This window comes from Lysinibacillus sphaericus (assembly GCF_006864135.1).
In the GTDB taxonomy this organism is placed as follows: Bacteria; Bacillota; Bacilli; order Bacillales_A; family Planococcaceae; genus Lysinibacillus.
Genome location: NZ_SADV01000013.1, coordinates 1 through 105,273, shown reverse-complemented (window position 1 = coordinate 105,273; position 105,273 = coordinate 1). Strand labels below are relative to the sequence as shown.

Annotated in this window: 90 protein-coding genes, 2 rRNA genes, 2 pseudogenes and 1 riboswitch; of the genes and pseudogenes, 64 read left to right on the top strand and 30 right to left on the bottom strand. The window is 38.0% G+C overall.

Translation table 11 applies throughout. The annotated features are described in order from the left end of the window. Positions 1-76 (top strand): 5S ribosomal RNA (rrf, locus tag C7Y47_RS26285); the annotation flags it as partial. A gap of 149 nt (positions 77-225) precedes the next feature. On the opposite strand, the gene C7Y47_RS15810 is transcribed toward rrf, so the two are convergent. Next, positions 226-897, bottom strand: a complete 672-nt coding sequence (locus C7Y47_RS15810; protein ID WP_142509649.1) for a LytTR family DNA-binding domain-containing protein — start codon at positions 895-897, stop codon at positions 226-228. Positions 898-1,111: 214 nt separating this feature from the next. Between C7Y47_RS15810 and aceA the strand changes: the two genes are divergently transcribed. The 7 genes from aceA to C7Y47_RS26280 all read left to right on the top strand — a co-directional run bounded on the left by aceA (position 1,112) and on the right by C7Y47_RS26280 (position 8,440). After that, the gene (gene aceA / locus C7Y47_RS15805; RefSeq protein ID WP_142509648.1) at positions 1,112-2,395 is read left to right on the top strand and encodes an isocitrate lyase; all 1,284 of its coding nucleotides are present in this window, start codon (positions 1,112-1,114) and stop codon (positions 2,393-2,395) included. Positions 2,396-2,505: 110 nt separating this feature from the next. Further along, complete coding sequence (aceB, locus tag C7Y47_RS15800; protein WP_142509647.1) at positions 2,506-4,104, top strand: malate synthase A; 1,599 nt, start codon at positions 2,506-2,508, stop codon at positions 4,102-4,104. A 460-nt stretch (positions 4,105-4,564) separates the two neighbouring features. After that, on the top strand, positions 4,565-4,960 hold the full coding sequence (locus tag C7Y47_RS15795) for a GntR family transcriptional regulator (RefSeq protein ID WP_142509646.1): 396 nt from the start codon (positions 4,565-4,567) through the stop codon (positions 4,958-4,960). Between the two features lie 3 nt (positions 4,961-4,963). Beyond that, the gene (locus C7Y47_RS15790; RefSeq protein ID WP_142509645.1) at positions 4,964-6,061 is read left to right on the top strand and encodes a DUF1648 domain-containing protein; all 1,098 of its coding nucleotides are present in this window, start codon (positions 4,964-4,966) and stop codon (positions 6,059-6,061) included. 130 nt (positions 6,062-6,191) lie between these two features. Next, positions 6,192-6,863 carry a response regulator transcription factor gene (locus C7Y47_RS15785; protein WP_142509644.1) on the top strand — a complete coding sequence of 224 codons (672 nt, stop codon included), beginning with the start codon at positions 6,192-6,194 and terminating at the stop codon, positions 6,861-6,863. Next, positions 6,863-8,233, top strand: coding sequence for a sensor histidine kinase (locus C7Y47_RS15780; RefSeq protein ID WP_142509653.1), 1,371 nt, complete (start codon positions 6,863-6,865; stop codon positions 8,231-8,233). The genes C7Y47_RS15785 and C7Y47_RS15780 overlap by 1 nt, the downstream gene beginning before the upstream one ends. A gap of 72 nt (positions 8,234-8,305) precedes the next feature. Then, a complete protein-coding gene (locus tag C7Y47_RS26280; protein WP_436970113.1) occupies positions 8,306-8,440 on the top strand; it encodes a hypothetical protein in 135 nt (44 codons plus the stop codon). A 549-nt stretch (positions 8,441-8,989) separates the two neighbouring features. On the opposite strand, the gene C7Y47_RS15770 is transcribed toward C7Y47_RS26280, so the two are convergent. Continuing rightward, complete coding sequence (locus C7Y47_RS15770; protein ID WP_142509643.1) at positions 8,990-10,927, bottom strand: tetratricopeptide repeat protein; 1,938 nt, start codon at positions 10,925-10,927, stop codon at positions 8,990-8,992. 355 nt (positions 10,928-11,282) lie between these two features. Between C7Y47_RS15770 and C7Y47_RS15765 the strand changes: the two genes are divergently transcribed. From C7Y47_RS15765 to C7Y47_RS15745, 5 genes are all read left to right on the top strand, one after another. Further along, a complete protein-coding gene (locus C7Y47_RS15765) occupies positions 11,283-12,002 on the top strand; it encodes a glycosyltransferase family 2 protein (RefSeq protein WP_255505211.1) in 720 nt (239 codons plus the stop codon). 73 nt (positions 12,003-12,075) lie between these two features. Next, positions 12,076-12,336 (top strand): metal-sensitive transcriptional regulator, encoded by a 261-nt coding sequence (locus tag C7Y47_RS15760; RefSeq protein ID WP_004233098.1) that lies wholly within the window; start codon positions 12,076-12,078, stop codon positions 12,334-12,336. A gap of 247 nt (positions 12,337-12,583) precedes the next feature. Next, the gene (locus tag C7Y47_RS15755; RefSeq protein ID WP_142509642.1) at positions 12,584-13,741 is read left to right on the top strand and encodes a transglutaminase domain-containing protein; all 1,158 of its coding nucleotides are present in this window, start codon (positions 12,584-12,586) and stop codon (positions 13,739-13,741) included. A 114-nt stretch (positions 13,742-13,855) separates the two neighbouring features. Further along, on the top strand, positions 13,856-15,148 hold the full coding sequence (locus C7Y47_RS15750; RefSeq protein WP_142509641.1) for a transglutaminase domain-containing protein: 1,293 nt from the start codon (positions 13,856-13,858) through the stop codon (positions 15,146-15,148). Between the two features lie 85 nt (positions 15,149-15,233). Further along, entirely contained in the window at positions 15,234-15,581 is a 348-nt protein-coding gene (locus C7Y47_RS15745) for a hypothetical protein (protein WP_142509640.1), read from the top strand. Positions 15,582-15,652: 71 nt separating this feature from the next. Here C7Y47_RS15745 and C7Y47_RS15740 read toward each other — a convergent pair whose 3' ends face one another. From C7Y47_RS15740 to C7Y47_RS15720, 5 genes are all read right to left on the bottom strand, one after another. Then, a complete protein-coding gene (locus tag C7Y47_RS15740; protein ID WP_142509639.1) occupies positions 15,653-16,600 on the bottom strand; it encodes an N-acetylglucosamine kinase in 948 nt (315 codons plus the stop codon). Continuing rightward, positions 16,597-18,111 (bottom strand): argininosuccinate lyase, encoded by a 1,515-nt coding sequence (argH, locus tag C7Y47_RS15735; protein ID WP_142509638.1) that lies wholly within the window; start codon positions 18,109-18,111, stop codon positions 16,597-16,599. The genes C7Y47_RS15740 and argH overlap by 4 nt, the downstream gene beginning before the upstream one ends. Before the next feature lie 27 nt (positions 18,112-18,138). Continuing rightward, positions 18,139-19,860, bottom strand: a complete 1,722-nt coding sequence (locus C7Y47_RS15730; RefSeq protein WP_142509637.1) for an ABC transporter permease — start codon at positions 19,858-19,860, stop codon at positions 18,139-18,141. A gap of 12 nt (positions 19,861-19,872) precedes the next feature. Then, positions 19,873-20,943, bottom strand: coding sequence for an ABC transporter ATP-binding protein (locus tag C7Y47_RS15725; RefSeq protein ID WP_142509636.1), 1,071 nt, complete (start codon positions 20,941-20,943; stop codon positions 19,873-19,875). 123 nt (positions 20,944-21,066) lie between these two features. Next, positions 21,067-22,158: an extracellular solute-binding protein gene (locus C7Y47_RS15720; protein WP_142509635.1), complete on the bottom strand. Its 1,092-nt coding sequence runs from the start codon at positions 22,156-22,158 to the stop codon at positions 21,067-21,069. Positions 22,159-22,418: 260 nt separating this feature from the next. On the opposite strand from C7Y47_RS15720, the gene C7Y47_RS15715 reads away from it, so the two are divergent. Next, a complete protein-coding gene (locus C7Y47_RS15715) occupies positions 22,419-22,643 on the top strand; it encodes an S-layer homology domain-containing protein (RefSeq protein WP_142509634.1) in 225 nt (74 codons plus the stop codon). A gap of 73 nt (positions 22,644-22,716) precedes the next feature. Here the strand turns inward: C7Y47_RS15715 and C7Y47_RS15710 are convergent, their stop codons facing one another. Together C7Y47_RS15710 and C7Y47_RS15705 are read right to left on the bottom strand one after the other, a co-directional pair. Continuing rightward, a complete protein-coding gene (locus C7Y47_RS15710) occupies positions 22,717-23,634 on the bottom strand; it encodes an EamA family transporter (RefSeq protein WP_142509633.1) in 918 nt (305 codons plus the stop codon). Positions 23,635-23,652: 18 nt separating this feature from the next. Continuing rightward, positions 23,653-24,216, bottom strand: coding sequence for a GNAT family N-acetyltransferase (locus C7Y47_RS15705; protein ID WP_142509632.1), 564 nt, complete (start codon positions 24,214-24,216; stop codon positions 23,653-23,655). A 371-nt stretch (positions 24,217-24,587) separates the two neighbouring features. Between C7Y47_RS15705 and C7Y47_RS15700 the strand changes: the two genes are divergently transcribed. From C7Y47_RS15700 to C7Y47_RS15675, 6 genes are all read left to right on the top strand, one after another. Continuing rightward, on the top strand, positions 24,588-25,535 hold the full coding sequence (locus C7Y47_RS15700; protein WP_142509631.1) for a carbohydrate kinase family protein: 948 nt from the start codon (positions 24,588-24,590) through the stop codon (positions 25,533-25,535). 20 nt (positions 25,536-25,555) lie between these two features. Next, positions 25,556-25,984: a protein-tyrosine phosphatase family protein gene (locus C7Y47_RS15695; RefSeq protein WP_142509630.1), complete on the top strand. Its 429-nt coding sequence runs from the start codon at positions 25,556-25,558 to the stop codon at positions 25,982-25,984. A gap of 207 nt (positions 25,985-26,191) precedes the next feature. After that, a complete protein-coding gene (locus C7Y47_RS15690) occupies positions 26,192-27,877 on the top strand; it encodes a hypothetical protein (RefSeq protein WP_142509629.1) in 1,686 nt (561 codons plus the stop codon). Between the two features lie 249 nt (positions 27,878-28,126). Continuing rightward, positions 28,127-28,330, top strand: coding sequence for a PLD nuclease N-terminal domain-containing protein (locus C7Y47_RS15685; RefSeq protein WP_142509628.1), 204 nt, complete (start codon positions 28,127-28,129; stop codon positions 28,328-28,330). Further along, positions 28,327-29,220 (top strand): ABC transporter ATP-binding protein, encoded by an 894-nt coding sequence (locus C7Y47_RS15680; protein WP_142509627.1) that lies wholly within the window; start codon positions 28,327-28,329, stop codon positions 29,218-29,220. The genes C7Y47_RS15685 and C7Y47_RS15680 overlap by 4 nt, the downstream gene beginning before the upstream one ends. Continuing rightward, complete coding sequence (locus tag C7Y47_RS15675; protein WP_142509626.1) at positions 29,217-29,999, top strand: ABC transporter permease; 783 nt, start codon at positions 29,217-29,219, stop codon at positions 29,997-29,999. Before C7Y47_RS15680 ends, C7Y47_RS15675 begins: the two co-directional genes overlap by 4 nt. 109 nt (positions 30,000-30,108) lie before the next feature. Here C7Y47_RS15675 and C7Y47_RS15670 read toward each other — a convergent pair whose 3' ends face one another. After that, positions 30,109-30,585, bottom strand: coding sequence for a GAP family protein (locus C7Y47_RS15670; RefSeq protein WP_142509651.1), 477 nt, complete (start codon positions 30,583-30,585; stop codon positions 30,109-30,111). A 321-nt stretch (positions 30,586-30,906) separates the two neighbouring features. Here C7Y47_RS15670 and C7Y47_RS15665 point away from each other — a divergent pair, with 321 nt between their 5' ends. After that, positions 30,907-31,611: a CBS domain-containing protein gene (locus C7Y47_RS15665; protein ID WP_142509625.1), complete on the top strand. Its 705-nt coding sequence runs from the start codon at positions 30,907-30,909 to the stop codon at positions 31,609-31,611. Positions 31,612-31,629: 18 nt separating this feature from the next. Here C7Y47_RS15665 and C7Y47_RS15660 read toward each other — a convergent pair whose 3' ends face one another. Next, a complete protein-coding gene (locus tag C7Y47_RS15660; protein WP_436970112.1) occupies positions 31,630-32,355 on the bottom strand; it encodes a DUF421 domain-containing protein in 726 nt (241 codons plus the stop codon). 117 nt (positions 32,356-32,472) lie between these two features. Between C7Y47_RS15660 and C7Y47_RS15655 the strand changes: the two genes are divergently transcribed. Next, positions 32,473-33,678, top strand: coding sequence for an MFS transporter (locus C7Y47_RS15655; RefSeq protein WP_142509624.1), 1,206 nt, complete (start codon positions 32,473-32,475; stop codon positions 33,676-33,678). A 37-nt stretch (positions 33,679-33,715) separates the two neighbouring features. On the opposite strand, the gene C7Y47_RS15650 is transcribed toward C7Y47_RS15655, so the two are convergent. Further along, positions 33,716-34,402: a histidine kinase gene (locus C7Y47_RS15650; protein ID WP_142509623.1), complete on the bottom strand. Its 687-nt coding sequence runs from the start codon at positions 34,400-34,402 to the stop codon at positions 33,716-33,718. Positions 34,403-35,167: 765 nt separating this feature from the next. Here C7Y47_RS15650 and C7Y47_RS15645 point away from each other — a divergent pair. The 10 genes from C7Y47_RS15645 (at position 35,168) to C7Y47_RS15600 (ending at position 43,471) form a co-directional block, all read left to right on the top strand. Continuing rightward, on the top strand, positions 35,168-37,582 hold the full coding sequence (locus C7Y47_RS15645; protein WP_142509622.1) for a Na+/H+ antiporter subunit A: 2,415 nt from the start codon (positions 35,168-35,170) through the stop codon (positions 37,580-37,582). Then, positions 37,569-37,991, top strand: a complete 423-nt coding sequence (locus tag C7Y47_RS15640; RefSeq protein ID WP_132363603.1) for a Na(+)/H(+) antiporter subunit B — start codon at positions 37,569-37,571, stop codon at positions 37,989-37,991. Before C7Y47_RS15645 ends, C7Y47_RS15640 begins: the two co-directional genes overlap by 14 nt. Positions 37,992-37,994: 3 nt before the next feature. After that, positions 37,995-38,333, top strand: a complete 339-nt coding sequence (locus C7Y47_RS15635; protein ID WP_132363601.1) for a Na(+)/H(+) antiporter subunit C — start codon at positions 37,995-37,997, stop codon at positions 38,331-38,333. Further along, positions 38,326-39,831, top strand: coding sequence for a Na+/H+ antiporter subunit D (locus C7Y47_RS15630; RefSeq protein WP_142509621.1), 1,506 nt, complete (start codon positions 38,326-38,328; stop codon positions 39,829-39,831). The genes C7Y47_RS15635 and C7Y47_RS15630 overlap by 8 nt, the downstream gene beginning before the upstream one ends. After that, positions 39,831-40,313 carry a Na+/H+ antiporter subunit E gene (locus C7Y47_RS15625; RefSeq protein ID WP_142509620.1) on the top strand — a complete coding sequence of 161 codons (483 nt, stop codon included), beginning with the start codon at positions 39,831-39,833 and terminating at the stop codon, positions 40,311-40,313. The genes C7Y47_RS15630 and C7Y47_RS15625 overlap by 1 nt, the downstream gene beginning before the upstream one ends. Next, positions 40,313-40,597 carry a Na(+)/H(+) antiporter subunit F1 gene (locus C7Y47_RS15620; protein WP_049663615.1) on the top strand — a complete coding sequence of 95 codons (285 nt, stop codon included), beginning with the start codon at positions 40,313-40,315 and terminating at the stop codon, positions 40,595-40,597. The genes C7Y47_RS15625 and C7Y47_RS15620 overlap by 1 nt, the downstream gene beginning before the upstream one ends. Continuing rightward, positions 40,575-40,934 carry a Na+/H+ antiporter subunit G gene (locus C7Y47_RS15615; RefSeq protein WP_142509619.1) on the top strand — a complete coding sequence of 120 codons (360 nt, stop codon included), beginning with the start codon at positions 40,575-40,577 and terminating at the stop codon, positions 40,932-40,934. Before C7Y47_RS15620 ends, C7Y47_RS15615 begins: the two co-directional genes overlap by 23 nt. 280 nt (positions 40,935-41,214) lie before the next feature. Beyond that, positions 41,215-42,012 (top strand): transporter substrate-binding domain-containing protein, encoded by a 798-nt coding sequence (locus tag C7Y47_RS15610; protein WP_142509618.1) that lies wholly within the window; start codon positions 41,215-41,217, stop codon positions 42,010-42,012. Positions 42,013-42,096: 84 nt separating this feature from the next. Continuing rightward, positions 42,097-42,756: an amino acid ABC transporter permease gene (locus C7Y47_RS15605; RefSeq protein WP_132363591.1), complete on the top strand. Its 660-nt coding sequence runs from the start codon at positions 42,097-42,099 to the stop codon at positions 42,754-42,756. Continuing rightward, positions 42,749-43,471 carry an amino acid ABC transporter ATP-binding protein gene (locus C7Y47_RS15600; protein ID WP_142509617.1) on the top strand — a complete coding sequence of 241 codons (723 nt, stop codon included), beginning with the start codon at positions 42,749-42,751 and terminating at the stop codon, positions 43,469-43,471. The genes C7Y47_RS15605 and C7Y47_RS15600 overlap by 8 nt, the downstream gene beginning before the upstream one ends. Positions 43,472-43,543: 72 nt before the next feature. Here C7Y47_RS15600 and C7Y47_RS15595 read toward each other — a convergent pair whose 3' ends face one another. Beyond that, positions 43,544-44,014, bottom strand: a complete 471-nt coding sequence (locus tag C7Y47_RS15595) for a hypothetical protein (RefSeq protein WP_142509616.1) — start codon at positions 44,012-44,014, stop codon at positions 43,544-43,546. Positions 44,015-44,148: 134 nt separating this feature from the next. Between C7Y47_RS15595 and C7Y47_RS15590 the strand changes: the two genes are divergently transcribed. From C7Y47_RS15590 to C7Y47_RS15580, 3 genes are all read left to right on the top strand, one after another. Continuing rightward, a complete protein-coding gene (locus tag C7Y47_RS15590) occupies positions 44,149-44,646 on the top strand; it encodes a hypothetical protein (protein ID WP_142509615.1) in 498 nt (165 codons plus the stop codon). Positions 44,647-44,659: 13 nt separating this feature from the next. Continuing rightward, a complete protein-coding gene (locus C7Y47_RS15585; protein ID WP_142509614.1) occupies positions 44,660-45,283 on the top strand; it encodes a hypothetical protein in 624 nt (207 codons plus the stop codon). A gap of 776 nt (positions 45,284-46,059) precedes the next feature. Then, entirely contained in the window at positions 46,060-46,875 is an 816-nt protein-coding gene (locus tag C7Y47_RS15580) for a metallophosphoesterase (protein WP_142509613.1), read from the top strand. 14 nt (positions 46,876-46,889) lie between these two features. Here the strand turns inward: C7Y47_RS15580 and tatC are convergent, their stop codons facing one another. The 5 genes from tatC to C7Y47_RS15555 all read right to left on the bottom strand — a co-directional run bounded on the left by tatC (position 46,890) and on the right by C7Y47_RS15555 (position 52,248). Then, entirely contained in the window at positions 46,890-47,735 is an 846-nt protein-coding gene (tatC, locus tag C7Y47_RS15575; RefSeq protein ID WP_142509612.1) for a twin-arginine translocase subunit TatC, read from the bottom strand. An 11-nt stretch (positions 47,736-47,746) separates the two neighbouring features. Continuing rightward, a complete protein-coding gene (gene tatA, locus C7Y47_RS15570; RefSeq protein ID WP_132363581.1) occupies positions 47,747-47,950 on the bottom strand; it encodes a twin-arginine translocase TatA/TatE family subunit in 204 nt (67 codons plus the stop codon). 309 nt (positions 47,951-48,259) lie between these two features. Beyond that, positions 48,260-49,972, bottom strand: coding sequence for a GMC family oxidoreductase (locus tag C7Y47_RS15565; RefSeq protein ID WP_142509611.1), 1,713 nt, complete (start codon positions 49,970-49,972; stop codon positions 48,260-48,262). 14 nt (positions 49,973-49,986) lie between these two features. Continuing rightward, entirely contained in the window at positions 49,987-50,733 is a 747-nt protein-coding gene (locus C7Y47_RS15560) for a gluconate 2-dehydrogenase subunit 3 family protein (protein WP_142509610.1), read from the bottom strand. Positions 50,734-51,063: 330 nt separating this feature from the next. Next, on the bottom strand, positions 51,064-52,248 hold the full coding sequence (locus C7Y47_RS15555) for an alanyl-tRNA editing protein (RefSeq protein WP_142509609.1): 1,185 nt from the start codon (positions 52,246-52,248) through the stop codon (positions 51,064-51,066). A gap of 170 nt (positions 52,249-52,418) precedes the next feature. On the opposite strand from C7Y47_RS15555, the gene C7Y47_RS15550 reads away from it, so the two are divergent. The 7 genes from C7Y47_RS15550 to C7Y47_RS15520 all read left to right on the top strand — a co-directional run bounded on the left by C7Y47_RS15550 (position 52,419) and on the right by C7Y47_RS15520 (position 59,222). Beyond that, positions 52,419-52,706 carry a DUF6509 family protein gene (locus C7Y47_RS15550; RefSeq protein WP_142509608.1) on the top strand — a complete coding sequence of 96 codons (288 nt, stop codon included), beginning with the start codon at positions 52,419-52,421 and terminating at the stop codon, positions 52,704-52,706. A 334-nt stretch (positions 52,707-53,040) separates the two neighbouring features. Next, a complete protein-coding gene (locus C7Y47_RS15545) occupies positions 53,041-54,186 on the top strand; it encodes a VanZ family protein (RefSeq protein ID WP_142509607.1) in 1,146 nt (381 codons plus the stop codon). Between the two features lie 13 nt (positions 54,187-54,199). Next, a complete protein-coding gene (locus C7Y47_RS15540; RefSeq protein ID WP_142509606.1) occupies positions 54,200-55,534 on the top strand; it encodes an FAD-dependent oxidoreductase in 1,335 nt (444 codons plus the stop codon). An 18-nt stretch (positions 55,535-55,552) separates the two neighbouring features. Then, positions 55,553-56,026 (top strand): glutathione peroxidase, encoded by a 474-nt coding sequence (locus C7Y47_RS15535; protein WP_142509605.1) that lies wholly within the window; start codon positions 55,553-55,555, stop codon positions 56,024-56,026. A 209-nt stretch (positions 56,027-56,235) separates the two neighbouring features. Then, the gene (locus C7Y47_RS15530; RefSeq protein ID WP_142509604.1) at positions 56,236-57,003 is read left to right on the top strand and encodes an ABC transporter ATP-binding protein; all 768 of its coding nucleotides are present in this window, start codon (positions 56,236-56,238) and stop codon (positions 57,001-57,003) included. Next, entirely contained in the window at positions 56,990-58,858 is a 1,869-nt protein-coding gene (locus C7Y47_RS15525) for an ABC transporter permease (RefSeq protein WP_142509603.1), read from the top strand. Before C7Y47_RS15530 ends, C7Y47_RS15525 begins: the two co-directional genes overlap by 14 nt. A 1-nt stretch (position 58,859) precedes the next feature. Then, the gene (locus C7Y47_RS15520) at positions 58,860-59,222 is read left to right on the top strand and encodes a YxeA family protein (RefSeq protein WP_142509602.1); all 363 of its coding nucleotides are present in this window, start codon (positions 58,860-58,862) and stop codon (positions 59,220-59,222) included. 28 nt (positions 59,223-59,250) lie between these two features. On the opposite strand, the gene C7Y47_RS15515 is transcribed toward C7Y47_RS15520, so the two are convergent. Both C7Y47_RS15515 and C7Y47_RS15510 read right to left on the bottom strand, forming a co-directional pair. Beyond that, positions 59,251-60,642 (bottom strand): sensor histidine kinase, encoded by a 1,392-nt coding sequence (locus C7Y47_RS15515; RefSeq protein ID WP_142509601.1) that lies wholly within the window; start codon positions 60,640-60,642, stop codon positions 59,251-59,253. Beyond that, complete coding sequence (locus C7Y47_RS15510) at positions 60,639-61,361, bottom strand: response regulator transcription factor (protein WP_142509600.1); 723 nt, start codon at positions 61,359-61,361, stop codon at positions 60,639-60,641. The genes C7Y47_RS15515 and C7Y47_RS15510 overlap by 4 nt, the downstream gene beginning before the upstream one ends. Positions 61,362-61,792: 431 nt before the next feature. On the opposite strand from C7Y47_RS15510, the gene C7Y47_RS15505 reads away from it, so the two are divergent. The 6 genes and pseudogenes from C7Y47_RS15505 to C7Y47_RS15480 all read left to right on the top strand — a co-directional run bounded on the left by C7Y47_RS15505 (position 61,793) and on the right by C7Y47_RS15480 (position 67,455). Next, positions 61,793-62,116, top strand: coding sequence for a helix-turn-helix domain-containing protein (locus C7Y47_RS15505; RefSeq protein ID WP_142509599.1), 324 nt, complete (start codon positions 61,793-61,795; stop codon positions 62,114-62,116). A gap of 196 nt (positions 62,117-62,312) precedes the next feature. Continuing rightward, positions 62,313-62,854 (top strand): annotated as a pseudogene (locus C7Y47_RS15500) (PH domain-containing protein). A 101-nt stretch (positions 62,855-62,955) separates the two neighbouring features. Beyond that, positions 62,956-64,296 carry an acetamidase/formamidase family protein gene (locus C7Y47_RS15495; RefSeq protein ID WP_436970115.1) on the top strand — a complete coding sequence of 447 codons (1,341 nt, stop codon included), beginning with the start codon at positions 62,956-62,958 and terminating at the stop codon, positions 64,294-64,296. A 234-nt stretch (positions 64,297-64,530) separates the two neighbouring features. Further along, positions 64,531-65,085, top strand: coding sequence for an HPP family protein (locus tag C7Y47_RS15490; protein ID WP_142509597.1), 555 nt, complete (start codon positions 64,531-64,533; stop codon positions 65,083-65,085). 100 nt (positions 65,086-65,185) lie between these two features. Then, entirely contained in the window at positions 65,186-65,527 is a 342-nt protein-coding gene (locus tag C7Y47_RS15485; protein WP_142509596.1) for a hypothetical protein, read from the top strand. Positions 65,528-65,979: 452 nt separating this feature from the next. Continuing rightward, positions 65,980-67,455, top strand: a complete 1,476-nt coding sequence (locus C7Y47_RS15480) for a hypothetical protein (protein WP_142509595.1) — start codon at positions 65,980-65,982, stop codon at positions 67,453-67,455. Here C7Y47_RS15480 and C7Y47_RS15475 read toward each other — a convergent pair. From C7Y47_RS15475 to C7Y47_RS15465, 3 genes are all read right to left on the bottom strand, one after another. Next, positions 67,452-67,964: a hypothetical protein gene (locus tag C7Y47_RS15475; protein WP_142509594.1), complete on the bottom strand. Its 513-nt coding sequence runs from the start codon at positions 67,962-67,964 to the stop codon at positions 67,452-67,454. The genes C7Y47_RS15480 and C7Y47_RS15475 overlap by 4 nt on opposite strands. Before the next feature lie 98 nt (positions 67,965-68,062). After that, complete coding sequence (locus tag C7Y47_RS15470) at positions 68,063-69,247, bottom strand: CaiB/BaiF CoA transferase family protein (protein WP_142509593.1); 1,185 nt, start codon at positions 69,245-69,247, stop codon at positions 68,063-68,065. A 460-nt stretch (positions 69,248-69,707) separates the two neighbouring features. Then, positions 69,708-70,619 (bottom strand): CAP-associated domain-containing protein, encoded by a 912-nt coding sequence (locus tag C7Y47_RS15465; protein ID WP_142509592.1) that lies wholly within the window; start codon positions 70,617-70,619, stop codon positions 69,708-69,710. 490 nt (positions 70,620-71,109) lie between these two features. On the opposite strand from C7Y47_RS15465, the gene C7Y47_RS15460 reads away from it, so the two are divergent. From C7Y47_RS15460 to C7Y47_RS15445, 4 genes are all read left to right on the top strand, one after another. Then, positions 71,110-72,675, top strand: coding sequence for a sensor domain-containing diguanylate cyclase (locus tag C7Y47_RS15460; RefSeq protein WP_142509591.1), 1,566 nt, complete (start codon positions 71,110-71,112; stop codon positions 72,673-72,675). Positions 72,676-73,314: 639 nt separating this feature from the next. Next, on the top strand, positions 73,315-77,706 hold the full coding sequence (locus C7Y47_RS15455) for an S-layer homology domain-containing protein (protein WP_142509590.1): 4,392 nt from the start codon (positions 73,315-73,317) through the stop codon (positions 77,704-77,706). 547 nt (positions 77,707-78,253) lie between these two features. Continuing rightward, positions 78,254-79,414 carry an MFS transporter gene (locus C7Y47_RS15450; protein WP_255505209.1) on the top strand — a complete coding sequence of 387 codons (1,161 nt, stop codon included), beginning with the start codon at positions 78,254-78,256 and terminating at the stop codon, positions 79,412-79,414. Between the two features lie 78 nt (positions 79,415-79,492). After that, the gene (locus tag C7Y47_RS15445; RefSeq protein WP_142509588.1) at positions 79,493-80,467 is read left to right on the top strand and encodes a helix-turn-helix transcriptional regulator; all 975 of its coding nucleotides are present in this window, start codon (positions 79,493-79,495) and stop codon (positions 80,465-80,467) included. 157 nt (positions 80,468-80,624) lie between these two features. Here C7Y47_RS15445 and C7Y47_RS15440 read toward each other — a convergent pair whose 3' ends face one another. The 4 genes from C7Y47_RS15440 to C7Y47_RS15425 all read right to left on the bottom strand — a co-directional run bounded on the left by C7Y47_RS15440 (position 80,625) and on the right by C7Y47_RS15425 (position 84,697). Beyond that, a complete protein-coding gene (locus C7Y47_RS15440) occupies positions 80,625-82,019 on the bottom strand; it encodes a nucleoside recognition domain-containing protein (protein ID WP_142509587.1) in 1,395 nt (464 codons plus the stop codon). Beyond that, positions 81,991-82,716 (bottom strand): FeoB small GTPase domain-containing protein, encoded by a 726-nt coding sequence (locus C7Y47_RS15435; RefSeq protein ID WP_142509586.1) that lies wholly within the window; start codon positions 82,714-82,716, stop codon positions 81,991-81,993. The genes C7Y47_RS15440 and C7Y47_RS15435 overlap by 29 nt, the downstream gene beginning before the upstream one ends. Further along, positions 82,713-82,973 carry a FeoA family protein gene (locus C7Y47_RS15430; RefSeq protein ID WP_132363535.1) on the bottom strand — a complete coding sequence of 87 codons (261 nt, stop codon included), beginning with the start codon at positions 82,971-82,973 and terminating at the stop codon, positions 82,713-82,715. Before C7Y47_RS15430 ends, C7Y47_RS15435 begins: the two co-directional genes overlap by 4 nt. 422 nt (positions 82,974-83,395) lie before the next feature. Further along, the gene (locus tag C7Y47_RS15425; protein WP_142509585.1) at positions 83,396-84,697 is read right to left on the bottom strand and encodes a hypothetical protein; all 1,302 of its coding nucleotides are present in this window, start codon (positions 84,695-84,697) and stop codon (positions 83,396-83,398) included. 410 nt (positions 84,698-85,107) lie between these two features. Between C7Y47_RS15425 and C7Y47_RS26145 the strand changes: the two genes are divergently transcribed. Next, a complete protein-coding gene (locus C7Y47_RS26145) occupies positions 85,108-85,209 on the top strand; it encodes a hypothetical protein (RefSeq protein WP_142509584.1) in 102 nt (33 codons plus the stop codon). Between the two features lie 62 nt (positions 85,210-85,271). Here C7Y47_RS26145 and C7Y47_RS15415 read toward each other — a convergent pair whose 3' ends face one another. Beyond that, positions 85,272-87,443: an FIVAR domain-containing protein gene (locus tag C7Y47_RS15415; protein WP_185903506.1), complete on the bottom strand. Its 2,172-nt coding sequence runs from the start codon at positions 87,441-87,443 to the stop codon at positions 85,272-85,274. 394 nt (positions 87,444-87,837) lie between these two features. Between C7Y47_RS15415 and C7Y47_RS15410 the strand changes: the two genes are divergently transcribed. Then, positions 87,838-88,767, top strand: coding sequence for an AEC family transporter (locus tag C7Y47_RS15410; protein WP_142509583.1), 930 nt, complete (start codon positions 87,838-87,840; stop codon positions 88,765-88,767). A 578-nt stretch (positions 88,768-89,345) separates the two neighbouring features. Then, positions 89,346-89,460: riboswitch (TPP riboswitch) on the top strand. A 132-nt stretch (positions 89,461-89,592) separates the two neighbouring features. Then, on the top strand, positions 89,593-91,371 hold the full coding sequence (gene thiC / locus C7Y47_RS15405; RefSeq protein ID WP_142509582.1) for a phosphomethylpyrimidine synthase ThiC: 1,779 nt from the start codon (positions 89,593-89,595) through the stop codon (positions 91,369-91,371). A gap of 200 nt (positions 91,372-91,571) precedes the next feature. On the opposite strand, the gene C7Y47_RS15400 is transcribed toward thiC, so the two are convergent. Together C7Y47_RS15400 and C7Y47_RS15395 are read right to left on the bottom strand one after the other, a co-directional pair. Then, positions 91,572-93,077, bottom strand: a complete 1,506-nt coding sequence (locus tag C7Y47_RS15400; RefSeq protein ID WP_142509581.1) for a catalase — start codon at positions 93,075-93,077, stop codon at positions 91,572-91,574. Between the two features lie 427 nt (positions 93,078-93,504). After that, positions 93,505-94,950: a response regulator transcription factor gene (locus C7Y47_RS15395; RefSeq protein WP_142509580.1), complete on the bottom strand. Its 1,446-nt coding sequence runs from the start codon at positions 94,948-94,950 to the stop codon at positions 93,505-93,507. A gap of 229 nt (positions 94,951-95,179) precedes the next feature. Between C7Y47_RS15395 and hutH the strand changes: the two genes are divergently transcribed. The 9 genes and pseudogenes from hutH to C7Y47_RS15355 all read left to right on the top strand — a co-directional run. After that, positions 95,180-96,694 (top strand): histidine ammonia-lyase, encoded by a 1,515-nt coding sequence (gene hutH / locus C7Y47_RS15390; protein WP_142509579.1) that lies wholly within the window; start codon positions 95,180-95,182, stop codon positions 96,692-96,694. 94 nt (positions 96,695-96,788) lie between these two features. Continuing rightward, positions 96,789-98,117: a YjiH family protein gene (locus C7Y47_RS15385; protein WP_142509578.1), complete on the top strand. Its 1,329-nt coding sequence runs from the start codon at positions 96,789-96,791 to the stop codon at positions 98,115-98,117. 15 nt (positions 98,118-98,132) lie between these two features. Further along, entirely contained in the window at positions 98,133-99,803 is a 1,671-nt protein-coding gene (gene hutU / locus C7Y47_RS15380) for a urocanate hydratase (RefSeq protein WP_142509577.1), read from the top strand. Next, positions 99,800-101,086 carry an imidazolonepropionase gene (hutI, locus tag C7Y47_RS15375; protein WP_142509576.1) on the top strand — a complete coding sequence of 429 codons (1,287 nt, stop codon included), beginning with the start codon at positions 99,800-99,802 and terminating at the stop codon, positions 101,084-101,086. The genes hutU and hutI overlap by 4 nt, the downstream gene beginning before the upstream one ends. A gap of 74 nt (positions 101,087-101,160) precedes the next feature. Continuing rightward, positions 101,161-101,331 (top strand): annotated as a pseudogene (locus tag C7Y47_RS15370) (nicotinate phosphoribosyltransferase); the annotation flags it as partial. A gap of 153 nt (positions 101,332-101,484) precedes the next feature. After that, the gene (locus C7Y47_RS24995; RefSeq protein WP_436970114.1) at positions 101,485-101,640 is read left to right on the top strand and encodes a hypothetical protein; all 156 of its coding nucleotides are present in this window, start codon (positions 101,485-101,487) and stop codon (positions 101,638-101,640) included. Beyond that, positions 101,640-102,254: a nicotinate-nucleotide adenylyltransferase gene (gene nadD, locus C7Y47_RS15365; RefSeq protein ID WP_142509575.1), complete on the top strand. Its 615-nt coding sequence runs from the start codon at positions 101,640-101,642 to the stop codon at positions 102,252-102,254. The genes C7Y47_RS24995 and nadD overlap by 1 nt, the downstream gene beginning before the upstream one ends. A gap of 578 nt (positions 102,255-102,832) precedes the next feature. Next, positions 102,833-104,710, top strand: coding sequence for an SLC13 family permease (locus C7Y47_RS15360; RefSeq protein WP_142509574.1), 1,878 nt, complete (start codon positions 102,833-102,835; stop codon positions 104,708-104,710). Positions 104,711-105,199: 489 nt separating this feature from the next. Further along, positions 105,200-105,273 (top strand): 16S ribosomal RNA (locus C7Y47_RS15355); the annotation flags it as partial.

Genomic DNA, 105,273 nt, shown 5'->3' with positions numbered 1-105,273 from the left:
CGAACACGGAAGTTAAGCTCTTTAGCGCCGATGGTAGTTGGGGGCTTCCCCCTGTGAGAGTAGGACGTCGCTAGGCAATCTAAAGTCTGAGATTTTTTTCTCAGGCTTTTTTATTTTTTAGGCTGTCTTATACAATAAATGTATAGGACAGCCTTTTATCTTCAATCAGCAATGTTTTCTGTGCGAAAGCGAAGCGACAGCAACAACAATTACGCAAGGCAAAATCTAAAATTCAAGGGCGTTTCGAAGATTATTTAAATAAGATTGGCTAACAGGTAGTTCACTACCATCCTTTAGAGTGACAATAAAATTAGAAGTAAGATCACGAGCCATTTTTTTTATGAAATGAATATTAACAATATAAGACCTGTGAATGCGAATAAAAGATGGCGGTAGACGCATTTGAAGTTCTTTAAGAGTAATACTTGTTTTAAATTGTTCCCCCTCTACATAAAACCACGTTTTTTTCTGCAGGCTTTCAATATGAGAGATTTTTTCAATTGCAACAGGATTCCATTCCTCTTCTTGCTTTCCAGTTAAAAATTGAAAGGGCTCCAATTTCTTTTCGGTAAAGGTTGAAGGTAAAACTACAACAAGTGCTGCAGGCACATTTAATATGTTTATAGGGTAACCTATTCCATAATAGGGTGTTTCGAATAAGGAATTATCTAAAACGGCATCTGTTCGTGTCCTTGTGCGTAGTACTTGCTCGGCAATGCTACCAGAATGTACTTGTTGACCTATTTCCAAGTTAATGTTTTGATGTCCAGAATGAAAATAGATATAGGAGTTTTCAGCAGCAATTGCAATGGATGAATTGGCCGGAACCCAGTCTTTTAACATTGAAATAAACTGTTGCGATATATCTTTTGGCAAAGAATTAAACTCATTTTTCATTGTGAATATCCCCCTTGTTTGTAAACAGTTTACCAAATTTCGTCGCCCAAAAAAGCAGTTTTGTCATTAAAATTTGGTATTTTATCTAAAAATAATGAAAATTCAGATGTACTGTTATATATTAATTTATAACAAATAAACCTGTTATGGAACAGCTAATTAAAAGTTTTTTAACAGAGTATATTGTAGACAAAGGGGAAGGTGGAATTTCAATATGTCAACACGTCAAGAAAAAATCCAAACATTAGAAAAACAATGGGCAGAGAACCCTCGTTGGGCTGGTATTGAACGCGCATATTCAGCTGAAGAGGTTATTAAGCTACAGGGCTCTGTAGTACTTGAACAAACTTTAGCAACTAAAGGTGCGACTCGACTTTGGAAGTCTTTACAAGAAGAACCGTTCATTAATGCATTAGGTGCATTGACTGGTAATCAAGCTGTACAACAAGTAAAAGCAGGATTAAAAGCAATCTACTTATCGGGCTGGCAAGTAGCTGCTGATGCTAACCTTTCTGGTCAAATGTACCCTGACCAATCCTTATATCCAGCAAACTCTGTTCCAGCAGTGGTTAAGCGTATCAACCAAGCTTTACAACGTGCAGACCAAATTGATCATGCTGAAGGACGTGTAGATCAATTTGATTGGTTCGCTCCGATCGTAGCAGATGCTGAGGCTGGCTTCGGTGGTCCTCTAAACGTATTTGAGCTTGTAAAAGGAATGATTGAAGCTGGAGCCGCTGGTGTTCACTTAGAAGACCAATTAGCTTCTGAGAAAAAGTGCGGTCACTTAGGTGGTAAAGTGTTACTTCCAACACAAAATGCTGTTCGTAACTTAATCGCTGCTCGTCTTGCAACAGACGTAATGGGTGTTGATACGATTTTAATCGCTCGTACAGATGCTGATGCTGCTGATATGGTAACATCTGATATCGATCCGCGTGATGCTGAATTTATTACGGGTGAACGTACTCCAGAAGGCTTCTTCCGTACAAAACCAGGCATTAAACAAGCGATTGCTCGTGGTTTAGCTTACGCGCCATATGCAGACTTGATTTGGTGTGAAACTTCTAAACCATCCCTTGAGGAAGCTCGTGAATTTGCGGCAGCTATTCATGCTGAATTCCCAGGTAAATTACTAGCATACAACTGCTCACCTTCATTCAACTGGAAAGCAAATTTATCAGAAGAAGAAATCGCAGAATATCAACGCGAGCTAGGTAAATTGGGTTATAAATTCCAATTCGTAACATTAGCTGGTTTCCACGCGTTGAACCACTCTATGTTTGAGCTTGCACATGATTATAAAGATAATGGTATGGCTGCATACTCTAAGCTACAACAAGCTGAGTTTGCATCAGAATCAAAAGGCTACACAGCTACACGTCACCAACGTGAAGTAGGTACTGGTTACTTTGATGATGTATCACAAGTTATCTCTGGTGGTACGTCTTCTACAACGGCAATGGCTGGTTCTACAGAGACAGAACAATTCGTTTAAGTTTCACAAAGTACGCGTATTCCTAAATTCATAATCATAGATTAGTCTCCTCCGCTCCTCCTAAAGCGGGGGATGACTACTTAAATTCGCAAAGGTGGGGGAAATAACTGATGGAACAAGCAACAACAGGTAAGCTTAAAATTGTTGGGGAACAAAACGAGCAGACAAAAGAAATTTTAACACCAGAAGCCATTGAGTTTGTTCTTGCCCTGCACGAAAAATTTGATGCTCGTCGAAAAGAGCTGTTAGAGGCTCGTCAAGATCGCCAAAAGCGTCTTGATGCAGGTGAGAAACTCAACTTCTTACCAGACACAAAGCATATCCGTGAGGGGGATTGGACAATTGCACCACTTCCAGCAGATTTGCAAGACCGTCGTGTAGAAATTACAGGACCTGTTGACCGTAAGATGGTTATTAATGCATTAAACTCTGGTGCAAGAATGTTTATGGCTTGCTTCGAGGATGCATCTGCCCCGACATGGGAAAACATGATTGGCGGTCAAATTAATATGCGTGATGCTCTTAATAAGACAATTGAATTTACACAAGCATCTAATGGTAAAACGTATAAATTAAACGAAAACACAGCTGTGTTATTAGTTCGTCCACGTGGTCTTCATTTACTTGAAAAGCATGTACTAGTGGATAGCGAACCGATCTCTGGTAGTTTCTTTGATTTCGGTCTGTATTTATTCCACAATGCTAAAAATGCATTGGCGCAAGGTACGGGACCTTATTTCTACCTACCGAAGCTTGAAAGCCATTTGGAGGCACGCTTATGGAATGATGTCTTTGTGTTTGCACAAGATTATATCGGAATTCCACAAGGGACAATTAAGGCTACTGTATTAATTGAAACGATTTTAGCAGCATTTGAAATGGATGAAATTTTATATGAACTACGTGAACATTCAGCTGGTCTGAATTGTGGGCGCTGGGATTACATTTTCAGTTATATCAAACGTCTGCGCAATCAGCCTGATGTAATTTTACCGGACCGTGGGCAAGTGACAATGACTGTACCATTCATGAAGGCATATACATCTTTATGTATTCAAACATGTCATAAACGTAATGCTCCTGCTATGGGCGGTATGGCAGCACAAATTCCTGTTAAAGGGGATGACGACGCGAATGCTGTAGCATTTGCAAAGGTTGCAGAAGATAAACGTCGCGAGGCAACAGATGGCCACGATGGTACTTGGGTAGCGCACCCGGGTATGGTTGCAACGGCAATGGAACAGTTTGACGCGATTATGACGACACCAAACCAAATCCATAAAAAGCGTGAGGATGTAAATGTTATAGCGGAAGATTTAGTTGCTGTTCCAGAAGGTACAATTACACTTGAAGGTCTTCGTATTAACTGTAGTGTAGGGGTTCAGTACATTGCTTCTTGGCTACGAGGCAATGGAGCTGCACCGATTAACAATTTAATGGAGGATGCTGCAACTGCAGAAATCTCTCGTACACAAGTATGGCAATGGATTCGTCATCCAAAAGGTGTCTTAGATGATGGCCGTGGTATTACATTGGCCTTTGTACTAGATAGCTTGGAGGAAGAGCTTGTAAAAATTAAAGAGGCTGTTGGGGAACAAGCCTATAACAGCGGACACTATGAAGAAGCTGCTGAGCTGTTTAAATCTTTAATTGAACAAGACGAATTTGTGGAATTCTTGACGCTTCCAGGCTACGAAAAATTAGCTTAACTTGCTTTTAGCATAATTGATTTGAGATACGAATCTACGAAACGAACATATCCAAACTTTCCTAAATTGTTGTGGACTAAACTCGAATGGAGTCCACCTTATTCCACTAGTGTAACGGGCGGGATCTGTTCCCTCGTTCCTTACTGAAAAATGAACGCGGTTACAAAAAAAGGGGTCTATTAATAAAAAGAGATTTAAATAGGTGAAGGATGTCTTATGAGCTTAGATGGGGAGCTTGTAAGGCATTTTTTTACCTTCTAAAATTCCTTGACCGACACCGCTAGTTGATGAAATTTATGACATTAGTAATAGTTGAAAGGGGATGTCTCGAATTAATCATGAGACATCTCCTTTTTTCGATTGTTCATATTGAATATGAAATCCAACTGGTCTCATTTTTTATGCACAAAAAATGATTATTTGTTATATTAGCTATATAACAACTTTGGAGATGATATTAATGTTTATTCAAATAGAGCCACAATCTGATGTACCAATCTATGAACAGGTAACACGGCAAATTATTGAAGGTATTGCAAGAGGAGAAATGAAACCAGGAGATACCCTACCATCTGTACGTAGTTTAGCGGCAGATCTGGGCGTCAATATGCACACAGTTAATAAAAGCTATCATGAGCTAGAGGAAAAGGGGATCATTACTATAAGAGCCAAATCAGGTGCTATTATTCGTTCAACTGAGGAGCGAGCATTAACTCCTGAACAATTTCAACAAATTGAAAAAAACCTAAAGCCTGTTGTGGTAGAAGGAATGGTGCTCGGCGCAACAGCTGAACAAATCGAGCATATGATAAAAAAGGTATTTTCTGATTTGCAAATACCTGCAGAAGGGGTGTAGCACATGCTACTTTTCGTTTTCTTAACCGTCTACCTCTTAACATTAGCTCTACAAGTATTTGTTCCATATATAGTACGTGAGACAATCATTTTTGGCGTTACTGTACCTGAACAAAATGTAAAACATCCTGTATTACGTAATATGAAAAAGCATTATGCTCAAATCGTTGGAATATTTGGTGTCATATTATTAATGATAATGATTTTTAGCTATTATTATTTTGCACAATCTGAGTTTATGCAAAGTATTTTACTGCTTGGATGCTTATTTGCAATGCTTGCAGTCAGTATGACATTATATTGGATAAACTATCAAAAAATTTTAAAACTTAAAAAGGAAGGGCAATGGGGCTTAACTATAAAACAAGTTCGTGCTGTTGACTTAACAGCACGTAGTCGTGATGAAATGCTTCCGTGGCCATTTTATGTAATCCCTTTTGGTGTTACAGCGTTTCTAATTATCTTTACATTCCGCCATTATGATCAAATACCAGATCACATTGCTGTACACTGGGGACCTAGTGGTGAAGCGGATTCATGGAGAAGCAAAACATATTTTACTGCTGTTTCACTGCCACTTGTTATGTTGATGATGCAATGTATGATGTGGGGAATTGTAGATTCTATAAAGCGTTCAGCAATCAGGTTGGCTGTTAATCGTAAGGAAGAATCATTGGAAGAGCAGTTAAAAAGCCGAAAGTATATGAGTTGGAGCATTATGTTATTAAGCTATGCCTTTACAATATTATTTACAGTATTACAGCTAAGCAACATCTACCCTTCAATGGCTACAGCAAAAAGTCTACTACCGGTATTTATTTTGTTCTTATTGCTTGTTCTTGGCTTAGTCCTTGTTTACGCCTGGAAGAAACGCAAGCTGAGGGTGAGCTATGGAGACAATGTCGTTTCAGAAGTAATGGATGTTGATGAGGATCTCTATTGGAGGGGAGGATTAATTTATGCGAATCGTCAAGATCCTTCCGTTTTTGTAGAGAAACGCTTTGGGGTCGGTTGGACGATGAATTTTACAAATCCACGTGGCTATATCGTAATTGGTTTGCCGTTACTTATATTGCTGTTTATTTCTTTCTTTTCGTTATAATATGAAAAAATGAAGTTATCAATTATGCCTCGGCATAATTCTGTGACATCCGCCGGAGACTTTAACTTTTTTCGGCGGATTTTTTGTTAAAATAGTGTACCAGAAACAAGTTGGATGGAGGTTGACCTGAATGAAAATTCTCGTTGTAGATGATGATGTACATATTTTACAGCTAGTGAATATTTATCTGACAAGAGAGGGCTATCAGGTGATACAGGCAGAAAACGGACAACAGGCTCTTAAATTACTTGAAGGAAACTTGCCTGATTTGGCAGTTGTAGATGTTATGATGCCAGGAATGGATGGTTTTACATTAACCGAGACATTGAGCCAGGAGTACGATATCCCCGTATTGTTATTAACAGCAAAAGGCGAGCTTGATGACAAAGAACGAGGGTTTTTGGCAGGCTCAGACGACTATGTTGTAAAGCCTTTTGAACCTAAAGAATTGCTGTTTCGCATAGCCGCGATATTGCGTAGATTCGATAAGAAAAATCAGGTAACCATCCAGGTGGGTAGACTCGTTATTGATCGTCGAAGCTTTGAGGTTGTCATTGGGGAAGATACACTTGTTCTACCTCTAAAGGAATTTGAACTATTGGCATTACTAGCATCTCGCTCGAATCAGGTGTTTACACGTAGCTTTATTATGGAGCAGGTGTGGGGCTATGATTACGATGGAGATGAGCAGACTTTAAATACGCATGTGAAGCGGATTCGTGAACGTCTTCATCGTTATAAATCAGGTGTTGAGATTACAACAGTGCGTGGTGTTGGCTATAAGCTTGAGGTTAGTACATGATAAAAACGTTATATAGTAGATTTGTTGTCACGACGATGCTCGTTATGATTGGCAGCTTATGTATCGGCTTTTTAGCGACAAATACGTATTATCATCAAGTTGTGAAGGAAAAAAACGATGCTAAAAATGTGAAAATTGCGCAGGATATTGCGAAATACATTGAGTCATCAAAGCCTAACGATTTAGATAATTATTTAACGACTCTTGGTGAAATAGGTTATCAAATTTATGTAACAACTGATGGCGAAGGGCATTTCTTCGGAGGTGAGTATCGTGATAAAACATTACCATCAAATACAGTCAAGCGTGTTTTAAAAGGGGAAATTTATCATGGTATGCGTGATTTTCCAAAAGAGACTTTTGTGACAGGCTTTTTTGCGAATGAGTTAATTAATACGATAGGTGTGTCGTTTACTTATGAAAATAAGCAGTATGCACTGTTCATTAGACCTGATATTCGCTTGTTGTTCTCTGAAGTGCATACGATACTTGGTGGACTTATGCTTACGATGACAGTAATTAGTCTATTGGCAATGCTACTTTTTGCTAAGGCTCTAATTCGCCCTATTACACAACTAACAGAGGCAACACATCAGCTTGCACATGAAAAATTCGATACGCTACTGGATATAGATCGAGCAGATGAGATTGGACAATTAGCGGTTAGCTTTAATGTCATGACAGAAAAATTACAGGAAAATGATCGAATACGTAAAGAGTTTATCAGTAATGTATCGCATGATTTTCAGTCACCATTGTTGAATATTCAAGGCTATGTAGATTTACTAAAGAATCCCTTGCTGACCGACAAGGAAAGGCAGGAATATACAACGATTATTGAACTAGAAACGAAGCGTATGTCGACATTAACGAAGCAATTACTATTACTAACGTCACTCGATCAATCTACAAGGTTGTTAAAGTGTGAACCTTATCGTTTAGATGAGCAATTAAAGGAAACCGTAAGAAAATATCGCTGGCAGCTTGAAGACGCTAATGTACAATTATCGTATCAGCTTGAACCAGTAACATATGATGGCGATGCTGGGTTATTACAAAATGTGTGGGATAATTTATTGACAAATGCCATTAAATACAATGTCGAAGGTGGAGAAATTCATATTCACATACAACAATCCTCAACCTCAGTTGAAGTGCTTATTGAGGATAGCGGCATAGGAATGACTGCCGAGCAACTACAAAAGGTATTTGATCGCTTTTATCGAGTAGATGCGTCCAGAACAAAGCAAGGTACTGGGCTTGGACTAGCCATCGTGAAGCAAATTGCTGAGTTACATGGAGGAACGGTTCATATGGACAGTGTTATAAATTCCGGTACGAAAGTGCGTGTCCACTTACCTAAACTGTAATGAGGATTACCTAAAGTTTATGTTCACAAGATAAACTGCTAAATAAGTTGAAAAAGCTTAGGGGGGTATCGTTTGGAACAAAGATGGAGTATACGCCTTATTCGTCTTGCTGCGATTTTTGCCTTATTTGATACGTATCTAGGCTCACATATGTCCAGCTCAGGTAGTTACGAATATAAACCGATACATGCACATATTTACTCATAGATTGGTTAAGTATGTTTGCATGGGGTACTTGCTATCGTACCTTTAAAGTGAAATCACAAAAATTAGTGACAGTACTTGGTTGATCCGCGGTTCTCGGTGTTTTTGGCTTAACGCTAGGCATGTGGTTCTACAATTTGAGTCCATTTAGTTTTAGCAGAACATTTACAATGATTTTCTTTATCGTAGGTGGGACAACAGCTTTGCTTTATTCATCGTTGTAACGTTTATGGTAGATCAAAAAGAAGAAATGAAAAACTAATCAACATACCGCGTCACCGTCTTTAATAAGAGTGACACGGTATTTTTTATGAAGAACAGTTTTGTTTGGCTCGTTATCAAAAGCTAGATATGACATTTGATAAAACATGAAAGTTAATCGCTAAAACAAAAAGTTGGATGACATTCTGTTAAAATGTATTCATGTGGATAGGTTGAGTGAAGTGGTTCATCGGACGCCCTCAGAAAGCTTTGCTCTGTGCGAAAGCGAAGCGTCAGCAATAAAGCGCCCAGTCGGAACGGAAATCAACCCCACTTTAGCTAACGAGTCCTTTATTTAATATTTTCAAGAGACTTCTTAAGCCATTTTGTTGCCTCAGTATAATCCTGTGCAACGCCGTGTCCTTTTTTGTAAAGCATACCAAGCTGGAATTGTGCTTTTTGATGCCCTTGATTGGCAGCGAGTCGATACAGCTGGGCGGCCTTCGCAAAATCCTTTGGTACCCCTTGCCCATGACTGTGCATTTGAGCCAATTGATATTGTGCTTTGGCATGTCCCTTAGCGGCAGCTTGTTCAATCCATTTCGCAGCCTCAGTATAATCCTGTTCGACACCGTTACCCTTATCAAATAAATTACCGAGCTGATATTGAGCACCGGCATGTCCTTGGGTTGCTGCTAGTCGATAGCAGCGTCGTGCCTCTTCTAGGTCCTGCTCGATCCCTAATCCGTGCTCATATAATAACCCTAATTGATATTCAGACTGAATATGGGATTGATCAGTAGCGGCCCTCCACCATTTTACTGCTTCATCATAATTCAATTCAGCTTCATATAATAATCCGAGCTCGTACTGAGCATCAGCATAACCCTTTTCAGCAGCCACTTTAAAGTAAGGGAGAGCTTTCTCTGGTTGCTGGAGGTGGTATATATAAATACGTCCAAGCTCAAAGCCCGCACTTATATGTCCATTGTTAGCGGCTAGCTGTAACCATTTTTTAGCTAAAGTTATATCGTTTTCTTTAACATAGAGCACACCAAGACAGTATTGGGCATTCAAGTGTCCTTTATGTGCTGCGAGCTTAAACCATTTTATAGCCTCTAGGTGATCATAAGGAATACCTTGTCCAGTGTTATATAGCATAGCCAATTGAAATTCTGCATTTGTATGGTCTTGAAGTGCAGCTAAATGGAACCATTGCGCAGCTTCTTCAAAATTTTGCGAGATGCCACGACCTTTAAGGTACATATAGCCAAGATTATATTGAGCACTAGCATCACCTGCTAATGCAGCCATTTCAAAATAGGTTATAGCTTCCTCATAGCTTTGCTCGACACCAGTTCCATTGTGATAAAGGAATCCAAGATTATTTTGAGCGCTTGTATTCCCTGAATTGGCTGCTAGCATGTACCATTTTGCCGCCTCGGAAAAGTTTAGTGGCATACCGAGTCCTTGATTGTATAGGACTCCTAGATTGTACTGCGCATCTGCGTTATCTAAATCTGCAGCAGCTTTATAATAGTGAGCGGCTTCTTCATAATTTTGGATAACACCGTGACCTAAATGATAGAACACGCCTAAGCTATAAAGCGCGTTTGCATCATTTTGCGCAGCGGCACGTTCATACCACATTTTTGCAACTGCATAATCTTTCTTAACACCACGCCCTTGATTATAAAGAGCGCCTAAATTATATTGAGCACTTGCATTCCCTTGTTTTGCGGCAAGCTCAAACCAGTCTGCAGCAGTTTTATAGGCCTCGGTTGATTGGTCATCTTGAAGTAGCGTATTTATATCAAAAGCTGAAGTTATATCTTCAAAGCGGGAGCTTTGCCGCATCAACTTTACCTTGAAGGTGCGGTCATAGCGTTCGATAAACCATTCTACAATATCACTTATATAATCAAGAACAATTTTTGCTGCCTTTGCCTCCACAACTTCACTTCTATTACTAGAAGTCATTTTGCTTACAAGATTCATTAATAAATAAATGCGACGCGGATGAATTTTTGCAACAAAGCTACGATTATTGAGTAATGATCGAATATTTTTTAGCTTCGGTTCGGTATGCATTTCCAGCTTATAAAGTTCATATAAAACTTCCTCCAGTACTAGGAGTGATTTTTGAAGAGATAGAGCTGGCTTTGCAATGGCGAGCGAGCTAGCATCCTGTAAATTATTAGCCAATTTCACCAAGCACAAAGCTTTTAACTTCTTACATTGATCTTGGAGGATTTCATATTGTACAACGATAGCAATCACCTCTTTCATTCTTTGTATGCTCTTCACTAAAAATCTGGATATTTAATTTGTTAACACCGAGTATATTAGTTGATTTCCGTTCCGACTGGGTGAACCCTTGAAGATCAGCGATAGAGGAACGAAGGCTAAAACCATCACATCCTATGGGAACGCCTTCGTGACCAATATCGTGCTGTTGCTGTCGGGACGGAAATCAACAATACACTACGATGATATCCTCTTTTTTCATATATCGGGAAAATACCGTTATTGTTGAATTGTCCTCGATACATGATACTATTTGTTATAAGGAGATTTGTTGAAATTCAGTAACGATTATTAGAGAGTGCATATGCCAAAGTTTCATATTATCCGGGGGATAGAAATGATGAAAAATATTGCAGCAATTATACCAGCCTATAATCCACAACAGTCACTTATAACCTATGTCAACCAATTATTAGCCACCACTATTATCCAAGTTATTATTGTCAATGATGGTAGCGACCAAAAATATGCAAATGTATTTGAAGAATTACAAAAGATTGACTGCTGTCGAGTACTAGAGCATGACAACAATATTGGAAAGGGAGGCGCACTAAAAACAGCCTTTGCCTATGTAATGGAGCAAAGGGGGATGTTTCAAGGTGTTATAACAGTAGGTGCTCATAGGCAACATTCTTTACAGGATGTGAAGCTAGTTTTAACAATGACAAAGGTATTTTCTGAAGGAATTGTGTTAGGCGTACGTAATTTCCATTCCTCGGACAGCACGTTTTTATCATATTGGGGTAATCGAACAACAAGTTTGTTTTTTGAAATCCTTTATCATAGAAAACTGATGGATACACAAACTGGTTTACGCTTTATTTCTAAAAAAGAGCTACCGTGGCTGATGAAAGTAAAAGGTGAACGATATGACTACGACACTAATATGTTAGTTGCGGCAATTAAAAGAAAGTGTCCAATTTTTGAAGTAGAGATAGGCCAGCTACGAATAAAGAAAAATACAGTGATCCAGTATGATGAAATAACAAATGCAGGGTCAATTATTGCTAAAATGCTTATGAATTATTTAAATCCAAGGGAAAATAACTATAGGTGAAGTAATATGCTAGGATAAAATATAAAAATTACTCAAGAACGTAGCAAGTATAGAAAGAAGGAGAGCTATGATGATGGAATATTCAGATCAAGTGAAAAATCGTGTGAAACGGATGGAAGGTCAGCTACGTGGAATTTTAAAAATGATGGAAGAAGAAAAAGACTGTAAGGCAGTCATTACTCAATTATCGGCAGTACGCTCAGCAGTAGATCGTACAGTTGGTGTTATTGTTAGTACGAATCTTTTAGAATGTGTACAAAATGCTGAAGGTGATGGCGAGAAAATGAATGAAGCTATTCAAGAAGCAGTTAATTTAGTGGTGAAAAGCCGTTAAAAAAAGGGAAGCCTACCTTATAAAAAAGATCATCATAAAACTCACTTTAAAACAGGTGAGTTTTTATTTTTTTACAAAAATATAGTTTAATTCGATACTTATATTTTATTTCGAGGTATTTATACCTATTTATTACGTGTTGTACATATGGTTAAAAGTCATGGATAGTGAACTTGTCCGATAGATTTGTAGTTCCTTTCTCTGTTATTCTAATTACAAGAATATAACAAATGGAAGGTGATTTATTGTGAAGAAATGGTTGATAAGCGGAGCAGCATTGTTGATGTTAAGTCCAACAGCAGCCTATGCTCAACATGCAGACGCTCGCTCAGTAAATACTTCCTCTGTGTTTGCTTATAATGTAGTAGCTGATAATAAAGTAACAACTTGGGATCAATTCACAACAGAAATCGTAAAGCAATTAAATAATTTCGCTCCTGAAATTAAAATTACATATAGTGGATCAATGACTGATTTCAAAAAGAATTTTATGAAGTCCTTTGAAAAAGCACAGGAACAAGCAGTCTATGCGAGTGGTCATATGGAGAGTACGGCTATTTCTGCAGACTCAATGGGTAATGTGACATTTAAAGTGAAATATTTGACAAACCAAACGCAAGAAGCGGCCGTACAAAAAAAGGTGGATCAAATATTAAAAACGATTATTAAGCCTTCAATGAAAACAGAATTCGAAAAAGTAAAAGCAATTAATGATTATATTGTGTCAAATACTACATATGGTACTAAAACAAAGGCTAGTCCTCATAGTGCTTATGCATTGTTAATGGAAGGACAAGCTGTATGTCAGGGCTACGCGTTAACAGCTTATAAAATGTTAGAACAAGCTGGATTCGATGTAAAATATGTTGTTGGTACTGTTAATAATAACGAGGCACATGCATGGAATTTAGTGAAGATTGATGGTAAATGGTATCATTTAGATACAACATGGAATGATCCATTACCAAATCGTTACGGTGCTTCTTCGTATGATTATTTTTTAGTAACGGATGCACAGCTAAAGAAAGATCATAAATGGATAGCATCAAATTATCCTGCTGCAACAAGTACAAAATATAGCTATATGCAAAATGTTCATTTTGCATATCAGGTTAATAATACACTGTACTTTAGCAATACGGCAGACAAAGATAAATTGTATACGCTGGATTTAGCAAGTGGTAAAAAAACAAAGGTCATTGATAAACGTGCTTTGTATATTACAGGAGCGGATAATTTTTTATATTTCAGTGATTACAGTAACAGTGGCTACTTAACAAAATTAAATCTTAAAACATTAAAAACTGAGATGCTCGTGAAGCAAGTAGTTTCTGATTTAAGAATTAATGATAATTACTTAGTTTATAATGTTAATGGCAAAGAACAGAAGCTTAAAATAAAATAAACTTCAAATATTCTTTTCTATTTATAAAATGACAGCACAAAAGGACTTCCGAGTGAGTCCTTTGTGCTTTTTTTGTATATAATGAAAACAGGAAAACGGTTGGAGGTGAGGATTTTGTGGAAAAAATTAGCCATTATTGTAATTTTAATTATTTTTATTGACCCCATTTATACGGCTGGTAAAGCAGTTGTACAACAAGTAATAACTTGGGCAAATAATGATGAAATAGAAACGGTGCTTCTTTCAACAAAGGACAAAATCATAGATGTTACTGCTAAACTTTCAGAGAATACCTCCATTGAAACGGCCACACCTATAGAAGAAAAGCCAGAAGGAGGAGCCGTTACAGCTTCTGTAGCCAAAAAACCTGAAGCAAAGTTAGTTGTAACTAATGCAAAGGAAATGGCTGATGCGATGTATGCGTACTATAGTAGTTTTTCACCTACGTTTGAGATTCAATATAAAGGCGATACACAACGAATTGAACAGTTAGTGGAAGAGGCCTATGAAAATGCTATAAAACGAGATGATTATGTATATGGACATATTAGTAAGCATTCAATTCGTTTTGAATATGGAAGGAAAACAGCCAAAATCTTTGGAGAGCAAAGTTATTTAATGACACCAGAACAAGCATCATTTGTTGAAATGAATGTGCAAGAGATAGTAGCCTCAATCAATAAGAAATCATTAAGTGATGTAGAGAAAGTTAGGGCTGTCAATGATTATATCGTCGCCAATACCGCCTATACAGATCAAACGAATTCAAGTCCACATAGCGCTTATACAGTGCTTGCGGAACATGGTGGTGTTTGTCAGGGCTATGCGTTGTTGGCTCATTCGATGTTACAAAAGCTAGGTATAGAAACGAAATATATCATAGGCTATGTCGGACAGGAAGGACATGCTTGGAATTTAGTAAAGCTGGATGGTCAATGGTATCACCTCGATACAACATGGAATGACCCGGTACCTGATCGTAAAGGGGCGGTTCGCTATCAATACTTTTTAGTGGATGATCGAACGATGGCAAAGGATCATACGTGGATTGCTAAAGATTACCCGAAAGCAACGAGTACAGTGTATAGCTACTTTCATAATGTAGATTTCGCTGCACAAGTAGGGCAACAAATATTTTATAGTAATGTTGCTGATGATAATAAGTTGTACGTGCTTGATTTACAAACTAGTAAATCGAAACGCGTCACTAAATCACGTGCACAGTACATCGTTTATGCAGATGGCTGGCTATATTTTAGTAATTATTCACAAGGAGCGTATTTAACAAAGATTCGCCCGGATGGAAGCGGCGAAAAAGTATTAAATAGGGAAGAAACGAAGGATTTATTTGTGCAGGACAACTATTTATATTTCACGACAAATGAACTAAAGAAAATGGCGCTTTAACTTGATCAATAAAATGATATGAGTGACATGCCAGAAGATACACGTTATGTGAAGTGGTTGATTGGAGTGGAGACTGGGCGACTCCTTGGGGATTAGCAATAAAGGAGCGAAGGCTAAAAGCATCACGTCCTGTGATAACGCCTTCGTGACCAACATCATGCTGCTGCCGCTTCGTTGGCACTACGCTTTCGCGCAAAAACATCATGCTGCTGCCGCTTCGTTGGCACTACGCTTTCGCGCAAAAAACATCTGTTGGCCCGAGACCCTGGAGCGAGCAACGCGAGTGAAGCGGCTCATCGGACGCCCTCAGGAAGCTCTGCTCTGCGCGAAAGCGAAGCGGCAGCAACAAATGTTTTTCTGTGCGAAAGCGAAGCGGCAGCAACAAAGCGCCCAGTCGGAACGGAAATCAACCCCTCGTTTTGCAGAAGAGTAGTACTTTGTTTAAATAGACACCTTGATTTCATTGAACATAATAGTTTTCAACAACATGAAGAGCCTATGACATTACAGATTGTCATAGGCCTTTTTTGATCGTTCTATAAGATAATGGATTGGCGAATGCTGACACAAAGAAACTTCAATTTGTGGATACATCGATTTCATTTCATATGAAAAAGTTTTAAAAATTAATGGATTATGCTTTATGGCACCACCATTACAATAAAGGCTGAATGCTTCGCCCTTATAGTCAATTTTTTTCACCACAGCGCATGCAAGGAGTACTAATTCATGAGCAGCACGCGTTGATATTTGAATAGCGCATAAATCCTTTTTGGTCACGGCCCCTGCCAAAAATGCACCCATTTTTGCAAGCTGCGCGTTTGTGTAGGATGGACGGAATAGCCATGAAGCTAGCTCTGTAACATCTTGGATCCGTAAGTAATCATAGACAGCACTTTTTAATATGGTCGGCTCACCACGCCCGTCTTCCATGCGAAAAATGGCGCGTATAATTTCTTGTCCTAACCAATAGCCACTGCCTTCATCTCCTGCACGATGCCCCCAACCACCTGCACGTACTATTTGTGTACCATCAAATGCATACGCAATAGCTCCTGTTCCAGCAATGAGTAATGCGCCTGCCTGTCCAGCAGTAACACCAAGTAAAGTGGCTTGTGCATCATTTTCTATAATAAGCGTATCTATCTTTAACCGTAATGTAGATAGTGCACTATGAACGATTGCTGATACGGTTTCATGATCTTTGGGAGAATCAATCCCAGCCATTGCAAAGGTAGCAACAGCAATATTTGAGTCATCTTGCTGTTGTAAAAAACCTTGCACATTTGCTAACAATGCTTGCAATATTTCTGTAGCAGCTGTAGCACCGATCGCTTGATAATTCGAGCCACTGGTTGATGTTGTATATTTTATTTCACCAGACTCGGCATGTACGAGCGCACATGCCGTTTTTGTAGCACCACCGTCAATAATAAGTAGCCATTCCATCATTGATTCCATTCCTCGAAAATTACTGTTAATTGTTTTTCTGCCTCAACAATCTTAGACTCTTTCAAACTAACCCATTCTTTAAGGTTATGAGAATTTGCCTTGGAGCGTTCCAGAGATTCTTTCATCGTTGCGGGCGCTGGACCACCAAGTAATGTACGTACACCAACGAAAGTTTCTGGTTTTAATGTGCTATAAAAATCTTCCTCAGAAATTTTTAATGGCTTACCAGTAATTAATTTAGATTGTGTATTGGCAAGACCCCATGTAAGACTTGCTAGAGATTCCTCCCCATGAGAGAGCAATACTTTAATACATTTACTAACAATACTATGTGCTTGGCGGAAGGAAATCCCTTCAGAGCGCACAAACGTATCTGCGAGCTCTGTCACATTGGCAAAGCTATTTTCTGCTCGATTTCTTAGTTTTTTCTTGTTTACATCCATCGTGACAACAAGTGAACCAAATAGTTTGTAAATACCTATTAAACGGTCGATGGCGCGCCATAAATAAGGTTGCATATCATCCTCTGTGTCTACGATATCTCCAAAAGGTGTATTATGTACCATTTGTAATACTGTACTAGCATCACCAACAACCGCTGATAGCAATGAACGCGTATGCTCTATCGAAACAGGATTGCGCTTTTGTGGCATGATAGAGCTCACTTGCACGTACGGGCTTGCTAGCGTAAATGCATTGAATTCCTGTGTAGCCCAAAGTAAGAAATCTTGGGATGTGCGGCCAAGATTAAGTGCCGCAAGTTGCACGATACTCGCTGCCTCCGCAATATAATCTGCTCCTGCAACAGCATCCCACGCATTTTCGATAATATCGTCGAATGCCAATAACTCACGCATGCGCTCTCGACTAATATTGAAGCCTGTTGTCGTTAATGCCGCAGCCCCCATACTACTGCGATTCACCGTTTTATAGACATGCTGTAAACGTTCAAAATCTCGTTCAAGTTGATCGATGACAGCTTTCAAATAATGCGCAAAGGTTGTTGGCTGTGCCTGCTGCGTATGTGTATAGCCAATCATAATCGTATCAACGTGCTCCTCAGCAGCTGCGATTAAATCATCTCGTAATGTCAGTAATTCTTGCATAAGCAATAACAATTTTTTTCTTAAAGTCATGCGATAGATGGCAATGCCCATATCATTACGACTTCTACCAATGTGAAGATTCCCTGCAACATCACCAGCAAGCTCTATTAATTTATTTTCGATGCGGAAAAACAAATCCTCATATCGCGGGCTGTAATCCTCTATACGATAATAGTTCAAGTCTAGTTTTTTTAAAGCAGTACCAATTTCTTTAGCTTCTTCTTGTTTAACTAGACCCTGTTCTTCTAACATTTTTAAGTGTGCAATATTGATTTGCAACATAATTGTTAAAAAATTTTTCTTGGCTTCATCGTAAGCTGGTTGCAAGACAATTTTACGATAAATATTAGAAGGAAAGATCATCCCATCTTCTCGCTGGGTCTTGTTGCGGAAATCTTCAAACATAGTTATTGCCTCCTAGTAGATTAGCAGTTATATGGCCGAACCAGCACTGCCTTTAGATAACTTCTCGGAAATAATAAGTACAATTAAAATTAAACAAATTTGTAAGACACCGTATGCACAAGCAGTTCCAAATTTAAAAGAATACAATTTTTGAAATATCGCCACTGATAATGGGATCGTGGACGTACTGTAAAGAAGAATAGACGCTACGAATTCGCCAAAGCTTTGAACAAGTGCTAGTAATGTACCCGCCAAAATGCCCGTAAATGTAAGTGGTAGTACAATACGTCTAAATGAATACCACCATGTTGCACCTAAACTTCGTGATGCTTCTTCGATAGATTGATCTAATTGCACAAGTGATGCAGATGTCGATCGGAAAACAAGAGGTAAATGTCTAATAAAATAAGCTAACGGCAAAATCCAAAATGTCCCGATAAGAACCTGATTAAAAGAGAATATATTTTCCGTACTAAAGGCTGCAATCAGATTGACAGCTACAACCGTACCCGGCAATGCCCAAGGAACCATGATTAAAATATCGAGTAATGTTTTACCTTTAAAATTTAACCGTACCATAGCATAGGCTGCAGCAACACCGAAAATGATATTGCCGAGCGTGGCAACAATCCCCATTCGAACAGAATTCCAAATCGGTCGCCACGTCCGTTCATCTGTAAAAAGAGCATAATAATGATCCAATGTATAGTCTGTTGGGAGAATTTGCGTTTTCCATGCACCATCAACGGAAAATGAAATTAAAATAAGCACTAAAATCGGCAAAATTAAAATTAATGTACCTATGAAAGAAGCAATAGTCGCCATAACATTCATGCCTCTTGAAGACACTTCAGATCGATGAACACTAATACCTTTGCTAAGATTTTGGTAATTTCGGCGGTTTTGATACCAGCGCATAATAATTAAAAAGGTAATGGAAACAAAGGATAAAATCATAGATTGTGTCGCTGCCATATTTAAATTCCCATTCGTACGTGATAAATAGATTTGCATAGTCATTGTGCGTTCAACACCGAACATTAAAGGTGCAGTGTAGGATGCCATAGAAATCATAAATACGAGTAGGGATGAGGCAACAATCGAGGGTGTTAACATGGGCAGAATAACCTTTGTCCATACTCGAACACGCCCGGCACCTAAGCTAGTTGCGGCTTCTTCTAAAGCTGGATCAAGACCTTTTATAGCTGCTGAGGCAGTTAAGTAGAAGTAAGTGTACATAGTGAATGTATGTACTACGATAACCCCCCATATGCCTTTTAATGAAAATGGAACTTGCTCTAAACCGAATAGGTGCTGAAACGCACGTGGGAAAATCCCACTCTCTCCATACAAAAATGTAAAGGACAGCACACCTACTAGCGGCGGAAGAGCCATGGGTATCAATACTAAAACAGAGAGTATCCGTCTGCCTGGGAAATCATAGCGTTCCAGTAAAAATGCCATAGTTACACCGACGATTGCACAGCAAATAACACTGATAACGGATATATAAATACTAGTCCATAATGCTTCTATATTTGCTGGGCTAGCTATATTAAAAAAATTTTTATAATTAGATAGTACATCATCACCAGAAAAGCTTTCTGTAAAAGTTTGATAGAATGGGTATACTACATAGGCAAACAACACTAAAAATAAAGGTGCAACTAAAATATAGACAAACCAATTTGAGCTAGTTAGTCGTGTCCATGCATTTCCTTCAGAAGGATTGAGGTGTGTTTTTTCCATGTTGTTACCCTCCTATTCTCCCAAAAAATACAGTGAATCTTGGGCTATATTTAAGGTGATGTCTTCACCAATTTTTTTAAGTTGACCGTTCATATTGATAATCATTACTTTTAGTGAAAAATCTAGGCATTCTACAATGTAGTTCACACTTATTCCTGTAAATTCAACAAAAGTGATTTTACCTGTTAATGTGTTTTCACCAGTACCTTGATTAATGGATTCAGGGCGAATAGAAATAAATACTTTGTCTCCAATCATATGCGTGAAAGTGGGGGAGCTTTGTTGCTTTCGCCCAGTCAAAACAAGTCCACTTGCCGTTTTTACTTGTATATCGTCACCATTAACAGCATCAATTGTCGCCTCAATTAAGTTTGTCTCACCAATAAAATCTGCGACGAAGCGGTTAGAAGGTCGATTATAAATTTCTAGCGGAGTACCGATTTGTCTGACGTTCCCATTTTCCATGACCATGATCCGATCTGACATGGACATAGCTTCCATTTGATCATGCGTAACATAGATGGTTGTAACACCAAGCTCGGATTGAATACGTTTTATTTCTACGCGCGTTTCTTCGCGTAATTTAGCATCTAAATTCGACAATGGCTCGTCTAACAATAAAATATCAGGCTCTATCACAAGTGCTCTTGCCAATGCGACCCGTTGCTGCTGACCACCAGATAATTCATTAATTTTCCGATTCCCATATTGCGATAAATGAACAAGCCCTCTAATACGGTCGACCTTTTGTTTGATTTCCGACTTCGAAAATTTTCGTACTTGTAATCCAAAGGCGATATTTTCATCTACCGTCATATGTGGAAAGAGGGCATAATTTTGAAACACCATACCGATATTCCGTTTATTAGGTTGAAGCCTTGTCACATCAAAATCATCAAAAAGAATTTTCCCTTCTGTTGGGTAATAAAAGCCGGCTATCATTCTTAGTGTAGTCGTTTTCCCGCAACCACTTGGGCCGAGGAAGGTGAAAAATTCACCAGCTTTAATATGAAGATCTAAATCTTTTACGCCATGAATGTGACCGAATTTCTTAGAGACATTTTTTATTTTGACACTTTTCAACTGAAATGCTCCTTTCTCGTTAGAAAATTAGTTACATGAAGCCTCGAGCAAAAATATACTCGAGGCTTAAAAATATGAACAATATTTGTAGGTGTTTTTGAGTCAAAAATCTTTAATAATCGGTCACTTTTTTCCGCGTCCTTTAATATTGTTATCCCAATACTCCATCCATTCTGCTTCTTTATCAGACATGAATTTCCAGTCTATATCAAAAGTTTTTAAGTCTAATTCTTTATACCACTCAGGCATTGAAGCTTTATCGATATCTGAGCGAGTAGGAATTTGATAGTAATCGTTTGCTAGTTGAGTCACCATTCCCTTTTCAAATAAGAACTCTACGAAGAGCTTTGCATTCTCTAAGTTTTTAGCATTGTTGACAACAGCAACACCATCAACTAAAATCGGTGCACCACTTTTCGGATAAATATAATCAAACGGATAATCAGTCGTATATTTCTTTAATAAAATATCTTGCAAATTCCATAAAGAAACACTGCCTTCTTGTCTTGTCATCTTTAAATAAAGTGCATTCGGATCTTGTGTATATTCCTTCGTGTTGGCATCTAATTTTAATAACCAATCATAGCCTTTCTCAGGTGTATCTGCACCTTGACGTAAAATCATAGATGAATAAATAGTACGCATCGTCCCAGATGCTAACACACCACGAATTAAAATTTTATCTTTCCACTTTGGATCTAATAATTCATCCCAATCTTGTGGACCTGTATCTTTCTTTAACACATCACTGTTAATCATAATGACTTCTGGCAGTAACATTTCACCAAACCAACGACCATCCGCATCTTTATAAGCTGCATCAATCGAGTCGTTAAAACTAGGCTTCCAAGCTTGAAGTAAACCTTCATTGGCACCGACAGTTAGTGCAGATTGCGTACCGCCCCACCAAAAATCAGCCTGAGGATTTGCTTTTTCACCACGTAGGCGTTCTAAAATTTGCTGTGCGCCCATCGTTAAAAATTCCACTTCAATGTCCGGGTACTTTTCATTAAACTGATCGATTACTTTTTGCACCATTTCTTCATCGCGCCCTGTATAAATAACGAGCTTTCCAGATGGCTTAGCTGCTACATCGGTCTTTTCAGAACTGGACGTTTTGTCGCTATCTTTTGTAGCAGCCTTGTCACTACTACAAGCAGCTAAGACAAGAAGCATCAGCACAAGTAAAAAACCGAAAATTCGTGTTTTCTGCATAATCTTCCCCCTCCCTAATAGTGAAAAACTTACATACTATTAGTATAATCCTAAAACTTAGCGTTAATGTTAGAAAAATTAAAAAATTATAATTATATTCATCGTAGCTAAGTAAATATTAGATAGCGATGGTGCTTCACTAAAGTTGGAAACGCTTTAAAGTAGCGGAGGTTTAAAGTATAAGAGTTTTGAGGATAGAATAGCGAATATGTAAGTGAACAAATATTGATTTTGGTGATTTTGAAAGGGATCTCTAAATCATGATTCTAGGCAAACAGGGTTCGGTTGTGATCCGCTCTCTATCAAGGAGAGAATGGGAAAATTTTCTAAAGCGTATCGATCCATCATACTGGACGAGTGAAAATATTGCCGCACTAGCGGACCATAACATTGCACTAGGTGATGAAAACGGCAATTTTAGACCAAATGAAAACGTAACACGTGTACAATTTACAGCGTTCATGTATCGAGCGCTTGGTTTATAAAAGTTCATACTTAAATTAAGGGAGATGTATCAAAAAAATGATCCATCTCCCTTTCTAATTTAGATTAAAGTATTTACTTACTGACAGGCTCTAAAGATTTTCCCTTTTGTCGTCGCTGCGAAAGTATTGTCGGTAGCATCATACCTAAAATAACTAAAATAATACCCGCTATTTGTAAAGAAGTTAATGGCTCATGGAGAACAATAACTGAAACGGTTACGGCAACGGGCAACTCCATAGCACTTAAAATAGAGGCAAGAGCTCCTCCCACTTTCGGAACAGCTATAGAGAATAAATAAATTGGCAAAATAATACCGAAGAGCCCCAGTGCTAGTCCAAATTTCCATAACCCTCCGGCGAATAATTTGCCGTTCCAAAGAACCTCAGGGTTTAGGAAAATTCCAATAATGATAAGGGCGACAAAAGAAACAATCAGCACGCGTGATGTCGTTGTAATACCCTCCACATGACGAGAGTTAAATTGAATAAAGCAAGCAAAAGTAAAGGCAGCAGCAAAACCTAGTAGCCAGCCTTGAATAGGAATATCGCTTAAATCTACATTTAGTACGCCAGCGGCTAAAATCGTTCCAGCAAATAATACAATGATGGAAATCACTTCAGTCCGACTTGGTAAGCGTTTATGAAGGGCGCAATCTATTAATAAGCCGATCCACGTGAATTGGAAGAGCATTACTACTGCAAGAGAAGCTGGTAGATACTTTAATGATTCGCCGTATATAATTCCTGTAGTTCCGGTAAATATCCCGGCGCACACCAAAATAAGCAGTCCCTTTTTAGAGAGCTTCGGTAATTGTCTTTGTGTCACTATAAAAATTGTCGCAACAAGCATAAAGCCAATAATATATTGACTTGATACTGCCTCTCCTGTTGTAAAGCCATGCTGCATAGCTACTTTGACAATTGTCGATAGTACACCGTAGCTACTAGAAGCAATGACAATTAAAAGAGGATATAATAAATTTTTCTTCATGTTTTTTTGTTTCACTTCCTAAAATTGCTTTACCATATGATGAAATGGTTCATCAATTATGGACCATGGCTCTGTAGTGACAAAGCCCATGCGTTCATAAAGGCGACGAGCGTCCTCTTTTTCCGTTTCAACATTTAATGATAATTTTGTATAGCCTCGTTTTTGTGTTTCCTCTATGGCGAATTGCAGTAATAATGTTCCTATTCCTTTACCACGAGCTTCTGGTGCTACACAAATAGTATCAATATAATATTCATCTTCATGAGCCTCTTTATCGATGATGATAGAAGGCGCATTTTTCTCTTCAAGCCATTTTACGAGATTTGCATCCATATGAATGGCTTCGACACCATTATAGTAAACAAGAGTTCCTAATACTTGCCCATTTTCAACAGCAACAAAAGTATTTAAATAGGAATGTCGATTGTCCTCACGTTTGAATAGTACAGTAAGTTCTTGTTCAACGGCTTTCGCTGTTTGTTCACCTGTTAAACGGTTGGCAATATCACCAATCGCATCAATAATTAATGGTACAACGGCATGGGCATCCTGTGGTTGCGCTTGTCGAATTGTAATACTCATTGTCAAAATCCCTACCTTTCTATAGGCAAGTATAACAAAGATAGAGGATGACTCAAGTTTTTGAGTAAATGGTGATATTCTGATGGCATCATTAACTTCTTTCGGCGGGTGCCAAATACCCGCCGAAAGAAGTTAAAGCCTCCGGCGGATGTCACGGAATCGGAAAGAAGTTCTTAGGGGATGTTAGCCTAAAACCATCGCATCCATGCGATAATGGCTAACTGACCTGCATCGTGCAGGCCTAAGCACAAAGCCGATTCCAGACGCAATTATGCCAAGGCATAATTGATTATTATTCCGAAAGTTTAAAACTTTATACGATATCTGATTTCGTGTTAATCTATAATGACTAGAGTTTCGGGAGGACAACAATGACAAAGGAAGATAAGGATTATATTTTAGTTTATGGAGATGCTTTTATTGACTATATCGCTGATGATGTAACAAATACATCTTTTACTAAATATATGGGTGGTGCAACGGTAAATGTTGCTGCGGGAATTAGCCGTATCGGTGCTCCATCTGCATTAATTACGATCACAGGAGATGACGAAGGATCTCAGTTTGTTCGAGATGGCCTTGCACAAGAAGGGGTAAGCCTGGATTATGCGGTATTTAACCCTGTGAAGCGTGTTAGCGGTGTTTATGTACATTTAACGGAAGCATGTGAGCGAATTTTTAAGGATTATGTCGATGAGACGCCAGATTTACAAGTAGAAGCAACCCAATTAAATGAAGCAGCTTTTAAACATGCATCTGCTTTAACTGTGTGCTCAGGTACAATGTTCCATCCTACAGCCCTTGATACTACACGTGCTGCTGTAGAGTTGGCAAAGGAAAAAGGGGCAATTATCGCAATGGACGCGAATATTCGCCCTCTACGCTGGAGCAGTGAGCAGATTTGCCGTGAAACGATCACGTCATTTTTTGAGCACGTAGATATTTTAAAGGTTACTGATGAAGAATTATTTTTCCTAACAGAAACAACTAGCTTGGAAGAGGGCATTGAGCAATTAAACAGTTATTTAGTGCCCATTATTTTAGTAACAGTAGGGGAAAATGGCACATATGCGGTATTAAATGGTGAGGTTATCCATGTACCGACAGAAAAGGTTGTGCCAGTAGATACTACAGGTGCTGGAGATGCATTTATGGCCGGTGTATTACGCGATGTTCATTACAATGGTTTACCTACAACGGAAGAGGAACTTGTTCGTTGTGTAAGCTTTGGCAATAAGCTGGGTGCTTTAGCAGCCACTAAAGCAGGGGCATTAACAGCTCTTCCATTTTATGATGATATTAAACATTTACTTAAATAGTCGTTTGGAGCGTGCATACAATGGAGAAAAATTACGATGTATTAGTGAAGGATCGATTATTCTTTGGCGGTGCGAAAGATGCAGATTTAGCTTTTGAACAAGAAACGGTTGATATCGTGATTGATGTTCGAGTAAATGGCTTATCTAAAGAGGAGCAAGAAGCGGCTTCATATGCGTACAAGCATATGCCAATTGCAGATGAGGACATAGTTGCACCATCAATTGAAAAAGTTGCGAAAGAAATTGTTTCTGCCTATGAGAATGGACAAAAAGTGTACTTCCATTGCGGAAGCGGGGGAGGTCGCGCAGGAGTGGCTGCCACTGCTGTATTAATGGAGCTTGGCATGGCCAATTCTCTAGAGGAAGCGGAAGGGGCGGTAAAGAAAGCCCGTCCACAAGTAACAATTCGTCCAAAAATGGCAGATGCTTTGCAGAAGCTATACAAATAAAAGAGAAGATGTACCAATAGTTTTTTCAACTTTGGTACATCTTCTTTTTTAGTTAGTGAATTATACATTTTTGCTCTTTGCGGGGGTGGATGTATAACCCCATACTATGGCGATCAAAAAATCAAAATTAATAAATTGGTTTATTTTTGAAAATATAATTCACTTTTATGTTTGTAAGTTAAAAATACAAATTTAGGAGTGAATCGATTGACTACATTTACACCCTTACAAGAGGCTCAAGCCTTTACTGAAGCTTTTCTATTGTCTAACGAGCAGGTATCTGTAAACCATCCTTATAAGAAGGATAAAGGTCGATATCCACGAGTGCGGAAATTTTTCCAGAATCATTTATTAAATGGTACAAGTGATGCTTCCACATATCAACAAGGTGTTGGGCAATTAATGATGTTCTGTGCACAGTTCGCTCAACAAAAGGCATTGGTCGGAGAGCGTGATGCCGTTTACAAAGAAGTGGTTAATGCTGTTATTCCTAAACTTTTAAAAAGAACATATAATTTCCCGTCAATCAATCCATTAGCAGGCTTTATTTATCTTGGTGTAGCGATGCTTAAGAAGTTGGATGAATCTCAAAGCGATGTATCACTTTCTAATGTAGATGAGTTGTTAGATCGATACCGAGACTATTTTGCTAATGAAGTATTAAGTTATAAAGAAAACTATGCGTTAATGTATCATCGGACTCCGTCTGCTTGGACATATAATGACTCAGAAAAAGCGTACCGTTTTGCTACTGGACCATATTCGGGTCAAATAGGATACTGGATAACTACCGCAGATTTATCCACAGATCCTCAAAAAAAATACTTAGAGATGCCAACAGTTCTTGATAGCTCAGGACAAGTTTCTTTTGCTGGTATTCAACCAGGAACAAGTGATAGAGATTATATAGATCACCATTCCTATTTCAACACTAAAAACGAGCGATTTATTCTTAACGAATCGCTAAATACAATTGCATTATGGATGGCGGCACATGTTTATGATGTAAAAGTGAATAAAACTGGAGCTTCATTAAATCCTGCATATAACTTGAAAAATGCAATCAGAGATGTTCTTAGCTATACTCATTGGGGTTCTAATACGTTAGTTGCTAATGATGCTAAAGGGTGTTTCCAACAAGAGCCATTTAACGATGCATTAACTGCTAAAAGAGTTCTTCCGGTTCATGGATATTCCGAAGTAAACTTAACGAATAATATGCTGCGATCTCGATTTGATTCTCCGGCATATAATACATTTGCAATAACATTCTTACAAATCTTTGCAAGCTTGATTGAAAATCCAACAGTTTCATCATGGTACAATCTTGTTCCAAATTCTGATTCAGATTCTGGAATTATGGTAGTTCAGATGATTAATACTTACCAAGATATATTTACAAACTATTCAATTATCAAAAATACTTTAATGGATAATTCGTTTAGCCAAGCTAAATATTGGGGTATGTACATTCCAGAAAACGCAATGTTAGGTTCATCCGAGTTGATTAAAAATCCATGGCAAATACCTAATAAGGGGGAGGGGATCAATCAAGCCATGGTCGGATTGTTCAATGTTTATCCAGGATTCGCAGGTCAAGGATTTACAAGTATTAATAATAAAATCGGGGAAGCAATTAAACTCCAACTTGAAGTTGGTCGAGCATTGCATGGTCAAAATGCCTTCCCATCACACGATCGTTCAGGTCTTTGGGATTTAGCTCGCTTAGATATATTAGCCGATGCTTCAAATACAGATGGGACTGTTAGCTCGGCTACAGACCTAACTACTACTGATAAAGAATCTCCAAACTGCGCTGGAGCACGTCGCACATTCTACGCTTTAGCTATGGCGTTAGCAGTCGATGGTTCTAACGGTTTTGCTTCAAATTAATGCATACCCGATTTAGGTGGAAGAAACATATAGATGATATTTGTTAAATTGATCAGAGTGAAGGCTAAGTGACTCCTTGGGGATTAGCGTCACGGATGAGATCTTGTAGCACAAGCGATGCGACTCATTGGACACCCCGAGAAAGTGCTTAGCCGGATTATTTTTAACAGCAGATACATAAATTTGTGCTATACACTTTAGAACGGATTTTGTTATAGTGATAATATAACAAAGGTGAGGTGAATCTATATGATGGAGGAATTAGCGAAAGTTCCGTGGGCAGTCATAGCACCACTAATAGTAGTTCAATTTATTTTAATGATTGTAGCTTTAGTTGATTTACGCAAAGTCCATGCAACAAATGGGCCTAAAGTTTTATGGGCGTTTCTTATTATTTTTACAAATATTATTGGATCGATTGCGTACTTTATAGTTGGGAGAAAACAATCATGACGATATTACTTCAGGTAACAGGACTTACAAAGCAATTTGCAGAAAAAGTAGTTGTGGATGGGGTTGAGTTCTCTTTAGAAAAAAATACATCGACAGCTTTAATTGGGCCTAATGGCGCTGGCAAAACAACGACATTATCGATGCTAACAGGTTTATTAAAACCAACCTCCGGAAGTGTAAAAATGCTAGATGGTGATTTAAGAGCTAATATTGGTTTCTTGCCACAATATCCGCAATTCCATCCTTGGTTAAGTGCGTTAGAGTTTACTGAAATGGCAGCAAAGCTAAATGGTGTGCCCGCAAAAAAAGCACAAGCAGAAGCCCAAAAAACACTTGAGTTTGTAGGTCTTGGTAATGATTTAAATAAGAAAATTTCCACGTTTTCTGGTGGCATGAAGCAACGGCTTGGCATTTCCCAGGCAATTGTTCATAAGCCTAAATTACTGTTATTAGATGAACCTGTGTCTGCATTGGATCCAGTAGGTCGTAGGGAAGTTCTTGATTTATTGAAGGGCTTGCAGCAAGAAACAACGATTTTATATTCGACACATATTTTAAATGATGCTGAAGAGATGACAGATCAATTACTGTTTCTACGTGATGGCAAGCTAGTAGAGCAGGGGACATTACGTGAAGTTCGACAACGTTTCGAAGAATCAAATTATGTTGTAGAATTTAGCACCGAAAAAGAAGCACAACTTTTTGCCAGTCAATCTGAACTTATAGGAAAAGCTAAGGGCAGTCATGTATATATAGAAATTATTGATGAACAACCAAGTATGCAGGGGCTGCTTCAACATTTGAGTAGTTGTCCTTATAAAATACGAAAAGTGGAGCGTCAAACAGCATCGCTTGAAGAGATTTTCATGAAGGTGGCGAGAAAGATATGAGAGGATTTACTGTACTTCTTCAAAAGGAATTCAGAGAAGCGTGGCGAAGCTGGAAGTTCTTATGGATACCTCTTGTATTTGCTTTGCTCGGGATGAGCGATCCACTGACGAACTATTATATGATGGATATTTTAAATGCTGTTGGTAACGTACCAGAAGGCTTTGAAATGGTGATGCCAGAATTAATGCCAGTGGACCTATTACAAGCTTCCATTGGACAGTTTCAAACGATAGGTTTACTCGTATTAATGGCTACTTTCGTAGGAGCCATAAGTAAAGAAAGAGCAAGTGGAATGGCTACTTTATTGTATGTCCGTCCAATATCGTTCGGCGCTTATTTTATGAGTAAATTTATCGTCATGAGTACTGTTGGCCTTGTTAGTATTTTAGCTGGTTTTACCGCGAGCGTATACTATACGGTTGTACTTTATGGGACATTTGAGATAGGGACACTTATGGCAAGCCTTTTTACGTATTTTTCTTGGTTGCTCTTTGTGATAGCTTTGACATTAATGATGAGTGCAACTTTTAAAACAGTGGTTGCAACAGCATGTGCATTTGCTGTCATATTTATTGGGCAAATATTGGATGCTTTAGTTGGGGCATTTTGGACAATATCACCTTGGAAATTACCGGTATATGGTGTTCAATTAATGAGGGGCACGATGGAGATGTCGGATTATTGGTGGAGCCTATCTATTACATTAGTTATCACCATAATCTGTATGAGTATAGGAATTTTGACAATGAAGAAAAACGCATCGATGACGAAAATTTAAAGGAAGTATTGAGGTGAAAATCCGCGTAAACTTTTAAGATAGGGCACGAGCACTAAAACCAGCGGCGCTATCGATGAAAAACTATAGCGGATTTTTACTATATTATTTTTTAAATCTTACGACCATTCATCAGCAAAATAAGAACGACGAAAAACATTACCCATGAAAGAGTAGAACTTGTGCTTTTATCAAAAAGCGCTTGTATTTTTCTTAACGGCTTATTCATAAAGCGTTTGAACAGTATGTGTAAGCCGAGTAATAGGTAGGCTTGCGTGATCATTATTAGGTTATATCCGGCTATGATGGGCAACCATTCGTAAAAGGCTAAATGATTGCTCGTTAAAATACCTATTGCTGCGAAATAGGGTAAAGCTGTTGCCACTTCTAAAAGAGAAGTCGTAAATCCTAAAGCAATCATTGCTCCTATACTAAACGATTTCGGCTTAAGAGATCCCGATGTTTTTTTCTTTGGTACTAACAAACTTCCGACAAATAATATCGCCCTCACAATTGTCATTACTAATCTAGCAGAGTGATTATTTAATGCATTTGCAATTGGATCAAAAATAACATCTAAGCCAAGCATCAAAAAAATGCCGTCTTTATTTCCTGCATATTTCTAAAAAAGGAATCATCACCTTTGTATTCTTCCTCTACTTTTTCCATCATTCGTTTAATAATGCGTTGCACTGAATTTGATCTGCATTATAATTTCTTCTCAATTCCTTCAACTTTATCTTCTTTTAGCGGGTGTTTAGACACTGCCAAAAAGTAGCTTAAATAAAATACATTTGATGTAATCACTATCTTGGAATATCCATAACTTAGGAATATAATGGAGCTATGAAACAGAATTTGTCAAATAACTCGGAAAATATGAAAATATAAGTAGGAGGATGTGGAAAAATTGGCTACAGAAAATTCCGATCGCTTTCTTACAGCGTTTAATCGGATAGATCATAGGTTAAGAGATATTGTTGGCGCAAAGGATTTTATGCCCTTTTATCGTCTTATCGATCAAGCGAAGAAGAAGGAAGTACTAGTTCGTAAATACGAAGACGATTTACGCTCGTATGCAGATCTACGAAATGCAATTGTTCATCATCGCACATCATTAGAGTATGTCATCGCTGAACCACATATAGATGTTGTGGAAAGAATTGAATATATAGATGCAACACTTGCTAAGCCAACACTTGTTGGCCAAATGTTTCATAAAAAGGTATTAGTTTTTCAGGAAAGAGATTCATTAAAACATGTCTTAAAAGTTATACATCATCGTAAATTTACACAGTTTCCCGTATATCATAAAGATCAATTTAAAGGGCTTGTGACGACAGTAGGAATTACAAATTGGCTAGCTACGATGATGGGAGGCGATCAAATACCTAAGAAGATTCCGTCTTTACATGATATTTTGATGCATGAAAAAAATAGGGTGAATTATAAATTTGTGAGTAGATACATAACCATTTACGAGGCCGAAGATATTTTTAAACAAGGTGTGGAACGGGGACGTCGCTTTGAAGCTTTATTAATAACGGAGCATGGCAAACCACATCAAAAATTAATCGGCATTGTTACACCATTAGATATCGTAAAAATAGATTAAGCAAGACGAGACAAGCTGTTAAGAGCTTGATCGTCTTGCTTTATCCTTCATGCTTATATAGAGGGAGCCGTTTGTTTGAACCTGAGCAAAATAAACATCCTCAACGGCTTGGACATTTTGCTTTTTCAGCTTTTTCATAAGCCAATCTTCAGTCAATTCAAGTTCAACTAAATTTTCATAAATAACCTGACCGTCAGAAAGCACTTCTGTTGGTATATAGGTTGGTGGCGTAACATCAGCTTTAACATCTTGCTTTGTAGCCGGTTGCTCAGCGGGTCTTGGTAACACACTTAATTTACCCGTCGTTTCAAGTAATGCATATTGCACATCTTGTATAGAGAATATGGCTTGTTCCCGTAGCATCATCGCTAACTCATCCATATGCAGACGATTTTTTCTTAAGGCAGACTCTAAAATAATGCCGTTTTGAATTAGGATTGTTGGCTTGTCATCAACAATTACACGAGCTTTTTTAGATTTAATGGTAATGATGGTCATTAAATACGTTAAAACGCTCCACCAAATGAGGGCAATGAGTCCATCTAAAAAGGGTGTCTCAGCCTGTGCTGCTATTTCTGATGCAATGGAACCGAATGTGATACCTGTTGTATAGTGGAAGAATGTAAGCTGTCCAAGCTGTTTTTTTCCTAGTAGTCGGGTTACGATGAGTAACGCAAAGAAGGAAAGTGTGGACCTAAGTATCATTTCCCAAAAATCAGCTTTAAAAAATTCGTCTATATTCATACATAAATCAACTCCCTTAAAACTGCTATTTCAATGAATAGCTTGTGCAAAAAGGTTAATAGTATGCGACGATCTCTTATAAATGGAGATTGAATAAAATTGGAAAGTAGTGGCGACATGAATAAGAAAATAGAAAATTTAAATAATCCAGTCTATCCAATTATGATTGCAATAGCTGTTGCCCATCTTATCAATGATACGATGCAAGCAGTTATTCCGGCGATGTTCCCGATATTGAAGAGTGATTTAGGGCTAACTTTCACACAAATAGGTCTTATTTCGTTCGCATTAAATATGTTTGCTTCTGCTTTACAGCCAATTGTTGGTTTTGCTAGCGATAAAAAGCCGATGCCTTACGCACTACCGATTGGTATGGCAAGCTCATTCATAGGCATTGCTATTATAGCGTTCACATCACAATATTGGATAATTATTATTGCAGTATTATTTTTAGGGTTTGGCTCAGCTATTTTCCATCCTGAGGGTTCCCGTGTTTCATTTATGGCGGCAGGCTCAAAAAGAGGACTTGCTCAATCGATTTATCAAGTTGGAGGTAACTCTGGGCAAGCACTCGCACCACTAATTAGTGCTTATATTTTTGCTATTTTTGGACAACGTGGTGCCGCAATTGTCTTAGTAGTGGCAGCAATTGGTATTCTACTATTAAGTAAAATTGCAAAGTGGTATAAAAAGCAGTTGGAGCAAGAACGTATGGCAAAGAAAAAACGAGTATTAGTTTCTAACTTACCCCCATTAACAAAGAAACAAGTAGGCATTGCATTGACGTTACTATTTACGATTATTTTTGCGAGATCATTTTATACAACTAATATTACAAGTTTTTATGTGTTTTATTTAATGGATCATTATGATGTTAGTCTTCGTCTTGGACAAATATTAATTTTCACCTTTATGGCCTTTGGCGTCGTTGGCACATTTTTCGGAGGTTCATTATCAGATCGAATTGGTAGAAAAAATGTTATTTTACTGTCCGTTGTTGTGCCGATGCCATTTTGTTTGGCATTACCTTATGTACCGTTATGGGCAGCAATGATATTTTTAGTGATTATCGGTACACTCATTATGATTAGCTTCTCAGTAACAGTTGTCTACGCACAGGAGCTTGTTCCAACAAAAATTGGTACAATGGCTGGTTTAACAACTGGGTTTGCTTTCGGAATGGGCGCAATTGGTGCGATGGTAATTGGTGTATTAATGGATCACAGGGGTATTGATTTTACGATGATGGTTGTATCTTTGCTCCCTTTATTATTACTAGTAGCATTTTTCTTACCTAAGGATAAACCAGCTTCGGCGGCGTAAAATAAACGCGTTCTCAAGTTTGAGAAACGCGTTTTTATTATTGGCGTAATGGAGATAAAAATTCAGCTGGAAGTTTTTCTATATCTAGTACATAGCCCTCTGATATGTGAACTTCATGCATTTTATCGTTGTAAGTGAATTTAAAAATACCATTATCAAAGTCAGTGCCAATCTCTTTGAAAAATATACCTTCAATTGATACATATTTAGGACATGTAAATGCTACTTTAAAATCTTCGTGTTCTTGGATTAAATAAGCACGTACACCTTTTTCGTATGTATCGTTCGCATCGTCGTCAGTTGGACGTTGGACAGCTACAATGTGAAAATCAACGAAAGGAACCTCTTTTAGTAAGACGTTTAAAAAGGAACCCTTTGTAATCTCTTCCCAGCGACTTTGTGCACTTTGGCCTACGATGATTTGGGAAATTCCGTAATTTTTTGCCACTTCTGCAATAACCTTTTGGATGGGGCGCTTCTCATTATCTTGTAATATGAACTTTTCTATTTCAAGCTCATCAGATAACTTTTTCCATTGCTCAATGTAGCTAGATTTCTCTGCATCAAATGCATCAAGGGGTTGCGAATCGACCGAAAGAATATAGAGCGGACAATCTAACATTGTAGCCATTTTATGACCACGTCGTATTAATCGCTCACCGTTAAGCCCATAGTAGACACAAACTAATATACTTTCGTCTAAACGCCCTTTTACATGCTTCATAAAAATTAACACCTCTTATCTTGTCGTTATTTTGTCATTTCTACAGTCGATTTTGAAAAAATAGCCTAAAACAGCAAAAATCGATACTGATACAGTGCATTATGCTCATTTATATTGTATACTAAAAAACGTATAAAAGTTAATGATAATATATTGGGAAAACCTTGAGGAAACAGGGTTATCTCTATATTTTACAGTTATTTGAATTATGCATTCCGTGCATTTGAGCCAATTGCTTCTATATGCCACACTATTATGCAGTTAGTTAATTAGTTAGTCAAGTGACTTGGTACACCATAGTGACATGGGTAGTGTGTACATATTATCTCAAAAAGTCATGCCATTTTCTAAGGCAATACGCTATTGGTATTTAGGCTTCTCAGTAGATAAAGTTCATAGCCTGAAAGATTCCCCTTGTTTTATGCAGTGTAATCACCAGAAGCTTCTCCCTGCATAAAATATGTGCTATGTTGAATGAGCTAGATCTTTACCATTTGTTTACCGATTCAAGGAGTACACACTTTATTACATGAATCAAATTTCAAGAGAATTTCTAATATGTTAGTTAGCTTTATTCATTTTTAGTGAGTTTTTTTAAGGATCTCCAGCAATTGTTATAAATTTTTGTGCGTGAAGCAAAGTATAAAACAGTAGTAACTTCAGTAGATTTGGGAATACTTTATTATCGGTTATTTTCTCATATACAAAGTTTTTCGCACCATATCATACAGTTGCTGAACGAAATTGTTAGTAGGAGGTTTTCACTTGGTTACAGTTCTCTTTGCGATTCTTTTACCAATTGTCTGTGCTGCACTTATTCCACTACTTTATAGGCGACTAAGGCGTGTTGCACATCTAGGCTGGTTTGTGTTATCCGTTCCATTCATCTTGTTTCTTTTACTCGCGCGCTACATTCCTCAAATTGCCGAGGGTAAAACGTTTATGCATACATATGAGTGGATTCCCTCTTTTAATATAAATTTCACAACTTATCTCGACGGACTCAGTATGATTTTTGGTTTACTGATTACGGGCGTAGGTAGTTTAGTCATTTTATATTCTATTTTTTATTTATCAACGAAAGAATCTCTTCACCATTTTTACTGCTATTTATTACTATTCATGGGCGCTATGCTTGGCGTCGTCTTTTCAGATAATTTAATGGTCTTATACACATTTTGGGAGTTAACAAGTGTGTCATCTTTCCTGTTAATTGCATTTTGGCATCATCGAAAAGCATCTCGTGCTGGTGCAAGGAAAGCTATGACAATTACCGTTTTTGGTGGCCTTTCAATGTTAGCAGGCTTTTTGATGCTCTATGTAGCTTCGGGTACATTTAGTATTCGCGAAATCGTAGCCAATGTAGGCGTTATACGAGATCATACATTGTTTATCCCAGCGTTAATCCTTATTCTAATCGGTGCATTTACAAAATCCGCACAGTTTCCTTTCCATATTTGGTTACCAGATGCGATGGAGGCGCCAACACCAGTTAGTGCTTATTTACACTCGGCAACGATGGTAAAAGCCGGTATATATTTAGTTGCACGTTTTTCGCCAGTATTTGGAGGAGAGGCTGTTTGGTTCTGGCTAGTAAGTGTGATTGGCCTTCTAACGTTGTTCTGGGGTTCATTTAATGCTGTGCGTCAGACCGATTTAAAAGCGTTACTGGCCTTTTCAACGATTAGTCAACTTGGATTGATTATGAGCTTATTTGGGCTAGGATCGGTAGGTCATTATTACGGTTATGCTACAGATACTATTCTTTATACGCAGGCAAGCTTTGCAGCGTTGTTCCATCTTATTAATCACTCCACGTTTAAAGGTGCACTATTCATGATGGTTGGTATTGTCGATCATGAAGCAGGCACACGCGATATTCGCCGTCTCGGAGGGCTAATGGCCATAATGCCGATAACTTTCACAATTGCAGTCATTGGTGGATTTTCTATGGCAGGCTTACCTCCATTTAATGGCTTCTTAAGTAAAGAAATGTTTTTCGCAGCGGTACTAGCGATTCGCAACGTAGAGGCATTTTCAATTGCTGATTTGGGACTACTCTTTCCAATAGTGGCATGGGTGGCAAGTATCTTTACATTTGTTTACTGTATGATTTTGATCTGTCGAACATTTTTCGGAAAACTACGGCTAGATAAGTTGGATAAAAAACCGCATGAAGCTCCGTTAGGTATGCTATTTTCGCCAATCATTCTGTGCCTTTTTGTAGTTGGGATTTTCTTTTTCCCAAACGTGCTAGGGCATTATATTTTAGAGCCTGCTATGGCGAGTATTTATCCAACATTCCCATCAACTAGTGAATTAACACCACATATTCATGCTTGGCATGGCATAAATGCAGAATTGTTAATGACTCTCGGTGTAATTATTATTGGGGTCATCTTATTTAAAACGTTAAAAACCTGGAAGCCTTTGTATCGGATATTCCCGCAAAGATATACGTTTAATACGTATTACAATCGTATGATTGAGTTTAGTGAAAATAGTTGTGCGAAGCTTACTAATCGTTATATGACAGGCAATTTAACGCATTATTTTATCTACATCTATGTATTTTTTGTTGCGCTAATTGCAGGATATTTTATTTGGTCTGATGCTAGTGCATTTAATTTTGCGAAGGATTCCACAATTGAGTCTTATGAGCTCATTTTAGTATTTGTGATGATGTTCGCCGCAGTATGGATAATTTTCGCTAAGGGACGTGTAACAGCCATGTTATTAAATGGCGTACTCGGCTATTCAATTGCATTTTTCTTTGTTATTTTCCGTGCCCCTGATTTAGCATTAACCCAATTAGTCGTTGAATCTGTAACAACTGCATTATTCCTTCTATGCTTTAAATATTTACCCGATTTAATGCCTGAAGCTTCTAAGAAAAAAAAGCAATGGTCTAAGGCGATTTTATCCATTTTCGTTGGCGCCACAGTTACATTAATCGGCTTAGCGGTTGTCCATTTTGATCGCTTTAAGCCAGTGGCTACTTACTTCAACGATTCCTACGAACTAGCGGGTGGTTCAAATATTGTCAACACAATATTAGGCGATTTCCGTGCATTTGATACGATGCTAGAAGTGGTCGTTCTTCTGATTGCAGGCTTAGGAGTGTATACATTAACGAAGCTAAAGCCACGAAAGGAGGAAACGGATCATGAAAATCAATGACGTCATTTTACGTACTATTACAAAGACGGTCGTCTTCATTATTTTAACCCTTGGTATTTATCTATTCTTTGCAGGGCATCATGCTCCTGGTGGAGGTTTTATAGGTGGTCTCGTACTAGCTTCTGGCATTGTTCTGTTGTATTTAGCATATGACATTGAAACGGTGCATAAAGGAATGCCATTGGATTTTAAAAAAGTTGCGGCGCTTGGCGTATTACTTGCGACAGGCACAGCAATCGGCTCATTATTTTTCGATGTCCCGTTTTTAACGCAGACACATAGTTATATAAATGTCCCGATATTTGGGAAAATGGGCTTTTCGACTGTAACAATTTTCGAGGCTGGCGTGGCTTTAACGGTAGTAGGTGTTGTAGTCACAATTATTTTAAGTATAAGTGAGGATGAGTAGCCAATGGAGTCTTTAATACTAGTGTTAGTTGGTGTATTAGTAGCTGTTGCGACGTACTTAATCCTCTCGAAACAGTTATTACGTGTGATTTTAGGAACTGCAGTCTTATCGCATGCGGCACATTTACTGATATTAACGATGGGTGGACTGAAAAAGGGGGATGTCCCACTCTTAGAAGAATCAGAAGGTCCTTATACAGATGCTTTGCCGCAAGCATTAATTTTAACTGCAATCGTCATTAGCTTTGCAGTAACGGCGTTCGTACTCGTTCTTGGTTACCGAGCGTATAAAACAAACGATTCGGCGAATTTTGATGAATTGAGAGGTACGCCGGATGAGTAATATGATTGTCTTACCATTAATTGTGCCGGTTATTACGGCGATTTTACTTGTGTTTTTACGTAAAAATGTTTTTTTGCAGCGCATAATTAGTTTATTGACATTAAGCTTTGTTGTTCTTATTAGTGTCATTTTATTGCTAGAGATTCAAGAACAAGGTGTGATGCGTATTGATTTTAGTGGCTGGGCACCACCATTCGGCATTTTATTTGTTGCAGATTCATTCGCAATGCTTCTTGTATTAGTAGCGAATATTGTCGCAGCCATTTGTTTGTTGTATGCCATCTTTTCAATCGGTAAGAGCTTTGAAAAGATGTATTTTTACCCCTTTGTCCTACTTATGGTAGCGGGAGTTAACGGTTCGTTTCTAACAGGGGATATTTTTAACTTGTTTGTGTGCTTTGAGGTTATGTTACTTGCTTCTTATGCACTTATTAGTTTAGGTGGCGATAAAGTTCAACTGCGCGAGGCGTTAAAATATGTCCTGATTAATATTGTTGCATCTTGGATTTTCCTAGTGGCATTAGCTTTTTTATATGGAACAGTTGGAACGTTGAATATGGCACATATTTCTGTCCGCGTTATGGAGGCAGGAGCTAACCCACTAATAACGACAGTGGCTCTTATTTTCTTAATTGTTTTTAGCTTGAAAGCTGGCCTACTATTATTTTTCTGGCTTCCGGGCTCATACAGTGTACCTCCAACAGCTATAGCTGCACTTTTTGCAGCATTATTAACGAAGGTTGGAATTTATGCACTCGTCCGTACCTTTACATTACTTTTCCCAACGAATACTGAAGTGACTCATATGGTGCTAGGGATTATGGCGGGAGTTACGATTATTGCTGGATGTATGGGAGCATTAGCAGGGCGAGATGTAAGAACAATTGCCTCTTATAATGTCCTAATTGGTGTGGGCTTTATAGTAGCTGGTCTGGCGATCGGTACGGAGTCAGCTTTACAAGGTGTAACCTATTATTTGATGCATGATATGGTAGCTAAGGCCATGCTGTTTTTAGCAGTTGGAATGATGATATACGTTACTGGCGAAACGGTTATTGATAAAATGAGTGGGCTCATTCGAAATTACCCTCTTTTTGGTTGGCTATTCTTTATTGTCATGTGTTCCCTTGCTGGAATACCACCATTAAGTGGCTTTTTAGGGAAGGTTTTAATTGGACAAGGAGCTATTGAGGGCGGAAATTTTGTTCTACTAGGATTAGGATTTTTATCTAGTTTAATTGTTTTGTATTCACTATTACGAATATTCCTCTCCTCATTCTTTGGAGAAACCATTATTAGTCTAGAGGATGAAAAGCCGTTACCAAAGCGCATGGTCTTGCCACTAACATTATTGGCAGCTTGTACAATTGGCTTAGGAATTGGAGCTGAATGGATGGCTCCGTATGTAACAGATGCAGCAAAAACGCTCTACACACCATCCATCTATATTGATGCAGTCCTGGATGGTACGACATGGCAAGGTGAGGTGAATAAATAATGGCGATGCAGTTTATCTTAAATTTATTTATCGCAACACTTTGGCTCTTGTTACAGGATGAAGTTATACCGCAGTTTTCGACATTTTTAATGGGGTTTATCGTCGGAATAGGAATTTTATATGCTATGCATCGCTTTTACGGCACGCAATTTTATTTACGACGTGTATTTTCAATTATTAAATTATTATGGCTCTTTAATTGGGAGCTACTATTATCGAGTTATAGTGTAATAAGACAAATTACTACGCCGAAGCTCAATATTACGCCTGGTATATTTACGTATAAAACAGTGCTTAAAGGAGATTGGGAAATAACAGCACTTGCGTTGTTGCTCACTCTTACTCCGGGCTCAGTAGTGATGGAAGTTTGTGAAGAGGGAGATATGTTTTATATTCATGCAATGGATATTGAACAATCAAAAGAAGCTGTCATTCGTTCTATAGGGAAATTTGAACAAGCAATCATGGAGGTGACACGTTAATGACTGAAAAAATTTTGCTATTGGCTCTTGCGCTATTCAGTGTATCGATTGCGTTGTCGCTGTTTCGTGTGATTCGAGGTCCTTCGTTGCCCGACCGTGCCATAGCACTTGATACAATAGGTGTTAATTTACTTTCAGCAATCGCTATCGTCTCAATTATATTGAAAACAAAGGCGTATTTAGAAGCTATTTTAATATTGGGTATTTTAGCTTTTATAGGTACGATTGCGTTTACGAAATATATTGAAAGAGGTGTGATTGTTGAACGTAAATCAAATGATTGAATGGGCGGCAGTTACCCTTATATTGATTGGCTCCATTGTAAGTGTTATTAGTGCATTAGGGATGATTCGTTTGCCGGACGTTTACACACGCTCACATGCTGCAACGAAAAGTTCAACATTGTCGGTCTTAACATGTCTACTAGGTGCATTTATTTACTTTTGGGTGCATGATGGATATGTGAGTGTACGTTTAATTTTAGGAATTATCTTCGTCTTCGTAACAGCTCCTGTAGCAGGGCATTTAATATGTCGTGCAGCGTATCGTTCTCGTGTACCTTTAGCAGAAGGGTCTGGGGAGGATGAGTTGAAGGAAAAGCTATTTCCAGATGAAAAGTAAAATAAGTGGCGGACCTCCATTTTTGGGGGTCTTTTGTTGAATATAACTGCTGCAATGAGCTTTTTTTCTTATAGAGAAATCTGAGTAAATTGACTTATCTGAAAATTATGTATATAATGTTTTATTGGGATATTTTCAGATTAGCTTGATTATTACTTCAAAAAAGTATATCTTATTAGCAGATAGATATTTATTCTCTATAGTGAATAAATATCCATTCGTCATTTTCAAGAACACGAGTTTCATAAACAATAAAATATAAAAAAAGGGGATCATGAATATGAAAAACAAAATTTTCATGCTAATGCTTGTTCTAGTAATTGGTGTATTAGCAGCATGTGGCGCAAAAGATGATAAGGTAAGCGATAAAAAATCAAATGCAAGCGAAGACACAGAAGAAAAGCAAGTATTAAAAGTAGGTACTTCATCTGATTATGCACCATTTGAGTATGTTGACGCTGCAAAAGGTGAAGACATTATTGGTTTTGATATTGATTTAATTAAATTAGTTGGTGACAAGATTGGTGCAGAAATGCAAGTTCAAGATATTGACTTCAATAGTCTAGTACCAGCTCTACAAGCAGGTAAAGTGGATGTTGTTATTTCTGGTATGTCTCCTGATAAAGAACGTGAAAAAGTTGTAGATTTCTCTGAGAAATACAATCAAACAGAGCAAGTGTTTATCGTGAAAAAGGATAGTGGAATTAAAAAAGAAGTTGATTTAGCTGGTAAAAAAATCGGTGTTCAAAACGCTTCTATCCAAGAAAAATTAGGCAACAAAATTGCTAAAGAAGTAGATGCAACAGTTGAAGGACGTACACGAATTCCTGAAATTATTCAAGACATGATGTCTAAACGTTTAGATGCTGGGATTGTAGAAAGTGGTGTTGCAAAAGGTTATCTTGATACGAATGATAAACTTGAGGCGTTCCTTGTTAAAGAGCAACCTGAAGACTTCAAAGCAATCGCTGTTCAAAAAGGTAGCGATCTTAAAGATAAAATTAACAAAGCATTAAAAGAATTAGCTGCTGAAGGCAAAATTAAAGAGCTAGAAGAAAAATGGTTAAAAGTTAAATAAGCAAGTTGAACTGCGATAGCTCTATTTCGAGCTATCGCTTATACTTTCATTTCTTTAAAAGAACACAAGAAAGGAGGGGGCACTGTGAATTTAGATTTTACAGCTATCATTCCCTCTATTCCTTACATATTAAAAGGGATAGGTGTTACACTTCAAATTGCAATCGGTGCTTCAATCATCGGTTTTATAATTGGTATATTACTCGCGTTATGTAAAATTGGTAAAGTGAATGTTTTGCGTTGGTTTGCAGATTTTTATACATCCATTTTCCGTGGCACACCGCTCGTATTACAATTAATGATTATTTACTATGCAGTGCCACAGTTATTAGATATTCAAATTGACCCGGTTCCAACGGCTATTATTGCATTTGGGTTAAACTCAGGTGCTTATATTTCTGAAATCATTCGCGCTGGTATTAATGCGGTAGATAAAGGACAGATGGAAGCGGCACAAGCACTTGGTATCCCGTATGCAAAAATGATGAAAGATATTATTATCCCACAAGCAATAAAAAATATTTTGCCATCTTTAGTCAATGAGTTTATTACATTAAATAAAGAAACAGCTGTTGTCACAGTTATTAGTGCACTTGATATTATGCGTCGTGCTTACATTGTTGGTGGTGCAACATATCGCTATCTAGAACCTTTACTATTTGCAGGTGTAATCTACTACATTATGACACTTGTATTAACGTTCCTTGGCAAACGAATCGAGAAAGGAATGAGAAAAAGTGATTAAAATTGAAGATTTACACAAATCATATGGAAAAAATGAAGTACTAAAAGGTATTTCAACAGAAATTAAAGAAAAAGAAGTAATTGCTATTATTGGACCATCAGGATCTGGTAAATCAACATTCCTGCGCTGCTTAAATTTATTAGAAGAGCCAACGAGCGGAAAGATTACAATTGCTGGCGACGTTCTAACGGACAAAGGGACAAACATTATGAAGATCCGTGAAGAAGTCGGTATGGTATTTCAGCATTTTCATCTTTTCCCTCATAAAACGGTACTTGAAAATTTAACATATGCACCGATTAATGTGAAGGGAATGGATAAGGTAGCTGCGATTAAAAAGGCTGAAGATTTATTAACGAAGGTAGGCCTATTTGAAAAGCGCAATGAATATCCAAACCGTCTATCTGGAGGGCAGAAGCAACGTGTTGCCATTGCCCGAGCACTTGCAATGGATCCAAAAGTAATGTTATTTGATGAGCCTACTTCTGCTCTTGACCCTGAAATGGTAAAAGAGGTATTAGCGGTTATGAAAAATCTTGCTGATACTGGGATGACGATGTTAATCGTAACGCATGAGATGGGCTTTGCCCGTGAAGTGGCTGACCGTATACTATTCCTTGATGGCGGAAAGTTAATTGAGGATACATCACCAGAACAGTTTTTCGCAGCACCATCTACTCAGCGTGCGAAGGATTTCTTAGAAAAAATATTATAAACGAGATAACGCATTTAGACTTTCTAAAAGGAGTGTCTAAATGCGCTTTTTGTTTTTGTTGAGGTATTCATTTTATCTCTTCAGGACCCCGTAACTTTCTACGGCTATGTGTGTGTGGAAATTAGCTACAGTAGTCCTTAGCGATTCTGTGTCGCTAGGTAGTATATCAAATAATTTTTTCGAATCTTCTATTGATAATTTAGTAAACTTCGCGTCATTCTCTACCAAAATTAATTGTTCATTTGAATAAATATAAATTAAATAGTAAGAAGACTTAACCTCTTTATTGGAATCTATAAAAGCAAAAGACATTCTATATTTTAATAACCCAAATGATACCTCATTTTCTTCTTCCCATTCAGCGTTATTAAGAATTTTATGTGCGATTGAAACTTGGTCTTTATCTAGAATTTCTATACGTTCTTTATAATTTCCTTTGTCATCGGCTATATCCAATATAATTTTTTTGGCATTATTAGAACATCCGATACAAAAAAAGAGGAGTACTAAAGCAAAAGATATTATAGTTGTATTTTTTAACAAATAAAGCACCACTTATTCATAATTTTTTAATAAATTTTATCACCATTGACTTTTATTATACATTATATTACGGCATAAACATCAGAATATTCTGATAATAAAAAAGGGGTATTTTATGAAGTGGAAAACTTTGTTTGTATTTTTTTTGCTTAACAGTACTATTTTGTTTCCAAGTACCTGAAAAAGGACGAGCCTACGAATTAAATAGCAAAAAATTTAAGAATCCAAAAGACGCATTTTATTGGATAGACCCTACTTTTGATAAGTACAATTTAGGTGGGGAAGTTAAAGAGGGAATTCTAGCGTGGAATGCATTACCTGAGATTAAATTTACAAAAAAAGTTCCTTCCGCATCAGGTGTAGAAGTTAGTGTTGAATACTTAGATAAATATAACGGCAATCTTTATGGCCAAAGTTTTGGTAGTGGGAGAATCACTATTTATAAAAAATGGCGTGAAGAGTTAGGTTCAACTCGAAGGATTGAAACCATAGTTCATGAGGTAGGTCATGAAGCAGGATTAGGCCATACACAAAAAAAGAATGATGGAATAGCTGTAATGAGAGAATTGGATTTTAATGATAAAGCTTATCCATTAAAGGATGACAAAGACGGTATTGCAAAAAAATATTGAAAGGAGAATAAAAATGAAGAAAAAAGTTTTTGTAGTTGCTACTGGATTTACAGTTTTATTTAGTGGCTTTCTTATTTCACAATTTTCTAAAGAAGATGCTAGCGAAAGTAAAATTGTGTCGGAAAGTTCTCCTACTTCTACAAAACTTAAAAGAATTGATGGGGAAGGTAAAACTGATGGTTTCAGTGATTTAGATGAATTAGTTAAAAAATCACCTATTATTGTTAAAGGAACTAAGGAAGAAGATGTTCGAATAGAGGTTTTTAGATCTAAAATAGATGAATCCGTAATTGGTGGATATACAGTTGCAGATTTTAAAATTACTGAAGTTATAAAAAATGAAGTTACCAATAGTAAAATTAACTTAGAACAATCTATTCTTATTGCGGAGTTAAATTTTGAATCAGAAGGCACTATTTATAGTTTTAACGGGTATGAAAAAATGAATAAAGGTAATGAATATCTATTGTTTTTAACTGATGAACAAGACGAGGTATTTGCTACAAGCGGCGTTACAATTGGTAAAGTACCATTGGATTCTAATGAATTAGAAATTTTTGAAGAAAACCGGGCTGATTCAGAGCTTGATTTAATTGAAGGTATTTTTAATGAAGCTCGAATTGTATTTGATAATTAATAAGTATAATTCACTAGATAGAGTGGTCATCTTGAATAGAAGCTCGAGTTATATAAAAAGAATAATTTCTAATAAAGTTTGATTTTAACATTCTAGAAGATGTTGCAAACATAAAATTTCATATCTACAGTATTTTGTTTGTAATAGCAAAAATATTTCGATAGTCATAGTTTTTAAGAGCAAGTGGTTATTTTAAGTTAGTAAATATTTAAGCCCAAGTAAATAAACTTTTATCTACTCGGTTTAATGCGTTTGAAGAGTCTAAAATAAATCTTGTTTAAATCATTCTTGCCCTACTTTAGGTGACCTCTTTAAATGTAGCACTTTTGGGTTACTCTTTCGTTCAATCTAATGATTTTCTGTGTATGTGCTTACAATTATTTTGTTTTATGCTTATAATAGGGGGGTCAGATTTTTATCTTCATTCAGTAGAATCTCCCACCTCTCCAAGGTGATGAGATGAATGTGCATATGTTTTCCTTTTCAGTGAGTATCTACTGAAATAGAGGAACTTAAGCTAAGAACGCCACGTCCTGTGGCAAGTTGTCTGTGCGAAAGCGAAGCGACAGCAACAACAACAGCACACGACTGAGTGACCAACATCATGTTGGCCAAAGCCTCCGGTGGATGTCACGGATTTTTAAAGGAATGAATTGTGCGGGCACAATTGAAAATCCGGACGCATTGTTTATCTGCGCGAAAGCAAAGCGTCAGCGGCAATTACGCCAAGGCGAAATTGATCTGATGAAAAAGTAGCCTAGGGTGAGCGATTGCGATTGAAAAAATTATTATATGTAGCTTCTTTTCTTGTTTTTATAGTCATTTTTTTGTACGTAAACAATCACTGGCTGGTTGTAAGCAAGTATGAATTCGAGTCAGAAAGAGTGCCTGCCAGCTTCGATGGGCTACGCATTACACAAATATCAGATTTACAGGATGCTCTCTTTGGCGAACAGCAAGAGAAGCTCGTAGCAAAGGTGAAAGCAACAAATCCTGACCTGATTTTTATTACAGGTGATTTAGTTGATAGTAATCGTTATAATTTGGAGCGAAGCCTGCAAGCTGCTAGAGGATTAGTTAAATTAGCGGATGTCTATTATGTACTAGGAAACCATGAAGTAGCGACGAATAAAGTGAATGAAATTTATGAGGAGCTATCATCGTTAGGTGTACATGTGTTGTCCAATGAATCGACCTTCATTGAGCGCGACGGGGAGCGCTTGGCGATTGTTGGCATAGAAGATCCGTTATCAGGTAGAACAACGAAAGAAATGCTAGAAATAGCAACAAAAAATGTTCCACCAAATATATTAACGATATTACTAGCACATCGACCAGAAGTGTTTAATACGTATGTGGAGTTTGGAATTGATTTAGTATTTGCAGGACATGCGCATGGTGGACAAGTTCGAATCCCTGGTATTGGCGGTCTTTTCGCACGAGGACAGGGAATATTCCCGAAATATACGGCTGGTCTTTCTAAAGAAGGAACAACAACTATGGCCGTTAGTCGAGGATTAGGCAATAGTACAGTACCTATGCGGATTTTTAATCCACCAGAGATTGTTGTCATGGAATTAAAGAAAAAATAAGCACTGCGTCTTTGCTACGCAGTGCTTTCTATTTGTTTACGCTCTATACGTTTAACAAGGTAGATACTTATTTCATATAAAATAATCATCGGAATTAAGACGAGTAGCTGACTAATAAAATCGGGTGGCGTAATTACAGCAGAACCAACGCCCATCCCGATATAAGACCAGCCTCGTATTTTTTTCATGGATTCAGCCGTTAGTACACCAATGGACGATAAAAAGAGGGCTACAATTGGTAATTCAAAGAGTAGTCCGAGTGGTACAGTTGTCATCACTAAAAAATGCATGTATTCATTTGCGGATACCATCACATCAAAATTAGCTGCTCCTACACTTACTAAAAATGAATAGCTAAGTGGATTCACAATAAAGTAACCGAAAGCTACGCCTAATAAAAAGAGGAAAAGCATGACAGGTGCATAAAGACCGAGGAAACGGCTTTCTTCTTCTTTTAAACCTGGCTTTACGAAACTCCATAAAAAATGAACTAAAAATGGCATTGATAGCCCAAATGCTAGTGTTGTGGAAATCGTCATATAAAATTTGACAACCTCTAACGGCCCTAAAATAATTAGTGAATGTCCTCGAGTTACATAAGGAAACCAAATATTAATAGTAGAGAATGTGATAATAAAAAATAAAATAAATACGATAAGCCCTTTAATAATTTGTTTTCGCAGTTCCGTAAGATGTTCAAGCAATGGGGCTATTGGAAAAAGGGGCCCATCGGCTTTCGTATCCGGTTCAATTGTCTCAACTGGAACTTCAGCAAAAGCCTCCACAGGTGTGAGAGGCTCAGCTTCTTTCTTATCAAGTGGACTTAAATATTTTCTTTTTCCTTCTTCATATGGATCCATAGGACAACCTCCTACGAAGCGTCAGATTTTTTTTCTTCTTTTTTCACTGAATCATCCTCATCATCGATAAGCCCCTTTGTGGACTTTTTGAACTCCGCAAATGTTTTACCGACCGCACCGCCGATTTCCGGCAATTTTTTTGGACCAAACACGATTAAAACAATGACTAAAATGATGATTAACCCAGGTACACCAATTGCTCCGAGACCTCCCATAGTCTTACCTCCTTTTTATAAAATTAGTATAGCAATCATGCCTCGGCATAATTGCGTCTGGAATCGGCTTTGTGCAAGCACCAAGAACTCCTTTCCGATTCGGTGACATTCGCCGGAGGCTTTGGGCCAACAGATGTCTTTTGCGCGAAAGCGTAGTGCTAACGCAGCGTCAGCAGCATGATGTTGGTCACTCAGTCGTGTGTTGTTGCTGTCGCTTCGCTTTCGCACAGATAACTTGCCACAGGACGTGGCGTTCTTAGACTGAGTTCCTCTATTTTAGCGGGCGTCCAAACACCCGCTAAAAAGAAGTTATACTAAGGAACCACCTGATTTGCTATATTTCACAATACCCTCTGCACAGCGGTAGGCTAGTGCCCCTAAAGTACCTGTTGGGTTATAGCCGCTATTGTGTGCAAAGTTTCCGGCACTCACAGCAAAAAGATTTTCTGTATGCCAATGTTGCAAGTAGTTATTCACAACGCCATCCTCTGGCTTTAAGCTCATAACTGTTCCACCTGTATTATGGGTTGTTTGATACGGTACAATATTGTAATCAGTGATTTCAGCATTTGGGACAACAATTTTAGCGCCCATTTCTTTCATAATGTCAGCTGCACGTGCTGAAATATATTTATGAAGTGCGCGATCCTGATCCGTAAAATTGTAAGTTAACTGTACAAGAGGTAAGCCGTAAGCGTCCTTATACGTAGAATCAAGAGATAAATAATTTTCTTTATGTGGCATTGAAGCACCCTGTGCACCAATCCCGAATGAGCGTGTATAGTAATGAATAGATTGTTTTTTAAATTCTGATCCCCATGTTGGCGTATCAGGAGGTGTTGGGTTTGAGCCGATAGGACGCGCACCTGTTTGTGTTAGAGCTATATTTCCACCGTGAATAAAATCTAAATCACTATGATCGAAATTATCACCATTATAGTCATCTATACTCATACCAAGGGCACCTGCACCCATAAATGTGTTATACTGCTCATCGAAAAACCCTGCAGCTCCAGGGAGTATTTGATAGCAATAGTTTCTTCCAAGTGTCCCTTTTCCAGTAGCTGGATCATATCGTTCCCCAATGTTAGAGACCATCAATAACTTGGCATTATTAAAGACATAACTAGTAAGTACAACAGCGTTTGCTGGTTGAATAAATTCTTCACCAGATATCGTATCGATGTATCGGACACCAGTTACTTTATTGCCTTTCTTTAAGATTTCAACAACATTGGAATTATAGCGTAAGTCAAAGTTACCTGTTTTTAATGCAGTAGGAACAACAGTAACCTCCGCAGATGATTTGGCGCCATATTCACAACCAAAGCGTTCACAGAAGCCGCAGTATTGACAAGCATTAATCGTTTCACCGTCAGGGTTCTTATAAACTTCTGATAAATTTGCAGAAGGTACCATGTAAGGCGATAGTTTTAATTTTTTTGCAGCTGTTTCAAATTGCGTAAGCATCGGTGTCATTTTCATTGGCCCCGTCGGATAAGGATTTGAACGTTTCCCGCTAAATGGATTTTTATCATCACCGGAAATACCGGACGTTTTTTCGAATTTGTCGAAATAGGGCTCAAGTTCATCGTATGTTAATGCCCAATCTTGTAATAAATAATCAGGTCCAAGCTTATTCGCACCATAACGTTTGTCTGTCATTGTTTTAATTTGAAAATCATACGGTAAGAAGCGATACGACATACCGTTCCAATGTGTACCAGAGCCGCCAAGCCCTTCTCCAAGTAAAAAGGAACCGAGCTGACGCATAGGCAATGCCTTCATATTCCGATTATTACGGAAGCTGATGGTTTCCTTTGAGAGATTTTGCATTAAATCATAACGAATTGCATAACGATACTCATCGTGGATCGTCAAATAATCTTCTGTGCCGCGCTTTTGTCCACGCTCTAAGCCAACGACCTTTAAGCCTGCCTTCGAGCACTCTGCAGCGACAATGCCGCCGGTCCAACCTACCCCGACTGTTACAACGTCTACACCTGGTAATGTTTTGGCCATTTACTAACCCCCTATTAGTGGCTACCTAATGAATTAGGCTCAATTTTTTGGAATTTCGGTTCTTCGATTTGCGTAATATACGCCATTTGATGACCGGGGAAGCCTTTCATTCGCCAGCCATCCATATTACGATTACCTCCATATATTGGGTCAGAGTAAGCACCTTCTAATGTTGCTGCACGTAATAAAGTAAAGAAGAAAGCAGATGTGACGCCACTCATTTGTACGTCGCCTTTCTGGAAGGCAGTTAAAATTTCATCCATTTGCTTAGCCTCTATATCATTGAAGCTCTTTTTATAGCGATTCTGTGCTTCCGTCTCCAACCTTTGGACACCTTGCTTAAAAATTTCCGCTCGCGTTAAACGACTCTGATAACCTTGTGTTGGCGCACCCTCACCGAATGGTCCATGCATGTATTCTTTAGAATTACTACCATATTGGCCTGCTAGCTGATGGTCGATAAAGTAAGGCACATCTAAGCCCTTTGCCCCTGGACCTAAATCGTCCTCAGGGAAAATACGTTCAGTCGCGTTTGCCAAAATATTGAAGTCTCTTTGATTCATAAAAAACATTTTAGCTTTTGGCGAGCCAGTCTCTTCAGTAGCAGTTCCATGCTGACCATGCTCTAGCGTGGCAGTTCCTTTACCAGGCATGTTATAGCCTACAAGGCCTCCTATTAATCCACCGCCGACTAATGTACCTGCTGCAATCCCTGTCGTTTTTAAAAAATCACGACGTGAAATATCTTTTTCCGAACTCATAGAAATCCTCCCCTCAAAATGTATAGAAACTATTCTATTTTTTATAATCAGCAAAAAAAGTAAATTATAATCAGGTATCATTGGAAAAATTTATAATTTAATCCAATCGAGGATTCAATTTAATGTAATCGGGATAGATTGTGGATAAGTTGTGCATTGAATGTGGATAATGTGTGGGGAAATAAGATAACGATTACTACAGCTGAGCAAATGTCTGTGGATAATTATCAATGGGGGAGATAGCGGCAATAGGATGTTCAGTAAACGATGCCATAAATGAGTAAAGGAGCTACCCCAGTAATGGGGAGCTCCTATCATCGAAATGATTTGTTATTGAACTACTTCTTGCATAGCTTCCAACAGTTGTTCGGTAGAAATAATACGCTCGCCACCGCCTTGTACCATTTGCTCACTGCCGCCACCTTTTCCGTTAATGAGTGGCAATGCTTTTGCAGCAATGTCCTTCATACTTTTCTCAACTTTTGCACCACGTGCTGCGACAAACTGGAGCTTGTCTTCATTTTCTGAAATAAGTAATACGATCGCTTCAGTCTGCTCAGCGACAATAGTTCTAGCTAATTTTTGCAGCTCTTGCATAGTACGCTGAGTAAAGGCTGCAGTAATAATACGTTCTTTACTAGATACTAGCGCCTTTGCTTCATAATTCAGTAGCTCCTCTTTTGCTGCTACGAGTGCTTTTTCTGTATTTTTCTGTGTAGTTAACATTTTTGTAAGTGCTGTAGCTGCTTCAACCTCAGGTACACTTAATTGTCTTGCAACGTCAGCTAGTACTTTCTTTCGCATGGCAAGCTCTGCTAAAACCCTGTGACCACAGACAAAGGAGACACGAATATTACCCTTCATTTTTTCAGTGCCAAGGATTTTTATCGCACTTACTTGTCCTGTAGATGTTGGATGTGTACCGCCACAACCGTTGTAATCAAAGTCCGGAATAATAACAAGTCGAATATCTCCTGTGACGGCTACCTCTTTACGTAGGCTATAGTTCTCCAGTTCTTTTTCTGTAATCCATTTCGTTTCAATCGGAAGATTCTCTAGAATAATTTCATTAGCACGAGCTTCTGCTGCTACAAGCTGCTCTTCCGTTAGGGTATCCACTGCAATATCAATTGTGACCTGCTCAGTGCCCAAGTGGAAGCTAACGGTAGGTGCATCAAAAAGCTCGACAAAAGCCGCTGTTAAAATATGCTGACCTGCATGTTGCTGCATATGATCAAAGCGTCGTTGCCAATTCAATTTACCATGCACCTCTCCAACTAAATTTGAAGAGTCACCTTGAATATAATGACGAATTTCATCATTCATTTTCTCAACATCGATGACCTCGATACCATTTAAAGTACCTGTGTCATGAGGTTGCCCGCCTCCTGTTGGATAAAAAGCAGTATTTGATAGCACCACGTAGTTACGGCCATCTATATCGGTTCCTTTATTGACAACTGTTGCATTAAATTCGCGCAGCATAACATCTTGATAATATAGTAGTTCTTTCAAGAAAAAGCCTCCCCCTTTATGTAGAGTATTCATATAAGAATCATATCTCTCAACTAGTTTTATTTCATTGTGGCATAATTACTTTCTAGTGTATATGAGTTTTCTATTTGACCCATGCTGAATTTGATTTAATATATATAAGAACAGGTTAACTTAAAGGAGATCGTACAATGGAAATTACACAATTCTCGATGGAAGAAATTTTAGATCCAACAAACATTATTGAAGGCAAGCGCTACGAATTTATTTTAGATGTAGATATTGATGAAGAAGATGAGCTTTATCACGAAGCCGGAATTGAAATTCGTGTACTAATTGCTGAAAAAGGTGAAGAGTCATTTGTTTTAAATTACTTCATCATGGAAAAAGCTGAAGGCGAATATTTAGACTTTGCATTAGAGGATGAAGAGCTAGAGGAAATTTTAGCATTTTGCAAAGAGGAAATTGCAAAAGCATAATATGCTGGCGTATAAGCCTTTCCAAACAAAAATTAATATTCTTATTTAGTAAAATTCCGCTTTTCTTTCAGTGGGCAGGCACGAGCTACATTGGCGTACTCTTGTTTGTCTTCTGGGAGTCTACGCGGAATTTTAACTTTACATCATTAGTTAAGATTATTTAAGGTTGGTGAAACATTCGTGTTGTGTTCAAGTGCTAAACTAAGTTTAAGATTATTTTGAAGTTTATCACTGAAGCGGCTCATCGGACGCCCCTAGGAAAGCGCCCAGTCGAAACGGAAATCAACGACACTTTATGATGAAGAGCCGATTTTTAAACGAAGAGGTGTGTTCTATGTCAGTTTATACAAATTCTATTATGGTAGCTTTTTTAATAACAATTTTTTTATCCTTTGTACTATTTGTACCTTGGCTTATTTATACCTATCGGAAATATGGCTACTTATCTGTATCCAAAACGATTATTATGTTCTCATTTATTTTTTACTTTTTATCGGCATTATGTTTAGTTTTACTACCTTTCCCGGAAACACGTGATACTTGCTCTCTACAAGCTGCAGATACAGTCCATTATAATTTACATCTTTTTCAATTTGTCACGGATATTTTAAAGGATAGTGGGATTGTTCTGACGAATCCATCAACGTGGATTTATATACCAAAGCAGCCTGCTTTTTATCAAGCATTCTATAATTTCTTACTGCTCATGCCATTCGGTGTATACTTGCGTTATTTTCTTAAAAAAAAGGAGTACTGGAAGCGTGCATTTCTATTTAGCTTTTTGCTAACATTGTTTTATGAGGTAACTCAATTTACGGGGATTTATGGCATCTTTAATTGTGCGTATCGAATCTTTGATGTGGATGATTTAATGCTTAACAGTGTTGGTGCACTATTAGGATTCTTTTTAGCCCCTGTTGTGTGGGCGCTGTTTCCTTCACATGAAGAGGTAGCGGCTAAAGCAGCAGAAATGGTCGAAAAAGATATCATCAAGCCATTATCTATTTTGTTAGCACTAGCAGTTGATTTGATTATCGTACAGTTCATTTTGTTCTTCGTTGGTGTCGTAACAGGTTATAGTGGTATGTTCGAGTTTTTAGTGAAAATTGCTTTGTATATGTTGCTATTTGGAGTTGTTCCAAGCTTTACAAGTGGGGCAACGTTAGGGATGAAATTTATGCGTTTTACAATGGTCAGTGAAAACGGCAAAAGTATTGTCAGTCAATCTTGGCGCCGCTGTGTTGCTATTCTCGTGGTAGTATGTACTTCGGAAATGATAACAACTTTTGGAAATATTCAATTAGATATGGATTCACCATTTTATGTACTGCAAATTGTCATTACATTGCTAGCCTTTATTGCGAATTTTGTTCTAACGATGGTAATTGCTATTCATGTAATAAGGGTCATCGTAAGTGGAGGCAGACGCCGTTTATTTATGGACTATTACGCAGGCTTACTAGCAACGAGAAAAAAATAAGGGGGATTGTTGGATGAAATACGTAATCATTGGAGGAGATGCTGCCGGAATGTCAGCAGCAATGGAAATATATCGAAATGTACCAGGAGCAGAGATTACATCTGTAGAACGTGGCTTTATTTATTCATATGGGCAGTGTGGCTTACCCTATGTGGTAGATGGGCGTATTTCATCGACAAAGCGTCTTATAGCAAGAGATGTAGAAACTTTTCGTGATAAGTATCGTATCGATGCCCGTGTTGGTCATGAGGTGAACAGAATTGATGTTGAACAGAAGCTAGTTTTTGGAACGCAGTCGTCCGGGGAATCGTTTGAAATTCCTTATGATAAGCTACTTATTGCAACAGGTGCAGATCCTATTATGCCAGTGGAGAAGGGTTCAAATTTAGCGGGTATACACACGGTGAAAACAATACCGCAGCTAGAGGATTTACTAGCTGATTTAACGTTAGATATAGAAAATGTAACAATTATAGGTGCAGGCTATATTGGGCTAGAAATGGCCGAGACGATACATGCTTGCGGTAAAAAAGTAAGATTGATTCAACGAGGTAGCTATGTTGCAAGAATTTTAGACGAAGAGTTTGCGCAACATGTTCATGAGGAAGCAAAAAAGAATGACATCGAGCTTGTGCTAAATACAAAAGTAGAGGCGTTTGAGGGCAATCACCGTGTTGAGCGTGTTATTACGGACAATGGCGCTTTTGATACAGATTTAGTCATTATGGCCGTTGGAATTAAACCGAATACACAATTTTTAGAGGGAACAGGTGTAGCACTAGCTAAAAATGGTGCGGTCATCGTCAATCGACATTTAGAGACATCTGTTGAAAATATTTATGCTGCGGGAGATTGTGCAACGCATTTTAATATTGTAAAAGAACGCTTAGATTATGTACCTCTTGGCACGACTGCTAATAAGCAAGGTCGTTTAGCGGGACTCAATATGTCAGGCAAATCTGCGCCGTTTAGTGGTATTGTAGGTACTTCAATCTTAAAGTTTTTCAATTTAACAATCGCTACGACAGGTATTAATGAGCGCAAGGCTAAAGAGCTAGGCTTTGAGTATGAGGCCTTTAAATTATCTGCCCGCCATATTGCAGGTTATTACCCTGGTGCTCAACGGATGTTTATTAAAATTGTTGTTCGTAAACGAGATCAACAACTTTTAGGAGCACAAATTGTTGGACCTGCAGGTGTTGATAAACGGATCGATGTGTTTGCGACCGCCTTATACAATAAAATGACATTACCAGATTTACTAGATTTAGATTTAGCCTACGCGCCTCCATTCAATGGTGTTTGGGATCCTCTACAGCAGATTGCCAGAAAAAATGGGCGTTTATAACATTGGGGGTAATTAGAAATGAGCATTTACGACATTCAAGTTGCTCTAGACGATGGTACTGAATATAGTTTAGATCGTTATAAGGGTAAGGCAATGTTAATTGTTAATACGGCTTCCAAATGTGGTTTTACACCACAGTTTGAAGAATTAGAAGATCTATATAAAAAATATCAGGATAAAGGCCTTGTTATTCTTGGCTTCCCATCAAATCAGTTTAAGCAAGAAGTTGCGACTGCTGAGGAAGCAGCATCACAATGTCGTTTGACATATGGAGTGACATTCCCGATGCATGAAATAGTAAAGGTCAATGGTAAAGATGCACACCCTATTTTTGAGCATTTGACATCTCATTCTAAAGGCTTTCTAGGTAACAGTATAAAGTGGAATTTCACAAAATTCCTTGTGAATCGTAATGGTGAGATTGTAGGACGCTATGGTTCAGCTGATAAGCCAAGTAGTTTTGAGAATGATATTAAAAAAGTATTAGCATAATAAAGTTGGAGGATTCACGCACAGTTTGTGTGTGAATCCTTTTTGGTCGATAAAACGCGAAAATTTTTCGATAAAACACATAAAAGTTTCGATAAAATGCGAAAAATTCTCGATAAATTGCCTACGATTTAAGGTTGTTGTAAGCTTGCGACAACTTTGTTGTAAGTTTGGGGTCGTATACTAAAGTCAGAAAGAAGAGGTGAGCGTTTATGACGCCATTATTAAAGGTACAAAATGTAGAAAAAACTTACGGCAAAGGCGCAAATACATTTACAGCGCTATCGAATATATCATTTGAAGTAGAAAAAGGAGAGTTTGTTGGTGTAATGGGGCCTTCGGGGGCTGGGAAATCCACGCTACTAAATGTGTTAGCGACAATTGATACACCAACGACTGGTGAAATCATTATTGGTGATACAAACTTAGCGCGCATGAAGGACGCAGAGTTAGCAGATTTTCGTCGCGACAATCTAGGTTTTATCTTCCAAGACTATAACTTACTTGATTCTTTAACCGTTCGTGAAAATATCGTACTGCCACTTGCGATTGCAAAAGTGCCAACAAAGGCAATTAACGCAAAGGTAGAACGCATAGCTACACTGTTTGGGATAAAAGAGTTACTCGATAAATACCCATACCAAATTTCTGGTGGGCAAAAACAACGTACAGCATCATCACGTGCATTAGTTACAGAGCCGAAATTAATATTTGCGGATGAGCCAACTGGTGCTCTTGATTCAAAATCAGCAACAGACTTACTTGAAAGTTTAAGTGATTTGAATAATTCTCAAGCGTCCACTATTATGATGGTGACGCATGATGCATTCGCAGCAAGCTTTTGCCAGCGCATTCTATTTATTCAAGATGGACAGCTTTCTAAGGAAATTCACCGTGGTACTCAAACAAGAAAGCAATTCTTCCAAGAGATTTTACAGGTGCTTGGAGGCATCGGAGGTGGAGTAAATGACGTTATTTAGTTTAGCGCGTAAAAATATCCAGCGTAATTTGTCGAACTACTTTTTATATATCGCTTCGATGGTTTTTAGTATCGTTATCTACTTTACGTTTGTGACATTAAAATATAATGATGATATTTTAGCCTCACAACAATTTTCACGGCAAATTAAAGGATTGATGAGTGGATCATCTGTTGTGTTATTATTCTTTATCGTCATCTTTATGGCGTATTCCAATTCGTTTTTTATGAAAAAACGTAAAAAGGAAGTAGCACTTTACTCGCTATTAGGTGTGCGTAAGCAGAAAATCGGCTTAATGCTCTTTTTTGAGAATTTAGTGATCGGTTTTGTTTCCCTAGTACTAGGAATTGTTCTTGGATTCTTTATGTCACAAGGTTTATTAATGATCTTAGTACGTTTAATGGGCTTTGAGGTTGTAGGAAGTTTAACATTTTCCCCTGAGGCTCTAGTCAATACAACATGTATTTTTGCACTACTATTTTTATTCACATCTTTACAAGGTTATCGTGTCATCTATCAATTTAAATTGATTGACCTGTTCCATGCTGAGAAGCAAGGAGAGAAAATTCCGCGTGCATCATTAATAGCAGCTATACTTGGGACAGCGCTACTTGCATTTGGTTATTATACAGCGTCTGCAGAAATCTTTACGAGTAAAATTTGGAGATTCTTCACAATTTTAGGTACGCCACTAATGGTTATAGGTATGACAATTGCAGGGACATATTTATTATTCCATAGTGTTAGCGTATTTGTGTTAACGGCGTTGAAAAAAGCAACTTCTTGGTCATGGAAAGGCTTGAATTTAATTGGTGTTTCACAATTATTGTACCGTATTCGAGCAAATGCTAAATCACTTTCTATTATCGCTATTTTAAGTGCGACAACGATCACAGCAGGTGGTGGCGTTTTCGGTATGTATTACAATGCCGAAGCCAGTGTACGTCATGCGCTACCTAACACATTTATGTGGAAGGGCGATACGGTAAAAATTTCTCAAGAAGACGTCTTATACAACGAATCGCTTTCTGTGAAAAATTTACGTGTGGATAATGAATTTTCGTTTTTTGAATATACATTATTAAAGGAATCCGACTATAATCGTCTAGCAAAATTGCAGGGGAAAGATGAACAATTGCACATTGCAAATGGTGCAACAGTTTTACTTGATACAAGCTTCGATGAACGTTTTTCACATGATTTTACCGGTGAAGAATTTAAATTAGAGAACGGGGAATCATTCCATGTTGATAAAATGTATACAGAGAGTGTATTAAACTTTATTCCAGCTGGTACAGTCCTCGTTGTAAATGATAAAGTGTTCGCTGCAACTAATGCAGAAGATGTTAAAATGCAGGTAGTTGGTATGGATAATGACTTAAAGCAACAGGCTATTTCAAAGGAAATTTACAATCAACTATCTACTGAACAGCAAGAAGGGTTTTCAAGTGTTCCGCAAAGTTATGAGGATGGTTTAGCTACTGTAGGATCACTATTGTTTGTAGGAAGCTTTTTAGGATTAGTATTTTTAGCAGCGACAGGAAGTATTATTTACTTTAAAGTTTTAACCGAGGCAGAGGAAGATCAGCCTAAATATGCAATTTTAAATAAAATCGGTGTGAACAAAAAACAAATATTAAAAACAGTTGCAGGGCAGGTTGCCGTTATCTTTAGTGCACCACTCGTTGTTGGCATCGTCCATAGTGCATTTGCGCTACTAGCCTTTTCACAGCTATTTAGTATGGATATTACTAAACCAGTAATTCTGTGGATGATTGCTTATTCAGCAATTTACGGCATCTATTATATCTTTACAGTTCGTTCATTCTATAAAATTATTAGACAGGGGAATTAATATGAAAAAGGTTTTCTTAGGTATAGGAGCATTGTTCTTATTGTTCGTTGTAGGTCTTGTTGTGCTGATGACCGTTGATTTTAACCGTTTAAATAAAGAAGCATACTATGTTCATATCACTACTGATGGTGAAATGGAGGAATTCAAGGCAAGCAACGGAGAAATATGGAAGTCATATTGGTACGAGCTACCTGCTTATGACGAGAACGGTGAAGAGAAAACATTGAAGTTTTCAGCTCAGAAAAATTTACGTCATGATGCATACTTAAAGCTTTATGTAAAAAAAGAAACAGAAGTTTCATCATATGATGAAGTAAAATTCCATGAGCTACCTGCAAAAGTACAGGAGTTAATGAAGAAATAAGAAGAAGGAGTAGTCCCTAGTTTTAGGGCTACTCCTTTTTTTCTACTTGAAATTGAATGCTAACAGCTGTACCTTGTTGTTCCTCAGAGGTAATAGTCACAGTTCCTCCGTGCGCTTCAATAATATCTCTAGCAATAGCAGTACCTAACCCAGTACCATGTGTCTGCTCAGTATTTGTCCCTCGATAATAGCGCTCGAAAATATGTTCAAGATCTTCGGCGGAAATGCCGTTACCGTTATCGGAAATCGTAATTGAATGATCTTCAACAAGAATAGTAACTGATACATCAGAAGGATTATGAAGCAATGCATTGTGTAAAAAATTCATTATCGCTCGTCGCATAAAGTGCTCGTCAATGTGATGCTTGATGACATCGTTCGTTGCATTAAACTCAATACTGGCTTCCTCATATTGAGGGGTATTGAGTGTATCTATAACGATTTCACGAATAAATTGCACCATATTTACTTCGGTTAAGCTGAGCGGAAGCTGCTGATGTCTTAAGCGCATAGTTAAATTTAAATCATCGAGTAAATCTTGCATATGCAATGATTGTTTTTCGATAATGTGAGCGTAGTCTCTTTGTTCATCAGCAGTCAATTTTCCATCATTCAGTAGCTCCGCATAACCACGAATCGAAGCAAGAGGTGTTTTCATATCGTGTGACACATTGCTGATCCATTCCTCACGCATCATTTCTAATCTTTTACGTTCCTGCTCGTGTGCGGCAAGCTCTTTTGATACTTCATTTAAATTCTCGAAAACAGGTTTGTACACACCACCTGGCATTTTACTAGAAACATGCTCATGATTTTTTAAATGACGAATACGTTCAATCATTGCGTGTAGGGGCTTGGTCAACGTTCGACCGAAAAGCCAGCCAACGAGCGTAGCTACTAATAAATCAGCAAGGACAATGAGCAAACCAAACTTACCAATAAACTGTAATACGGAAGAACCAGAAAAATGAGTGACATATCTAGTAACGCCACTTCCTTCGATGCCGATAAGATAACTGATACTTTCTTTACTTCCCACATATACGGTTGTATCTACGTCGAATTCTTTATATTTATAAACTTGAATTAAATCAATCGGCGCATAGTGAGCATGAGCTTTCTTTGGAGCAAAATGGGCTTCAATGACCTGTCCATTATTATCAAGTAATTGAATCCAAGCATTTCGCTGATGCAATTGTTGAAGTCCATCCTTGCTTACCGCTACCGTTCCATTACTTATATCAATATACTGTTGGAACTCGCGCACGAAGTTTTCCTCTGAATACGAAGTTGTTTTATCGTATTTATTTACCTGTTGAAAAATGAAAAAACCAATTAAAATGGCTGTATTTAGGAAAATAACAATAATAACAATAGACAGCACAGAAAGCAGAAATCTAGCTGTTAATTTCCATTTCATACTTGCTCCTCTTTTGGAACGACAAATTTATAGCCAAGCCCTTTTACAGTTGTAATATACATAGGTTTTGATGCATCATATTCAACCTTTTCACGCAAACGTCGAATATGCACCATTACGGTATTGTCTGAGCCGAAAAAGTCCTCTCCCCACACACGCTCAAATAGAGTTTCTTTACTTAAAATTCGATTAGGATTGTTCATAAAGCAAGTCATCAAGCCGATCTCTTTCGCTGTTAGCTCCAATAAAACACCGTCCTTATGTACCTCCGTTTCATCTCCATTAAGCAAGAATGGACCAACTTGAATCGAGTTCGCTGAAGTTACAGGCACTGCTTCCTGCGTTTGATAACCAGCTCTGCGAAGCTGTGCCTTCACACGATAGGCGACCTCTTTAGGACTAAAAGGTTTCGTAATATAGTCGTCCCCTCCAATAGCAAGTCCTAAAATTTTATCAATTTCCTCGTTTTTGGCTGACATGAAAAGCACCGGCACATGCGATACTTCTCGAATACGTCGACATAAATCGTAGCCCTCACCATCAGGAAGCATCACGTCAAGAAGTACAATATCGGGTTGAGTCTGTTGAAAGCTCGTCCAAGCTTCTTGAATGGAGCCAGCTGTATGAATTTGCTTATAACCTTCTTTTTGCAGGCTGACTTTTAGAAGCTTTGCTAAATCTGCCTCATCATCCACTACTAGAATTGTTGGTTCTTGCATTGTTCACACGTCCTTTCTTCTTTATATTGTCAATCGTCATTAGAATTTTAAGAATAGCGTATGGCTAATAAGTTAGTGATAGCACGATAAGCAATTCCTTATTATTTTGCAATAAAAGTTACCGATTGAAAATTTTACGTTATGTGACTCATTATAAATGAAACTTGCTTAAAAAAGGAATTGAGACATTATTCATTATTTGAATTAATAAATATCAAGACCAATTAGTTACCTATAAAGGGGAAATAATGATTTACATACCAGCTGAAAAGTTTATTTTTAAACACGTATAGGTCTCTGGAATTTTGTGAAAAAGCCTTTAAAATCAACGATGCAACTTTAGGTTGCGTAAAAAGTAACCAATGAGTTCTCGATTGATTTGGGGATTTTTAGTAAAGTTAAGGTATCAAAAATGATAGGCGGAATGATGGATGAATTTATCTCAGAATTTAAAAAATAAAAGAGAAGAGCACAGTTTTTCACAAGAAGACATTGCTCAAAAATTAAATGTTTCTAGACAATCTGTTTCAAAATGGGAAAACGGTAATTGTTATCCGGATTTAGATAATCTCATTTCATTAAGTGAGCTATATAATATTTCGCTAGATGAATTGGTTAAGGGTGACAAAGCTTTCCAAAAAGAGATTATAATCCAAAATACAGATAATAAACTTCAAACAACACAATGGTGGGCTTTGATACCGATTATTGGAATGCTTTACGGATTGATTTCAATGGTTTTAAAGCATTTTTAGGCAATATTCAGGAAGAATGAAAACAACTTTACATTAGAATACTCTCTAGCTCCTGCGTGTCATTGATCGCAGGAGCTTTTTCATAACTTTTTAAAACCATTCCAGAAAAGGTCAGTACTAGTAAGAGTACTAAGACTTTTCGACACTTTTACAGATGTAAAGCGTAATAAGAGTATCAATCATTAGGGGGGAAATAATGTTTAAAAAAATAGCAGCAGACGCGCTCGGACTTTCAGGTATTAGTGTCAGTTATCACTCGAGAGGACTATGATAAGACGGATGCAGATGATTATTGCGATTATCCATGTAGACGGTGAGAGCGCGATGAGCAAAAAGCGTTTACTGCGTCGTTACGACTACCTAATGCACAATATTAGTAATGTATTCCTCGAAACAGCAGGAACTATTGACCTTGATGTCGAAATTAAATTTACAATCGACAATACACCATTATCAATTGATATTCATAAACGTTTTATCGATGACATTAAAGATTTATATAAAGCGTTGCATGCCATTAGCTATGAGCAAAGGCAAAATGCATACAAGCTAGAGGTGGCAGAAAAGAGTTCATCTGTTGCTTCTTCATCCATTGGTCGTATCGGCAATGACAATGTCCCACCATCTGCATCATTTGAGGAGATTACATGTTTTGCGAGTAATTGGATGATTGACCATAAGGAAAAATACAAGAAAGGAGATTTCTCACACATAGTTGATTTATACATGAACAATTAAGGAATATAGCTCTCTACGTTTTGTGGAGAGCATTTTTAACTTAAGTATATACATAAAATCAGAACTAGGGGCGTGACGAAAAAATGACAAGCGAATTGCAAATGCTAGAAAAAGAAGGAAAACAAAGTGAAGATCTTGTACAGCAGCCGCAAGCTGTCGAAACGTTATTCGTAAATGAGTTCATAGATGGTATTTTAGATCCACAACAAAATATGCTTGGACCTGTCAAAGACGGTGGAACAATTATTGCTAATACTACGCCAGGCTGTTGGGGCCCGATGCTAACACCAACGATCCGTGGTGGGCATGAAGTAACGAAACCTGTATTTATAGAAGGGGCAGAGGTAGGAGACGCCATTGTTATCAGGATTAAATCAATACAGGTAACATCAGTAGCAACAGCATCTGGGCATGATGAGGCGATTTTGGACCGATTCATTGGGGATCCATTCGTATCAGTAAAGTGTCCAGGCTGTGGTAAGCTTCATCCTAGTACAGTTGTCAAGGGAATAGGTCGACAGGCCATTCGCTGTTCGACATGTGATACAGAAACATCACCTTTTAACATGACACATGGCTATACTATGGCGTTAGATCATAAAGGTAATATTGGCGTGACTGTTGGGCGAGAAGGTGCTCGCCGTATTGCACTTGATGCTAAAAATTATATGCGTACACCTGAAAATTCTGTGCAAAATCCTGCGGTTGCATTAGCACCAAGTGATTTGGTTGGTGTTATGGCAAGAATGCGACCTTTTTTAGGGCAGCTTGGAACGACACCTTCAAAGGCGATGCCCGATTCCCATAATGCTGGTGACTTTGGCTCTTTTTTAATCGGTGCGCCACATGAATATGCATTTACGCAGACTGAATTAGATACACATCGTACAGATGGACATATGGATATAAGCCGTGTTCGTGAGGGGGCAACAATTATTTGTCCAGTAAAGGTTCCGGGCGGTGGGGTGTATATTGGTGATATGCACGCAATGCAAGGGGACGGAGAAATTGCAGGACATACAACGGATGTTGCTGGTATTGTTCAACTTCAGGTAAGTGTGTTGAAAAAAGTAGCTTTGGATGGCCCTGTGCTATTGCCAAATACAGAGGATTTACCTTATACGGCTAAACCTTTTACTAAGGAAGAAAAACGTCGTGCACGTGAGCTTGCCGAGGAATTCGGCGTTAAACAAGTGGAGGAAGTATTCCCTGTATCAATTATTGGCTCTGGAACAACATTAAATGAAGCAACAACTAATGCTATAAGTCGTGCTGCAAGGCTTTTTGAGATGAGCGAGCCAGAGGTTATGAATCGAGCGACGATTACAGGATCGATTGAAATTGGGCGTCATCCAGGAGTTGTAACAGCAACTTTCCAAGTACCTAAAACAGTACTAAAAAAAGCGAAAATTTATAAACCAGTGAAAAAACAATATGATTAAATGCATACCTAAAAGCCTAAAAAGAAAGCAAACTAGAAAATTTCATAGTTTGCTTTTTCTTTCTAATAGATTATAATGCTAAAAATTATGGCGAAAGACATATTTTAAATTATATCCAAAATTTTACATTTATAAATTGAATTCTATTTAGTAGTTGTTATAATAGAACAAGCTTAGAATATACAAAAAATCGATACGGTTCTATAGAATTTTGAATAGAAAGGAAGGTGACTCATGGCAGATTTCGTACGTTTGCAGAACAAGGAAGAAAAATCAAACCTTATTAAAACATACATATTCAAGATGAAAGGTGGGGGACATGCTCCTTCACGAACAAATTTTGCTGATGCGATAACAGGTGCAATCGGTGGATTAATATGTATTTCCGCCTTGCTTTGGTTGACGAACTATACAGGTACCCCATGGCTAATGGGGTCACTTGGTGGGAGCTGTGTACTTGTATTTGTCGTTTGGAATGCGCCGTTGTCCCAACCTCGAAATATTATAGGAGGTCATTTGATTTCAGCTTTTGTCGGCTTAACCATGTATTCGTTGTTAGGGACGAGCATAGTCTCAATTAGCCTTGGCGTAAGTTTAACCATTTTTTTTATGGCTTTATTAGGAATCATTCATCCGCCAGCAGGAGCGAATCCAATTATTATTATTTTAGGAGGCTATGGATGGAGCTATCTAGTAATGCCCGTCCTTATTGGTGCTCTCATTATCGTATTCTTCGGTCTAGTGATAAATAATCTGCGAGAAACGCGGAAGTATCCTTTATTTTGGTGAGGAAAAAATTTAAGCAAGTGGCGGAAAAATGTCTTGTTCTTCGCAAAGATAAACATTGCGTCTGCCGCTGCGCTTTCGAAGCAGAAAAAAATCCGTCAAAATGGACGGATTAGAAAATCTTTTGCCCTTGCCGGTCCGCTTTCGGGACAGTATCCTTCAAAAATTTGACGTAAAGAGCTTTTTGCATCAGCCGCTACACTTTCGAAGCAGAAAAAAATCCGTCAAAATGGACGGATTAGAAAATCTTTTGCCCTTGCCGGTCCGCTTTCGGGGCAGTATCCCTCAAAAATTTGACGTAAAGAGCTTTTTGCATCAGCCGCTGCGCTTTCGATGCAGAAAAAAATCCGTCAAAATGGACGGATTAGAAAATCTTTTGCCCCTGCCGCTGCGCTTTCGGGGCAGAAAAACATCCCTCAAAAAATTTGACGGATGTTTTTTGTAACTATTTTGTTAGTCGCCCGTCTACTGTTGTGAGAGTGCTTTTTCTCGTTTGTATTGGTGAATGATGCATAGCTGTTTTAGTTGTGCGTACTATGGCGTTAGCTTTGAGCTGGCGTAGGCAATGAGCTATTTGTGACAATACGAATGGGCTACCAACTTATGAGTGATTGTCCAATGAGCTCATTTGCCGCTCATCTTTTAAACAGCAAATAATCTTTCCCCATCTATGAGGTATTTGACCTTTAGATGGCTTTTTTTATGCGTTGTAGTTAAAGTTGTCGATATTACACAAATACTTTTGCTGTCATTTCTTTTATCCATATCACGATTTCTTTAGCATATGTTGGATAAGATTTGTTATATTGAAGAAAGAGTGATTAAACTTTTAGGCAAGTATTTTACATGATAGGGGAAGATCTTTGTTGGTTGAATTTGATGGGGGGCTCCATTTGCATGTTGTTGGATTGTGATGAGCAGTTATTCCTGACATATAAACAAAGTGGTGAAAAGGGTGCTGAAAAGTTACTTTTAAAATGGGTAGAAGCAGAGATTGATTCACCAGCAGACCCGAAAATTCTAGGTACTGCACTTTCACCGAGTTTATTTTTAGTGAATGAAGAAACGGCGATGAATATTGCGTTTTCAACTGCACGAAAATATTGGGGTCGTGTAACGGCAGATATGAAAACTTTTTTTAATAACCATGGTTTAGATACTAAATTTGTTAATGAACGTCTCAATGCCTTTTTTTATACGCAAAAAGGCAAGGAGACCTTTTTTGAGCAGCTTTTTGCACAGCATACAATGGACTTAGAGCGATTAATTTGGCTAATTTTCGGGAAGCGAATGCAAATTACAATGCCAGTTAACGAACTACAAACTATATTTTTATATAAATTTGACAATGAATATTTTGTGCATATGATTTATAAAGAAGAAGCCCAATTTTGGCATTGGCTTTTCATAAAAAAAGTTTATTCACTATTTATCCACAAACCATTAGAACAATTCACATTTATCCATGAAATGATGGGTCATGTTGAGCAATCCACAAGAAAAACTTGTGTACATGTGGATAACTTTGTGAATAATTACAGAGAAACTCTTGATAAGTGTATAACTTATGTGGATAACCGTAATTCTACTTGCTTGGCTAAAAAACAGTTACATCTTTACCAAATTGTAACGCACTATCGTTTATCGAAAGGGGATTATCGTTGTGTTAAAGCGCTAATTACTTCCTTTGAAGCGGATTGGCGTTATTCGATGTATGCACTGACAGAGAAAGAAAAAGTTCTGATTGCGTATCTACTGTTTCATATAGCACATCAAGAGCATAATCCTGAAACTGTTATTCACTACGGAGAGTATTTATTAGAAGATGAACGACTTAATAATTACGCGATAGAGATTTTGTTGGAATATAAGGACTTATTGCCGAATCGTAAGCCAACACCTCCGGCCATTATTAAAAATTATGAACTTAATTTTTTAGAAAACTTGTATGCAGTATTGCTTGATCATTATGTGAAAATGGGGCGTTATCAAGAGGGGCTCCTGCTTTTAAAGGAACATGTACTAGCATCCAATAAAAAAATACATGCCTCTTTAGTACAGGGTAACTATAGTAATGAGCAATTTATTGCGATTGAGGCATCCGTTCAACAGGATATTGCTCTCCATGTGAATAATTCATTACAACATATTGGCTTGTCTGTGGAAGAATGGCGTCGATATTATCGTCAGCTAGAAACACCTTGCTATTTGGTAGCACTGAGCGCATCTTTGCATATCCTCAATATTTTAAAAGTTTTATTTGTGACGGAACAGTATGAGCTGTTTGAAAAATTAATGGAAATTTATAAAAAATATTTACTTATTGATGACCATTTTGAAAAGCTGCGAGTCTTTATAAGCGCATATGTTTAACTTATTTCAGCGGGTGTACAAACATCCGTAGCTATCGGCACAAAAGACATCCGCGGTAAATAATAGAGGAACTGCACGTCCTGTGGCAATTTATCTGTGCGAAAGCGGAGCGACAGCAACACGGTTTTTTTCTGTGCGAAAGCGGAGCGACAGCAACACGGTTTTTTTCTGTGCGAAAGCGAAGCGACAGCAACACGGTTTTTTTCTGTGCGAAAGCGAAGCGACAGCAACACGGTTTTATCTGTGCGAAAGCGAAGCGACAGCAACACGGTTTTATCTGTGCGAAAGCGAAGCGACAGCAACACGGTTTTATCTGTGCGAAAGCGAAGCGACAGCAACACGGTTTTATCTGTGCGAAAGCGAAGCGACAGCAACACGGTTTTTTTCTGTGCGAAAGCGAAGCGACAGCAACACGGTTTTTTTCTGTGCGAAAGCGAAGCGACAGCAACACGGTTTTTTCTGTGCGAAAGCGAAGCGACAGCAACAATACACGACTGAGTAATTAACATCTTGCCGAGGCATAATTGATTAGAAATACGAAAAAGTGTCTAATGTGTTTTTTGCAACAGTAGACACCTTTTTTATTTCGTGTAGTTGGCTAACAATATTATTCTAAAACCCCTTTGTCCGTTAAGTCAGCAATTTGCTCGACACTATAGCCAAGTGAAGACAACACTTCTTTATTATGCTCTCCAAGCTTGGCACCGACATGCTTGTACTGAGGCTTAACACCGTCAAACTTAAAAGCAGATGCAATTTGTTTTTGCGTAGTACCGTCGCTTTTGGGAATATCAACAATCATATCACGAGCCTTAAGCTGAGGATGCTCGCATGCTTCTGGGAAAGTTAATACTGGTTCGACACATCCCTCGAAATCCTCGTTAAATACTTCAAGCCATTCTTCGTAAGTCTTCGATAAAAACGCATCATGGACAGCTTCTTTAAAACGAATTTGTGTGTAGTATGAGTCATTAAAAGTATTATCAATGAGCTCAGGAATATCAAGCGCTTCACAGAGTAATCTGCGGAATTGAGGCTCAAGACTCCCTACCGAGAAAAATCGGCCATCCTTTGTTTTGTAAAAGTCATAGTAGCTACCACCATTTAAAATTTCTTGCTCAGGCTGAGGTATACGACCGCCGCCAATATAGGCAGATCCATACATAGCATTCAGTGAAAATACAGCATCGGTCATACTTATATCAATATATTGCCCTTCACCTGTTTTTTCACGATGTAAAGCAGCTGCGAGTACTCCGATTGCTGAATGCATCGTGCCCCCAGCCAAATCAGCAAGCTGAATACCCATTGAGACAGGCTTTTTATCTTTATGACGTGAATAATCAAGTATGCCAGCTAATGATAAATAGTTATTGTCATGTCCTGGCCGATTGCTATATGGTCCAGTTTGTCCATAGCCTGTAATAGCGCAATAAATAACCTTAGGGTTTACTTCTTTTAGAGCTTCATAGCCGATGCCAAGTCGTTGCATGACACCAGGTCGAAATCCTTCGATAATGATGTCGTACTCTTTCACGAGTGACTTAACAATTTCTATAGCTTCAGGCGATTTTAAATTTAATGTTAATGACTTTTTAGAACGATTCAAATGTTGATGAATATACGCCTCATGATCATCGTCGTAAGGAGGCATAATACGTGTTAAATCTACGCGCTTTGATGATTCAACGTGAATAACCTCAGCGCCAAGATCAGCAAATATCATTGTTGCCATTGGTCCCGGTAGTAATGCAGAAAAATCGAGAATTTTTAACCCCTTTAAAATACCCAAATCTCCCAACCCCTTTTTGTGTAGGCTACACTGTATTCAAGAATGCATTGTAGCGCTTTTCTCTTAATCCCCATTTTGCGAAAAGCATGCATCACTTCTGTATTAATACAGAGCGGTGATAAATTATCAGTATTATAACAAAAGAATTGATGACTTGACTATGTTAAATTTTATTATAAAATATCTAGTTGAAAAATCATATGTCAGAATAACAATAAAAGTAAAAAAATTCAGAATGTATGTGATCTCTATAATAAGGGGTGTTTTCGTTTGGTCCAAACCAATCGACTTATAAAATCATATGTTTTAATAAATTTCACCCTCATTTCTTGGAATTGGAGAGAATGGAAATTCTTTATCAAATTTCAGACTGCGATAAGGTTAAAAAATCTCTATGCAATAGATTCCTGCATAGAGATTTTTGTGTATATTGGTCATCGTCATCAACTTAACCATTAAATTACTTAGAATAAAAGTTAACTGTATAATAGGGCGCACCGTTATCTTTGAAGCAGACACCAACAAAAATATGTGTAAATTCTTTTCTTAAAATATTTATACGATGTCCTTTTGAATTCATCAGTGCTTCATGGGCGAATATACTATTGGGCTGACCTTGTGCTATATTTTCGCCATACCAATAGTGATTAACTCTACCAGCATTGAGGCGGTCATTGGAATGATTACCATTATGATCTTCATGACTAAAGAATTGGTGTGTGATCATATTGCTACTATGTTGCCGAGCGATAGGATTGCATCTTTTGTCATAAATGAGTGGTTGCAAACCTTCTATAACCCGCTCATGGTTAATAAGTTCAACCATTAAATCTTCAAGGCCTATTCGTAGTTCAGCGGAAGGCTTACCATAATAACCAAGTTTACTAAATTCAGTTTTGACATTAATCCAAATAATAGAACGAACAATATTGTTTTTGTGTAAATCATAGTAAAAAGTAACATAGTGACCATCAATCAAATAGGTTCCGTGTGTAGTATTACCGTCACAATCATTGTAATCGAGCAAATAGCTTGTGTTTTGATAGTGAATAGCTCTAAGTGGAAGACCGTATATTCTATTCACATCTATTCGATTAGCACCGATAGGAATACCAAATACGCTATGCCCAGCGCGTGTTTCATATCCTCCGACCTCTTTGGAATTATGCCTTCCTACGAGGGAAAATGGGGGGTAGTCCATCTCTACTCGATGCCATTTCATTTTATATTCACTTTGAAAGCTGGATAGTGACAAGGTTTTTTGTGTATTTGTTATTTTTGTACGAGCTGACTTATTCGAATTGAGAGCAGTATTCGTCCATAGAGCCATACTAAAACCAACTATAATTGGAGCTACTTTACGTAACAACATATTTAAACCCTCTTCTAATAATAAATTTATAATGAAAATCTATCAAAATAATAAAAGTTCTATAGATATAAAATACTATATTTTTGTCATATTAACGATGCTAAAATCCTGGAACTTTGCCTACTATATGGCTAACCATTAAAGCGTGGGGTTGATTTCCGTTCCGGCTGAGCGCTTTGTCGGCGTTTCGCTTTCGCACAGAGCAACACTTCCTGAGGGCGTTCGATGAGCCGCTCACTCGCGTTCCGTTATTGCTAATCCTCAAAGAATCGCCAAGCCTTCACGCCAATCAAACTTATATATAAGGTAAATTTTCATTTCGAATTTTTATGATAAGTCTATATTTTTGCTTTTGTTATAAAAGGGACTTCAAAAGTGCTGCTTTTCACAAATACTTTGCTCTCAATACGAGAAATTTTCTTAATAGGGAATTTTTTGTGCTTAAATAGAATAATAGAAGAAATTATAAACTAGGGGTAAATGATAGAAAATGAAATCAAAACAGATAAAGTTAAAGTATTTAATCATGGGTGTTGCCATGGCTGCTTTTTTCTTAACAGGCATTGGTAGCGTTTGGAGCGGTTACCGTATGAATGTTGCTTCGATTAAAGAAAATTCGCTTGAAACGAATCGAGTATATGCACAGAAATTAGCAACAACCGCAAGTTCCTATCTTGAAGAATCTTTCCAAATATTAAGGTATAGCGCGAGTGCGATAAAGACGAAAATGCATGATAGCAATGTATTAATTCAAGAAACTGAGCGTTTGAAAAAGCAAAATAACATGTTTAACTCTGTTCTTATCACAAATGCAAAAGGTCATGTATTATCTATTTCACCACCATCTGAGGAGGTACAAGGTAAAGTATTAACTTCAGTTGGAGCGAAAGAGGCTTTATCTAAAAGGGAACCTCTTGTCTCAAAGCCTTATAAGGGGATTACAGGGCGTCTCCTTATTTTTATCTCGTATCCTATATTTTCAGAGACAAATGAATATTTAGGAATGGTAGCAGGGACAATTTATTTGAAGGAACGAAATGTTTTTAATGAATTACTCGGAGAGCATTATTATCATGATGGTTCATATGTGTACGTAGCTGATTCAGATGGGCGCGTTATCTATCACCAGGACCCAAGTCGGATCAATGATATCGCTATTGATAATGAAGTTGTTCAAGCAGTGGTTTCTAGGAAAAGTGGGGCTCAGCAAGTAACAAATACTAAAGGAGTAGAAATGCTTGCTGGTTATAGTATCGTACCTTTAACAGGCTGGGGAGTAGTTGCTCAAAGACCGTTAAAGGTAGCATTGGCTCCTTCATTTGATAGAGTACAGGATGTCGCTATAAAATCCATTCCGCTTATGCTAATTTCGATTTTTATAGTCCTTTGGATGGCAGCACGTATAGCTAATCCCTTACAGCAATTGGCTACTTTAACAGAGGAGAGCATGGAATCGAAAAATGTAGAAGGCTTGAAATCTGTACGTAGTTGGTACTTTGAAGCGCACTTTTTAAAAAGTGCACTCATTCGGAGTTTAACATTTTTACAGGGACAGGTGTCCTATTTTAAAGATCAATCTACAACAGATCCGTTAACAAGCGTAACTAATCGTCGCACAATGGATGCGATGCTAGCTGAGTGGCTTGAGAACGATTTGCCACATGCCCTCATTTTGCTAGATTTAGATCATTTTAAAAGTGTTAATGATACGTATGGCCATGCCATAGGTGATAAAGTTTTACAATTTTTGGCTCGGAATATGAAAGCAGTCGCTCGTGAAGGAGATGTTTGCTGTCGCTACGGTGGTGAGGAATTTGTGATGTTATTGCCAACTACTACTGCTAAGGAAGCGGCACAGGTTGCTGAACAACTCCGCGATATGTTGGCACATACTACAAGTCCTTGTGGTCGCCCAGTTACATTATCAGCGGGTGTTGCAGTGTATCCACATATGGCTGACACGACAGAAAAGTTGATTGAAGCAGCAGATGATGCGCTGTATCTTGCAAAACAAGCTGGAAGAAATCGAGTCATGGTTGCAGAGCCAAAAAAATAAATAAAAAAATGTTTTAAAATAAGCATACATTTCTAATTTTTAGGGTACACGATTAATGGAACGATTATTTGGGCAAGCTACTTTTAAGTCATTTCCCATATGACTTGTATATCCTGTTCAAATGATACGTAAACTCGGGACACATCTCTCGATCGACTTGACAAGATGTAAGGTTATCCCCCTTTCCCTTATGACATCGCAAGCGACTAGATGTACGCCTATATATCGTTAAAGCCAAGTAAGCACCGATGCTCCTTGGCTTTTTATATGGGGATAAAAACTGAAATTGTTCCGATAAAACGAGAAATTATTCCGATAAAAGCCAAAATTGTTCCGATAAAATGATATTTTGTTCCGATAAATCGTCAAAGTATACATATAAAAATGAATTCATCACATCCGCTGCGCTCCAAGGTCTCATCTGTACACTAATCCCCAGGGAGTTGCCCAGTCGGAACGGAAATCAACCTCACGTTATGCCGGTGAGCTTTTTTATGTTTACTCCCTATTTTTGTAAACGTTTTTCTTCCAGTATTTTAAAATTATCTATGAAGGTTCACTATATACCTGTCGATATAAAGGGTATGATGAAAAAGATATTTTGAACGTATCAAATACATAGATGAAAGGAAGAGTAGAATGGATAAAACAAAAGTCCAAAAAGTGAATAAAGCACTTATAGCAACTGTTTTTGCTACTAGTGGGGTTGCTGTTGTAGTGCCACCACCACAAAAAGCAGCCGCTGCGGCTAATTCACCATTCACGGATATTGACCAGTATTCAAGCCATTACGATAATATTTTAAAATTATACTCTCAAGGTGCGATAAGTGGGTATGCAGATAAAACCTTTCGACCAGATCAAAATGTAACACGTGGTCAAGCAGCAAAAATGCTGGCAACTGTTTTAAACTTAGATTTAAAAAATGTACAAGATCCTTATTTTAAAGATGTCCCAAAAAGCAGTGAATACTACAAGTATATAGCCGCATTACAAAATGCAGGAATCATGGCTGGGTATTCAAATGGAACATTTATGCCTAATGAAGTGATTACGCGTGGGCAATTAGCGAAAATTTTAGTGCTTGGCTTTAAATTTGAGATAGCATCTAATTACAATAATAGTTTCAAAGATGTAACTAGCCAAACAAGCAACGCTATCTATATTCAAACTTTAGTAGATTTAAAGATTACAGAAGGGACAACACCTGTCACTTTCTCACCATATAATGCGGTAACACGTGGACAAATTGCATCCTTTATTGTGCGTTCACAAGAGCAAAGGGGCAATGCCACATCTTTCAAAATTACAGGTGTTGAAGACGAACAGATCTACATAAATGGTGAGCCTTACACAGTACCGACAAGTTTCTCGCATATTTTTAACGAAGATAACGCCGCGGTATTAAAAGGTGCACTTATTGAAGGGGATCTGTCAGGGAAAACCATTCGCTCTGTGTCGAAGCTAACATTGAACGCTAGTGGGACAAGCTCAAGATTTCTAGAGTTTGATGGTAATCATGGGTCCTTTGGTGCGACAATCGTTGTCAATGGGAACTATATTGAATTTTCAAATGTTACATTGACTGGCACAATGTTTGTTAATGAAACGGTACGTCCACCTTTACAATTAGGCGTTTCCTACTATAAGCCATTACGGCTGGGCCCTACTATAGCAAGCACAAATACGGCATTTATCAACTGGTCTAATCCAGATAATCCAACTGATGAAGGCTCGTCCTCATCCAATAACGGTCCAACAACAGATCTTCAAAATTGGACAGATCAGAATTCCGACAAGAATCCTGATAAAAACAAGCCATTTGTGAACTGGTCTAAAGATAAAGTGACGATGAAAAATGTTGAAAAACATATCGAATTTTATAACAGCACAGTGTCACGCCTAGTTGTCTCTCAAAGTGGTACAAAAATCGAAACAAATATGAAGCTACCACGTGTAGACATCATCAGGAATGTCCGCGAATTTGAGATTCAAGGAAATATTGGCACACTAAACCTTGATACAGAAACGAAGATAACAATTTACGGAACTGGTAATATCGACAGGGTAAATTACAATAGCTTTACTGATTTAGAGCTTTATATAGACGGTCGCGTAGGGATTTTGTATGTTGATAATGTTTATGGTTGGGTGGATCTTGGCGATTACACGTATGTTGACAAAGCTATTATACCGAAGGACGAGTCACCGAATAATATTTTCGATGACTTCCTAGAGGATAAAGATAATATTGGCATTATTACAGATCCAGACGGTAAACCAGTCGATAAAGACGACATTGATAATCAAAAACCAGCTGATAAAACAAAACCTTTAATCGACATTACAAATGTAGCAGTTCTAAACGGTAGTGATGTTCAGGTCGACTTTACATCAGATAAAGTTGGAACTTACTACTATATTGTTCGTGAAAAAGGCGCTGAAGCACCAACGAAAAAAGAAATGGTGAATCGTATTTCTACTGACAATGCGGCAAATGGAACAGGCGCAGCGGTGAATGGCAAAAACACTATTAAAATCACTAATTTAGGTGAGAAAAAAGAATATGTCGTTTATGTGATGGTTGTTGACGGGGCGAAAAATGTTTCGGATATTAAATCACAATCATTCCAAATGAAAGATGGAACACCGCCAACTGTTAAATCTTTAACAGTCACACCTCTACAGGGTGGTACACGTGCAGAGTTTACATTTACAGCGAGTGAACCAGGAGACTATTACTACTACGTACGTAAAAAGACTACTGCTGCTGATCCAACAACAGCAGATATTGTTGCTAAACCAACAGGTAAGGGTAAGGCAGTTGCAGGGAAACTTGGAATTACTGAAATTCTAACAGGTTTAGAGGCTGAAACAGAGTATCAACTTTATGTAGTGATGAAGGATGATTCAGGGAATTATTCAAAAGATCCCGCTACAGTGAAGGAGTTTAAAACGAGCGAGCTTGATAATGTTCCTCCATATGTGGAACAAGGAAAGCTAGTAAGAAAGAGTAACAATCAGTTTGAGCTAACTGTGAGCGAAGCATTAGACCCAAAAAGTGCTAACGACGTTAATAATTATTTGTTAACAGGTACAGTTATTGTTAATGTAACTGGAGAAAAAGGGATTAAACCATCAGCTGTAGAGTATAAGCCTGGAGATAAAAAAGTATTATTAACAATTCCATCGGATACAGGGTTTGTAAACGGTGATACATTACGTGTAACGGTGTTACCTGGTGTTAAAGATCTAGCTGATAATGCATTTGAAAACGCAAATAACGTGAAGCCAGGAAACTCTATCCGTAACTACGCGGAGTATAAACATGATGATACTGTAATGCCAGTTATAAAAATAGAAAATACGGTGAATAAAGCCGATGAATCTGATGGTTTCCGTCGAGCAGAAATTGAATTCAAGCCGAACAAGGCCGGTACGTATTACTATATGATACTACCAGATACTGTAGTCGATAATGGCGAAACGAAAACTTTCCAACAGTATTTAACAGATAATAATATTACAGAACGTGATTTTATCAATGAATTTGCCGGTGATTCTAATAAATCTGGTTACTTCCAAATTGGTGGAAAAGATGTTTATATTCAACGTGGCTCAGGTACTGCTGATTTAGAAACGGCTACACAAAAATTCCCTGTATCTGTTGAACAAAATAAACTGGATCCGTTTAGCAGCTATTCTGTTTACATGGTACTAAAAGATCGTGGTGGTGAGCTTTCTAAAATTGCAGGTCCTAAAGAAGTATTTGGAGATGTTAAAGCACCGTTAATTCGAGATTTGGATCTTAAACCAAAAGAAAATGATGATAAAAAAGCAACGATTAGCTTTGAAACGAACGAAACAGCAAAAGTTCATTACTGGTTTGTAGAAAAGAGAATTAAAGATAAAGATGGCAATTTAATTGATAATCCAGACGCTAAATTAACGGCGCCAGCTGATGAAAAGTATTTAGAAACGAAACTGAAAGCAAGTCCATCTGTATCTAAAATAGGTAAAGGTATTTCAGGAAAAGTAGATGCGGTAGGAGTATCATTAAAGCCACATACTGAATATGTTGTTTACGTCGGAGCAGAGGATACGTATGGTAATTTCACGATTTATAAGGCGAATGATCCATATAATGACCATGATAGAACACAGTTGATGAAACAAGATTTCTACTCGGATGGTACACCACCAAGCATTGGCATGACGTCCCCTATGGACAATATAAAGTATCCAGGACTTATCTATCGCAATAATGATGATACATTTACAATCACGTTTAGTGAAACGATTATGCGTGATGAAAACGGTAAATCAAGCCTTGTAGGAACAGATGATAAAGTTGTTGTTGGTTTAACAGATATCTTGAAGATTACTACAAAAGACACGAATGGTAATGATATTGATGTGACAAACAAATACGAACCTGTGTCTTATACAGTAGGAGCAGATACTACAAAAGAAAGTAAACTCATTATTAAACCGAAATCAAAAAGTGACGGTAATAAAACAATTACTGTTACAATGAATGATAAAACTCGAGATTTTGTTATTCCAGGCTTTGAAGGACATAAGTTCATTAATACTGGTCAATATCTATACAGAACATTGGATGCGAAGTTTATGGAAATTAAACTTGGCTACCTTGAATCGTCAGGTGACGATAGAAAAGTTCAAGCGACTTTCGATTTGCTGGGCTCTGCTCAACAATTCTATGAAAATGGCGAATTACTGAAGTACTACTACTTATCAGATACAGCAGGAACAGATCCTAATGTTATTAAAGATAGATTGCCAGCGGAGGTAATTGATACAGTTGTAAATGGCTCAAATAGTTCATTAGCAAAAGGAACAGGAACAATTGCAACAAATGTTGCTCGTATTACAAAAGATCTGACGCATCCAGCCAAATTCTTTAACGGTGACTGGGTAACAATTGTATTGGAAGATAAGTATGGTAATTTCCATAAGTTTTATGCGAAGGTTGGCTATAAGGACCCTGCCATCCAAACATCGCCATAAGCATACAAAAACCAAGTGGTCATATAAAGACCACTTGGTTTTCGCTTTGATGAAAGATTCCGCCAATCTTTTTGGATGAAACCCCCTGGCTAAAATCTTAGCAAAGGCTATGTATTTATTTGATAGGCATTTCTTGAATTAAAATGAATTTAGCGATTCACACTTTCAAGAAGAAAGAAGCAATTCATTACCATCAGAAATTAATTTTCCGTTCGGTATCTACTTGGCCGTTATAAAATTGTAGTGCTTGCTCTGCTTTCCATTTTTCAAAAAGAGGCAAGTATAATGCTTCGAATAAAATTACTGATAGAAATGTATAGTTCCTAGAAGAGACACCTCAAATCCAATGGAGGTGTCTTTTTATGTTTAAAATAAAATCCGTTAAACCGCCGTATTATCCGTCAATCGGTAGAGTAGTAGAACTAAAAAAATTAAGATAACTATACTCCTGAAAATAGAAAAAACGAAAAGGGGATCATAGAACATAGTAGTGAATAGTTTTTTTATTTTAAAAGTCATAGGCATTAATAATGAAAGGGGAATGGAAATGAAAAACTTTTGGGTATTTGTTATAACAGGAATGCTATTAATCGTTACAACTACGGGATTTGCTCGTATGGCTTACGGTATTATATTACCTTTTATGCAGGAAGGGCTGTCATTAACTACAACACAGTCAGGTTTATTAGGTACGGTGCTTTTTTTAGGTTATTTACTTACAGTAGGTCTGTCTGGGATGCTTACGTTGCAGATTGGGGCGAAAAATGTGCTGTTGGTAGGCGGATGCTTTGTTATTGCAGGTTTTGGAGGTCTTATATTTGTAACGAACTTTTGGTGGGCGGCTATACCTTTATTTTTGGCTGGTGCTGGTAGTGCCCTTGTCTATACACCTCTATTATCAATAGCAGTTAGCTCTTTCCCAAAGAGAAGAGGGGCAGTGATGGGATTGCTAATGAGTGGTGCGGGAGTAGGAATGCTCTTGTCTGGAGTACTTGTACCCTTTATGCTTCGACATTTTCCTGAACTTGGCTGGCGAGGAGTATGGTTAGTATTTACGGTGATCACAATTATAGTCGTGTTAGTTGCATTTTTGGTGATAAAGACACCACAATCAACGGCAGAAAATGGTACTGTACAAGAAAAAACTAAAGCCTGGAGAAGTAAAGAACTATACCTTATAGCTGGAATTTATTTTGCTGTTGGACTCGTTTATCTTATTCCGAATTTATATCAAACAAGCTATATGAAGGACATTGGGATTTCGAATGCAGTGGCGGGCTCCATTTATGCTGTTGCAGGGATCGTTTCAATTGGCGGTGCTCCAATATGGGGAATGCTAGCGGATAAGATAGGTGTGAAAAAAGCATTAATGGGAGCGTTATTTTTGTCAGTTATTGGAGATGCCTTTCCGATGTTAATTCCTAATGTAATTGGATTTATCGTGTCTGCTATTATATGGGGCTCGTCTCTTGGAGGTGTCCTTGTGCTCATTCAAATGAAGGCGAGTCAAGAGGTATCGGCAAAATATGTAGCGCCAGCGATCGGCTTTATTTCCATCTTTTACGCTATCGGTCAAATGATTGGGCCTGGACTGGCAGGATGGCTTATAGAATATGCTGGGGGATATGCTACTGCTTATGGTTTTGGAGCTACTATTTTCTTTTTATGTTTACTATTATCAATGGTACTTACTACTAAAGAAGAATAGCTTAATCTCTGTTCGTTTGCTATACTTTGGTTATGGTTGATAATCGTTCTCAATTGAAATCGAAGGATGGTGACGAACATGTTGAATACTAATTTCCATGAGAACTTTAGTGAATTTTTTCATGCATTGGAAATATTGAAGGTACAAGAATGTCCGTTTGCATTCCAGCCAAATGTGCAGGGAGGAGCTATACATCGTTTTATTCCTCGGCCAGATTTAGAAGTGGTTATATCTGATTATTCATTTTATCGAGAGTACCAAATGCAAGTAGTAACAAAGCAGCCTATGGTTGAACTTAGTTTCTGTTTACAAGGTAATAGAGGTGTTTACATCTCAGGTTCAGAATATGAAATTTCTTCAGGAACATGCTCGCTTCAATTTATAGAGCAAGTGGGGGCAAATTTTATGTTTCATAAAAATCAATCCTATCAAATGGTGGGAATTGGTATTCCGATTTCAACCTTCAATCATTTTATGAGTGAAATTGGTGAAACTAGTAGGGAATCCTTTAGTTTCTCTAAAATTCTTGATGGAAAACGATATAGACTATTTCAGGAGAGAATTAACGCATCTTCCCTAATTATTGTTCGGCAAATGGTAGATGCTATAGCAAGTAAGAAAATGACCAATTTAGAGCTAGAATGTCGGGCATTACAGCTATTATCTATGACATTTCGATCTCATCTATTGGATAATTCTCTTAGCCCTGGTATGTTTTCAAAAAGTGATAGAACAAAAATACAGCAAGCCCAATCAATTATTATGGAGCATATGTCCAATCCTCCAACACTTATTGAGTTATCGCGTTTAATTGGTTTAAACGATTACAAATTAAAAAAGGGATTTAAAGAAATGTTTGGGACAACAGTGTTTGGATATTTAAGAGAAAAAAGGCTAGAGAAAGCATTTCTTTTATTACAAGAGGGAACTATGAATGTAACTGACATTGCGAGTGCAGTGGGATATTCTAATCCTAGCTATTTTGCAGAGATTTTTAAGGAGAGATTTGGAATTAATCCTAGGGAAATAATAAGAGATCTTAATCGATTGTAGAGGATATATCTCTAACTCACAATACACCTTAAATTGAGTGAATTAATTTAAGATGTTTATTATGGGAATAGCAAATGGTAGACTTTTTTGCAAGTTTAATAGCATTCTCTAGATAGAAATAAAAAAGGGGGCCTATTTAAGACCACCCTTTTCATCCTCATACCCAACCAAACGCTCGAGCAACTGTCGCCGTTAGCCATGTCACACCAATAGCAATAACCGTTGGAATTAAGAACGACATAAATGTCCACTTTGCACTTTTTGTTTCTTTATAAATATTGACTAAAGTCGTTCCGCAAGGGAAGTGTAGAAGTGAGAATAACATCATATTTAAAGCTGTTAACCACGTCCATCCTTGGTCAATAAACACTTGTTTTAGCTTCGATAAATCCTCAATTTCTAGCATAGCTCCTTGTGATAAATACGCCATAATTAGGATAGGGATAACGATTTCATTGGCTGGTAGCCCAAGAATAAACGCCGCCATAATAAAGCCATCCATACCAAGAGCCTGACCAAACGGATCTAAAAAGTTAACAAAATGCATTAGAATACTCGTATCGCCAACGTAAATATTGGCGAATACCCAAGTTAAAATAGAGGCAGGCGCTGCAACGATAACAGCTCTTTTTAGTACATTCCATGCTTTATCAATACTTGCTCTTAAAACTGTATCCCAAAACTTTGGTTTTCGGAATGGTGGAAGCTCTAATGTGTAATGGGTAGGTACACCCTTTAAAGCCGTTTTAGAAAGAACCCAAGAAACGGATAATGTCACAACGACGCCTAACATAACAAACCCTATTAAAATAGCCGCTGTTATCATTGAACCTGTTGCACCTGAAAAACCAGTTACCATAAATAATGATGCTAATAAAATAAGTGTTGGCCATCTCCCATTACAAGGAACAAAATTGTTTGTTAAAATGGCTAACATTCGTTCACGAGGAGATTCTATAATTCTCGTTGATAGAATAGCTGCAGCATTACAGCCAAAGCCCATTGCCATTGTTAATGATTGTTTCCCATGTCCTCCAGCTCGTTTAAATAAACGGTCCATATTAAATGCTACACGTGGTAGGTAACCGTAGTTTTCTAATAGAGCGAAGATAGGGAAGAATATAGCCATTGGTGGCAGCATAACACTAATAACCCAACCCGTACCTCTAAATAGCCCAAGAATTAAAATACCGTGTAGCCATTCTGGTGCGTGCAATGTTTCAAAAAGAATTGTTAACTTACCCTCTAGATAGCCGAATAAGTTTGCTAACATATCTGAAGGTACGTTTGCGCCAGCAATAGTAATGTAAAAGACAGCCCCAAGCAAGAGAAGCATAATAGGGAATCCCCAAATGCGGGAAGTGAAAATTTCATCTAATTTATCAGATCTGTACATTGCAGGCTGCTGTGATACTGCTTTTTTACATAAAGATTTACTTTTAGTATAAATATCACTAACGATTTCATCTCGAATATCCTCATTTGAAACTTCGTTTACTTCAGCTAAAATACCCTTAAGTGAATTATGATTTAACACTGACTGGGACTCCATTCGTTCTCACCTCTTGCTGGTTATTATTTTTATGGTGTTGCAGTTTTAAGATTAATTCCTCATCACCATCAAGTAAGCGAAGGGCAACCCATCTCGATGGATATTTATCATCAAAATAACCTTCTAATTTGGATTCTACCTTTGTAATGGCGTCCTCTATTTCTTTTGAATATTTCATACGATACGGAGTTGTGACAATTTGCCCACTCACCAGTTGATTTAACGTATCCAGCAATCGATTAATCCCTTTTTTATTTCTTGCTGATATTTTTACAACTGGGACTCCTAGTTCACGAGCTAATCTCTGTTCATCAATTCGGATCCCTTTTTTCTCAGCTTCATCAATTAAATTAATACAAATAATGACATTATTAGTCATTTCTAAAACTTGAAGCGCAAGATTTAAATTTCTCTCTAATGATGTTGCATCGAGAACAACAATCGTTGCATCCGGTTGGTCAAAAATAATATAGTCTCTTGCGACTTCTTCATCTGCTGAATTGGAAAATAGAGAATAGGTCCCGGGTAAATCCACAAGTACATATTGCTGTCCTTTGTGTTCAAAAGATCCTTCTGCATGAACAACTGTTTTCCCTGGCCAGTTCCCAGTATGCTGTTTCAATCCTGTTAATGTATTAAATAATGTACTTTTACCGGTATTTGGGTTTCCCGCTAAAGCTATTCTATTAACGCTCATTTTGTATTCCCCCTTACAATTTCGCCCAAAATCATAGAGCTTTCATTATTACGTAATGCAATCGTCGTATTGCTTACGCGATAAGCAACAGGGTCTCCTAAAGGACTTTTACGAAGAACAGAGATTTCTGCTTCTTTCACAAAGCCTAAATCTAATAATCTTCTTCTAAGAGGACCCTTAATATTAATTTCTTTTATTAAAAAGCAATCTCCGAATGAGCATTCAGAAAGTGGTTTTAATGTTTTTTCCATATGCATTTTTTATTCCTCTCTATAATAATATTTCTCTAACTCCATATTGTTTCTCTAAGGAAACTTTATTAATGATTATCCCTGTTTTATGACAATTGTCAATAGTTATCTGAAATTTTTTTGAAAGAACGCGATAAAAGAGCGTTCTGATGAAGGAAATAACGGCGCATTGTCTTATCAGTTGTTGGACCAAGAATGTTGATAAAAGGGAGCTGTTTGGAATACAAAGTAGTGCAAAGTTGTTGATGTAATGCGGTCTTCTTTATGATGTATTAATGTAAGTGGGATTTCGTTACAGGTGCCTATTGAATTTTTGAAAGAAGAGGTTGACTGTGAAGAAGCAATAGCAGAGCAGAAAAAACCATAACCTTCTGCGAAATTAGCAGAGGATTATGGTTTTTTCTTTACTAGAAATTAAAAGTGGATTACTATCTAATAATTTGGAATGAACCAGATGTCTTTGTTTGAATGAAATGACGATTTCCTTCTATTGTGTAATCAGCAGGTTCTTGATCGCCAAAGTCATAGGTACGAACGATAGAGGCATTCGGTGATAGGTTGTTGACAATGATTTCCATATCTACCTCGAATTCAACTTGTTTTTTATTTAATGTTGCCTGGAATGTGATACGATTCAAATTTCGTGTAATTTGAATTTCCATAACACCAGTATCCTCATTAAGAAGAGTTCCTAGCGGTGGAATAATAACAGTCATATTGGATTTTGTTGTTAAAACAAAGCGCTCTGTACTATTTTCTAAATCTGCAACGTTTATTTTTGCTGTATAGGTATTTTTATTTCTAGTCATAGCTGTGATTTTACCAGGTTCGGCTGCAGTATCCGATAAAACTGGAGTTTTAGTCCCGTTCCCTTTAGTCGGTAGATCATATTTTCCATTTACAAAGTCTACTAAAGTCCAGACATTTGGTACAAGCTGCTGTTGCACAGGCGTTAAAGCTTCGAAGGCTGTTTTCACTGCCTGTACATCTTGAGCAGTGGACGTTTTAGGCGATAAAGCGGCAATAGCGTTTTCCACTTCCTTAGCTGCTGCCTTATCCTTTACAACAAGTTGTTCAGCATCTAACAACATCTTTTCGACACCAGCAGGTAATGAGACGTTTGTATGTCTGCGTAGTGCATTAAGCTCAGCTCTAGCATCAGCTACATCTTGATGGAAGGTAATGCGAGAAGAGTTTAATAATTGAATTTTATTGACTACTTTATCGATAGATGTGTTTGGTGAGATATAGGATGTCAGTATTCTTTGTGATTCCGCACTTACAAAGGTCTTTTGCGCTGCATTTAACGTATTGTACCAATCTTTCGTTTCCATAACATTTTGGTAGTAATTAACGGAAGTCGATTCCACTGAAGCTAATTTCTCTTCAATTTGATCAGCAAGCTTACGATACGCTACTTTCGTCTGTTTATAATTGGACAGCGTTGAATAATTCGTGACGTACTGTTGTTCCGTTGCAGTCAACTCATCGTATGCTTTGCTAGCTGTCTCTAAAGTCGCTTGGAATGAAGAGGTTGTATCATTAATATTCGAAATAAGTCGAACAACATTCGAAACCTTAGAGTTGTAGTAATAAGTATTATCGTATATGTAAGCAGTTTTTACCTGTCCAGCAATATCAGCAGCCGATGCTGACGTAGTAGGTGCAGCATAGATTAGTGAAGGGGCTGCAACTAAGGCGAGGAAGGCTAGTTTTCTTTTGTTTTTCATAATATGGGAAACCTCCTAATTGGTTTTTTCACAAGTGTCATGGTAATTCATGAGGATTTTTGTCCTAGATGAAATCTTTGATTGTCTTGAGAATATCCTAATATACGTTGATAAACCAATTTTATCATATATTAGGATTTTTTTATGTATGTTTTGAGTGAATAGGTAGATAGGTTGTGCATTTTTTTTAACACTTTGTGTCTTATGTACTTTGGAATACGAAAGGTAAGAGGTCGCTTTTCAATAGAGATGGATAAGGTGGATAGAATCGCAAGAATGATGGATAGAACTGCAAGAATCTATAAGCCTAAAATGAGTCGTGAAGCATTCAAGTATCTTGAGGAAAACGACATTATTGACCATACATTAGCTAAAATTTAACGGATTTGGTAGGGTTCCTAAATATTGCTATGCATGATTATCAAGCTATTGAATTAAATATACTCCAAGCAATTATCGAGAATCATTTAAGTGATTTTAAAACCTATACAGAGGCGATATTGCTTATATAAAAGAAACAACAGGCCATAGAGATTTTCTAGCCTGTTGTTTTTAAATTATAATAGAAGAATTTTTATCGTTGTTTACCTGAACGTTGGACATCATTATAGATGTTGATTGCCTTGTCTAAACTGTTAATAGCATCTGTCACTTCGTGCGAAGATGCATAGGAGTTATTGGCAACAGATTGAGCGTTTTGCACTGCTTTTTCTAGGTCACGTTTTGCTCTTTCTGTTGTCCACTTTTCATAATAAGGTATGTCAGTTCCATCTCCATTAGCAGAAGTCTTTACATACTGAACAGATTTTAAGAGTGACGTTAGCCAAGATTTATCAACATAATTTCGATAGTTTACACCGGATTTATGATTACTTCTATACGTTGAAATAGCACTATTTAAATAATTATAGGCAGACGAAATTTCTGACTGAGACGAGTAGCCATTATTTGCAACATTTTGAGCATATGAAACAGCTGAAACTAGAGCGTCTTTTTCACTTTGCGTCGTCCAAATTGTATAAGAAGATAATTCAGATCCATTAACAGAAACGGTTACATATTGAACAGAGTTAATCAGCGATAAAAGGGCAGATCTATCGGCATTAGTTTGGTAAGTACCATATTTTTGTGCATTTTTATAAACTGTGATCGCGTAGTTTAAATTGCTAATAGAACTTGAGATATCAGACTGGGTTGCATAGGTATTATTTGCAACAGACTGAGCGGATGAAACGGCAGAAGCTAGAGCATCCTTCTCACTTTGAGTCGTCCAAGGCGTATAAGAAGCTACATCATTACCATTATTCCAAGATACTGCAACATACTGAACAGAGTTAATCAGCGATGAAAGGGCAGATCTATCTCCACTAGTTTGGTAAGTACCATATTTTTGTGCATTTTTATAAACTGTGATCGCGTAGTTTAAATTGCTAATAGAATTTGTGATATCAGACTGAGTTGCATAGGTATTATTTACAACATACTGAGCGGATGAAACGGCAGAGGTAAGAGCATCCTTCTCACTTTGAGTCGTCCAAGGCGTATAAGAAGCTACATCATTACCATTATTCCAAGAAACCGTTACATACTGAATAGAATTAATCATCGATTGTAATGAAGACTTATCGCCGTAAACATATTTTGTTCCGTTCTTTTGCGCAGCTTGATAAACGGTTAATGAAATCCTGTATTGTGTAATAGCATTGTTTATTTGTTCCTGAGAGGCGTTGGAATTATTAGCTACCGCTCTTGCGCTACTTACGGCATATTCGAATGCTGTACGTTCAGCCTGCGTTGTCCATTTCTCAGTTGTTAAAACGTCGTTTCCATTAACAGATACGGTAACGTATGGGGGTATAGCTACTAAATTACTTAGCTCAGTTTTATTCGCCACAGGTAATTTTACAGAGGCTTTTTTATCATCCACCTGTACCTTGTTAATAAAATGTCCTGAATCTAATGCCACCTTTTCCCCGTGTTTGACAATCACTTGCTCAATTTTACCTTCCCCGTAAAGGCTAAAATCTTTCTCAACATCGATTGTAAGCTTATCAACATTGGCAGTAACTTCAAATGCTGTAACTTTACCAACTACATTGATTTTTGAAATAGTCTTGTCAGAAGTCACATGTACTTTTGTACGCTCCAAGTTAATGTCTGGAGATTTAATATCTTTTAAAGTGACATTTAACCAATTAATATTTCTAGTTAATAAAGGTTTAAAAGTAATTGTATCCCCGATAGTAACGTCATCAATTGTAATTGCCTTCTTCACACGATTAGTTACAATAAGCTTATCTTTAATAGTTACATTTTGAACTTTTACATAATCCGCATTTACAGTTAGACTTCCTTCAATCTGTGCGTCACCACCATCAAAATATACCGCTTTTTTGTCAGTGCCAGCTTTAGTTAATGTTAGTTCTGTAACGCTCGTAATTTCTCCGTTTTTCACTACTATTGTTGCTTCGGCATTCATCAATGCAGTTTTATTCGATGTGTTAAAGAGGGGTTTCAGCGACTGGCTAATTTTAAATTGGCCATTGGATGTAAGTACTTTCTCTTTAGTGATGTTGTTAATGGTAACGGTTTGCCCCTTTGTTTTGGCTGCAGCTACCTGCCCATTAATTTGAATTGAGTGGTTTAAAGGTGAATTACTTGAAGCGGCATCTGCAGTGGACATTGGCGATACTAGGGTTGCTGTAATAGCAGTTGCCATAAAAGTCGTTAATACTTTATTCTTCATTTTAGTCACTCCGATCATTGTATTTAATGGATAATATATCATATATTTCTCCTTTTTAGTACATAAAGGGTATATTTTACTATTTATTATACTTAAATGAAATGTAGTCCCTTTTTCTTTATCGTTCGTTTTTAAGAATCCTTAATTATTTCAAAAAATTGAAAGTGAAGTGCCAGGTTTTTTTTGTACGAAATTGGGTAGTTGGGTGCGGAAATCACGCTCGTTTCAAGGGCTATAACGTTCTAAAAGATAACTTTTATCATCTTGTTAAAGACACTGTATTAGTTTAGTGTGTTTAGGAAAAACGCCTTGATATAAGTGGTGAGTTAGTTTTGAAGTACATTGACCAAGCATAAAAACAGCACTACTATGGGAGAGGGAAGGGGGACAAGCTATGATGTATCTCGGTATGATTTTTTTTAAAATTGTGGCTCCAATTTTAGTGCTTCTAGTACTTGGTGCAGTTTTACAAAAGAAATTTCGCTTTAATTTAAAGGCGTTATCTCAACTTATTACATATTGCTTCATGCCAGCAGCAGTTTTTGTGAATATATATGAAACGAGTATAGAGCTGTCTGTGCTTGGGGAAGTTGCGTTATTTATTCTACTCTTTATCGGAAGCCAAATGGTGCTTAGTCATTTTCTTGCAAAGGGACTAGGCTTAGTAAAAACAGAGGCTGCGGTGTTTAAAAATAGTGTTGTCCTAATTAATTCGGGTAACTATGGAATTCCAGTTGCACAAATGATTTTTGTGACTCAGCCGATTGGCGTAGCGATTCAGGTCATTCTCGTTATATTTCAAAATATGACGACCTATACTTACGGCTTGTACAATTTAATTTCTTCAACAAAATCGGGCATGTCTATTGTGAAAGACTTCCTCAAAATGCCCATTATTCATGCACTTATTATTGGTGTGGCAATGAACTATTTTACTATCGCTATTCCGCAGTTTGTAAGAATACCGATAGACCATGTGGCAGATGGCTTTATCGCTGTAGCATTAATAACTTTAGGGGCACAACTATCGCAACTTGAAATCAAATCCATGTTCAATAAGATAGTATTCATTAGCTGTTGTACACGACTAGTCATAGGGCCAGCCGTTGCATTGTTAATCATTTTTGCGCTTGGTCTTGACGGTGTCGTGGCACAATCACTTTTTATAGCTAGTTCGTTCCCGACATCGCGAAATAGTTCTAGTCTTGCATTAGAATATGACGTAGAATCGGCAACTGCTGCACAAACAGTTTTATTTTCAACGATTGTGAGCTGTATTACAGTGACGATTGTGATTTATGTGGCGGAACTGTTGTTTACTTAACAGTTTGGTGCTATTCGGAATAAAAAAGATTATTGTCAAAACGTGAGGTTGATTTCCGTTCCGGCTGGGCGCTTTGTCGCTGACGCTTCGCTTTCGCACAGTTAAAACATTGTCGCTGACGCTTCGCTTTCGCACAGTTAAAACATTTGTCGCTGACGCTTCGCTTTCGCGCAGAGCAGAGCTTCCTGGGGGCGTCCGATGAGCCGCTTCACTCGCGCTGCTCGCTCCAGGGTCTCATCTGTGACGCTGATCCCCGAGGAGTCGCCCAGCCTCCACTCCAATCAATCTATATGCATGGCTTACGTTTAAACTTCTTTCAGTAGAAGTCTCCCATCTCTATAGGTTGTAAGATACAATTCGGGTTTAAGTTACTTTTCAGTGGTGTCCAAGCATCAGCTGAACACGGATCGATAAGGAATTAATATAGATGCAGGCCTAAGTACAATGCCGAATCCAGATGCAATTATGCCGAGGCATAATTGATCAATTGCTGTCGCCAACTTTTGATGATAAGCCAAAAAAATCAAATGAAGCTTCCATCTCTAAACAATATCTGCTACACTATCATCAAACTTAATAGCATTAACTAGGGGAGTCTGATGAGTCAGGCTGAGAGGGAAACGCATAGAAGTTTCTTGACCCTTTGGACCTGATCTGGCTCATACCAGCGTGGGAAAGTTAACCATTATTGCACTCAATGTATTTGCAATAACTATACCTTTACATTCTTAGCCGGATCCAAAATTTTTTGGATTCGGCTTTTGTCTTTATTGGGGTGAGCTAGATTCGGTCCTTGTATAAATATAAAAGGGGGCGAAGTAGTTTATGACAACAGTTAGCGACAAGAATATTACGATTATGTCTAGTTTTGAAGGAAGTAAAAAAGTTTACGTAGAAGGTTCTCGACCAGATATTTTAGTGCCAATGCGTGAAATTGCTCTAAGTCCAACGACAGGAAGCTTTGGTGAGAAGGAAAATGCACCAGTACGTGTTTATGATACGAGTGGCCCGTACACTGATCCTGCGTATAAGGTGGACATTACGAAAGGATTGCCAGCTTTATGTAGTGCATGGATCAAAGAACGAGGTGACGTTGAAGAATACGAAGGGCGTACTATCAAGCCAGAAGATAATGGATTCCGCAAAGCTGATGATCCACGAATGAATGAAAATGTTTTTCCGGATTTATCCAGAATGCCTTTGCGTGCGAAGAAAGGTAAAAATGTAACGCAGCTTCACTATGCACGAAAGGGAATTATTACTCCAGAAATGGAATTTGTAGCGATACGCGAAAATATGGACCCAGAATTTGTGCGCTCAGAGATCGCGGCAGGACGTGCTATTTTGCCATCTAATATTAATCACCCTGAGGCAGAGCCGATGATTATTGGACGTAACTTCCACGTAAAAATAAACGCCAATATTGGAAATTCAGCGGTGTCATCCTCTATTGCAGAAGAGGTAGAAAAAATGACGTGGGCTACACGCTGGGGTGCTGATAACATTATGGATTTATCTACTGGTAAGCATATTCATACGACACGTGAATGGATTATTCGTAACGCCGCGGTGCCAGTGGGAACGGTGCCGATTTATCAAGCGCTAGAAAAAGTAAATGGAGTGGCAGAGGATTTAACATGGGAGGTGTATCGTGACACGTTAATCGAACAGGCTGAGCAAGGTGTTGATTACTTCACGATTCATGCAGGGGTATTGCTACGCTATGTGCCATTAACGGCTAATCGTGTAACAGGCATAGTGTCTCGAGGAGGCTCGATTATGGCGCAGTGGTGTTTATATCACCATCAAGAGAGCTTCTTATATACTCATTTTGAAGAAATCTGCGAAATTATGAAAACCTATGATGTTGCCTTCTCTTTAGGTGATGGTCTACGTCCTGGTTCTATTGCAGATGCGAATGATGAGGCTCAATTTGCGGAGCTAGAAACGCTAGGGGAATTAACGAAAATTGCCTGGGAGCATGATGTACAGGTGATGGTAGAAGGACCAGGGCATGTACCAATGCATCTTATTAAAGAAAATATGGATAAACAGTTAGAGGTGTGTAAGGAAGCTCCTTTCTATACTTTAGGACCGTTGACAACAGATATTGCCCCTGGTTACGACCATATTACATCGGCTATTGGTGCTGCAATGATAGGGTGGTATGGTACGGCAATGCTATGTTATGTGACGCCAAAAGAGCATCTCGGCCTACCAAATCGTGACGATGTTCGTGTGGGGGTTATTACGTATAAAATTGCTGCACATGCTGCCGATTTAGCGAAAGGGCATCCGGGAGCACAGCAGCGTGACGATGCGCTATCTAAGGCACGATTTGAATTCCGCTGGCGCGATCAATTCAATCTTTCGTTAGATCCAGAGCGTGCAGTTGAGTACCATGATGAAACATTGCCTGCAGAAGGGGCAAAAACTGCGCACTTTTGTTCAATGTGTGGACCTAAGTTTTGTAGTATGAGAATCTCACAGGATATTCGTAATTATGCAAAAGAGAGTGACTTAAATACGACTGAAGCAATCCACAAAGGTATGAAGGAAAAAGCAGAGGAATTTAAACAGGCAGGCAGTCAAATTTATCAATAATTAGTAAAGCAGGCTTGTGTCAAATTAGGCACAAGCCTTATTAGTTTCATCGGACGCCCCCAGAAAAGCGCCCTGTCGGAACGGAAATCAACCACACATTAGATGAGTCCGCGTTTTGTCATTAATATAAAAAAACTCCATGTGAAGATGTCCTTCACATGGAGTAAAAAGTTGGATTGGATATCAATAATAATGGAAAATTAAACGTTTGTTGCTTGCTTTTCGTATGGATTTGAAAGATCCATACCTTCTAATGAAAGACCCATAGCTTTTGCTACACCTTCGCCATATGCTGGATCAGCTAAATAGCAGTGAAGAATATGACGGCGTTTGATGAACTCTTCAACTGGTGCCATATCATTAGCAGTATTTTCGAATAGACGTTGTTGCTCTTCGGCAGTCATTAGGCGGAATAATTTACCCGGCTGCTCGAAGTAGTTATTGTCGTCTTCACGGAAATCGTGGATACCAGCATTACCGTCAATGCGTAATTCAGGCTCTTTATAGTCTAAATTATGCTCCCATTCACCATAGCTATTTGGTTCGTAGCTTAAAGTTGAACCTAGGTTGCCATCGAAACGCATAGCGCCGTCGCGGTGGAATGAACGGAATGGGCATTTTGGTGCGTTTACAGGAAGCATGTAGTGGTTCACACCTAAACGGTAGCGTTGTGCGTCTGCATATGCAAAGATACGAGCTTGTAACATTTTGTCTGGCGAGAAGCTAATACCAGGGATAATGTTTGATGGTGCAAATGCAGCTTGCTCAACTTCCGCAAAGTAGTTGTCCGCATTTTTGTTTAACTCGAATTCACCCACAGGAATTAATGGGAAGTCTTTTTTATACCATACCTTCGTTAAATCAAATGGGTTATATGGTAACTCACGAGCTTGTTCCTCTGTCATTACTTGAATGTACATTTTCCATTTGGGGAAATCGCCTTTTTCAATAGCCTCATATAGATCGCGTTGTGAAGATTCGCGGTCGTTACTGATTACTTCAGCAGCCTCAGCACCAGTTAAGTTTTTAATGTCTTGCTCTGTACGGAAGTGGAATTTAACCCATACGCGCTCATTTTCAGCATTAATAAAGCTATAAGTGTGAGAACCGAAACCATGCATATTGCGGTATCCAGCCGGAATACCACGGTCAGACATAACGATTGTTACTTGGTGTAGCGCCTCTGGTAATGAAGTCCAGAAATCCCAGTTTGAATTCGCATTTTTCATATTTGTACGTGGGTCACGTTTTACCACGTGGTTTAAATCTGTAAAGTGTAAAGGATCACGGAAGAAGAATACAGGTGTGTTGTTACCAACTAAATCCCAGTTACCTTCTTCTGTATAGAACTTAAGTGCAAAGCCACGAATATCGCGTTCAGCATCCGCTGCACCACGCTCACCTGCAACTGTGGAGAAGCGTGCAAACATGTCAGTCTTTTTCCCAACCTCTGAGAAGATTTTTGCTTTTGTATATTTAGTAATATCATGCGTTACAGTGAAAGTACCGAATGCACCTGAACCTTTAGCATGCATACGACGTTCAGGAATAACTTCACGGTTGAAGTTCGCTAATTTTTCAACTAGCCATACATCCTGGAGTAATAGAGGACCACGAGGACCTGCTGACATAGAATCGTGGTTGCTTACTACTGGAGCACCACCTGCTGTTGTAAAACGACGGCTACGATTATTTTCATTTGTCATATTAGTTTACCTCCTAAGAAAAATTGTGAGTCAAACTCTTCATCAATAACTATAACAAATATAAATTATAATTGCTAGTAAATTATAATTATTATTGTTAAAGAATTTTTACATTAAGATACAGACTACAAATATATGCTAGATTTAAATAGCTTATGAATAACCTTTACCACTAATTTAGTTTTTTAAAACATTTTCGAGAATTACTTGAAAATAAGTTATGAAGAAGAGGAAGGTCAAGAATAAAATGAATTCTTTTGTTTACTTATTGTTATTGAAAATAGAATATGATAATTGAAAATAATTGCAGTGAAAGTTTTGGGGATCAGGTATCGGAGATCCCTTAAAGATATAGCCTTTACCCGCTACGCTTCGCACAAGTTTCTAGTTAGAACGGAAATCAACTCCTTGTTACTTAAAAGTCTTTTTAAGTTTTACGATAACGATGGGGAGTAATGCCGATGTGCTGTTTAAAAATTTTTATAAAGTAATTCGAATCATCAAAACCATTTAAATCGGCAATTTCACTAATAGCAAAATCGGTTTCTACAAGCATTTTTGTGGCATTTTGAATTCGGACTTGTTGTAGGTAGCGTTTAAATGGCAGGCCTTGCTTCTTTGAAAAAATCGTACTTAAATAATTGGGACTAATCCCCAATTTATGAGCAACGTAAGGTAATGATAACCCGCTATCCTGAAATTGCTGGTCGATAATTTCTATGGCCAGTTCTACATAGTCAGCCCGTTTTTCTATTCGAGCCTCATTAGCTAATTCAATCAGCCTTTGTGTAAATGATATGATGCCATTTAAAATGGTATAAAATATAGGATGCTCAATAATTAAATGAAAAAGCTGACGATAATTTTGCTCAATCGCCGCTTTCTCATGTAATTTATACTTCAACATAAAGCGCCGTATTTGCGCCAAAACACTCGTTAGATGAATACGTAAGTCATCTTGCTTGTAATATATTCCTTCATTAGATAGTCGATATAAAAATGCTTTGACGGCTTCAATATTTCCGTCCTCTAAACTACTTATTAGTAATTGCTGCTCTTCAGGTGTTAGTAAAGGATCGAAGGGCTGTGTTTCCAATTGTTTGCTCGCATAAAAAATGTGCCCATAGCCTTCGTAAAAGCTTTGATGAAGTGCACGTTTTGTTAAGGTATACATATTCTTCATGGTGGTCGGTTCCCCATCATAAACCCCAATATTTAACGAGCTATTATTCGTTAATCGCCATTCCTTCATTAATGTACGAACATCCTTCTCTAAATCATTTGTTTGGAATAAACATACAATTTTCTCTGATAAAGGATAAATCCTCATGCTAGAATAAATAGGCGTTTGCTGAAGCCAGTTGTATAGTTTGTTAAACATTTCGGAATGCTCAGGCTCGATCATTGTGAAATGTATATTTGTCTCTATGGAACTAGTTTTACTATCTAAAAATAGTTGATAGTAAAAGGATTCATCTGTTGCTTCTTGATACACTGCTTCTGCTTTGGCTGTCCGAAGGGAAATAGCAGTGAGCTTTTGCTTTAATACTTCTAAATCAATTGGTTTAACGAAGAGATGTGCAACCTGTAAATCAATTGCCTTTAATGCATTTTTAAAAAGTGGCTCTGTCGTCATAGCTAAAATAGTCCCTGAATGTTTTTGTAAAACACGATAAAGTGCAATTAAACGATTATTTGAGAATAGGTCAATATTTAGCAGTATCACCTCAGGCTCGAATTGCTGGATACTTTGAAGTGCCTCATTAATAGTTGTACCTATTTCTATAGTTACATCCCCAGGAAAATATGTATGTAAAAACCAACGAATGCCTGAAAGATCAGTGGAATCCCTGTCAATTAATAACAATTTCACAACCGCAAACCTCCTTAAAATAATCTAGTTTCGTAAAAAAATACTATTATATTATTAAAATAACAAAAATTATGAAATAATTCATGTTTTCTCTTTTAAAATTCCCTATTTTCTGAAAAAGGTAGTTAGTACAATGTAGTTAGTGTAATTGTTATTTATCTTTTGTAGCGATAGCGAAATTGATTAAAAGCATTTTTACATAGCTCTAAGGAAACAGGGGGATGACATTATGAAGTCTATTATCGAGCTTGATGGTCAGACATTAACAAGACAGCAAATAGGGGAAATTGTAGAAGGTCGTGCCACGGTAGCGCTTTCCCTACACAGTGTGGAGCGTATACGTTTAAGTAGGGAACGCATTGAAAAGCGTTTAGCTGAGGGGCAAACGATATATGGTGTGAATACAGGCTTTGGAAAGCTGAGTAATATAAAGATTGAAGAGGAAGACATTGAGCTTTTACAGTTAAATTTATTGCGCTCAGATGCAACTGGTGTGGGTGCGCCGTTTCCAACAGATGTTGTACGTGCAATGATGGTTTTACGTGCCAATGCTCTAGCTCGTGGTTTTTCAGGAATTCGTCTGGAAACAGTGCAGCTGCTTTTGGAATTTATTAATAAGGGAGTACACCCGATTGTACCTTCTCAAGGTTCAGTTGGAGCAAGTGGAGATTTAGCGCCGTTATCACATTTGGCTTTAGTGCTTGTAGGTGAAGGTAAGGCGGAGTTTAATGGAGAGATTATGAGTGGCAGTGCGGCGTTACAGCAAGCTGGGCTAACGCCTGTCCGACTACAAGCTAAGGAAGGTCTAGCGCTTGTAAATGGTACCCAAGCAATGACGGGTATCGGGGTTTTAACAGTGAACGAGGCAGAGCGTATTGGGCTAGCAGCAGATATGGCAGCAAGTTTAACGCTTGAGTCACTGAAGGGTATTACTTCAGCATTTGATCCAGCACTTTTGGCGGTAAGACCACACCCAGAATTAGAGCTTGTTGGCGGACGAATCCGTAAATGGCTTGAAGGAAGTAAACGTGTGACAAAGCAAGGTGAAATCCGTATGCAGGATGCCTATTCACTACGTTGTATTCCACAAGTGCATGGTGCTTCATGGCAGTCATTTTTCTATGCTCAGGACCGTGTGCAAACTGAAATGAATGCAACGACAGATAATCCGATTGTTTTAGAAAATGGAGAAGTATTATCTGGTGGGCATTTCCACGGTCAACCAATTGCATTAGCAATGGACTTTTTAAAAGTCGGTGTATGTGAATGGGCTAATATTTCGGAGCGACGTACAGAACGCATGGTTAATCCACAGCTTAATGAAGGTTTGCCTCCATTTTTAGCGACAAATCCTGGTATTGAATGTGGGCTAATGATTGCTCAATATACAGCAGCCTCTATCGTATCCGAAAACAAAGTGTTGGCACATCCCTCAAGTGTGGATTCTATACCGACATCAGGGAACCAAGAGGATCATGTGAGCATGGGTACAACATCAGCGCGCCAAGTACGTCAAATCGTACACAATGCCGCTCGTGTCATTGCAATAGAAATGATTTGTGCATCGCAGGCTATCCATTTAGACAAAGCGGAAGAGCAGTTATCTCCAACAACTCGAAAGTATTTAGAAAAAGTGCGTGAATTTTGTCCGCCACTGTTAGCGGATCAACCAATCGGCGATGAAATAGAAGCGCTTTCACAGTATTTATTAACGAGTGATGTTCTATTAAACGAGTATATGTAAACCTTAGATGATAATTTCCTATAGGAAATCCAACAAATCTTTCAATTTGTCCGGATTGACAGGGAATTCTAATTAACAGTCGAGGGGGAATAGGATGGAATTTCAACAACAAGAGCTGAGGCAAGACTCGCAATTCCGAGTCTCCTCCGCTATGAAGATGATTGCGTGCAGTTTGGTCGGAATATTCAGTTTCTTCATATCGTTTGAATGGCAAGGTAAGAATACAATTTTAATTGATCACATTGTGAATTTTATTCGCACTGAAGCACCACTACTTGTAACTGCATATGTACTCATAATGCTTGTAGGTGGAGCGGTTCATCCATTCCTTACGAAGAGGTGGAATAAGTCGATAGTCAATATTGTATTGTCAATTTTTAAAGTGGGCGGTATGGTTGCCGGGATTTTATTAATTTTTAATATAGCACCTGCATGGCTAGCAAATGACAGTATCGGTCCGTATTTATTGGAGAAGCTTATTAAGCCGGTAGGGATACTAATCCCGATTGGATCTTTGTTTTTAGCACTTCTAGTAAGCTATGGGTTGCTTGAATACACCGGTGTTTTAACACAGCCGTTTATGAAGCCTATTTTTAAAACACCTGGACGTTCAGCAGTGGATGCAGTTGCCTCATTTGTCGGCAGTTATTCGGTTGGCTTACTTTTAACGAATCGTGTTTATATGGAAGGTCGCTACACAGCGAAGGAAGCCGCAATTATTGCAACAGGTTTCTCGACTGTATCTGCAACGTTTATGGTTGTTATTGCGAGTACGCTGGATATCATGCAGCATTGGAATGCGTTTTTCTGGGTGTCGCTCGTTGTAACATTTGTGGTCACTGCGTTAACAGCGCGTATTTATCCACTTCGTTCAATGAAGGATGAATACTATAAGGGCGCGACGCCGATGCCAGAAAAGATTGTAAAGAAGGATCGTTTTAAAGAAGCATGGCGTCAAGCGATGGATGCAGTTGAGCAAAATCCACCTTTATCTAAAGTTTTATGGGCGAATTTAAAGGATGGCTTCATTATGGCGATGGGTGTTATTCCATCGATTCTATCAATCGGTTTGCTAGGGCTTGTACTTGCAACATATACACCAATTTTTGATTGGCTTGCGTATATTTTTGTACCATTCACATATGTGTTACAAGTTCCAGAACCATATTTAGCAGCGAAAGCGCTGTCATTATCGTTAGCAGAAGTATTTTTACCGGCACTTGTTGTCACACAGGCAGCACTTGTGACGAAATTTATTGTGGCGGTCGTATCGATATCGGCAGTTCTGTTCTTTTCAGCCGTTATTCCGCTTATTTTATCATCTGAAATTCCATTGACATTGCGCCAAATTTTACTCATTTGGTTTGAGCGTGTCGTATTAACGTTAATCATCGTAACACCAATAGCATTTTTACTATTTTAAAGGAGTGTGTTTTTAATGGTAGTTAAAACAAATATTCGTGCACCACGTGGGAATGAATTAACATGTAAAGGTTGGACGCAGGAAGCTGCAATGCGTATGTTAATGAACAATCTAGATCCTGAAGTGGCAGAAAATCCGGATGAACTAATCGTTTACGGGGGTATCGGTAAGGCGGCGCGTAATTGGGAGAGCTATGAGCAAATTATTGCGTCATTAAAAGAATTAGAGAATGATGAAACACTTCTTATTCAATCAGGAAAACCGGTAGCTGTATTCCGTACACATGAACATTCGCCACGTGTATTGATTGCAAATTCTAATTTAGTGCCAGCGTGGGCAAATTGGGAGCATTTCTATGAGTTGGAGGACCGTGATTTAATGATGTACGGTCAAATGACGGCTGGTAGCTGGATTTATATTGGCGCACAAGGCATTTTACAAGGAACGTATTTATCATTCGTAGAGGCAGGTAAAAAAGTATTTGGCACAGCAGATTTACGCGGTAAATTCATCCTTACAGGTGGTATGGGTGGTATGAGTGGTGCACAGCCTTTAGCTGGGAAAATGGCTGGCGCTGTCATTTTAGTCGTCGAAGTAGATCGTGCTCGAATTGAACGTAAAATAAAAGAGGGCTACTGTGATTATCTTGTGGAGACAATAGATGAAGCTATTGAATTAGTCAATAAACTACGTGACCAAAAAGAGCCTGCGTCGATTGGTCTTGTTGGCAACTGTGCGGATGTTAATCGTGAGCTATTGAATCGAGGAATTATCCCTGATTTTGTAACTGACCAAACATCTGCTCATGATCCGATAAATGGTTATGTTCCAAATGGTATGACATTTGGGGAAGCGCTTGAACTGCGTAAAAGTGATGTAAAAACGTATGAGCGAAGAGCAAAAGAGACGATGGCTGAGCATGTTCGTACAATGCTTGACTTCCAACAGGCGGGCGCAGAAGTATTTGATTACGGTAATAACATTCGTGCTTATGCCAAAGAGATGGGTGTAACGAATGCCTTTGACTTCCCTGGCTTTGTTCCGGCGTACATTCGTCCATTATTCTGTGAGGGGAAAGGACCATTCCGTTGGGCTGCACTTTCGGGTAACCCTGAGGATATTTATAAAACAGATGCACTTGCAAAAAAGATGTTTGCTGAAGATGAAGGTCTTGTGAATTGGATTGATATGGCGCAAAAAATGGTGAAATGGCAAGGGTTACCGGCACGAATTTGCTGGTTAGGCTATGGTGATCGTCATCGTTTTGCATTGAAAGTTAATGAAATGGTTGCTAATGGTGAGCTATCAGGCCCGATTGTCTTTGGTCGAGATCATCTAGACTCAGGCTCAGTTGCATCACCAAATCGTGAAACAGAGGGTATGCTTGATGGCTCTGATGCAGTATCAGACTGGCCGATTCTAAATGCACTTGTTAATACAGCAAGTGGTGCTAGCTGGGTAAGTGTTCATCACGGTGGTGGTGTAGGTATGGGTTATTCTCAACATGCTGGCCAAGTGTTAGTAGCGGATGGTTCTGAGCTAGCCGCTGAGAAGATTGCACGAGTGTTAATTTCTGATCCGGGAATGGGCGTTGTGCGTCACGCAGATGCTGGCTATGAAATTGCTATTAATACAGCAAAGAACAAAGGTGTGCGTATACCAATGTTAAAGGATGATGCGAAGTGACAATTTTAATCAAAAATGCCAATGAAGTGATCACGTTAAAAAGTGCCGAACAAGGTCCTCGTACAAAAGAACAAATGCGTGAAATTGCGGTGCTGGAAAATGGCAGTGTTTTAATGGAGGGCAATAGCATTATAGCAGTAGGGCCCATTGCGCAGCTAGAAGTGGACTTCCCTAAACTTGTCAAGGTGGCTGAGGTTATTGACGCCTCAGGTAAGGTTGTTATGCCAGGTCTCGTTGATTGTCATACGCATTTAGTTCATGGAGGAACACGTGAGCAGGAGTTTAATATGCGACTCAATGGTTCCACATATATGGAAATTATGAATGCGGGTGGTGGGATTCATGCCACAACAAAGCGGACTCGAGAAACTAGCTTTGGTGATTTATATAGAAAAACGATGAATCATTTAGATGTGTTTTTAAAGCATGGTGTCACAACAGTTGAAGCAAAATCTGGCTATGGTTTGGATTGGGAAACTGAAAAGAAACAGCTTGAGGTAGCTAAGGAACTGCAAGCCACACATGACATTGATGTCGTTAGTACCTTTATGGGGGCGCATGCGGTGCCACGTGATTATAAGGGTCGTGAGGATGAATTTGTGGATGTAGTCATTCATGACATGCTACCGAAAGTAGCTGAGCTAAACCTTGCAGAATTCAATGATGTATTTTGTGAAAAAGGTGTATTTACGCCAGAGCAATCACAACGCATTTTAGAGGCGGGAAAAGCGTTGGGGTTAACACCGAAAATTCATGCAGATGAAATTGAACCTTATAAGGGAGCAGAGCTTGCCGCGGAAGTAGGGGCAATTTCGGCGGAGCATTTATTAGTTGCTTCGGATGAGGGTATACAAAAAATGGCTGAAGCCGGGACGATTGCAGTGCTGCTACCTGGAACGGCATTCTTCTTACGTGCGCCATTTGCAAGGGGACGCCTCATGATTGATGAAGGGGTACCTGTTGCTATATCAACTGACTTTAATCCTGGCTCATCTCCAACGATGAGTCTGCCCTTTATTATGAATTTAGCTTGTATGCATATGGGCATGACATTAGAGGAAGTGTTAACAGCGACTACTATTAATGCTGCATATGCACTTAATCGTGGGCATCAAATTGGCTCTCTTGAAGCGGGCAAACAAGCTGACGTCATTATATTGGATGTTGCCAATTATATGCAGTTACAATATTTCTATGGCATGAATCATACGAATACTGTAATTAAAAATGGGCGAGTTGTCGTACAGGATGGTATTCTTTTGAACAATCAACTAGTAAATTAAATAATATGAAAGGCATAAATAAGGCAGAGATGCTTTGTTTATGCTTTTTTTATGAAGCTGTGTTTAATAAAGTTAAAGTTCATGCTGAATGAGATTATATTGCATTAGACTATGAAAACCCGCAAGAAGAAGAGCGCTTGAAAATGTTACACCTTGTTCATACTTATATCAGTAAATTTGTGACGAATTTTACAGCGAAAGAATTACAGCAAGACATTGTAGTAAATGGATCTATTCTTTACAAATAACTAACACTTAAGGAAATCCATGGTTCATCACCAAAAGTTGAGGATGACTTTTGTTAAAACTTCTACTATGTAAATAGTTGATTGGAGTGGAGACTGGACGCCCCCAGGAAAGCGCCCAGTCGGAACGGAAATAAACCACACGTTTTGGTGATGGTATATATAGAAGAGAATTTACATCTACTATGGAGTAAGTATAAACGAACAATGAATCCAGAAAAGTATCCCGTCGATTTAAGTATTAAAGAAAAAGTCGTGAAGATGATAAATGGAGAAACAAAAGGAGAAGAAGAACGGAGGAATAGATAATGGCGAAAATAGGGATTTACGGATCGTCCTTTGATCCGATTACAAATGTTCATCTTTGGACCGCGAGCACAGTCGCGCATCGTTGCAAATTAGATAAAGTAATTTTTTTACCTTGCTCAAATAAACGAAAGGACAAGGAAATAAAAACAGAAAATACTCATCGATGGAATATGCTGCAGCTGGCTATTACTAAGGATGAGCGTTTTATTGCAGATTCATATGAAATGGAGCAAGAAGGCTGGAATATTTACACATATGATACGATGAAATATTTTAGAGAACAGCACCCTAATGATGACATTCATTTTATTATGGGAGCTGATTTATTAGTTGATATTGGCGCAGGATTGTGGAAAAAAGGAGAAGTGTTAGTAGATGAGAACAAATTTATTGTAATGGCAAGGCATGGGATTGATATGTTATCAACAATTAGTCGTTCTCCAATATTGAGGAATCATGATGATGGAAGATTTCATTTGATTGACAAAGGCTTAGCGATGGAAATTAGCTCTACCTATATTCGAGAAGAATTCGCAATGGGCGGTGAACCCAAATATCTACTGCCTGACGCTTGTTATGACTATATTAAAGAGCATAATCTTTATCAAAAATAACCTAGATATGGGCGATACATGATAATAGAGTGTGGTTTAAAACTGCGCTTCAAACTGTAGGTAAAAGTTATTTGTTTTAAAAAGCGGTATGGTAATTTATTTGGAAGACCTCGTCATGTAGCGTATTGAAAGAAACTTTTATGCTTTCCTTGCGCGAAAACTATGAAACATATCCCGTTGTAATTTAGGATTTTTAAATAAATTATGAGGGGCTGTTGATTTTTCACGGAGAGTAGCGACTCCTGCGGGATTAGCTTGTGCAGAAAGCACCTACTTGGAGTGGAGATCAACATTAGTTTAATGATACGCATTATTTTATGTTTATTTTCGTCGATAAATTGTTGATTGTAGTGGAGACTGGGCGACTCCTTAGGGATTAGCGTCACAGATGAGACCCTGCAGCGAAGCGGCTCATCGGACGCCCCCAGGAAAGCGCCCAGTTGGAACGGAAATCAACCTCACGTTATAAGGAAGTGTCTTTTATTTTGAAAAGATGGTGAACTTTCTCATTTACAGGTTTGGGTAAGATATAATAAATCTAAATGATATACAAAAGGTTATGTGTATCATCTAGCGTAATGATTAATGTTAGAAAGGAATTCTTAGAAGTGCAGCTTACATTAACATTTTTTATTTTAGGAGCGACAATTTTTGCATTTGTGACAAATAAAGTACGAGCGGATCTCGTTGCGATTGTGTCACTACTAGCATTCGTCATTACAGATATTTTAACGCCAACAGAGGCGCTTGCTGGCTTTTCGAACTCTGTAGTTTTAATGATTGCAGGGTTGTTCGTTGTGGGCGCAGGAATTTTACGCACGGGACTTGCAGGGATGGCTGGGCGATTATTGTTGAAATGGTCAGGTGATAGTGAGCTGAAGTTATTTGTGCTATTGCTCATTATTGTAGGGACGGTAGGTGCCTTTATGAGTAATACAGGTACTGTAGCTTTAATGATGCCGATCGTTGTTAGTATTGCCATTAGTATGAAGGAAAGTCCTTCGAAATTCTTGCTACCACTTTCTTATGTTGCGAGTCTTTCTGGGCTTATGACATTAATTGCCTCACCAACAAATTTAATTGTCAGTCAGTTATTAGTAGATCGAGGCTATAATAAGTTAGGATTTTTCGAAGTGACACCCATCGGTATTGTAGGAATGATAGTCGGTATTATCTATTTAGTTCTCGTGCGCAATATTCTTTTACCAAATGAAAAAAATCGTACACAAACAAAAGCTGACTATAAACTATCTCCAAAGAAAATTATTAAGCAGTATGATTTAAACAATCGTTTGTTTAAAGTGTTTGTCCCAGAGGATTCGTCGATTATTGACGCAACATTAGCAGAATTAAAGCTTCCGGCCAAATATGCGCTTTGTATGATGAAAATTCACCGACGATCTCAAGAAGGCATTAATTTTTTACCGATGACATATCAGGAAATGGCAGGTCCAACGAGTGTGATACATGCCAAAGATGAATTGTATGTCCAAGGTGAGGAAGAAAATATTCGTCGCTTTGCTTTGGATTATAGTCTAGAGATGCAGGAATTAGTCGAAGGAGAGGCTGATGAATTGGTATCAAAGCATCTTGGTATTGCTGAAGTATTATTAACGCCAAATTCGAGCTTTATTAATAAGACTGTCAGCACCCTAGGCTTTCGAGAAAAATATAATCTTAATATAATTGGCATTAATCGTAGAGGCGGCTATAAACTACAAGATATGGTGACGCATAAATTGAAATTTGGCGATGCCATTTTAGTGCAAGGTGCATGGGATGAAATTTTATTACTTGCAAGGGAAACGCAGGATGTCGTTGTTGTTGGTCAGCCGAAAGAGCATGCGAGTGTCGCAGCAGCAACGGGTAAAGCTGGTATTGCTGGTGTCATTATGCTTTTAATGATTGTATTAATGGCTTTTGAAGTTTTCCCTGCTGTAATTTCCGTTATGATTGGTGCCGTATTGATGATATTAACAGGTTGTTTGCGAAATATGGAAGACGCATACAGCAATATGAATTTTGAAAGTATTGTGCTTGTAGCTGCAATGCTTCCGATGGCGACTGCATTGGAGAAAACAGGTGGTATGGTTATTTTATCTGATGGTATCATTAATGCACTTGGAGATTATGGACCGTATGGAGTACTAGTTGGCGTATATATTTTAACAGCTATCTTTGGACAGTTTATTAGTAATACGGCGACTGCGGTCTTGTTCGCACCAATTGCTATGAATGCCGCGATTGCAATGGAAGCAAGTCCAACGACATTTATGATTGCTGTTGCTGTAGCAGCGAGTATGGCGTTTATCACACCAATTGCTTCCCCAACAAATGCGCTTGTGATGACGGCTGGTGGTTATAAATTTATGGATTTTGTGAAGATTGGAGTGCCATTACAGATTATTATGTTTGTTGTCATGTTGCTAGCAATTCCATTTTTCTTCCCATTTTAAAAACTCGGTTTCTATACCGAGTTTTTTGTTTTTAGTGAAAAACAATTAATTTTTTAATAGAGATTATGATAAAATTATATTATAGATAACAATAAAACATTATATTAACGTCAGATTGTGAGTCTAATAATAAATTGTTTTCTTAATCATTATATAGGAAGCTTCTCAATGAAGTGAAAAACTATAAAGTTTTTTTAGAAAAAGTGTTGACCTTTTAAAATTAAGAGTGTAGTATTATACAAGTCGTTAAGACAGCTACTGAAAAACAATTAAATCAAATGAAAATTAGTTGTTGACATCTAGCGGACGACATGATATTATATAAAAGTTGCTGTTGAGAAAAGCAGCGGCAAAATGAACCTTGAAAACTGAACAAGCAAAACGTAATCAATAAAGTTTTTACTAGCTAACCTTGAGTTGGCGAACGAAACAAAATTTTGGACATCAAACATGATGCCAGCAAAACAATTTGAGCTAATCAAATTTCTTTTTATGGAGAGTTTGATCCTGGCTCAGGACGAACGCTGGCGGCGTGCCTAATACATGCAAGTCGAGCGAACAGA

Bases quoted from the DNA above. Each gene is read 5' to 3' on its own strand.
- C7Y47_RS15810 (WP_142509649.1), bottom strand. From the start codon at position 897: ATGAAAAATGAGTTTAATTCTTTGCCAAAAGATATATCGCAACAGTTT.
- aceA (WP_142509648.1), top strand. From the start codon at position 1,112: ATGTCAACACGTCAAGAAAAAATCCAAACATTAGAAAAACAATGGGCA.
- aceB (WP_142509647.1), top strand. From the start codon at position 2,506: ATGGAACAAGCAACAACAGGTAAGCTTAAAATTGTTGGGGAACAAAAC.
- C7Y47_RS15795 (WP_142509646.1), top strand. From the start codon at position 4,565: ATGTTTATTCAAATAGAGCCACAATCTGATGTACCAATCTATGAACAG.
- C7Y47_RS15790 (WP_142509645.1), top strand. From the start codon at position 4,964: ATGCTACTTTTCGTTTTCTTAACCGTCTACCTCTTAACATTAGCTCTA.
- C7Y47_RS15785 (WP_142509644.1), top strand. From the start codon at position 6,192: ATGAAAATTCTCGTTGTAGATGATGATGTACATATTTTACAGCTAGTG.
- C7Y47_RS15770 (WP_142509643.1), bottom strand. From the start codon at position 10,927: ATGAAAGAGGTGATTGCTATCGTTGTACAATATGAAATCCTCCAAGAT.
- C7Y47_RS15765 (WP_255505211.1), top strand. From the start codon at position 11,283: ATGATGAAAAATATTGCAGCAATTATACCAGCCTATAATCCACAACAG.
- C7Y47_RS15760 (WP_004233098.1), top strand. From the start codon at position 12,076: ATGGAATATTCAGATCAAGTGAAAAATCGTGTGAAACGGATGGAAGGT.
- C7Y47_RS15740 (WP_142509639.1), bottom strand. From the start codon at position 16,600: ATGATGGAATGGCTACTTATTATTGACGGTGGTGCTACAAAAACGGCA.
- argH (WP_142509638.1), bottom strand. From the start codon at position 18,111: ATGTTTGAAGATTTCCGCAACAAGACCCAGCGAGAAGATGGGATGATC.
- C7Y47_RS15730 (WP_142509637.1), bottom strand. From the start codon at position 19,860: ATGGAAAAAACACACCTCAATCCTTCTGAAGGAAATGCATGGACACGA.
- C7Y47_RS15720 (WP_142509635.1), bottom strand. From the start codon at position 22,158: ATGCAGAAAACACGAATTTTCGGTTTTTTACTTGTGCTGATGCTTCTT.
- C7Y47_RS15715 (WP_142509634.1), top strand. From the start codon at position 22,419: ATGATTCTAGGCAAACAGGGTTCGGTTGTGATCCGCTCTCTATCAAGG.
- C7Y47_RS15710 (WP_142509633.1), bottom strand. From the start codon at position 23,634: ATGAAGAAAAATTTATTATATCCTCTTTTAATTGTCATTGCTTCTAGT.
- C7Y47_RS15705 (WP_142509632.1), bottom strand. From the start codon at position 24,216: ATGAGTATTACAATTCGACAAGCGCAACCACAGGATGCCCATGCCGTT.
- C7Y47_RS15700 (WP_142509631.1), top strand. From the start codon at position 24,588: ATGACAAAGGAAGATAAGGATTATATTTTAGTTTATGGAGATGCTTTT.
- C7Y47_RS15695 (WP_142509630.1), top strand. From the start codon at position 25,556: ATGGAGAAAAATTACGATGTATTAGTGAAGGATCGATTATTCTTTGGC.
- C7Y47_RS15685 (WP_142509628.1), top strand. From the start codon at position 28,127: ATGATGGAGGAATTAGCGAAAGTTCCGTGGGCAGTCATAGCACCACTA.
- C7Y47_RS15680 (WP_142509627.1), top strand. From the start codon at position 28,327: ATGACGATATTACTTCAGGTAACAGGACTTACAAAGCAATTTGCAGAA.
- C7Y47_RS15675 (WP_142509626.1), top strand. From the start codon at position 29,217: ATGAGAGGATTTACTGTACTTCTTCAAAAGGAATTCAGAGAAGCGTGG.
- C7Y47_RS15670 (WP_142509651.1), bottom strand. From the start codon at position 30,585: ATGCTTGGCTTAGATGTTATTTTTGATCCAATTGCAAATGCATTAAAT.
- C7Y47_RS15660 (WP_436970112.1), bottom strand. From the start codon at position 32,355: ATGAATATAGACGAATTTTTTAAAGCTGATTTTTGGGAAATGATACTT.
- C7Y47_RS15655 (WP_142509624.1), top strand. From the start codon at position 32,473: ATGAATAAGAAAATAGAAAATTTAAATAATCCAGTCTATCCAATTATG.
- C7Y47_RS15650 (WP_142509623.1), bottom strand. From the start codon at position 34,402: ATGAAGCATGTAAAAGGGCGTTTAGACGAAAGTATATTAGTTTGTGTC.
- C7Y47_RS15640 (WP_132363603.1), top strand. From the start codon at position 37,569: ATGAAAATCAATGACGTCATTTTACGTACTATTACAAAGACGGTCGTC.
- C7Y47_RS15635 (WP_132363601.1), top strand. From the start codon at position 37,995: ATGGAGTCTTTAATACTAGTGTTAGTTGGTGTATTAGTAGCTGTTGCG.
- C7Y47_RS15630 (WP_142509621.1), top strand. From the start codon at position 38,326: ATGAGTAATATGATTGTCTTACCATTAATTGTGCCGGTTATTACGGCG.
- C7Y47_RS15625 (WP_142509620.1), top strand. From the start codon at position 39,831: ATGGCGATGCAGTTTATCTTAAATTTATTTATCGCAACACTTTGGCTC.
- C7Y47_RS15620 (WP_049663615.1), top strand. From the start codon at position 40,313: ATGACTGAAAAAATTTTGCTATTGGCTCTTGCGCTATTCAGTGTATCG.
- C7Y47_RS15610 (WP_142509618.1), top strand. From the start codon at position 41,215: ATGAAAAACAAAATTTTCATGCTAATGCTTGTTCTAGTAATTGGTGTA.
- C7Y47_RS15585 (WP_142509614.1), top strand. From the start codon at position 44,660: ATGAAGAAAAAAGTTTTTGTAGTTGCTACTGGATTTACAGTTTTATTT.
- tatC (WP_142509612.1), bottom strand. From the start codon at position 47,735: ATGGATCCATATGAAGAAGGAAAAAGAAAATATTTAAGTCCACTTGAT.
- tatA (WP_132363581.1), bottom strand. From the start codon at position 47,950: ATGGGAGGTCTCGGAGCAATTGGTGTACCTGGGTTAATCATCATTTTA.
- C7Y47_RS15565 (WP_142509611.1), bottom strand. From the start codon at position 49,972: ATGGCCAAAACATTACCAGGTGTAGACGTTGTAACAGTCGGGGTAGGT.
- C7Y47_RS15560 (WP_142509610.1), bottom strand. From the start codon at position 50,733: ATGAGTTCGGAAAAAGATATTTCACGTCGTGATTTTTTAAAAACGACA.
- C7Y47_RS15550 (WP_142509608.1), top strand. From the start codon at position 52,419: ATGGAAATTACACAATTCTCGATGGAAGAAATTTTAGATCCAACAAAC.
- C7Y47_RS15545 (WP_142509607.1), top strand. From the start codon at position 53,041: ATGTCAGTTTATACAAATTCTATTATGGTAGCTTTTTTAATAACAATT.
- C7Y47_RS15540 (WP_142509606.1), top strand. From the start codon at position 54,200: ATGAAATACGTAATCATTGGAGGAGATGCTGCCGGAATGTCAGCAGCA.
- C7Y47_RS15535 (WP_142509605.1), top strand. From the start codon at position 55,553: ATGAGCATTTACGACATTCAAGTTGCTCTAGACGATGGTACTGAATAT.
- C7Y47_RS15530 (WP_142509604.1), top strand. From the start codon at position 56,236: ATGACGCCATTATTAAAGGTACAAAATGTAGAAAAAACTTACGGCAAA.
- C7Y47_RS15525 (WP_142509603.1), top strand. From the start codon at position 56,990: ATGACGTTATTTAGTTTAGCGCGTAAAAATATCCAGCGTAATTTGTCG.
- C7Y47_RS15520 (WP_142509602.1), top strand. From the start codon at position 58,860: ATGAAAAAGGTTTTCTTAGGTATAGGAGCATTGTTCTTATTGTTCGTT.
- C7Y47_RS15515 (WP_142509601.1), bottom strand. From the start codon at position 60,642: ATGAAATGGAAATTAACAGCTAGATTTCTGCTTTCTGTGCTGTCTATT.
- C7Y47_RS15510 (WP_142509600.1), bottom strand. From the start codon at position 61,361: ATGCAAGAACCAACAATTCTAGTAGTGGATGATGAGGCAGATTTAGCA.
- C7Y47_RS15505 (WP_142509599.1), top strand. From the start codon at position 61,793: ATGAATTTATCTCAGAATTTAAAAAATAAAAGAGAAGAGCACAGTTTT.
- C7Y47_RS15495 (WP_436970115.1), top strand. From the start codon at position 62,956: ATGCTAGAAAAAGAAGGAAAACAAAGTGAAGATCTTGTACAGCAGCCG.
- C7Y47_RS15490 (WP_142509597.1), top strand. From the start codon at position 64,531: ATGGCAGATTTCGTACGTTTGCAGAACAAGGAAGAAAAATCAAACCTT.
- C7Y47_RS15485 (WP_142509596.1), top strand. From the start codon at position 65,186: ATGGACGGATTAGAAAATCTTTTGCCCTTGCCGGTCCGCTTTCGGGAC.
- C7Y47_RS15480 (WP_142509595.1), top strand. From the start codon at position 65,980: ATGTTGTTGGATTGTGATGAGCAGTTATTCCTGACATATAAACAAAGT.
- C7Y47_RS15475 (WP_142509594.1), bottom strand. From the start codon at position 67,964: ATGTTAATTACTCAGTCGTGTATTGTTGCTGTCGCTTCGCTTTCGCAC.
- C7Y47_RS15465 (WP_142509592.1), bottom strand. From the start codon at position 70,619: ATGTTGTTACGTAAAGTAGCTCCAATTATAGTTGGTTTTAGTATGGCT.
- C7Y47_RS15460 (WP_142509591.1), top strand. From the start codon at position 71,110: ATGAAATCAAAACAGATAAAGTTAAAGTATTTAATCATGGGTGTTGCC.
- C7Y47_RS15455 (WP_142509590.1), top strand. From the start codon at position 73,315: ATGGATAAAACAAAAGTCCAAAAAGTGAATAAAGCACTTATAGCAACT.
- C7Y47_RS15450 (WP_255505209.1), top strand. From the start codon at position 78,254: ATGAAAAACTTTTGGGTATTTGTTATAACAGGAATGCTATTAATCGTT.
- C7Y47_RS15445 (WP_142509588.1), top strand. From the start codon at position 79,493: ATGTTGAATACTAATTTCCATGAGAACTTTAGTGAATTTTTTCATGCA.
- C7Y47_RS15440 (WP_142509587.1), bottom strand. From the start codon at position 82,019: ATGGAGTCCCAGTCAGTGTTAAATCATAATTCACTTAAGGGTATTTTA.
- C7Y47_RS15435 (WP_142509586.1), bottom strand. From the start codon at position 82,716: ATGAGCGTTAATAGAATAGCTTTAGCGGGAAACCCAAATACCGGTAAA.
- C7Y47_RS15430 (WP_132363535.1), bottom strand. From the start codon at position 82,973: ATGCATATGGAAAAAACATTAAAACCACTTTCTGAATGCTCATTCGGA.
- C7Y47_RS15425 (WP_142509585.1), bottom strand. From the start codon at position 84,697: ATGAAAAACAAAAGAAAACTAGCCTTCCTCGCCTTAGTTGCAGCCCCT.
- C7Y47_RS26145 (WP_142509584.1), top strand. From the start codon at position 85,108: ATGCATGATTATCAAGCTATTGAATTAAATATACTCCAAGCAATTATC.
- C7Y47_RS15415 (WP_185903506.1), bottom strand. From the start codon at position 87,443: ATGAAGAATAAAGTATTAACGACTTTTATGGCAACTGCTATTACAGCA.
- C7Y47_RS15410 (WP_142509583.1), top strand. From the start codon at position 87,838: ATGATGTATCTCGGTATGATTTTTTTTAAAATTGTGGCTCCAATTTTA.
- thiC (WP_142509582.1), top strand. From the start codon at position 89,593: ATGACAACAGTTAGCGACAAGAATATTACGATTATGTCTAGTTTTGAA.
- C7Y47_RS15400 (WP_142509581.1), bottom strand. From the start codon at position 93,077: ATGACAAATGAAAATAATCGTAGCCGTCGTTTTACAACAGCAGGTGGT.
- hutH (WP_142509579.1), top strand. From the start codon at position 95,180: ATGAAGTCTATTATCGAGCTTGATGGTCAGACATTAACAAGACAGCAA.
- C7Y47_RS15385 (WP_142509578.1), top strand. From the start codon at position 96,789: ATGGAATTTCAACAACAAGAGCTGAGGCAAGACTCGCAATTCCGAGTC.
- hutU (WP_142509577.1), top strand. From the start codon at position 98,133: ATGGTAGTTAAAACAAATATTCGTGCACCACGTGGGAATGAATTAACA.
- C7Y47_RS24995 (WP_436970114.1), top strand. From the start codon at position 101,485: ATGGTATATATAGAAGAGAATTTACATCTACTATGGAGTAAGTATAAA.
- nadD (WP_142509575.1), top strand. From the start codon at position 101,640: ATGGCGAAAATAGGGATTTACGGATCGTCCTTTGATCCGATTACAAAT.
- C7Y47_RS15360 (WP_142509574.1), top strand. From the start codon at position 102,833: ATGATTAATGTTAGAAAGGAATTCTTAGAAGTGCAGCTTACATTAACA.